At 33.6% G+C, this 115,343-nt stretch carries 106 protein-coding genes and 1 other RNA gene (1 of these 107 only partly in view); 47 read left to right on the top strand and 60 right to left on the bottom strand.

Annotated elements, in window-relative coordinates:
* The 6 genes from glmM to HQN85_RS06260 form a co-directional block, all read left to right on the top strand.
* Positions 1–160: the end of a phosphoglucosamine mutase gene (gene glmM / locus HQN85_RS06280; protein WP_173270123.1), read on the top strand. The gene continues 1,229 nt to the left of window position 1, outside the view; the window shows 160 of its 1,389 coding nt (coding positions 1,230–1,389); its start codon lies off the left edge, out of view; it ends in the stop codon at positions 158–160.
* A 26-nt stretch (positions 161–186) separates the two neighbouring features.
* Entirely contained in the window at positions 187–1,335 is a 1,149-nt protein-coding gene (locus tag HQN85_RS06275; RefSeq protein ID WP_173270120.1) for a cysteine desulfurase family protein, read from the top strand.
* Between the two features lie 228 nt (positions 1,336–1,563).
* Positions 1,564–2,316, top strand: a complete 753-nt coding sequence (locus HQN85_RS06270; RefSeq protein WP_173270118.1) for a hypothetical protein — start codon at positions 1,564–1,566, stop codon at positions 2,314–2,316.
* Between the two features lie 297 nt (positions 2,317–2,613).
* On the top strand, positions 2,614–2,805 hold the full coding sequence (locus HQN85_RS15695) for a hypothetical protein (protein WP_216847230.1): 192 nt from the start codon (positions 2,614–2,616) through the stop codon (positions 2,803–2,805).
* Between the two features lie 134 nt (positions 2,806–2,939).
* Positions 2,940–3,146, top strand: coding sequence for a hypothetical protein (locus HQN85_RS06265; protein ID WP_173270115.1), 207 nt, complete (start codon positions 2,940–2,942; stop codon positions 3,144–3,146).
* 63 nt (positions 3,147–3,209) lie between these two features.
* Positions 3,210–4,109 carry an MBL fold metallo-hydrolase gene (locus HQN85_RS06260; protein WP_173270112.1) on the top strand — a complete coding sequence of 300 codons (900 nt, stop codon included), beginning with the start codon at positions 3,210–3,212 and terminating at the stop codon, positions 4,107–4,109.
* A gap of 61 nt (positions 4,110–4,170) precedes the next feature.
* Here the strand turns inward: HQN85_RS06260 and HQN85_RS06255 are convergent, their stop codons facing one another.
* Positions 4,171–5,376 carry a S41 family peptidase gene (locus tag HQN85_RS06255; RefSeq protein ID WP_173270110.1) on the bottom strand — a complete coding sequence of 402 codons (1,206 nt, stop codon included), beginning with the start codon at positions 5,374–5,376 and terminating at the stop codon, positions 4,171–4,173.
* A 164-nt stretch (positions 5,377–5,540) separates the two neighbouring features.
* Between HQN85_RS06255 and HQN85_RS06250 the strand changes: the two genes are divergently transcribed.
* Both HQN85_RS06250 and HQN85_RS06245 read left to right on the top strand, forming a co-directional pair.
* A complete protein-coding gene (locus HQN85_RS06250; RefSeq protein ID WP_173270107.1) occupies positions 5,541–6,869 on the top strand; it encodes a cytochrome ubiquinol oxidase subunit I in 1,329 nt (442 codons plus the stop codon).
* 2 nt (positions 6,870–6,871) lie between these two features.
* On the top strand, positions 6,872–7,876 hold the full coding sequence (locus tag HQN85_RS06245; protein ID WP_173270104.1) for a cytochrome d ubiquinol oxidase subunit II: 1,005 nt from the start codon (positions 6,872–6,874) through the stop codon (positions 7,874–7,876).
* 334 nt (positions 7,877–8,210) lie between these two features.
* Here HQN85_RS06245 and HQN85_RS06240 read toward each other — a convergent pair whose 3' ends face one another.
* The 5 genes from HQN85_RS06240 to HQN85_RS06220 all read right to left on the bottom strand — a co-directional run bounded on the left by HQN85_RS06240 (position 8,211) and on the right by HQN85_RS06220 (position 13,598).
* Entirely contained in the window at positions 8,211–8,939 is a 729-nt protein-coding gene (locus tag HQN85_RS06240; RefSeq protein WP_173270101.1) for an N-acetylmuramoyl-L-alanine amidase, read from the bottom strand.
* Positions 8,940–9,027: 88 nt separating this feature from the next.
* The gene (locus HQN85_RS06235; protein ID WP_173270098.1) at positions 9,028–9,567 is read right to left on the bottom strand and encodes a GNAT family N-acetyltransferase; all 540 of its coding nucleotides are present in this window, start codon (positions 9,565–9,567) and stop codon (positions 9,028–9,030) included.
* A gap of 134 nt (positions 9,568–9,701) precedes the next feature.
* Positions 9,702–11,477, bottom strand: a complete 1,776-nt coding sequence (locus HQN85_RS06230; RefSeq protein WP_173270096.1) for a DGQHR domain-containing protein — start codon at positions 11,475–11,477, stop codon at positions 9,702–9,704.
* Between the two features lie 8 nt (positions 11,478–11,485).
* Positions 11,486–12,751: a DNA-methyltransferase gene (locus tag HQN85_RS06225; RefSeq protein WP_173270093.1), complete on the bottom strand. Its 1,266-nt coding sequence runs from the start codon at positions 12,749–12,751 to the stop codon at positions 11,486–11,488.
* A 580-nt stretch (positions 12,752–13,331) separates the two neighbouring features.
* Positions 13,332–13,598 (bottom strand): hypothetical protein, encoded by a 267-nt coding sequence (locus HQN85_RS06220; protein ID WP_173270090.1) that lies wholly within the window; start codon positions 13,596–13,598, stop codon positions 13,332–13,334.
* 128 nt (positions 13,599–13,726) lie between these two features.
* On the opposite strand from HQN85_RS06220, the gene HQN85_RS06215 reads away from it, so the two are divergent.
* Positions 13,727–14,335 (top strand): fibronectin type III domain-containing protein, encoded by a 609-nt coding sequence (locus HQN85_RS06215; protein WP_173270087.1) that lies wholly within the window; start codon positions 13,727–13,729, stop codon positions 14,333–14,335.
* 225 nt (positions 14,336–14,560) lie between these two features.
* Here HQN85_RS06215 and HQN85_RS06210 read toward each other — a convergent pair whose 3' ends face one another.
* From HQN85_RS06210 to accD, 3 genes are all read right to left on the bottom strand, one after another.
* Positions 14,561–14,956, bottom strand: coding sequence for a VOC family protein (locus tag HQN85_RS06210; protein WP_173270085.1), 396 nt, complete (start codon positions 14,954–14,956; stop codon positions 14,561–14,563).
* Positions 14,957–14,995: 39 nt separating this feature from the next.
* Complete coding sequence (locus HQN85_RS15910) at positions 14,996–15,394, bottom strand: helix-turn-helix domain-containing protein (RefSeq protein ID WP_394353088.1); 399 nt, start codon at positions 15,392–15,394, stop codon at positions 14,996–14,998.
* 159 nt (positions 15,395–15,553) lie between these two features.
* Entirely contained in the window at positions 15,554–16,399 is an 846-nt protein-coding gene (gene accD / locus HQN85_RS06200; RefSeq protein ID WP_173270078.1) for an acetyl-CoA carboxylase, carboxyltransferase subunit beta, read from the bottom strand.
* 209 nt (positions 16,400–16,608) lie between these two features.
* Here accD and fbaA point away from each other — a divergent pair, with 209 nt between their 5' ends.
* The 3 genes from fbaA to HQN85_RS06185 all read left to right on the top strand — a co-directional run bounded on the left by fbaA (position 16,609) and on the right by HQN85_RS06185 (position 18,706).
* Positions 16,609–17,688 carry a class II fructose-bisphosphate aldolase gene (gene fbaA, locus HQN85_RS06195; RefSeq protein ID WP_173270075.1) on the top strand — a complete coding sequence of 360 codons (1,080 nt, stop codon included), beginning with the start codon at positions 16,609–16,611 and terminating at the stop codon, positions 17,686–17,688.
* Positions 17,689–17,808: 120 nt separating this feature from the next.
* Entirely contained in the window at positions 17,809–18,315 is a 507-nt protein-coding gene (locus HQN85_RS06190; protein ID WP_173270072.1) for a low affinity iron permease family protein, read from the top strand.
* Complete coding sequence (locus tag HQN85_RS06185) at positions 18,281–18,706, top strand: GNAT family N-acetyltransferase (RefSeq protein ID WP_173270068.1); 426 nt, start codon at positions 18,281–18,283, stop codon at positions 18,704–18,706. Before HQN85_RS06190 ends, HQN85_RS06185 begins: the two co-directional genes overlap by 35 nt.
* Before the next feature lie 273 nt (positions 18,707–18,979).
* Here the strand turns inward: HQN85_RS06185 and HQN85_RS06180 are convergent, their stop codons facing one another.
* The 8 genes from HQN85_RS06180 to HQN85_RS06145 all read right to left on the bottom strand — a co-directional run bounded on the left by HQN85_RS06180 (position 18,980) and on the right by HQN85_RS06145 (position 28,219).
* A complete protein-coding gene (locus HQN85_RS06180; protein WP_173270065.1) occupies positions 18,980–20,416 on the bottom strand; it encodes an aminopeptidase P N-terminal domain-containing protein in 1,437 nt (478 codons plus the stop codon).
* Positions 20,417–20,557: 141 nt separating this feature from the next.
* Positions 20,558–20,734: a KOW motif-containing protein gene (locus HQN85_RS06175; protein WP_173270062.1), complete on the bottom strand. Its 177-nt coding sequence runs from the start codon at positions 20,732–20,734 to the stop codon at positions 20,558–20,560.
* A gap of 36 nt (positions 20,735–20,770) precedes the next feature.
* Entirely contained in the window at positions 20,771–21,634 is an 864-nt protein-coding gene (locus HQN85_RS06170; RefSeq protein WP_173270060.1) for a hydroxymethylglutaryl-CoA lyase, read from the bottom strand.
* A gap of 102 nt (positions 21,635–21,736) precedes the next feature.
* On the bottom strand, positions 21,737–23,068 hold the full coding sequence (locus HQN85_RS06165; protein WP_173270057.1) for an NAD(P)/FAD-dependent oxidoreductase: 1,332 nt from the start codon (positions 23,066–23,068) through the stop codon (positions 21,737–21,739).
* A gap of 277 nt (positions 23,069–23,345) precedes the next feature.
* Positions 23,346–26,303, bottom strand: coding sequence for a protein translocase subunit SecDF (gene secDF, locus HQN85_RS06160; RefSeq protein WP_173270054.1), 2,958 nt, complete (start codon positions 26,301–26,303; stop codon positions 23,346–23,348).
* Positions 26,304–26,414: 111 nt separating this feature from the next.
* On the bottom strand, positions 26,415–26,903 hold the full coding sequence (locus HQN85_RS06155; protein WP_173270051.1) for a dihydrofolate reductase: 489 nt from the start codon (positions 26,901–26,903) through the stop codon (positions 26,415–26,417).
* Between the two features lie 52 nt (positions 26,904–26,955).
* Positions 26,956–27,330 carry a four helix bundle protein gene (locus HQN85_RS06150; RefSeq protein WP_173270048.1) on the bottom strand — a complete coding sequence of 125 codons (375 nt, stop codon included), beginning with the start codon at positions 27,328–27,330 and terminating at the stop codon, positions 26,956–26,958.
* Between the two features lie 94 nt (positions 27,331–27,424).
* Positions 27,425–28,219 carry a thymidylate synthase gene (locus tag HQN85_RS06145; protein WP_173270045.1) on the bottom strand — a complete coding sequence of 265 codons (795 nt, stop codon included), beginning with the start codon at positions 28,217–28,219 and terminating at the stop codon, positions 27,425–27,427.
* A gap of 192 nt (positions 28,220–28,411) precedes the next feature.
* Between HQN85_RS06145 and ispE the strand changes: the two genes are divergently transcribed.
* From ispE to HQN85_RS06090, 11 genes are all read left to right on the top strand, one after another.
* Positions 28,412–29,233: a 4-(cytidine 5'-diphospho)-2-C-methyl-D-erythritol kinase gene (gene ispE, locus HQN85_RS06140; RefSeq protein ID WP_317170023.1), complete on the top strand. Its 822-nt coding sequence runs from the start codon at positions 28,412–28,414 to the stop codon at positions 29,231–29,233.
* Positions 29,234–29,240: 7 nt separating this feature from the next.
* Positions 29,241–29,657, top strand: coding sequence for an OsmC family protein (locus tag HQN85_RS06135; RefSeq protein ID WP_173270042.1), 417 nt, complete (start codon positions 29,241–29,243; stop codon positions 29,655–29,657).
* A 71-nt stretch (positions 29,658–29,728) separates the two neighbouring features.
* On the top strand, positions 29,729–30,892 hold the full coding sequence (locus HQN85_RS06130; RefSeq protein WP_216847229.1) for an O-succinylhomoserine sulfhydrylase: 1,164 nt from the start codon (positions 29,729–29,731) through the stop codon (positions 30,890–30,892).
* 121 nt (positions 30,893–31,013) lie between these two features.
* Positions 31,014–31,619 carry an HD domain-containing protein gene (locus HQN85_RS06125; protein WP_173270039.1) on the top strand — a complete coding sequence of 202 codons (606 nt, stop codon included), beginning with the start codon at positions 31,014–31,016 and terminating at the stop codon, positions 31,617–31,619.
* A 57-nt stretch (positions 31,620–31,676) separates the two neighbouring features.
* The gene (locus tag HQN85_RS06120; RefSeq protein ID WP_173270036.1) at positions 31,677–32,354 is read left to right on the top strand and encodes a response regulator transcription factor; all 678 of its coding nucleotides are present in this window, start codon (positions 31,677–31,679) and stop codon (positions 32,352–32,354) included.
* On the top strand, positions 32,351–33,598 hold the full coding sequence (locus HQN85_RS06115) for a sensor histidine kinase (RefSeq protein WP_173270034.1): 1,248 nt from the start codon (positions 32,351–32,353) through the stop codon (positions 33,596–33,598). The genes HQN85_RS06120 and HQN85_RS06115 overlap by 4 nt, the downstream gene beginning before the upstream one ends.
* Before the next feature lie 64 nt (positions 33,599–33,662).
* Positions 33,663–34,070 carry a hypothetical protein gene (locus HQN85_RS06110; RefSeq protein WP_173270031.1) on the top strand — a complete coding sequence of 136 codons (408 nt, stop codon included), beginning with the start codon at positions 33,663–33,665 and terminating at the stop codon, positions 34,068–34,070.
* A 10-nt stretch (positions 34,071–34,080) separates the two neighbouring features.
* A complete protein-coding gene (locus HQN85_RS06105) occupies positions 34,081–34,875 on the top strand; it encodes a phosphatase PAP2 family protein (protein ID WP_173270028.1) in 795 nt (264 codons plus the stop codon).
* Positions 34,876–35,003: 128 nt separating this feature from the next.
* On the top strand, positions 35,004–36,212 hold the full coding sequence (locus HQN85_RS06100; protein WP_173270025.1) for a TolC family protein: 1,209 nt from the start codon (positions 35,004–35,006) through the stop codon (positions 36,210–36,212).
* Entirely contained in the window at positions 36,212–37,132 is a 921-nt protein-coding gene (locus HQN85_RS06095; protein ID WP_173270022.1) for an efflux RND transporter periplasmic adaptor subunit, read from the top strand. The genes HQN85_RS06100 and HQN85_RS06095 overlap by 1 nt, the downstream gene beginning before the upstream one ends.
* Position 37,133: 1 nt before the next feature.
* On the top strand, positions 37,134–40,157 hold the full coding sequence (locus HQN85_RS06090) for an efflux RND transporter permease subunit (protein ID WP_173270018.1): 3,024 nt from the start codon (positions 37,134–37,136) through the stop codon (positions 40,155–40,157).
* A gap of 307 nt (positions 40,158–40,464) precedes the next feature.
* Here the strand turns inward: HQN85_RS06090 and HQN85_RS06085 are convergent, their stop codons facing one another.
* Positions 40,465–41,469: a YncE family protein gene (locus HQN85_RS06085; protein ID WP_173270016.1), complete on the bottom strand. Its 1,005-nt coding sequence runs from the start codon at positions 41,467–41,469 to the stop codon at positions 40,465–40,467.
* 69 nt (positions 41,470–41,538) lie between these two features.
* On the bottom strand, positions 41,539–41,952 hold the full coding sequence (locus tag HQN85_RS06080) for an EamA family transporter (RefSeq protein ID WP_173270013.1): 414 nt from the start codon (positions 41,950–41,952) through the stop codon (positions 41,539–41,541).
* Positions 41,953–42,085: 133 nt separating this feature from the next.
* Here HQN85_RS06080 and HQN85_RS06075 point away from each other — a divergent pair, with 133 nt between their 5' ends.
* The gene (locus tag HQN85_RS06075) at positions 42,086–44,485 is read left to right on the top strand and encodes an outer membrane beta-barrel family protein (RefSeq protein WP_173270010.1); all 2,400 of its coding nucleotides are present in this window, start codon (positions 42,086–42,088) and stop codon (positions 44,483–44,485) included.
* A 225-nt stretch (positions 44,486–44,710) separates the two neighbouring features.
* On the opposite strand, the gene HQN85_RS06070 is transcribed toward HQN85_RS06075, so the two are convergent.
* The 5 genes from HQN85_RS06070 to tgt form a co-directional block, all read right to left on the bottom strand.
* Positions 44,711–44,992: a lipopolysaccharide assembly protein LapA domain-containing protein gene (locus tag HQN85_RS06070; protein ID WP_173270007.1), complete on the bottom strand. Its 282-nt coding sequence runs from the start codon at positions 44,990–44,992 to the stop codon at positions 44,711–44,713.
* A gap of 37 nt (positions 44,993–45,029) precedes the next feature.
* Entirely contained in the window at positions 45,030–47,837 is a 2,808-nt protein-coding gene (locus tag HQN85_RS06065; RefSeq protein ID WP_173270005.1) for a TolB family protein, read from the bottom strand.
* Between the two features lie 683 nt (positions 47,838–48,520).
* Positions 48,521–49,414: a DMT family transporter gene (locus HQN85_RS06060; RefSeq protein WP_173270002.1), complete on the bottom strand. Its 894-nt coding sequence runs from the start codon at positions 49,412–49,414 to the stop codon at positions 48,521–48,523.
* Complete coding sequence (locus HQN85_RS06055; protein ID WP_173269999.1) at positions 49,414–50,517, bottom strand: LptF/LptG family permease; 1,104 nt, start codon at positions 50,515–50,517, stop codon at positions 49,414–49,416. Before HQN85_RS06055 ends, HQN85_RS06060 begins: the two co-directional genes overlap by 1 nt.
* Positions 50,518–51,648, bottom strand: a complete 1,131-nt coding sequence (tgt, locus tag HQN85_RS06050; RefSeq protein WP_173269997.1) for a tRNA guanosine(34) transglycosylase Tgt — start codon at positions 51,646–51,648, stop codon at positions 50,518–50,520.
* 191 nt (positions 51,649–51,839) lie between these two features.
* On the opposite strand from tgt, the gene HQN85_RS06045 reads away from it, so the two are divergent.
* Complete coding sequence (locus tag HQN85_RS06045) at positions 51,840–52,961, top strand: glycosyltransferase (protein ID WP_173269994.1); 1,122 nt, start codon at positions 51,840–51,842, stop codon at positions 52,959–52,961.
* A 34-nt stretch (positions 52,962–52,995) separates the two neighbouring features.
* Entirely contained in the window at positions 52,996–53,631 is a 636-nt protein-coding gene (gene rsmG, locus HQN85_RS06040) for a 16S rRNA (guanine(527)-N(7))-methyltransferase RsmG (protein WP_173269991.1), read from the top strand.
* Between the two features lie 55 nt (positions 53,632–53,686).
* Here the strand turns inward: rsmG and HQN85_RS06035 are convergent, their stop codons facing one another.
* Together HQN85_RS06035 and HQN85_RS06030 are read right to left on the bottom strand one after the other, a co-directional pair.
* On the bottom strand, positions 53,687–55,726 hold the full coding sequence (locus HQN85_RS06035; RefSeq protein WP_173269988.1) for a M56 family metallopeptidase: 2,040 nt from the start codon (positions 55,724–55,726) through the stop codon (positions 53,687–53,689).
* The gene (locus tag HQN85_RS06030) at positions 55,726–56,094 is read right to left on the bottom strand and encodes a BlaI/MecI/CopY family transcriptional regulator (protein ID WP_173269985.1); all 369 of its coding nucleotides are present in this window, start codon (positions 56,092–56,094) and stop codon (positions 55,726–55,728) included. Before HQN85_RS06030 ends, HQN85_RS06035 begins: the two co-directional genes overlap by 1 nt.
* A 204-nt stretch (positions 56,095–56,298) precedes the next feature.
* Between HQN85_RS06030 and HQN85_RS06025 the strand changes: the two genes are divergently transcribed.
* From HQN85_RS06025 to HQN85_RS06010, 4 genes are all read left to right on the top strand, one after another.
* On the top strand, positions 56,299–57,288 hold the full coding sequence (locus tag HQN85_RS06025; RefSeq protein ID WP_173269982.1) for an SDH family Clp fold serine proteinase: 990 nt from the start codon (positions 56,299–56,301) through the stop codon (positions 57,286–57,288).
* 81 nt (positions 57,289–57,369) lie between these two features.
* Positions 57,370–57,552, top strand: a complete 183-nt coding sequence (locus HQN85_RS06020) for a hypothetical protein (protein ID WP_173269979.1) — start codon at positions 57,370–57,372, stop codon at positions 57,550–57,552.
* Positions 57,553–57,641: 89 nt separating this feature from the next.
* Positions 57,642–58,733 carry a DNA-processing protein DprA gene (gene dprA, locus HQN85_RS06015; RefSeq protein ID WP_173269976.1) on the top strand — a complete coding sequence of 364 codons (1,092 nt, stop codon included), beginning with the start codon at positions 57,642–57,644 and terminating at the stop codon, positions 58,731–58,733.
* A gap of 132 nt (positions 58,734–58,865) precedes the next feature.
* Entirely contained in the window at positions 58,866–60,227 is a 1,362-nt protein-coding gene (locus HQN85_RS06010; RefSeq protein WP_173269974.1) for a pyridoxal-phosphate dependent enzyme, read from the top strand.
* 71 nt (positions 60,228–60,298) lie between these two features.
* Here HQN85_RS06010 and murA read toward each other — a convergent pair whose 3' ends face one another.
* The 3 genes from murA to HQN85_RS05995 form a co-directional block, all read right to left on the bottom strand.
* Positions 60,299–61,624: a UDP-N-acetylglucosamine 1-carboxyvinyltransferase gene (murA, locus tag HQN85_RS06005; protein ID WP_173269971.1), complete on the bottom strand. Its 1,326-nt coding sequence runs from the start codon at positions 61,622–61,624 to the stop codon at positions 60,299–60,301.
* A gap of 86 nt (positions 61,625–61,710) precedes the next feature.
* Entirely contained in the window at positions 61,711–62,376 is a 666-nt protein-coding gene (locus tag HQN85_RS06000) for a DUF4290 domain-containing protein (protein ID WP_173269968.1), read from the bottom strand.
* Positions 62,377–62,653: 277 nt separating this feature from the next.
* Positions 62,654–64,939: an ATP-dependent helicase gene (locus HQN85_RS05995; RefSeq protein WP_173269965.1), complete on the bottom strand. Its 2,286-nt coding sequence runs from the start codon at positions 64,937–64,939 to the stop codon at positions 62,654–62,656.
* Between the two features lie 159 nt (positions 64,940–65,098).
* On the opposite strand from HQN85_RS05995, the gene HQN85_RS05990 reads away from it, so the two are divergent.
* On the top strand, positions 65,099–65,422 hold the full coding sequence (locus tag HQN85_RS05990; protein WP_173269961.1) for a DUF493 family protein: 324 nt from the start codon (positions 65,099–65,101) through the stop codon (positions 65,420–65,422).
* Between the two features lie 52 nt (positions 65,423–65,474).
* Here the strand turns inward: HQN85_RS05990 and HQN85_RS05985 are convergent, their stop codons facing one another.
* Genes HQN85_RS05985 through HQN85_RS05975 form a run of 4 tightly spaced genes read right to left on the bottom strand, consistent with a single transcriptional unit; the run spans position 65,475 to position 68,536 of the window.
* Positions 65,475–66,794 carry a PH domain-containing protein gene (locus tag HQN85_RS05985; RefSeq protein WP_173269958.1) on the bottom strand — a complete coding sequence of 440 codons (1,320 nt, stop codon included), beginning with the start codon at positions 66,792–66,794 and terminating at the stop codon, positions 65,475–65,477.
* A complete protein-coding gene (locus tag HQN85_RS15690) occupies positions 66,752–66,979 on the bottom strand; it encodes a hypothetical protein (protein ID WP_216847237.1) in 228 nt (75 codons plus the stop codon). Before HQN85_RS15690 ends, HQN85_RS05985 begins: the two co-directional genes overlap by 43 nt.
* The gene (locus tag HQN85_RS05980) at positions 66,980–67,513 is read right to left on the bottom strand and encodes a PH domain-containing protein (protein WP_173269955.1); all 534 of its coding nucleotides are present in this window, start codon (positions 67,511–67,513) and stop codon (positions 66,980–66,982) included. It abuts the gene before it with no gap.
* Between the two features lie 60 nt (positions 67,514–67,573).
* Entirely contained in the window at positions 67,574–68,536 is a 963-nt protein-coding gene (locus HQN85_RS05975) for a GDSL-type esterase/lipase family protein (protein WP_173269952.1), read from the bottom strand.
* Between the two features lie 175 nt (positions 68,537–68,711).
* On the opposite strand from HQN85_RS05975, the gene HQN85_RS05970 reads away from it, so the two are divergent.
* A complete protein-coding gene (locus tag HQN85_RS05970; RefSeq protein WP_173269949.1) occupies positions 68,712–70,085 on the top strand; it encodes a dipeptidase in 1,374 nt (457 codons plus the stop codon).
* Between the two features lie 213 nt (positions 70,086–70,298).
* Positions 70,299–71,003 carry a glycoside hydrolase family 25 protein gene (locus HQN85_RS05965; protein ID WP_246249622.1) on the top strand — a complete coding sequence of 235 codons (705 nt, stop codon included), beginning with the start codon at positions 70,299–70,301 and terminating at the stop codon, positions 71,001–71,003.
* Positions 71,004–71,049: 46 nt separating this feature from the next.
* On the opposite strand, the gene HQN85_RS05960 is transcribed toward HQN85_RS05965, so the two are convergent.
* Both HQN85_RS05960 and HQN85_RS05955 read right to left on the bottom strand, forming a co-directional pair.
* Positions 71,050–71,643: a GIN domain-containing protein gene (locus HQN85_RS05960; protein ID WP_173269944.1), complete on the bottom strand. Its 594-nt coding sequence runs from the start codon at positions 71,641–71,643 to the stop codon at positions 71,050–71,052.
* A 118-nt stretch (positions 71,644–71,761) separates the two neighbouring features.
* The gene (locus HQN85_RS05955) at positions 71,762–72,859 is read right to left on the bottom strand and encodes a mandelate racemase/muconate lactonizing enzyme family protein (protein ID WP_173269941.1); all 1,098 of its coding nucleotides are present in this window, start codon (positions 72,857–72,859) and stop codon (positions 71,762–71,764) included.
* 121 nt (positions 72,860–72,980) lie between these two features.
* Here HQN85_RS05955 and HQN85_RS05950 point away from each other — a divergent pair, with 121 nt between their 5' ends.
* Positions 72,981–74,990, top strand: a complete 2,010-nt coding sequence (locus tag HQN85_RS05950) for a thioredoxin domain-containing protein (RefSeq protein WP_173269938.1) — start codon at positions 72,981–72,983, stop codon at positions 74,988–74,990.
* Positions 74,991–75,000: 10 nt separating this feature from the next.
* Positions 75,001–75,504: an FKBP-type peptidyl-prolyl cis-trans isomerase gene (locus HQN85_RS05945; protein WP_173269935.1), complete on the top strand. Its 504-nt coding sequence runs from the start codon at positions 75,001–75,003 to the stop codon at positions 75,502–75,504.
* A gap of 290 nt (positions 75,505–75,794) precedes the next feature.
* On the opposite strand, the gene HQN85_RS05940 is transcribed toward HQN85_RS05945, so the two are convergent.
* Positions 75,795–77,417 carry an ABC-F family ATP-binding cassette domain-containing protein gene (locus HQN85_RS05940; RefSeq protein ID WP_173269932.1) on the bottom strand — a complete coding sequence of 541 codons (1,623 nt, stop codon included), beginning with the start codon at positions 77,415–77,417 and terminating at the stop codon, positions 75,795–75,797.
* Positions 77,418–77,510: 93 nt separating this feature from the next.
* On the opposite strand from HQN85_RS05940, the gene HQN85_RS05935 reads away from it, so the two are divergent.
* The 3 genes from HQN85_RS05935 (at position 77,511) to HQN85_RS05925 (ending at position 79,272) form a co-directional block, all read left to right on the top strand.
* Positions 77,511–78,080 carry a hypothetical protein gene (locus HQN85_RS05935; protein ID WP_173269930.1) on the top strand — a complete coding sequence of 190 codons (570 nt, stop codon included), beginning with the start codon at positions 77,511–77,513 and terminating at the stop codon, positions 78,078–78,080.
* Positions 78,081–78,150: 70 nt separating this feature from the next.
* Positions 78,151–78,729: a nitroreductase family protein gene (locus tag HQN85_RS05930; protein ID WP_173269926.1), complete on the top strand. Its 579-nt coding sequence runs from the start codon at positions 78,151–78,153 to the stop codon at positions 78,727–78,729.
* Positions 78,730–78,819: 90 nt separating this feature from the next.
* Positions 78,820–79,272 (top strand): 3-oxoacyl-ACP synthase, encoded by a 453-nt coding sequence (locus HQN85_RS05925; RefSeq protein WP_173269923.1) that lies wholly within the window; start codon positions 78,820–78,822, stop codon positions 79,270–79,272.
* A gap of 64 nt (positions 79,273–79,336) precedes the next feature.
* Here the strand turns inward: HQN85_RS05925 and HQN85_RS05920 are convergent, their stop codons facing one another.
* Entirely contained in the window at positions 79,337–80,215 is an 879-nt protein-coding gene (locus HQN85_RS05920; protein WP_173269920.1) for a polysaccharide deacetylase family protein, read from the bottom strand.
* Positions 80,216–80,402: 187 nt separating this feature from the next.
* Here HQN85_RS05920 and HQN85_RS05915 point away from each other — a divergent pair, with 187 nt between their 5' ends.
* Both HQN85_RS05915 and HQN85_RS05910 read left to right on the top strand, forming a co-directional pair.
* On the top strand, positions 80,403–82,907 hold the full coding sequence (locus HQN85_RS05915; protein ID WP_173269917.1) for a S9 family peptidase: 2,505 nt from the start codon (positions 80,403–80,405) through the stop codon (positions 82,905–82,907).
* Between the two features lie 88 nt (positions 82,908–82,995).
* Positions 82,996–84,651: a M28 family metallopeptidase gene (locus HQN85_RS05910; protein WP_173269914.1), complete on the top strand. Its 1,656-nt coding sequence runs from the start codon at positions 82,996–82,998 to the stop codon at positions 84,649–84,651.
* Between the two features lie 181 nt (positions 84,652–84,832).
* On the opposite strand, the gene clpB is transcribed toward HQN85_RS05910, so the two are convergent.
* From clpB to pyrE, 4 genes are all read right to left on the bottom strand, one after another.
* Positions 84,833–87,427: an ATP-dependent chaperone ClpB gene (clpB, locus tag HQN85_RS05905; protein ID WP_173269912.1), complete on the bottom strand. Its 2,595-nt coding sequence runs from the start codon at positions 87,425–87,427 to the stop codon at positions 84,833–84,835.
* Between the two features lie 348 nt (positions 87,428–87,775).
* Positions 87,776–90,433: a glycoside hydrolase family 78 protein gene (locus HQN85_RS05900; protein WP_173269909.1), complete on the bottom strand. Its 2,658-nt coding sequence runs from the start codon at positions 90,431–90,433 to the stop codon at positions 87,776–87,778.
* A gap of 105 nt (positions 90,434–90,538) precedes the next feature.
* Positions 90,539–90,937, bottom strand: a complete 399-nt coding sequence (locus HQN85_RS05895) for an SRPBCC family protein (RefSeq protein WP_173269906.1) — start codon at positions 90,935–90,937, stop codon at positions 90,539–90,541.
* Positions 90,938–90,957: 20 nt separating this feature from the next.
* Positions 90,958–91,617 carry an orotate phosphoribosyltransferase gene (gene pyrE, locus HQN85_RS05890; protein ID WP_173269903.1) on the bottom strand — a complete coding sequence of 220 codons (660 nt, stop codon included), beginning with the start codon at positions 91,615–91,617 and terminating at the stop codon, positions 90,958–90,960.
* On the opposite strand from pyrE, the gene HQN85_RS05885 reads away from it, so the two are divergent.
* Both HQN85_RS05885 and HQN85_RS05880 read left to right on the top strand, forming a co-directional pair.
* Positions 91,616–92,227 (top strand): NUDIX hydrolase, encoded by a 612-nt coding sequence (locus tag HQN85_RS05885; RefSeq protein ID WP_173269901.1) that lies wholly within the window; start codon positions 91,616–91,618, stop codon positions 92,225–92,227. The genes pyrE and HQN85_RS05885 overlap by 2 nt on opposite strands.
* Positions 92,227–92,652 carry a hypothetical protein gene (locus HQN85_RS05880; protein ID WP_173269898.1) on the top strand — a complete coding sequence of 142 codons (426 nt, stop codon included), beginning with the start codon at positions 92,227–92,229 and terminating at the stop codon, positions 92,650–92,652. The genes HQN85_RS05885 and HQN85_RS05880 overlap by 1 nt, the downstream gene beginning before the upstream one ends.
* 6 nt (positions 92,653–92,658) lie before the next feature.
* Here the strand turns inward: HQN85_RS05880 and coaD are convergent, their stop codons facing one another.
* The 3 genes from coaD to HQN85_RS05865 all read right to left on the bottom strand — a co-directional run bounded on the left by coaD (position 92,659) and on the right by HQN85_RS05865 (position 94,928).
* Positions 92,659–93,120, bottom strand: coding sequence for a pantetheine-phosphate adenylyltransferase (gene coaD / locus HQN85_RS05875; RefSeq protein WP_173269893.1), 462 nt, complete (start codon positions 93,118–93,120; stop codon positions 92,659–92,661).
* 450 nt (positions 93,121–93,570) lie between these two features.
* Positions 93,571–94,113 carry an RsmD family RNA methyltransferase gene (locus HQN85_RS05870; RefSeq protein ID WP_173269890.1) on the bottom strand — a complete coding sequence of 181 codons (543 nt, stop codon included), beginning with the start codon at positions 94,111–94,113 and terminating at the stop codon, positions 93,571–93,573.
* Positions 94,104–94,928: a DUF3822 family protein gene (locus HQN85_RS05865; protein ID WP_173269887.1), complete on the bottom strand. Its 825-nt coding sequence runs from the start codon at positions 94,926–94,928 to the stop codon at positions 94,104–94,106. The genes HQN85_RS05870 and HQN85_RS05865 overlap by 10 nt, the downstream gene beginning before the upstream one ends.
* Before the next feature lie 52 nt (positions 94,929–94,980).
* On the opposite strand from HQN85_RS05865, the gene HQN85_RS05860 reads away from it, so the two are divergent.
* Positions 94,981–96,429: an ATP-dependent DNA helicase gene (locus HQN85_RS05860; RefSeq protein ID WP_173269884.1), complete on the top strand. Its 1,449-nt coding sequence runs from the start codon at positions 94,981–94,983 to the stop codon at positions 96,427–96,429.
* Here HQN85_RS05860 and HQN85_RS05855 read toward each other — a convergent pair.
* The 3 genes from HQN85_RS05855 to HQN85_RS05845 form a co-directional block, all read right to left on the bottom strand.
* Positions 96,426–97,631, bottom strand: a complete 1,206-nt coding sequence (locus HQN85_RS05855; protein WP_173269881.1) for a sensor histidine kinase — start codon at positions 97,629–97,631, stop codon at positions 96,426–96,428. The two genes, HQN85_RS05860 and HQN85_RS05855, sit on opposite strands and share 4 nt — an antisense overlap.
* Positions 97,632–97,891: 260 nt before the next feature.
* Positions 97,892–98,095 (bottom strand): cold-shock protein, encoded by a 204-nt coding sequence (locus HQN85_RS05850; RefSeq protein WP_173269878.1) that lies wholly within the window; start codon positions 98,093–98,095, stop codon positions 97,892–97,894.
* A gap of 236 nt (positions 98,096–98,331) precedes the next feature.
* The gene (locus HQN85_RS05845; RefSeq protein WP_173269875.1) at positions 98,332–99,177 is read right to left on the bottom strand and encodes a CvfB family protein; all 846 of its coding nucleotides are present in this window, start codon (positions 99,175–99,177) and stop codon (positions 98,332–98,334) included.
* Positions 99,178–99,343: 166 nt separating this feature from the next.
* Between HQN85_RS05845 and HQN85_RS05840 the strand changes: the two genes are divergently transcribed.
* Entirely contained in the window at positions 99,344–99,946 is a 603-nt protein-coding gene (locus HQN85_RS05840; RefSeq protein ID WP_173269871.1) for an LURP-one-related/scramblase family protein, read from the top strand.
* 48 nt (positions 99,947–99,994) lie between these two features.
* Here HQN85_RS05840 and HQN85_RS05835 read toward each other — a convergent pair whose 3' ends face one another.
* The 3 genes from HQN85_RS05835 to HQN85_RS05825 all read right to left on the bottom strand — a co-directional run bounded on the left by HQN85_RS05835 (position 99,995) and on the right by HQN85_RS05825 (position 102,918).
* Positions 99,995–100,405: a DUF983 domain-containing protein gene (locus tag HQN85_RS05835; RefSeq protein WP_173269868.1), complete on the bottom strand. Its 411-nt coding sequence runs from the start codon at positions 100,403–100,405 to the stop codon at positions 99,995–99,997.
* Positions 100,395–101,279, bottom strand: coding sequence for an AraC family transcriptional regulator (locus HQN85_RS05830; RefSeq protein WP_173269865.1), 885 nt, complete (start codon positions 101,277–101,279; stop codon positions 100,395–100,397). Before HQN85_RS05830 ends, HQN85_RS05835 begins: the two co-directional genes overlap by 11 nt.
* Before the next feature lie 250 nt (positions 101,280–101,529).
* Positions 101,530–102,918, bottom strand: coding sequence for an exonuclease domain-containing protein (locus HQN85_RS05825; RefSeq protein ID WP_173269862.1), 1,389 nt, complete (start codon positions 102,916–102,918; stop codon positions 101,530–101,532).
* A gap of 296 nt (positions 102,919–103,214) precedes the next feature.
* Here HQN85_RS05825 and HQN85_RS05820 point away from each other — a divergent pair, with 296 nt between their 5' ends.
* On the top strand, positions 103,215–103,736 hold the full coding sequence (locus HQN85_RS05820) for a hypothetical protein (RefSeq protein WP_173269859.1): 522 nt from the start codon (positions 103,215–103,217) through the stop codon (positions 103,734–103,736).
* A gap of 80 nt (positions 103,737–103,816) precedes the next feature.
* Here HQN85_RS05820 and HQN85_RS05815 read toward each other — a convergent pair whose 3' ends face one another.
* The 3 genes from HQN85_RS05815 to HQN85_RS05805 all read right to left on the bottom strand — a co-directional run bounded on the left by HQN85_RS05815 (position 103,817) and on the right by HQN85_RS05805 (position 105,428).
* Positions 103,817–104,449, bottom strand: coding sequence for a phosphatase PAP2 family protein (locus HQN85_RS05815; RefSeq protein ID WP_173269856.1), 633 nt, complete (start codon positions 104,447–104,449; stop codon positions 103,817–103,819).
* A 119-nt stretch (positions 104,450–104,568) separates the two neighbouring features.
* Complete coding sequence (locus tag HQN85_RS05810; RefSeq protein WP_173269853.1) at positions 104,569–105,144, bottom strand: hypothetical protein; 576 nt, start codon at positions 105,142–105,144, stop codon at positions 104,569–104,571.
* Entirely contained in the window at positions 105,141–105,428 is a 288-nt protein-coding gene (locus HQN85_RS05805; RefSeq protein ID WP_173269850.1) for a hypothetical protein, read from the bottom strand. Before HQN85_RS05805 ends, HQN85_RS05810 begins: the two co-directional genes overlap by 4 nt.
* Positions 105,429–105,679: 251 nt before the next feature.
* On the opposite strand from HQN85_RS05805, the gene HQN85_RS05800 reads away from it, so the two are divergent.
* Positions 105,680–106,483 (top strand): hypothetical protein, encoded by an 804-nt coding sequence (locus tag HQN85_RS05800; RefSeq protein ID WP_216847227.1) that lies wholly within the window; start codon positions 105,680–105,682, stop codon positions 106,481–106,483.
* On the opposite strand, the gene HQN85_RS05795 is transcribed toward HQN85_RS05800, so the two are convergent.
* Positions 106,465–106,818: a hypothetical protein gene (locus HQN85_RS05795; RefSeq protein ID WP_173269845.1), complete on the bottom strand. Its 354-nt coding sequence runs from the start codon at positions 106,816–106,818 to the stop codon at positions 106,465–106,467. The genes HQN85_RS05800 and HQN85_RS05795 overlap by 19 nt on opposite strands.
* Before the next feature lie 93 nt (positions 106,819–106,911).
* Between HQN85_RS05795 and HQN85_RS05790 the strand changes: the two genes are divergently transcribed.
* Positions 106,912–107,634 carry a hypothetical protein gene (locus HQN85_RS05790; RefSeq protein WP_173269842.1) on the top strand — a complete coding sequence of 241 codons (723 nt, stop codon included), beginning with the start codon at positions 106,912–106,914 and terminating at the stop codon, positions 107,632–107,634.
* Between the two features lie 250 nt (positions 107,635–107,884).
* On the opposite strand, the gene HQN85_RS05785 is transcribed toward HQN85_RS05790, so the two are convergent.
* From HQN85_RS05785 to HQN85_RS05760, 6 genes are all read right to left on the bottom strand, one after another.
* Entirely contained in the window at positions 107,885–109,498 is a 1,614-nt protein-coding gene (locus tag HQN85_RS05785) for an N-6 DNA methylase (RefSeq protein WP_173269839.1), read from the bottom strand.
* Positions 109,495–110,106, bottom strand: a complete 612-nt coding sequence (locus tag HQN85_RS05780; protein WP_173269836.1) for an HNH endonuclease — start codon at positions 110,104–110,106, stop codon at positions 109,495–109,497. Before HQN85_RS05780 ends, HQN85_RS05785 begins: the two co-directional genes overlap by 4 nt.
* Entirely contained in the window at positions 110,103–110,765 is a 663-nt protein-coding gene (locus HQN85_RS05775) for a response regulator transcription factor (protein ID WP_173269833.1), read from the bottom strand. Before HQN85_RS05775 ends, HQN85_RS05780 begins: the two co-directional genes overlap by 4 nt.
* A 1-nt stretch (position 110,766) precedes the next feature.
* Positions 110,767–113,175, bottom strand: coding sequence for an ATP-binding protein (locus tag HQN85_RS05770; protein WP_173269830.1), 2,409 nt, complete (start codon positions 113,173–113,175; stop codon positions 110,767–110,769).
* A gap of 399 nt (positions 113,176–113,574) precedes the next feature.
* Positions 113,575–113,942, bottom strand: a transfer-messenger RNA (tmRNA) gene (gene ssrA / locus HQN85_RS05765).
* 161 nt (positions 113,943–114,103) lie between these two features.
* On the bottom strand, positions 114,104–115,303 hold the full coding sequence (locus HQN85_RS05760; protein ID WP_173269827.1) for a pyridoxal phosphate-dependent aminotransferase: 1,200 nt from the start codon (positions 115,301–115,303) through the stop codon (positions 114,104–114,106).
* Positions 115,304–115,343: the final 40 nt, after the last annotated feature.

Raw genomic sequence — 115,343 nt, 5'->3', positions numbered from 1 at the left:
TGGTTTAAAGATTGATTTTGCAAATGAGTGGGTACATTTACGCCGTTCTAATACAGAGCCAATTATCCGTATTTATAGCGAAGCTGAAAATGAAACCATCGCCGAAAATTTGGCAAATAAAATTATATCAGATATTAAAGAAATACTTCAACTCAACTAATATCATATTAGGATAATCATATTAAAATGAAAAGAGTTTATTTAGATAATGCCGCAACCACACCATTAGACAAAGAAGTTATTGCTGAAATGACTAATGTAATGGAAAACTTTTATGGTAATCCATCTGCAATACATGCACTTGGTCGTGAGGTGAGAACATTGGTAGAAAAAGCGAGAAAAACGGTGGCAGGTTTGCTAAATGCTTCACCATCAGAAATATTTTTTACTTCGGGTGGTACAGAAGCAGATAATACGGCAATTCGTTGTGGTATTTCTGCCTATGGTATTAAACATGCAATTACCTCTAAAATAGAACATCATGCGGTAGAACATACACTAAACATGTTGTTAAAAGATGGTGTGATTGATAAGTTGAGCTTTGTAAATATTAATGAAAAAGGACAAATAGACTATAATCATTTAGAAGAGTTACTTCAAAATAACTCACGCTCTTTTGTTTCATTAATGCATGCTAACAATGAATTAGGTACATTAACTGATATGGAAAAAGTGGGTGATATTTGTGAGAAATACGATGCAATTTACCACGCAGATACTGTTCAAACGATGGGGCATTACCCACACGATGTACGTAAACTAAAAGCTCATTTTATTGTTTGTGCAGCGCATAAGTTGCACGGTCCAAAAGGAGTTGGGTTTTTATATGTAAATAGCAATATCAAAATTCCGCCAATGATTTACGGTGGCGCACAGGAACGTAATATGCGTGGTGGTACAGAAAATGTATACGGAATTGTTGGTTTAGCTAAAGCATTAGAAATTGCATATAAAGAGATGGATGAGCACCAAACTTATATCCAATCGTTAAAAGATTATTTAAAAGAACAATTAATAGCAGAAATTCCAGGTGTTGCTTTTAATGGCGAAACTGAAGCAGATAAAAGTCTTTATACGGTCTTAAATGTTTCTTTTCCAGAAATGGATATGGCGGATATGCTATTGTTCAATTTAGATATCAATGGTATTTGTGCTTCGGGTGGTAGTGCTTGCTCATCAGGTTCTAATATTGGTTCACATGTTTTGAATGGAATAAAAGCTGACCCGAACAGACCATCAGTACGTTTTTCATTTAGTAAATACACTACCAAAGAAGACCTCGACTATGTGTTGGAAAAAGTTAAAATGGTGGTCAAACAGAATGCTTTAGCATAATAATAAATTAAATTCTATAACAGAGCCCCAGTATAAAGCTGGGGCTTTTTATTATCTTTAATTTCTAATAAAGAAATTATCTATCGTTTAACTACACTAAATAAACTAAAAATTTATACTAATTTATTTTTAATTAAACAATTTAAGTAATTAAATACAACAAAATTGTTACTTATATAAACGAATATGTTTAGTTATGTTTGTTGACATCTTAAAATAAATATAACTATGAAAAAACTATCAATTTATGTTCTCTTATGTATTGCTATTAGTGGGACAATTTATTCTTGTGCAAAAAAAGAATCACAAGATGATCCTAGCAATAAAAATTATGAAAAGCTTTTATATGAAAAGCCAAAAGCTAGCAAAACTGTAAATAGTCAAGAAACTACCAATGTCATTAATCTAGAAGGTCGTGTTACAAAGACAGTGCAAATTCGTTATGAAAATGACATCTTGAACAAACTTAGAAACGATAAAGAATGGAATTCTTTTATTAATAATAATGGTTATCAAATAGATTCAGTAAATATAAAAAAGACGACTATTGAGAATACAAGAATTATTTTGCTTTCTATACCATTTACTTCTAAGGGGAAAAGTGGTTTTTTAAATGTATATAATTTGAATGATAAATACTTTTGGACAAAGGTTTTTACTGAAAACTTATCAGGAGGTGCTAAAAAATATTCATTCGTTACGGCAGATGACAAATCGTTAATGCAACTTAATTTGAGTGAAGACATGAGGATATCTAATTTTTCTGCTGCATTTACTAGTAATCTCTTAATACAGAATCCATATTTTAAATCAGAGGTTGGGTATTTGGCAGCTCCTAGTTGTTTCAAAGATAAGTCATACTATGAATGTTTAACATGTATTATCATTCAACACTGCGGTTCGGATTTAGCTTGTACAATTGCTTGCGGAGCATTTCCCGAAGTTTGCTTGGGAGTTGCTGTACTCGCTTGTTTGCCTTAATAATCATTAACTAATTTAAAACATATAATTATGATCACTTACTTGAAATTTAAAATTTATCCTGCGCTTATTGCTATAACAATAATGGCAGCAATTGGATTTAATGAATTTTTTAAAAATGGTAATACTGTTTTATTATGGATTAGCTCTGGCAGCTTTGTCTTCCATCTTTTGCTATACTATTTCTTTGTTAAAAGAAGAGAGGGCAAGGAAGCTTTAAATAAGTAGTATTTATATATGTTGATATAAAATTTTTAGGCGTTGTAGCGCCTATTTACTTAATTATTTTTAAAAATCATGATTACTTACTTGAAATATAAAATCTATGCAGCTATTGTCGCCATAAATATTGGCTTTGCCTGGGGTTTTTATGAGTTTTTTAAAAATGGAACTACAGCTTTGTTAAAGATGAGCTTTATTAGTTTTATTTTTAATCTTTTCCTGTATTATTTTTTTGTTAAGAAGAAAGAGGTACATCCCAAACCTTAATTTTAACTAAATAATGATGATAATCCCATTAGAATTATTCTAATGGGATTTTTGTTTCACACCAGCTGATTTTCTGATCAAATCAAACAATAATTTCTCACCATTGTTATTTAATTAAATCAAAACTAAATATCATGGAAAATTATAATGAAAAAGACAGTAACATTAAAAAAGATGCTACTGTAACAGATACTGAAAAAGAAACACCAAGAAACGAAGAAAATGTAGAGAAAAACTCTTCTTCAAACATGACTAGTAACTTTGAGAAAAAACATGGTCGTACACAAAACGCATTTGGTGATGGTCATGAACCTGGTACAATTCCAGGTACAGGTGTATAATATTAACCTTTATTTTATTAAATTTAAACCACGGAATTTTTCGTGGTTTTTAATTTTTATCAAATGCATAGAAGACAATTTATTCAGAACTCAGCATTAGCAGCTGCAATGCTTGCTTTTTATAAGTCGGATGTTTTTGCTAATACTAATTTAGCAAGAGCATATCAATTTAAAGCTTTACGTAATGATGTAGGTATTTTTATGGAGCAAGGCGGAACAATTGGATGGCTAAATGGTTCTAGTGGTTTTGTGGTAGTTGATTCGCAATTTCCAGCATCTGCACCACATGTAATTGAAGAATTAAAAAAGCTAGGGGAAAAACCGTTCAAATATTTGTTAAATACGCATCATCATGGCGACCATACTGCAGGAAATATTTCATTTAAAGGATTAGCTGAACATGTTGTTGCGCATCAAAATTCGTTAGTTAATCAAAAACTGGCAGCAGAAAAAGCGAAGAATGAGGATAAACAACTATTTCCAGATGTAACTTTTGGAAAAGGCTGGAAAGCCCCGGTAGGCAAAGAAAAGATAAGTGCATATTATTACGGTTCTGGTCATACCAATGGTGATGTAGTTTATCATTTCGAAAATGCTAATATTGTACATGTGGGAGATTTAGTTTTCAATCGCCGCTATCCTTATATCGATAAAGAAAACGGGGCTCACATTGGCAATTGGATTACTGCATTAGATAAAATCCAAAAACAATTTGATAACGATACACTTTTTATTTGCGGTCATGCTTTAGATCCTGAGAAAGTGGTAATCAATAAATCAGATATTAAAGCGTATCAAAATTATCTCGAAAGCCTCTTAACTTTTGTAAAAGCTGAAATGAAAGCTGGAAAAACAAAAGAGGAAATTCTAAAAGCAACAGCTATTCCCGGAGCTTCAGAATGGCAAGGGGATGGAATTATTCGGAGTTTAACTGCTGCTTATCAAGAACTAACAGTAGGTTAGATTAGTAATTAGGGGAAATTCCTAATAAGAGGTGTTAAATCTATGATGCTTCAAAAAATAATTATTTCCTGTAGATTAACTCAAGGGCTTCGTCCTTCCCGTTTTTAAAATTTGCAACAGAATAATTGATTTTAACATCTGGAATTAATGCGCCTTTTTTTCCTTTCCAATTTTCCCAATATTTGGTAGAGTAACCAATAGTTAATTTACTTTTTGGAAGTATAAACCCACGTACTTCTCCATAGTGATTAATATTTCCGCTTGTAGTTTCACCAACTAGCGTAACAGATAGATTTTTCTTTAGATCAACAGCATTCATTAATGCTGATGAAAATGTTTTCTTTCCGATTAATACATAAAAGCTCTTTTTAGTGTTAAGATAACTTTTACTAATTTTCTCAATAAATGGTTTTAAAATAGCAGAATTTCCGCCACTATTATTTCTAAGATCTAAGATAATTTTGCTCGGTTTCTTATCATTAATTAATGTAAAAAGTTCTTCATTAAACTTTGCGAAAGGTTTTTGTTCCATTTCTCTACATTTTGCATAATTAAAATAGAGAATTCTTTTGTTTTCATCAAAGGCATACGAATAGAAATCATTATTCTTAGTAGCCGGCATTGAAAAGTACGATTCGCTTAGTGTCATGTTATTGTTTTCATTTTTCAGCACAGCTTGTAAATTAACATTGGTTTCTTTTCCATCAATATCCATAAATGTATAAATGGCTTCATCTGTAGAATTGATAATTTTTAGTCCCTTTAAAATACCTGGATTATTTAAATAATTTAAAAGTCCAACAGTGAAATAAGAAGGATTATCATGTAGAATAATAGTTTTAAATCTTGTGATAACCTCAGAAATTGGCATGCTATTAACTGCAGTTAGCTTTCCTAATAATGCTGCTTTAGATTTTGCATCAATGCCAGTGATATAAATTCCTTCACTAAACTGTTCAAACCTTATGGGCAATACTTTAGTAAAGTTTGGCTCAACTCTAGTATGTTCATCGCCAATAGCAACTATAAGTTTAAAAAGTTCGACAACAAAAGTTTCGTAGTTAAGAGAATCTACTTTAAGTTCAATTTCATTAACTTTTGCATTAAATTCTTTTTCGGTGACTTTCGAAAATAAATTCGTGTGACGTTGCGGTAATGTAGTTTTAAAATAGGTTAAATCTTCTAAAAAATCCGATTTGCTAAATTGTTGCGCCATGCTTGCAGTTGCAAAACATAGAAAAAAAAGTAGTGCCGCTATTTTTCTCATATTATTGTTTAAGAGTAAAAGACAAGTTAATTAGGAAAATGTTGCATCAATTAAAAATGTTAATTTATAAACGTTCCATATTAAAAATAAGTTAGCTATTTTATTGATAACTAGCTAAATCAAAAATTCTATAGGGTATATTTGTGTCATTAAATCCCTTTTCTATGGATGATTTTTTAGCTGCTCGTTCGCAAATGGCCCTTTCATTGGGCTTCCATATTATTTATGCTTGTATCGGTATGGTAATGCCATTTTTCATGGCAGTATCGCACTACAAATGGTTAAGAACAAATAATCAAGTTTATCAAGATATTACCAAAGCGTGGAGCAAAGGTGTAGCTATATTCTTTGCCACAGGAGCAGTATCTGGCACCATGCTATCTTTCGAGTTAGGGCTGCTTTGGCCAAAGTTTATGGAGCATGCTGGACCAATTTTTGGGATGCCCTTTTCTTTGGAAGGAACAGCTTTTTTCATCGAAGCAATTGCATTAGGTTTTTTTCTTTACGGATGGAATAAATTAAACAAATGGTTTCATTGGTTTACAGGAATTGTAGTAGGTGTAAGCGGACTAGCATCGGGGATTTTAGTAGTTGCAGCTAATGCATGGATGAATAGTCCAGCAGGGTTTGATTATGTAAACGGACAATACTTAAATATAGATCCCATAGCTGCAATGTTTAATAAAGCTTGGTTTTCGCAAGCATTACACATGTGTTTAGCTGCTTTTACAGCCACTGGCTTTGCCGTTGCTGGTGTGCATGCTTTAATGATTTTAAAAAAACAGAATAAAGATTTCCATTTTAAAGCTTTTAAAATTGCTGCGGCTTTTGCAACCATTTGCGCCGTTTTACAACCCATTAGCGGAGATATTTCTGCAAAAGATGTAGCGAAAAGGCAACCTGCAAAACTTGCTGCTATGGAAGCTTTATATCAAACACAAAAGCCTGCACCTCTTTTAATTGGTGGCATTGTAGATGAAAAAAATAAAAAAGTAAATTATGCAATTGAAATTCCTGGGGCTTTAAGCTTTTTAGCACACGGCGATTTCCATACTGAAGTTAAAGGCTTAGATAAAATTCCAGAAAGTGAACATCCGCCAATTGCCATAACGCATTATGCCTTTCAAGTTATGGTTGGTATTGGCAGTTTATTAGTGCTTATTTCCCTCACTTATTTTGTGGCATTATTACGTAAAAAACCTCTAGCAGAGTTAAAATGGATCTTATGGCTCTTTGTCTGTGCAATTCCTTTAGGTTATATCGCATTAGAAGCCGGTTGGGTTGTTACCGAAGTTGGTCGCCAACCATGGATAATTTATGGGGTTATGCGTACCAAAGATGCCGTAACACCTATGCCTGGTATTGCTTGGTCATTTTATCTGTTTTCGGCAATTTATGCATCGCTCAGCGTCATCGTTATTTTTTTACTCTATAGGCAAATTAAGATGGTGCCAGTTTTATATAGTTCATCACATCAATCAAATATTAAATAGCTATGGAGTACGTTGTGATCTCTTTTTTGTGTTTAGCTATTTTGCTTTACTTTTTACTAGGCGGGGCCGATTTTGGAGCTGGCATTATCGAATTATTTACATCGCCTAAAAACAGAAGTAAAACACGTAAAACAATGTATCATGCCATTGGTCCGGTATGGGAAGCCAACCATATGTGGCTAATTATTACCATTGTGATTTTGTTTGTAGCCTTTCCAAAAATATACAGCACCATGTCTGTTTATTTGCATATTCCATTGGTTATCATGTTAATTGGTATTATTGCCAGAGGGACTGCTTTTGTTTTTAGACATTACGATGCTGTTAAAGATCAGATGCAAGAAGTGTATAATAAAATCTTTATTTATTCTAGTTTCATTACACCCTTGTTTCTCGGGATCATAGCTGGTAGTGTACTTTCTGGTCAAATAGATACTGAAGCTAAAACATTTGTAGCTGCTTATGTATTTAGCTGGCTAAATTGGTTTTCTCTTGCAGTCGGTTTATTTACGGTTGCCTTATGTGGGTTTTTAGCGGCAATTTATTTAATAGGAGAGAGCAAAGCGGATGATGATAAAAAACGATTCATCAAAAAGGCTGAGTTTATGAATATTGCAGCAGTGGTGTTTGGTGCGCTAGTCTTTATAACGGCAAAAATGGAGAATGTGCCTTTAATTGATTGGGTGTTTCAAAATAACGTTGGATTAATTGCGGTTAGTTTAGCAAGTTTATCACTCGTATTATTGTGGTATTTGTTGCTAAAAGGAAAAACAAAAGTATTGCGCATTTTGGCTGGATTTCAGGTCACTATGATTTTATTGGCAATTAGTTATGCTCATTTTCCAAATTTTATTCGATTTAAAAATGGTGATCATATTTCGCTTTTTGAGAGTATAGCGCCTATTAAAACCATTGATAGTTTAGGTTGGGGATTATTGCTGGGTAGTTTGTTGATTTTACCTTTCTTAGGGTATTTGTTTTATAAGTTTCAGCAGAAAGAGGAGTAATTGGTTATAATGATCAGATTTTTTTTCGTTCGTCATTTCGAGCGAAGCCGAGAAACCTTTTAAAGATGCTATATTTGATGCTTAGTTCGTTCTCCATTTCGAGCGAAGCTAAATCTTTAATCTAGCAGAAAGATTTCTCCGTTGCGCTGCGCTCCAGTCGAAAGGACGGGACTTGATACTTTAATTAGTTCGTCATTCCCGCGTAGGTGGGAACCACGCAGTGCTCAGCGTAGCTAATCTTAAAGCAATAGAAAGAAATATATTTCGCATTACGATACCCAATCAAGTTGGGTATGACGATATATCGCTTCTCGAGCGCCAGCTTTTCATGCTTTTAATTTAAATTTTTCTCAGTTAACCATTTGGCTAATTCTGTTTTGATGGCTTCACCAATTTTTTTCTGATTAACAGGATTTTCCAAGAAAGCTTTGCTCACTCCATTATCTCCAACTTCTAATAGTACCCTGTATTTCGCTGTATTCACATTTTCGTCTAAGCTATAAAAACCGCGTTTGCCTGTAGTTTTGCAGATATAATCATTTCGTCCAGTAGAACTATCTAACTGCACCCCACGATTTTCTAAATCAGTCACTTTACTTACTGCTGCAATTAACCTGGCTGCTAATTCCTTATTGTCTGCTTCATATAGATCGCCTTCATGTATAAATCCCCAAATGGCATGACGTTTTGTGCCACCGTTATTGTGGACTGCAATAAAAACATCAGGTTTTTTCTTATTCGATTCTTGTAGCTCATAGGCATAACCAGAAATTTTACCGTCTATAACAGCCGACGTATGTTCTATCACCGTATTACTGCCCATGTTGTTATGGTGCACACCTTCTTTATTTAAGCTCCAAACTTTATACTCTTTTAATTTCGGTTTAGTAGCCATAGCAGCTTCAATGATGGCGTTACAGGTAGCAGCTTCACTAAAATCTACACCTGTATCGGTTTGGTGAGAGGGTTGCCAAATGATCACAGCTTTATTTTTATGTAAACGATGGATGGTAAAGCTGGACAATAAAACGATTAGAAATAGGGGTAAGATTAGTTTTTTCATAGTGGGATATTTTAATGAACCTAAGATAAAGATTTCTAGTTTATACTTATTTCTTAATTGTAACTAATCTTATACCAGTTCATTAATACTACCCTTGGTTTAGCGAATTTATCAGGCTGAAAGTAGTAAAATCAAGCATTTCTTCCGCATCTGCAGACTTTATAAAGTTTAATTGCTCTAAAAGTTTTGTCGAGTTTTGATTATCGTTATGTGTAAAGGCTGTTATTTTTTGAAACTGCAATGGTTTAAATGCAAAGTCAATAACTGCTGTTGCTGCTTCTTTCATTATTCCCTGTCCTTGAAATTTAGTCATTAATTCATATCCTATCTCGCAACTATTTTTTTGTAGGGAAAATTCATATAAGCAAATCGTACCAACTACTTCTTTTGTATCTATCAGCGTTATTACCCAATAAACCGAATTGTTCTTTTGAATGTTCTCATTCACACCATTGATAAAATTGAGCGCATCTTCAATGGTCTTGCTTGGTTGTCTGCCAAGGTATTTGTTGATTTCGGTGTCAGAACGCAACGCAAAAATAGCTTGCCCATCATTGGTTGACAGTTGCCTAAGCGTTAACCTTTCGGTTATTAAGATGGGGAAAGATGTAAAGCTTATATTTTTCATTGAGCTATTTGTATTTGTGAATGTTGAGGTTGCTATGAATTATGGAATATATATTTACGGCTCAAGGCGCTGCATTTTTAAATCTTATTATTATTTTCACACGACACAAGCATGCTTTAACGGGGGGTAGTTTACTAAAAGTGATTTTTATAAATTTTTTCACCAAGTTTTCTATATTGACTAGATTTAAACTGTTTAAAATTAAAAGAATCAATTTTATCCAGTTTGATTTTGTAGTTTTCAACAGTATCAACTTTGTTGTTTTCAATTAATAGACGTAAAACATTTAAAATCCCATTAATAAACGATACGGATAATAAACCGTCTTTAGTACTTGGTGTAAAAGTTGTCCATTTTTTAGAATCAAGTTTGGATTTGAAAGCTATTAATAAATCTCTTATTTTTTCTGAACTAAATTCTATGTATTTAGTTAAAAGATCAAAATCATCAGAGTTTTTAAATTTTAATTTGTCTTTCTCTGAATTAGTCCACAAATAAAATAAACTATCTTTTGCTTTTATATCTTCTATTTTTATAAGTGGTTTCAAACCGTAACTTACAATCGATGCCGTTTTTAATTTACCCTTTTCATACCAATATTGTTCTATTGTGTTACTTAAAGGTCCACTTTGATTCAACTTGACCAAAATTTTCTTGCCAATTGCAATTGTTGAAAATGGATTTGTTAATACTTGTATTTCTTGTACAACATGAGATGGAACATTCTTTTGATTGTTATTTATCTCCAAAAATAATTTTGCCTCAAAATCTAGTTTTTTCTTCTCACTTACAGTTTTCGGAAATAATATTCCAGTTACAAGTAGATTCTGAACATTTCTTAGTTCTGCAATTTTAGATTCATATGGGTCATCTCCTTCATGATATGCGAAAGTTCTATGTTGACCATCAATTAATCCAATAATATTACAAGAATCTTCAATTTTAATTTTAGTAGGTGATACATCATGCAAATCATCTCCTATATCTCCATTATCTTTAATTTCTAAAACTTTTTCTTCATTGTCAATTAATTGAATCTTATCAGTTTGAATTGTTGCAATTATATTATTTATAAAAACACGTTTCTGTTCAGCTAAATATTTTCTCATTCCGTTGATTTTAGCTGTTTCAAGCATTCGCTGATAATGCCCAATATTTTCAATGTCTTTCCATCCATTTTGCCTTAAAACATATGATCTTCTTAATAAAGAATCCGCATCAATGTAGAAAGATACGATCTTATAACCCTCTTCAAATTTACTTTTTTCTTCTGGTAATATATTACCAGTAAAGGTGTGTGTAGTTGTTGAGGAAGAATTTTTAATGTTAACTCCAAATTTTTCAAATGGTATTTTTAAAAATTCCAGAAATTCGTATTTACTAGATCTTTTTATAGTTTTGGTTAGACTTTTAAAATATTGAACAATATGATAATCAAAAAATATGATCTCATTCACTAGCTTTTTATGTTCATCTGAGATAGTTTTCTTTGAGCAATAAATTACTTTTAATTGCAATTCATTTTTTGTGTATTTATCTTTTATTGTTGAGTTATAATATTCACTAAAACTTTTTAATTTTTCTTCACTTATAAGAAAATCAATGAATGCTTTTTTATCTTCCAATATTTTGTCGTAAAAAACCTTCTTTTTAAGAAGATGCGTTCCAGGAGCACCTATTGTATATTCAGTGATTAATATAACATTATCTTTTATGAAAATGTCATCCATCTCCGAGGTTCGCTTATCGAAAATAAATTGTTTACCGTCAATATAAGGAAGCCTGTGGAATCCGACATTTTTCATTATGTCTCGAATTTCTTTTTCTTGGTATCGCTGTTCCTTTTTTTGAGCTAATTCTTCTGGAGATAACTTTTTAGATTTCTTTTTGGGAGTAGTTTTTTTTGCCATAATCTAAATTATAAGTAGTCATTTTCATTAAAGTCAACACAGATATCACTGATTATTCTAATTTTTTCAGAGTTTAAATCAATTCCTTTTTGAAAAGAATATGAGTTTGATTTAATGTATCCAAAATTTTTATTTTTAAAGACTTTTATATTATTCGAAAAAGTAATTATGGGTTCAATTCCGAATTTTGAAAATGGTGGTTTTAATATAAGTTCATTAATGTTAGCTAAAGTGTCATCTACATTTTTAAATTCTCCAACAAATGTATATTCAGCTTTTATTAGTTTATTTTTAATTTCACTTTTACCCTTATTTTTCACAAAGATTTTAAAATAATTAATTTTTTGCTTATCTAAATCTCTTATAAGTAATTTAGCATATTTTAAAATTCTTAAATTTAATATTTGTAATTCAAAATCGGATTGTCCTTTAAGATTGTCTATTAATTCATATTCTTTTCTTGAATTACTAAAAGTTTTTTCAAGATAATTATCAAACATTTTGATGAAATCACTATTGAGTTCAAATCCAATATAATTTCTTTTCATTACAGCCGATTGAAACATAACAGATCCACTTCCCGTAAAAGGATCTAAAATAATATCGTCTTCCGAGGAACTTAGTTCAATCATTTGACTAACCATCTCTTTAGGAAGAGGACAAAAATGTCGAATGTATTGGTCACCCCAAGAACCTTGAACTGGAATAGGAAATTCCCAAATTTCATCTAAAGCTTTTCCTTTAGGATTATATCTTTCTGGATATTTTACCCACCATTTTTTTAATTGATTAGTATCAAATGTTCTTACATTATCTTTATTGTAAACAAAGTTTTTTGATTTTGTAAAAAATAAGATATACTCAAACTTTCTTTGTACAAATCCATTTTTCGACCATGGAACAGTTTTGTCTTTTTTCCATATAATAATATCTTGTAATAACCATCCGGATTCTTTTAACTTATTAGAAAGATCAAATGGTAGTGTTATAACTTGATTATCCCTTTTAAAACTGTCAATTATTATCCATAAAGACCCATCATCTTCTGTTATGCTATATATTTTATCAAAAATTATTTGTAAATCATTTAGATACTGTTCGTAATTTTGCCCAAAGCCTATTTGATTTTCACTACCATAATCCTTCATATCAAAATATGGAGGAGATGTTATAGTACTTTTAATTTTAATATTAATATCAAGGATATTTAGTAAATTCCTTGAATCTTCATTATATATTTTATTGATCAATTCTTTATTTGTTTTTACTTTCATTAGTATGTAGAACGGTCATTTAAAATTACGTCTAACTTGTATATAGTCCAACCATTTTTCGGTGGATAGGTCTAATAAACATTACCTTATTCTATTATAAAAGTATTGAAAATAAAACGATAATCCTACGGCTTACCTTTTGCTAATATAAGTCCATGACTTGAATAAGCTCACATAAACAATTAGCCCAATAAAACACCATTAACAAACTTTAACAGTTCAACAGAAAACCCTGTTTGTTGCTACTTCTTCCATGTTCATTTTCTTTAAAGTAAACATAATTAACTGCTAATTAATGTCTTGGCAGCGGCGTAATTTGTTTTGATCGTTTTAGTATCTACTTTAGAAATAGAAAGAGGGTTTTTATTGTGTAGACAATAAGCACTTGCTTTTTATCATCCCTAGTCAAATTTAAACCTTGCTGTAAAGCAAAAAAGAGTAGAACTATGGAGTTAAAAGTGAGTGATGCCCAATGTAATCTTAAAAATAACCTGCTATTTATTTTGGTGCTCTTACCCGAAGAGCAAGCTGGTTTACCACCTTAGTTTGATTAATAAATCTGTCGCTAGCCTTTTTATGACTAATATTTAAAGGTAAGCAATAGCTCAATGCTGGTAAGCAATGGCTTAATGCTAGCAAACAATAGCTTAATGCTGGTAAGCAATAACTTAATGCTTGCAAGCAAAGGTTCAATGCTGGTAAGCAAAAGCTCAATGCTGGTAAGCAATGGTTTAATGCTTGCAAGCAAAGGTTCAATGCTGTTAAGCAAAAGCTCAATGCTAACAAGCAAAGGTCTAATGCTGGTAAGCAATGGCTCTATGTTGGTAAGCAATTCGGCAATGTTCATTGTCAATTGGCTAGCGAAAACTCACAATTATTAAATCATCAATTTATAACCCATCCGTAGCAAATAAAATTTGTACTGAAAAAATAGAACATACAAATAGGACTGCTATGGTATTAAACTATAAAAAAATGTCAAAACCAAAAATTGTAACCACGTTTACACGTTATCGTGATTCAGAGTTAAGCGCTAAAGCTAACTTTATTATCAAAAGTATGACATCGAATGCAAATTTTGCATCACCTGTACCATCTCTAGGCGAAATCACGGCAGCAGACAATGATTATACTGCGGCATTGAGTGATGCAGAAACCGGCGGAAAATCGGCAATTGCTGTTAAAAATCAAGCTAGAGAAAAATTAGAAGCGCTTTTAATTAAATTATCTCATTACGTTACCATTTATGGTAATGAGGACGAAGTTGTTTTATTAAGCTCTGGCTTTAGTTTGGCAAAAGGTATTAATGCAGTCGGAATTTTACCAAAACCTACTGGTTTTAGCGTAAAAGCTACAGAAAAGGGAATGGCCACTATAAAGTTGGATAAAATTAACGGGGCGGGAGTGTATCAATTCGAATATCGTACGGTAGGAACCGAAGTATGGACCACATTTCTTTCTACAAAAAGCATGGTGTTGCTACAACCTTTAACAAGCGGATTAGAATATGAATTTAGAGTTACAGCCGCTGGAAGTGCAGAAGAACGTATATACAGCGATGTATTGAAAAGCTTTATATTGTAAACTTGTTCATTGGTTCATTAGTGTCATTGGTTCATTAGTTTATTGGTTCATTGGTGTCATTAGTATCATTAGTGTCATTGGTTCATTGGTATCATTAGTTCATTGGTGTCATTATTATCATTAGTTCATTGGTGGACTTTACCTAATGAACTAATGAGCCAGTGGACTTTTGAACTATTTGAGCTAATGAACTTTTGAACAATTAAAAAGTTTGCTACGATTATCTTAAAGCATTTGCACAATTTGAATGTTGTTTCCGCAATTGTCATTAAAAACGGCAACTTTTACTGTTCCCATTTCTGTTGGTTGTATGCTAAATTCAACCCCCAAGTTTACAAGTCGCTCATATTCTTTTTGAGTATCATCCACATTGAATTGTGTCCAAGGAATACCTGCTTCAAAAAGTGCTTGTTGATAAACTTTTGCGGGTTCAAAATGGTTAGGTGCTGGCTCCAACAAAATTTCTGGTCCATCTTGTTCTTCTTGGCTTACCACGGTCAACCATCTGGTGCCTCCGCCTAATGGTACATCAATCTTTTTTACAAAGCCTAATTTCTCTGTGTAGAACTGCAAAGCTTTTTCTTGGTCTAGTACTGGAATACTGATAACTTTTACTTTCATTTTTGTCTGTTTTTATGATTAAGCAGCAAAGTTTCAGTTTTATATTTTAACCGACTTTGTGAAAGTTGCTCTTTTTTGAAATTCAGTCGGTGTAAGTCCAACGCGAGATTTAAACAAGGTACTAAATGAGCTTGGGCTGTCAAACCCGAGCGTGTAACAGGTTTCGGTCACAGCAGCTCCTTTAGTTAATAGTAGCTTTGCTTGTTCAATGCGTTTGTCTATATGATATTGTTTTGGTGTTTGCCCGTAATATCGTTTAAATAGGCGAAGCAAGTGGAATTTCGAGGTAAATCGAATGTTAGAAAGCAGGGACAGACTTAATTCTTTATCAAAGTTATTATTGATATAGTGTCGTAGGCCAATTACAGTTTGTAGGTGTCGTTTGTTTGAATAGCAGGTTTTTTCTATTTGGGTAATCTCCTGATGATAATAGGTCATATGCTGTGTCGTCATCGCATTAGTGTCATTTGTTCATTAGTATCATTTGTTCATTAGTATCATTTGTTCATTAGTAGACTTTGCCTAATGAACTAGTGAACTTTTGAACTATTGAGCCGGTGAACTTTTGAACTAATGAACTATTGAACCAATAAACTATTAATTTTTCATCATTTTCAAGAAACTAGCCAACTTCGCTTTCATTTGTCTTCTATCCACAATGAAATCTAAAAAACCGTGTTCTAATACAAATTCAGAGGTTTGAAATCCTTTTGGAAGATCTTTTTTGATGGTTTCTTTAATTACTCTTGGTCCTGCAAAGCCAATTAAAGCACCAGGTTCAGCAATGTTAATATCGCCTAGCATGGCGTAAGATGCTGTTACACCCCCTGTTGTAGGGTCGGTTAATAAAGAAATATAAGGTATTTTAGCTTGAGCCAATAAAGCCAGTTTAGCCGATGTTTTTGCCATTTGCATTAATGAAAACGCAGCTTCCATCATACGGGCACCACCAGATTTCGAGATCATTAAAAATGGCACTTTATTTTTGATGCTATAATCGATAGAGCGAGCAATTTTCTCGCCAACTACCGAACCCATAGAACCGCCAATAAAAGCGAAATCCATACAGGCTACCATTAATTCCTGACCATCAACCTTACCATAGGCAGCACGAATAGCATCTTTTAAACCAGTTTTAGCCTGACTTTCTACAATTCTTTCTGTATAAGGTTTGTTATCGTTAAAGTGTAAAGGATCGCCAGAAGTTAGGTTTGCAAAGAGTTCTGTAAACTCATTATTGTCAAAAAGAACCTGAAAATATTCTTTAGAACCAATCCGTAAATGATAATCGCAATAGTGGCAAACGTATTTGTTTTCAATTAAATCTGCACTGTGTAATGCCTTTTTACAGTTCGGACATTTATTCCACAAGCCATCTGGTGCTTCTTTCTTTTCTTCTGTTTTGGTACTAATACCTTTATTTTCTCTCTTAAACCAAGCCATGTTACTAGTTAAAAATGCGACTACAAAGAAACGATTTTTTTTATAAACAATAACACTTGTTTTCGCTGAATTGTTTGCGTTCAATATAGTGAACAATAGGGGTGGTTATTGTAACTTATACACTTAGCTTGATATTGTAAATTTTAATGAGTTAAAGGCTCTTCTTATTGATTTTTTTTATAACTTCGAAATATAAAAATTTAATAGAAATGAGTTTAAAAGGCTATAAAGGCGTAATTTACGGAGCAGCCGTTCAGGAATTATTTGAGCAGGCTAAAAAACATCAATTTGCATTGCCAGCGGTAAATGTAACTGGTACAAATACTATTAATGCGGTGATGGAAACTGCAAAAGCGGTAAACTCGCCAGTAATGATTCAGCTTTCTAATGGTGGTGCACAGTTTTATGCTGGCAAAACATTAAACAACGATAATTTAAATGCTTGTGTATTGGGTGCGGTTTCTGCAGCTAAACATGTGCATTTATTAGCAGAGCATTATGGTGTTGCTGTAATTTTACATACAGACCATGCTGCTAAAAAATTATTGCCTTGGATTGATGGCCTTTTAACGCATGGCGAAAAATTCTTTGCCGAAACTGGTAAACCTTTATTTTCATCGCACATGTTGGATCTTTCTGAAGAGCCAATTGAAGAAAACATGGAAGTTTGTGTGGAATATTTTAAACGCATGAACAAAATGGGTATGACCATTGAAATTGAATTGGGTGTAACTGGTGGAGAGGAAGATGGTGTTGACAATAGCGATGTAGATAGCTCTAAATTATACACACAGCCAAGTGAAGTTGCTTATGCTTACGATGAATTGAGTAAGGTAAGTGATCGCTTTACCATTGCTGCGGCTTTTGGTAATGTACATGGTGTTTATAAGCCAGGTAACGTTAAATTACAGCCAATCATTCTTAAAAACTCTCAAGATTACATCAAAGAAAAATATAACTTAACTGCAGATAAACCAATTAATTTTGTTTTCCACGGTGGTTCTGGTTCATCTCAAGAAGAAATTAGAGAAGCGATTTCTTATGGCGCCATTAAAATGAACATTGATACAGATATGCAATGGGCATTTTGGCAAGGTATCTTAGATTACTATAAAAAGAACGAAGCATTTTTGCAAGGTCAAATTGGTAATCCAGATGGCGACGATAAGCCAAATAAGAAATATTATGATCCACGTGTTTGGTTACGTAAAGGTGAAGAAGAATTTGTGAAACGTTTAACAGGCGCTTTTGAAGATTTAAATTGCATCAATGCTAACGATAAATTGTAAACGATTGCAAACATTTCTTAAAACTTATTGTTTTTAAGAAAGGGAAGCGTAACAGGAAAAATAACTTGTTACGCTTTTTTATTTTAACTTGTATTGCTTTACTATTGAAGTTTATAGCTTATGAAAAAGAAAAAAGGAAATAGCTTATTTGAAAGGTTTGCAAATGCGGCCACTAAATTTACAGGAAGTTCGCCAGCGTTTCTTGGTGCAGCTGCTATTGTTATTATATGGGCAGTTACCGGGCCACTATTTGATTATTCTGAAACTTGGCAGTTGGTAATTAATACCGGAACAACTATTATTACCTTTTTAATGGTATTTTTAATTCAGAAAGCACAAAATAAAGACGGAAAAGCCATTCAACTAAAATTAAATGAGTTAATTGCAGCTCAAGAACATACTAGTAATAGAATGGTTGATATTGAGGATTTGACAGAGGAAGAATTAGATCAACTCCATAAATATTATGTAAAATTGGCAAATTTGGCTAAAAAAGAGACAGATATTCATTGTTCTCATTCTATTGATGCAGCTGAAGAGTTAAATTCGGAGAAATCGAAGAATATTAAACACTATAAAAAAACTAAAAAAGATGGACTCACTTCTCGTACAAAAAGCACTAACTAAAGAGGATTTAGAAAAAGTTTTTGCCATTCGTAAAATCGTTTTTGTGGATGAGCAAAATTGTCCGCCAGAATTGGAATGGGAAAATGAAGATGTTTCTAATCATTTTTTAGCTTTATCAGACCATCAGCCTTGCGGTGCTTGTCGCTGGCGTAAAACAGATGCAGGTTATAAGTTGGAGCGTTTTGCAGTATTAAAAGAATTTAGAGGACAAGGAGTAGGGAGAGCGTTAATTGCAACGGCATTAGCTGATTTACCTTCAGATGCCCATTATATCTATTTAAATGCACAATTAGATGCAATGAGTTTATATGCTAAATTTGGTTTTGTAGCCGAAGGCGATCAATTTGAAGAAGCAGGTATTCAGCATTTTAAAATGGTAAAGAAGGCTTAAGCATAAAAAATTGTATCATAAAAAAAGCCATTCATAATTGAATGGCTTTTTTTATAAACTGTTTAAAATTCTGTTGGAAAAATTACTTGAGGGTCGTCGCAGACGACCCAAGTGCTTATCGTCATTTCGACCGTAGCGTAGCGAGCGGAGAAATCTTTGTTATTTCCAAAGATTTCTCCACAAGGTCGAAATGACGACCCGCTATAACATAATTCTGACAAAATTTAAACAGCTTCTTAGTTTGTTTTGCTTCTAAAATTATTCTCTAATTAATTATTTACCCGATTTTAAACTCGGTAGCACAAGGTCATTAAAAGCACTTTTGCCAGCCATTTTCTTTTCAATATCTGCTATACTTCTTGGTGCAAAGATGGAAAGGTTTTCATAACCATCTTTGGTAATCAGTACATCATCTTCAATACGAACACCAATGCTCCACCATTTTTTATCACAGTCACTGTTAGCAGGAATATAAATACCTGGCTCAATAGTAATTACCATGTTAGCTAAAAGTGTACCTGAACTACTTCTATCATGCACATCTAATCCGATATGGTGACTAAGGCCATGGGTGTAATATTTTCTATAATCTTTTTTGTCTTTAATGATACCAAGTTTTAACAAGCCTTCAGAGATCACTTCATTTGCTGCATTACTTGCAGCAGAGAACGTAGAACCATCTTTTAAAGTTTTAAAAGCGGCTTCTTGGGCATCATACACAATTTGATAAATCTGTTTTTCACTTTCCGTAAACTTACCATTTGCTGGTATGGTACGCGTAACATCTGCACTATATCCATGATATTCTGCACCTACATCCATTAAAACTAAAGAATTTCCAACTTTTGTTTTTGTATTGGTTTCGTAGTGTAAAATACAACCATTTTCTCCAGCACCTACAATTGAGCCGTAACCTACTTCTTCTGCACCATATTTTTTATGTACAAATTCCTGTATGCCTTGTATTTCAAGTTCACTCATATTGGTGTTTGCAGCTTTCATCACTTCACTGTGGGCATGGCAAGAAATTTCTACGGCTTTACGAAGCATTACTAATTCTTCTGGAGTTTTAATTTCTCTTAACTGACCAGTTAATTTATTATAAAGTCTTCTGGCTGTAGAAACATCTGATAGATTGTCCAAAGAGATATTGGCTTTTTTAACAAAAGAATTCACTAATCCAGCAAGAAGGGGAGACTCCGTTTTTGAAGGAGCCATTGATGGTGGCATGCTATAAATGATGTTCTTGAACTTAGCTAGATTGATAGCGTAATCCTTAAAGTCATTTCCATTAAATACCATTGGGATACCTAGTTTTTCCTTCACACCCTCCACACCTAAACGCCGGCCAGTCCAGCTTTCTTGCTGCGGACTTCTTTTCTGTACAAAAAATAATTCTTTGTACGCATTGCCTTTATCGTCTTTTTGCGACTCTTTGAAAATAAATAAAACTGCATCAGGCTCTTTGTATCCAGAAAAATAATAAAGGTCTGGATTTTGATGATAGAGATAATCTACATCATTGGAGAAAGTACGAGTAGGGTATGCGAATACCACCATCACTGAACTATCTGGCATAATTTTACGTAAAGCTTCTCTGCGTTGTGCATGAAAATCTTTACTGAAGTAATCGGTAGGTTCAAAGTCTTGAGCAAAACTGGTTTGCATTACAAGCGCTAAAAATAGAACTGTAAGTAGTTTTCTTATCATAATTTATCTGGTGTTTGTTGGTCGATTTTGTTGATTTAAATATATATAAATACAACTGCTTTAACTTATTAGTATAAAACATTTTACAATAGCCAATTTTATATCCACACTAAATAAATGACGAGATAACACACTAAAAGACTAAATTACAGCTACATTTTTTGCTAATGTTTTAAATCTAACACCATTTTCTTGTACAACAGTGATCGTTATATGCCCAGTTTTACTGGTATTGATATCCTTAATTATGCCCGATTTACCTTTATGTGTTCCTGCTATAACATTACATGAAGAGCCATCACTAACTTTTTTATCCATTATAAATTAATTTAGAGTTCAAAGACGAAATACTTATTAATTCCCTAAGAAAACTTTAGATGAAAGTACGATTGCTTCTTGCCATTTTTCCATATTCAAGCCTAAATTTTCTCCTTTGTTTTGTAAGAAAGAAATGAGATCTTCAGTAGCCATGTTTCCGGTTAAGTCATCTGCTGCCATTGGACAACCACCAAAACCTTTTAAAGCACTATCAAAACGAGTGCAGCCTGCTTTATAAGCAGCTTCAATTTTTTCTAATCTGGTAAAAGGAGTGCTGTGTAAATGAATACCAATTTCGGTTTGACTGAACTTTTTTATTAAGGATGGTAAAATGGTTTCAATCTTTTCGGGTGTGGAAACTCCTGTTGTATCGGCTAATGACAATATGCGCACACCTCTGTTTACTAATTCTTCTGCCCATTTTTCGATAATTTCCACATTCCATTCATCCCCATAAGGATTACCAAAACCCATCGATAAATAAACCACAGCAGTCTTTTGATGTTTATCGCAAAGATTAAGCATTTCTTCAACTGTGTTTAATGATTGGGCAATGCTAGAATTTGTATTCCGTTGTTGAAAGGTTTCTGAAATAGAAAAAGGAAATCCGAGGTAAGTAATTTCTTGATGTTGTACAGCAGTTTCTACACCTCTTACATTAGCTACAATAGCAAGTAGTTTAGAGGTCGTATTACTTAAATCTAATTGTGCTAAAACTTCAGTCGTATCTCTTAATTGTGGAATAGCTTTAGGCGAAACAAAACTACCAAAGTCAATGGTATCAAAACCAACTTGCAACAAAAGATTGAGGTATTGGGCTTTTAAGGCTGTTGGAATAAAATCGTGTAAGCCCTGCATGGCATCACGAGGACATTCTATGAGTTTGATTTTTTGGTTCATTTGTTCATTAGTATCATTGGTTTATCAGTTCATTAGTTCACTTGTTCATTAGTATCATTGGTTTACTTGTTCATTTTTATTCTTAAACAAATGAGCTGCTGACTAATTAACAATTGAACTTTCGGTCTTCTCGACTTTCTGACTATTTGGGTTATTAATTGCTTTCCATTTATCGCCTCTCAAAAATGGTCTAATAATTAAACGGGTGCCTCTGTCGTAACTGAAATAACTCCAAACCCAATTTACAAAAACAATTAGCTTATTTCTAAAACCAACTAACGTCATTAAGTGCACAAACATCCATGTAAACCAAGCAAATATTCCTTGGAAGTGGATTTTGCCGATATCTACAACGGCTCTGTTTCTACCAACTGTTGCCATAGAGCCTTTATCGAAGTACTTGAAATTTTCAGTCGGTTTACCCTGAATGATATTGATTAAATTTTTCGCTAATAAATTACCTTGCTGAATAGCTGCAGGAGCAACACCAGGATGTCCATTTGGAGTTTCATCGGTAATCATTGCGGCAACATCGCCAATAGCATAAATGTTCTGATAACATTCTACTTTGTTAATTTTATCAACTTTTAATCGATTTCCCCTTACTGTACATTCGGGATTTAAACCATCTAGCACTACACCTTTAACTCCTGCGCTCCAAATTACCGTAGCCGAAGGGATGACTAAACCATCTAAAAGTTCAATTGATTTCCCGTTGTATGATTTTACTCTAGCATTTGTCATTACGTTTACGCCCATTTCTTCTAAAAATTCCTGAGATTTTTTTTGGGCTTGTGGCGACATAGGCCCCAATAATTCGGGCGATCCTTCAATTAAGTAAATATTTACATTGTCAATGTCTATTTCCGAGTAATCATTTTTGAGTACATGCTTTTTTAACTCAGCTAAAGCCCCAGCAGTTTCAACACCCGTTGGTCCACCACCAACCACAACGAAGTTTAAGAGCTCTGCTTTAGTTTGAGGATCTGTTGTAATGAGCGATGCTTCTAGATTTTGTAGAATAAGGCTTCGTAAATTCAATGCTTCTGGAATAGATTTCATTGGCATGGCATTTTCTTCAATTTCTGACTGCCCAAAAAAGTTGCTGGTTGATCCGGTTGCAATGACTAAATGATCGTAATGAATTTCTCCTATTGTAGTTAATAACTTATTCTCTTCTGGAATTACCTTTTCTACTTCGGTAACTCTAAATGTGAGATTTTTTTGTCCTTTAAATATTTTGCGAATAGGAAATGCAATAGAATCGGCCTCTAGACCTCCACTTGCAACTTGATATAATAGGGGTTGAAACGTATGGTAATTGTGTTTATCAAGAATGATTACATCAATATTTTTATTTCGAAGCTTTTTGGCTAACTCAATTCCGCCAAAACCTCCACCAACGATAACTATTTTTTGTTTTCCGTTTTCCATAATAGAACAACTAATGAAACTATCAATTAGTTTGACAAATATAGAAAGTTATTGAGGCAATACCTGTTAAACCTGTTTAAGAAATAACCTCGCCCTATTAAAGCAATTGGTTAAACGCTGTTTTCGTCATTCCCGTGAAAACGGGAATCGTAATGCGAGGTTATAAGAGCATTTATAGCGTATTACGATGCCCAGTCAAGCTGAGCATGACTTTCACTGGGTACAAAAAAAGGGCATTCAGTTTATGAATGCCCTTATATTTAATTGGAATTGAAAACTATTTAACTGCTTTCTTTTCGTTTTTAGATAAATCAATTACGATTGGTGTAGAGATACAAAGTGATGAATAAGTACCGATAATACGACCAATTAATAAGGCAAATATAAATCCGCGGATACTATCTCCACCAAATACGAAGATTACCATTAACACAAAGAATACGGTTAATGAAGTTAAAATCGTACGACTTAATGTGCTATTTAATGCGAAGTTGATTAATGTATTACGCTCTTCACCATATACATCAGTTTTACCAGTTTCGTTTAATTTCTCACGAATACGGTCAAATACAACTACAGTTTCTGTCATGGTATAACCCATTACAGTTAAAATAGCTGCAATAAAATCTTGTCCAATTTCTAATGGGAAAGGCAATACACCATCTAAAATAGTATAGAATGAAATTACCAATAACACATCATGGAATAATGCGATAACCGCACCTAAACCATATTGCCATTTTCTAAAACGAACTAAGATGTAAATAAACATTACAATACACGAGAATAAGATTGCTCCATATGCTCCGTAAATAATGTCACTTGCAATTGTTGGTGTTACTTTTTGAGAACTTTCAATGCTGTATTTCGAACCTAATCCATCTAAGCCTTTTCTCAATGCGCTTTCCACAACTTTATCAGCATTTTGATCTTGATCGTTAATGTGGTAAGGTGTAGTAATTTTTAAAGAGTTATCAGTTCCAGCTGTTTTAACAAGTGCCTCTTCTCCTTCAAATTCTTTTACTAATTTTTTAGAGACCTCTTCAGTGTTCATCTGTTTGTCGAATTTCACCATGTAGGTTCTTCCACCTTTGAAATCGACACCTAAATGCAGTCCATCATTTTTCACATAGAAACCAATACCTGCAAGAATAATAACAGAAGAAATTACATAATATAACTTTCTATGTCCAACGAAGTTGAAGGCAATATTTTTAAATGCATTTCTAGTTACACTATTATCGAAAGAGATATTTGCTTTTTTGCTTAATAAACCTTCAAAAATAACACGAGAGATTAAAACTGCAGCAAATAATGAAGTTACAATACCCACACATAATGTAGTAGCAAAACCTTGAACCGGACCTGTACCGAATATAAATAGGATAATACCTAAAATAAATAACGTTACGTTCGAGTCAATAATTGAAGACATTGCATGTTTAAAACCTTCTTTAATTGCAACTGCTGTGTTTTTGCCTTGAGCAAGTTCCTCTCGAACACGCTCGAAGATTAGAATGTTTGCATCTACAGATAAACCAATAGTTAATACGATACCAGCAATACCAGGCAGGGTAAGTACAGCGCCAAATGCAGCAAGTACTCCCATAATAAAGAATAAGTTGATTAGTAGGGCAAGGTTGGCAACCCATCCAGCTTTATTGTAATATAACGCCATAAACGCTAGAATTACAATGAACGCAATTACAAATGATGATAAACCACTATCAATTGCTTGCTGACCTAATGAAGGACCTACAACGAAATCTGAAACGATTTTAGCAGGAGCAGGCAATTTACCAGCTTTTAAAATGTTTGCTAAATCTTTTGTGTCTTCTAAAGTAAAGCTACCAGAAATAGAAGATACACCATTAGGAATTTCATTCTGTACAGTTGGTGCAGAATAAACTGTATTATCTAAAACAATGGCAATCGCTTTTTTATTGTTCGGATCAGCAGAGGCATCAGCAGTAATTTTTTTCCATTTTGCAGCACCATCGCTGTTCATGTACATGGTTACTTCTGGTCTGTTTTTCTGATCGTATCCTTGCATTGCGTTAGAAATCGCATCGCCACCTAAATCAGGTCTTCCATCTAAAGAAGAAACTTTGATCGCATACAATTCAAATACTTTGCTGCCTTCCATTGGTTTCAAGCTCCACATGAATTTCATGGTGCCTGGAATTAATGACTTAATTTCTGGTCTAGCAAAATATGCTTTTACTTTAGCAGTATCTTTTTGCAAAGTCCAACCTACAACTGGTCCTGGGCGTAATGCTTGTTGATTATTTTCTGCAACGTAAGTAGGAATACTTAATATAGAGAATAATGGATTAATTTTGCTAGCTTCTGCTTTTTTAGCAGTTGCTGAAGTATCCTTTGGTGTACCTTTAGTTAAGTTTGCTAATTTACTGCCTTTAGATGCTGTATCTGCAGGTTTAGTAGTAGTTACAGCTACCGTATCTTTTACAGTTAGTGCAAGTGTTTTGTTAATGTTCTCTAATATATTAACAACTTCTTCGTTTTGATAAACTTGCCAAAATTGTAATTCAGCAGAACCTTGTAATAATTTACGAACACGCTCTTTGTCTTGTACACCTGGCATTTCAATAAAGATTCTGTTAGAACCTTCTTGTTTTTGCATGTTAGGAGCAACAACACCAAATCCATCAATACGACTACGTAAAATAGTAAATGAGCGATCTATTGCACTATTACCTTCTTTAGATAAAAATTGTTTAACATCGTCGTTACTTGCATTAGCTTTTAACTGATTAGCATTATCTTGGTTAGCAAAGAAATCTGCTAACTTTCCGTTTGGTGCAAGTTTTTCATATTCATTAACAAACGCAGTGATGAAATCTTTTCCACCATTGTTCATTTGAGTTTGTGCATTTTGTAATGCCTGATTAAAGTTAGCATCTGTAGGATTGCCCGCTAAAGATTTAGTCAGCTCAGCCAACGAAATCTCCATTGTAACGTTCATTCCCCCTTTTAAGTCAAGACCAAGGTTAATCTCTTTACCTTTTACTTGTTGATAGGTTAACCCTAAACCAGGATAAACAGGCACGGTAGCCATTGAATCCAGATACGCTTTTTCTTTCGCCACATCGCCTTTAGCATACGCTTTGGCGTCTTTTTCTACGTTATAAGTAACTAGATTAAATGAGAGAGAATACAGACAGACAATACCTAATAGTATTGCCATAAATTTAATAAAACCTTTACCTTGCATTTGTTTGTAAATTATTTTTTTCTATAGTATGCTGTTTTTAAACAAGTCGGCAAATCTAATTATTTTTTTAAATAATAGTTATCTTATTGAAATTTTATTAAGGAAATTTCGCTATTTGCGTTCTAATGTTGAAAAAGTGTAAGCTACGCTATTTTTTTCGTCAGCTTTGTGATATTCTTGATTGATTTCTTGCCATTCATTTTGTGGTAATTCTGGAAAAAACGCATCAGCCTCATAACTTTGATGTACTGTTGTTAAATAGATTCTATTGGTGAGTGTAAGGGCATGTTTATAAATCTCGGCACCACCAATAATATATACTTCATTTTCTTGTGTACAAAGTGATAATGCTTCTTGTAAACTATTGACTACTTCAACACCAGGGATTTCTAAATCAGTTTTTCGGGTAATTACAATATTTCTTCTATTAGGTAAGGGCTTACCAATAGAATCGTATGTTTTGCGCCCCATAATGATAGTGCCACCAGTTGTAATTTCTTTAAAATGTTTTAAATCTGCAGGTAAATGCCATAACAATTGGTTGTCTTTTCCAATAGCATTATTTTCTGAAATGGCTACAACTATGGATATTTTGTTCATTGGTTCATTGGTTCATTGGTTCACTTGTTCATTAGTTCACTTGTTCATGGGTTCAATCTGTTGTTGACTTTCTTCCAATAAACTTTATATAAGCATTTAGTTTGATGTGGATAATTTCTAATTTATTAAATAAATTCTCATATCCTTCATTTGTAATCAAACCTCTATGTTGCATTTTTCTTAAAAACGATTTTGTTTCTAAGATTGATCCTCTACTGTAATAGCAAAAGTTTTTATTTTCTTTAAAGTGAAAACGACCATATCCTTCAGCTATATTTGCACTTATTGAATCTGCAGATCTGCAAACCTGTTTTCCAACTGTGTCTTTAGCAAAATAATCCCATTTAACTATAATATCCCAAATCTCATTGGAAAATGCTTCTGCGAGCATGTAAACTTCTAAATCTTCAATTCTATTGTAGCTCATCGTTTTTTGTTTAAATCTTCTTAGGGATGATATAAACTGTGTCATTATATTTAATTAGGTCACGCCTAATGAACTAATGAAACTAATGAACTAACTATACCGCTACCGCTCCTTTAATATGTGGATGTGGATCGTAGTTTTCCAAAGTAAAATCTTCAAATTTAAAATCGAAGATGTTTTTTACTGCTGGATTAATGTGCATTTGAGGCAAAGGCTTTGTATCTCTACTCAATTGCAATTTGGCTTGCTCAATATGGTTATTGTATAAATGTGCATCACCAAGTGTGTGAATGAAATCGCCATATTGTAAACCGCAAACTTGTGCAACCATCATGGTTAGTAATGCATAAGAAGCAATGTTAAATGGTACGCCTAAAAAAATATCTGCACTACGTTGGTATAATTGGCAACTTAATTTGCCATCGGCTACGTAAAACTGAAAAAAAGCATGACAAGGTGGTAGGGCCATATTTTCAATTTCAGCAACGTTCCATGCAGAAACGATTATTCTTCTCGAATCAGGATTGTTTTTTATGGTATGAATGATTTGAGAAATCTGATCAATTTTTTCTCCATCTGGTTTTGGCCAACTACGCCATTGTGAACCATAAACCGGACCTAAATTCCCATTTTCATCAGCCCATTCATCCCAAATTTTTACACCATTGTCTTTTAAGTATTTGATATTGGTATCGCCACTTAAAAACCAAATTAACTCGTGTATAATAGACTTTAAGTGCAATTTTTTAGTGGTTACCATTGGGAAACCATCCTGCAAATTAAAACGCATCTGATAACCAAAAACGCTAATTGTTCCTGTTCCCGTGCGGTCGTGTTTTTGTGTGCCATGATCTAGCACATGTTGCATTAAATCTAAATATTGTTTCATCTTATTTTAAGGAAGAAAAATCCTATCACAAAACTAAAAATTTTAATGTCTATACATTTTACGTTTTTTCCACATTGTGAAATTTGCTAACTATTTGTAGATAATTTACATTTTGTATGTTTGCAATGAGGTTTGCTTCCTTAAATATGATCCAATCGTAACTCGTCAATCTAATCCTTCGACAGGCTCAGGATGACAAAATTTATTAAAATGCTTTCTCTTGCCAATGCTAAACTAAATTTAGGTCTCTTCTTAACAGAAAAACGTGAAGATGGTTATCATAATCTCGAAACCGTTTTTTATCCTGTTAAGCTATATGATGTGGTAGAGCTCATAGATGCAAATGAAACGAACTGTATAATAAAAGGTATTAATATTCCTGGCAATGCAGCTGATAATATTTGCCTAAAAGCGTTTGTACAGCTTCAAAAGGATTTTAATTTACCAAATCAGCAGATTGTTTTATTAAAGAATATTCCAGTAGGAGCAGGTTTAGGCGGAGGTTCGGCAGATGCAGCTTTCTTAATTAAATTGGTGAATGAGAAGTTTAAGTTGAATTTGCCGGTTGAGAAAATGCAAGATTATGCTAGAAATTTAGGAGCTGATTGTGCTTTTTTCATCGAGAATAAACCAGTATATGCATTTGCCAAAGGGGATGAATTTGAAGATGTGACACTGGATTTATCGACTTACTCTATTGTATTGGTAAAGCCAAATGTGCATGTATCTACTGCCGAAGCTTATCAAAATGTAAAGGTGAAGCAGCCAAAGGTTTCTCTTAAAGAATTGATAAATTTGCCTTTAAATGAATGGAAGGGTAAAATTGAAAATGATTTTGAAACCTCTGTTTTTGCAAAATTTCCGCAAATTGACGAAATAAAAACAAAGCTTTATGCTGCAGGTGCTACATTTGCACTCATGAGTGGCAGTGGTTCATCTGTTTTTGCCATATTTGAAAAACCAGTTCTACTTGCTGATTTAGAAAAAGAAAATCAGGTTTTTTATAACTTATAATTCACCAATGGAAATAAATCTAATCCGCAAAAGCGGGAAATTTAACTTTGAAGCTAGTAATGAAGCCGGATTTACAGTAGAGCTAGATGCGAAACCTGCTATTGGAGGTGAAGGAAAGGGATTTAGACCAATGGAGACTTTACTTGTTGGTTTAGGTGGGTGCAGCGGCATCGACATGGTAAATGTGCTAACCAAACAAAAGGAGCCATTAGATGATGTTAAAATTAGCATTAAGGCTACAAGAAAAGATGAAGAAATGCCACCGATTTTTGATGTCATTAACATTCATTTCGATTTATTTGGTGAATTGAGTGTAGCCAAAGTTGAACGTGCTTTACAAATGACCTTTGATAAGTATTGTTCTGTATCAAATATCTTAGGCCGCTCTGCAACAATAAATTTTACTTATACAATTCATAAATAGATTAATAAATTGTTTTACGCAAAACGCATTACTATTGAACCGATTATAGTAATGAACTAATGAACCATATTATGTCCGAAAATTTTGAAACCATCGCTATCCGTACCCAGACAGAAAGAAGTAGCCACAAAGAACATTCTGCGCCAATCTATCTAACCTCAAGTTATAAGTTTGATGATGCAGAAGAAATGCGTGCGTTATTCGCAAATGAGAAAGAGGGTAACGTTTATAGTCGCTATTCTAATCCAAACACATCAGAATTTATTGAGAAAATGTGTTTGCTAGAAGGGGCAGAAGATGGATTTGCCACGGCAACGGGTATGGCTGCTATTTTCACAACATTTGGTGCATTTCTAAAAAGTGGCGATCATATCGTTTCAAGTCGCTCGGTTTTTGGTTCAACACATCAATTGTTAACCAATGTGTTTTCTAAATGGGGTGTTACTTTCGATTATGCAGATTTAGATAAACCACAGGATTGGGAAGCGTTAATTAAGCCCAATACTAAAATTGTTTTTGTAGAAACGCCTTCAAACCCGGGAATTGATTTAATTGATTTAGCATTTATTGCTCAGTTATGTAAAAAACATAATGTACTTTTTGTAGTGGATAACTGTTTTGCAACACCTTATTTGCAACAGCCTATAAAATTGGGTGCAGATATTTCTATACATTCAGCAACCAAGTACATCGACGGACAAGGTCGTGTGTTAGGTGGCATCATTTTGGGAAGGAAAGATTTAATTACAGAAGTAATGAACTTTGCTCGTCACAGCGGACCATCATTATCTCCTTTTAATGCTTGGATATTATCAAAAAGCTTAGAAACTTTAGCGGTTCGTATGGATCGTCATTGCGAAAATGCCTTAAAAGTGGCAGAATATTTAGAAAAGCACCCGAAAATTAAGTTGGTAAAATATCCATTCTTAAAATCTCACCCTCAGTATGAAATTGCTAAAAAACAAATGTCACAGGGTGGAGGTATTGTAACTATTGTTGTAAACGGAGGTATTGATGGCGCTCGTAAATTTATGGATGGGCTGAAAATGTTCTCTATCTCAGCGAATTTGGCCGATACACGTTCAATCGCAACACATCCAGCTACCAGTACACATAGCAAATTGACCGAAGAACAACGTTTAGAAGTGGGTATTGAACAAGGTTCGATACGTTTATCTATCGGTTTAGAACATATTAACGATATTATAGCTGATATTGAAGGAGCACTAAAATAAACAGTTAATAGTTTTCAGTTAACAATTATAAAGAGCAAAAGTAATTTTGCTCTTTTTTATGGAGGTATCTTTTGTCCTACTTCAAAATCTCTACAGATTTAACTTTTAATCTTGTGCTGAGATGACGAATATGGATTTTAATGATTTAGTAGAAAAAGTAAGTCAATACGTAACACAATTTTTAAAAGAAAAATTAAGTCCAAAACTTTATTTTCACAATATACTTCATACCAATTATGTGGTTAATGCCGTAAAAGAAATTGGTTTTCAATCTGGTTTAACCCCACAAGAAATGGAAAATGTAATTCTAGCCGCTTGGTTTCACGATACTGGTTATACAGAAGTTTATAAAGATCATGAATTGGTTAGTATAGAGATTGCAACACAATTTTTAGCTGGTTTAGGTATCGTAAATGAAAAGATAGCGGATATTAGATCTTGTATTTTGGCAACAAGATACCCGCAAAAGCCCGAAAATTTAATGGAAATGGTAGTTTGTGATGCTGATTTTTATCATTTTTCTTCAGATCGATATCCTGATTTTGCAGATGCATTAAAAAGAGAATGGGAAGAAACAATAGGTTTAACTTACACTCAAAAGCAATGGGATAACATAAATTGGGAAATGCTTAGCTTTCATCATTATTTTACACCTTATGCGCAAGCTACTCTTCAACTTAAAAAGGAAGAAAACATCAAAAAGTTGGTGCAAAATCTTCAACTATAAAGAAGTATTTTTTGCTGTATTGGGTGTTTACATATTAATTTTCTTACTTTATAAAGCATGAAGATTTTAATTATAGAAGACGAACAGGCGGTTTTGGAGAGCATATTAACTTACTTTACAGAAGAAGGTAATATATGTGAATATGCATCCAATTACTTAATGGCTTCTGAAAAAATAGCACTTTATAATTACGATTGTATTCTTTTAGATTTAGGATTGCCTGATGGCGAAGGTTTAAACTTATTGGAGGAACTTAAAAAACTAAAGAAAAAAGACGGTGTGCTAATTATTTCTGCCAGACATTCTTTAGATGATAAATTAGCAGGACTTGATTTAGGGGCTGATGATTATCTAGTTAAACCCTTTCATTTATCCGAATTAAAGGCAAGAGTAAGCGCAATTGTTCGGCGTAAAAATTACGATGGGCATAATGTTATTGTGTTTAATGAAATTAATGTTGATGTATTTGCCATGCAAACGAGTGTTAATGAACAAACTATTACTTTAACCAGAAAGGAATTTGATTTGTTGGTTTATTTTCTATCCAACAAAGGTAAAGTTGTAACCAAAAATGCAATGGCCGAACATTTATGGGGAGATGAAATGGATATTGCCAATGATTTCGATTTTATTTATACACATATTAAAAATCTTAGGAAAAAATTAATGGAAGCTGGTGCAAAGGATTATCTTCACTCTGTGTATGGTATAGGTTATAAATTTGGTACATCATGAAATTATCTAGTAGATATAACCAAGTAAATATTTTCACCTCATTAATTGCTTTGATTATTACAGGTGTTATTTATTATGTAGTGATACATTTTATATTAACAGATAAACTGGATAAAGATTTAGCAGTTGAAGAGAATGAAATTAACCAATATGTAAAAACCTATCAAAAATTACCATTACCAGCAAGTTATATCGATCAGCAAGTTCATTATAAAGAAGTTAAAGAGATTAACCAAGCTCGAGAATTTAGTTATACCACATATTACAATGCGAAAGAACAAGAAATAGAGCCTGGAAGAAGCTTAATCACTACTATCGCATTAAATGATAAAAAATATGTAGTTACAATCACAAAATCTAGAGTAGAATCAGAAGATTTAGTACGCATAATTTTATTCATCACCCTTGGTATAACCTGTTTTTTACTCATCAGCTTGATATTAATTAATCGTTTTGTGTTAAACAGCTTATGGAAACCTTTTTATACACTCTTAAATCAAATGAAAGCCTATCAAGTATCAAGAATGGGCAAAATTAATAGAGTGCCAACTAAAATTGATGAATTTAATGAATTGAATGACTCTGCAATTGCTATGGCAGCCAGCGTGCAACAAGATTATAAAGAATTGAAGAGTTTTACAGATAATGCATCGCATGAAATGATGACACCTCTAGCTGTGATCAATTCTAAATTAGATTCTCTGTTGCAAACAGAACCATTTACAAAATCACAAGGAGCATTATTAGAAGATATTTATCAAGCAGTTGGGCGTTTGTCAAGGCTCAATCAATCATTGTTATTGTTGGCTAAAATAGAAAATAATTTAATACCTGATTTGCAGGACATTGATATGAAAGAACTCCTTGAAAGCAAAATTAGGCAGTTTCAAGAACTTTTTGAAAAGGATGGACTTCAATTGATTCATCAATTAGAAAGTTGTCAATTAAGAATGAGCAAATATTTAGTAGATATACTGATGAATAATTTGTTTAGCAATGCAGTTCGGCACAATCATAAAGGCGGATTGATTGAAGTGCGATTACAAAAGGATTCGCTGCAATTAATTAATACAGGTAGAGATGCAGGTTTAGAGGGGCAACTTTTTGATAGATTTTCTAAATCTGCTCCTTCAGAAGGTTTAGGGTTAGGTTTAGCCATATCAAAACAAATTTGCGCATTATACGGCTTCACAATCGCGTATACCTATCAAAACGAGAAGCATTTTTTTACCGTTCATTTCTAAGCTGTAGATAGCTACAGAATTACTATAGAATTGAAAACTACTTTTAGGTAAAAATCTATAAATCATGAAAAAAATACTAATTGTAATGGTGATGCTAGGCTTTCTTGCATCAGCAAGTTATGCGCAAAAATTAAATGCTAGTAAAGTACCAGCGGCAGTAAAAACTGCGTTTGCAAAAGCCCATGCTTCAACAAAAGTTAATTGGTCAAAAGAAGAAGTCAATTATGAAGCAGAATTCACTTTAAATGGAAAAGAAACTTCTGAAGTGTATACTGCTGCAGGTGTATTAACTGAAACAGAAGTTGAAATTAAAGTTTCTGAATTTCCTGATGCAGTTAAAATGAAATTAAAAGGCATGAAAGTTACAGAAGCTGCTAAAATAACTAAAGCAGATGGTAGCATTGTGTATGAGGCAGAAGTAAAAGGTAAAGATCTTTTATTTGATGCAAAAGGAAATTCAGTTAAAAAATAAGAGCATTTAAATGGGTTTAAAAAATGTAATAAGTAGCTTGCTATTAACTTTGATAGCAACTACTTGTTTTGCGCAACAGCAGGATACGACGTCGAATGTAAGGCTAAATCCGATAGCCATTAAAAATATTACCGAAGAAATTAAGCCAGAAAGATTTAAAGCTGTTCATTTTATTGCTCCAGCTATTTTGATAGGTTATGGTTTTGCCGCAGTGTATAATAAAGGAGCATTAAAAGAATTGGATGTGAGTACAAAAGCTGAACTCCAAGAAGATCATCCGTTATTTGCAGTTCATGTTGATGACTATGCACAGTTTGCGCCTGCAGTTGCAGTTTGGGGGTTAAATTTTGCTGGCGTAAAAGGAAGACACAATTTGTTTGATGCCTCAATGTTATATGTGACTTCGGCAGCGATAATGGGAGTTTCTACTCACTTTGTTAAACGCGGAGTGCATAGAGAAAGACCAGATAACTCTGGCAACAATTCTTTTCCATCAGGGCATACTGCATCAGCTTTTGCAGCTGCAGAATTTCTATATCAAGAGTTTAAATATAAATCGCCATGGATTGGCTACGCCGGATATTTTGTGGCTACAGCAACTGGTACCCTAAGAATGTATAACAATAAACATTGGTTTAGCGATGTGGTAGCAGGAGCAGGGTTTGGAATTGCTTCTACTAAACTTTCTTATTTAATTTATCCTCACATCAAAAGAATTTTTACCAAAAAAGATGTTACAAATTTATCGGTAATGCCTTATAGACAAGATGGGGCTAATGGATTAATGGCTAGTTATACCTTTTAATGTAACTACAGATTTACTACATATTTGATTGCTACTTTGTAGATTGATGAGATATTTATTTGCTACTCGTGTAAATGCGTAATTGAATGACAATTTATAAGAATTTTCTAATCACTTGCTGCATTACAATGCTTTTGCCTATAGTAATAAAGGCACAAAAGACTTCTCGTAATATTAATTATTTTGTTCAAGAAGCCACTAAATATAGTCCACTTTTAAAAGACTATAAAAACCAAAAACAATCGCTTAAAATAGACAGTATGCTAATTATAGCAGCTGCAAAACCACAAGTTACTGCAAGTTCGGCTGGAATGTATGCGCCTATAATTAAAGGGTATGGTTATGACGAAGCGCTTACTAACGGACAGTCTTTAGAAGCATTGTTAAATGTTAATTATGATTTGCTAAACAAGAAAAAAATCAACAATCAATTACAAGGTATAAAGCTACAAAGTGATTCTATCACCTATGCAGGAGCGCTATCTACTTTCGATTTAAATAAATCAATAATAGACCAATATATTACAGTATATGCAAGTCAGCAAGATGTTAAGTTTAATTTGGATGTTTTTAAGCTATTAAAAAAGGAAGAAACTTTATTGAAAGAGCTCACCAGAAATAATTTTTATAAACAATCAGAATATCTTACTTTTTTAGTGACTTTGCAGCAACAGCAATTAACTTTAAAGCAAGCAGAGTTACAATATCAAAGTGATTATGCAACGCTTAATTATTTATCAGGTGTTACAGATACAACTGTAATTGCTTTAGAAGAACCACAATTGGGCAACCCAATCTTACCAACCGAAACAGGTTTTTTTACTAAAAGATTTGATATAGATAGCCTCAAATACATTAACCAAAAAGAAGCAATCGATTTAAACTATAAACCAAAACTAGGCGTATATGCTAACACTGGTTATAATTCATCTTTTATACTGCAACCCTATAAAAACTTTGGCGCAAGTGTAGGTTTTACGCTTTCAATTCCAATTTACGATGGTCACCAAAAGAAAATGCAGTACGATAAATTAGGTTTTTCTACCCTTACATCAAGTTATTATAAAGATTTTTTTATCCGCCAGCAAAAACAACAACTGTATATGCTTTCTAAACAGATTAGCAATATGGACCAATTATTTGCGCAAATTAACGAGCAAATTAGATTTGCAAAAGGATTAATAGACGTGAATAGTAAACTACTGCATACGGGAGATGTTAAAGTAGCAGATTATATTATTGCCATTAACAATTATATGTCGGCACAAAACTTACTCAGACAAACTAATATTAATCGCATGAAATTAATCAATCAATTTAATTACTGGAATAGATAATGGAAAGGTATATTAAAATTTTAAGTGTATTCATTTTAATAGCTTTTGCTTCTTGTAAGCAATCAGCTGATACCGAAACCGAACAAGAAATAGATCCAATTACACCTGTTCAGGTAACCAATGTAGCCGATAGTTCTTTAACCGAATCAATTGAAGTTACCGCCGTTTCTGCCTATTTAGAAAAAAGCTTTGTAAAGGCAAATATCAATGGGTATGTATTAACCGCAAATGCACAAACTGGCAAACAAGTCAGCAGTAAACAGGTTCTTTTTAGCTTAATTACTAAAGAAGCAAAAGCAATTGGAAATAGTGTAAATAAATTAGACCCCGAGTTGAAGTTTTCTGGTGTTTCTACAATTCGTGCTGCCCAGTCTGGTTTAATTATTCAGGCAAATCACCAAAAAGGAGATTATGTGCAAGATGGAGAAGCGATGGCAACCATCAGCAACAGAAATAGTTTGGTTTTTCTCTTAGATCTTCCTTATGAATACACACAATTAATTAACAGCAACAGAAACTTACAAATTGAATTACCCGATGGACAGAAAATTGCAGGCGTTCTTTCTGGAACAATGCCAGCAGTCGATTCTTTAGCGCAAACTCAACGCTATATCATTAAAGTAAACGCTGGTCATTTGATACCCGAAGGTTTAATTGCAAAAGTTAAACTCACAAAACTTAATCGCCCTAATGCTCAAGTATTACCAAAATCTGCAGTATTAGCTAATGAAACAGAAGATGAGTTTTGGGTAATGAAAATGATAAACGATTCTACAGCAGTAAAAGTTAACGTTAAAAAAGGGATCGAAAACAATAGTGTGATAGAAGTAGTTTCGCCAAAATTCGATAAAAAAGATAGAATTATAACCAGTGGTAACTATGGCATTGCAGATACTGCAAAGGTTAAAATTTTGAAATAAGATGAAAGACTTTTTCATTTCCCATAAAAATCCTATCCTCGCTGTAATTGTTATCATTTTACTTGGCGGCGTATATTCTTTCGAGCAATTAAAAACATCGCTATTTCCCGAAATCACTTTCCCTAAAATAAAAATTATTGCCGAGGCAGAGTTGCAACCAGTAGATAAAATGGTGCTCACAGTTACTCGTCCATTAGAGAATGCGGTAAAACAAGTGCCAGATCTGCAATTGGTAAGAAGTACAACGAGTAGGGGAAGTTGCGAGCTTTCTGCTTACATGAACCCAGGTGCCGATATCGATTTAAGTCAGCAAAGAATTGAAGCGCAAATCGCAAAAATTACAGCTTCATTACCTGCCGGAGTAAATATTTCTGTCGAGAAAATGAACCCCTCAATTTTACCAGTAAGTGGGTACAGTTTAGAAAGCCATACTAAATCTCCTGTCGAATTAAAAAAAATAGCAGACTTTACCGTTAAACCTTTTTTATCTCAGGTAGATGGTGTTTCTGAAATTAGAGTGATAGGAGGCAAAACCAAAGAATATCGGGTAGAACTCAATCCTCAAAAAATGCAGGTATTGGGCATTTCTCCAGAGCAAATTAGCACTACCTTAAGTCAAACCAATTTTATAAAATCCAACGGCTATGTGTCCGAATTTAATTATTTGTACTTATCGGTAACAGACGCAACAGTTAAAACCAAAACAGATTTAGAAGAACTGGTGTTAACGAGAAGAGGAAATAGAATTGTAAAAGTTAAAGACATAGCGAACGTAAAAATACAAGAAAGCGTAGAGTACACCAGAATTAACGCCAACGGAAAAGATGGAATTTTAATAGCCGTAATTAAACAACCTAACGCCAATTTAGTAGACCTTTCTAAAGAAATGTCGCTTAAGGTTGGTAAGCTAAAAAGTATTTTACCTGCCGGAGTTAGCATTAAACCATATTATGTACAAGCAGATTTTGTAAATGAATCTGTTAAAAGCGTTAGGGATAGTTTGTGGATTGGACTAGCACTAGCCATCATTGTGGCCATTATTTTCTTAAGATCAATAAAAGCAAGTGCAACCATACTCATCACTATTCCAATCACCCTGTGTTTAACCGTAATTGCTTTATATTTTATTGGTTATTCTTTAAATATTATGACTTTGGGAGCAATTGCTGCTGCAATTGGATTAATTATAGACGATGCAATTGTAGTGGTAGAGCAAATTCACAGAACGCATGAAGAGCACCCAGAAGAGCCTACTGTAAATCTATTAAGTAAAGCAGTAAGTTACCTTTTCCCTGCCATGCTGGGCTCATCAATTAGTACCATTGTTATTTTTATTCCATTTGTATTAATGACAGGCGTTGCTGGTTCTTATTTTCAGGTAATGACGAACACAATGATTATTACCTTGGTTTGCTCATTCTTTGTTACTTGGATGGTTTTACCAGTAATTTATTTATTACTCACTAAAAACTCAAAACAAAACGCTTCAAATGTAAAATCAAAAACACACGAAGTTAAAACACAAAAATGGGTAGGCTATTTTATTCAACGCAGCTATATCAGTTTTATATTTATTGTACTGCTTGTAATCTCAATTGTATTGGTATTTCCGAGGTTAGAAACAGGCTTTTTACCCGAAATGGACGAAGGTAGTATTGTATTAGACTATGCTACGCCACCAGGAACTTCATTAGCAGAAACCGACAGAATACTGAGAGAGGTAGAAAAAGAATTGGTTAAAATACCCGAAGTAGAAGCCTATTCCCGAAGAACAGGAACGCAAATGGGTTTCTTTATCACCGAACCAAATACTGGCGATTATTTAATTCAATTAAAACATAATAGAGATAAAAGCACAGATGATGTTATTGCAGAAATACGAAGTCATATAGAAAGCACTCAGCCTGTACTAATAGTAGATTTTGGTCAAGTTATTGGCGATATGTTAGGCGATTTAATGAGTTCTACACAACCCATAGAAGTAAAGATATTCGGTAACGAACAAGAAAAATTGCAAGAACTCTCTAAAAAAGTTGCCAACATGGTTACACATGTTAGCGGCACAGCCGATGTATTTGATGGCATTATACTTTCTGGTCCGACTATAAATATTTTACCAAATTTTAACCTACTTGCACAATACGGAATAACACCTGCAAGTTTCCAAATGCAAGTGCAAACAGCAATGCAGGGCAACCTAATTGGCGATTTATATGATAAGCAACAACTTTCGCCCATTCGTATGGTGTATCCAAATAGTAAAAGTTTTGGTGTAGCCGATGTAAGCAACCTTAAAATATTCTTACCAGAAGGAACGGCAATTCCAATTCAAAATTTAGCAAAAGTCGAAATAAAATCGGGCAGTGCCGAAGTAGAACGAGAAAACCTACAATCAATTGGTGTAGTTACAGCAAGGCTAGATAATAGAGATTTAGGTAGTGCAATGAAAGATATTCAGGCTGCAGTAAGTAGTAAAGTTAACCTGCCTTCAGGTTATCATATCGAGTATGGTGGCGCTTACAAAGAACAACAACAATCTTTTTCAGAATTGTTAACCATTTTAATCGCCTCTAGCTTACTCGTTTTTAGTGTGATCTTATTCTTATTTAAAGATTTCAAAATCGCATTTCTAATCCTTTTAATAGCAGTACTTGGAATATCTGGAAGTTATTTAGCATTGTTTATCACACACACACCACTTAATGTAGGTAGTTATACAGGTTTAATAATGATTGTAGGAATTATTGGGGAAAACGCAATTTTTACATACTTACAATTTAAAGAATCGCTACACGAGAAAAGTGTAGATGATGCCATTACCTTTGCCATTTCTACTCGTTTAAGGCCAAAACTAATGACAGCCTTAGGCGCAATTATAGCATTAATGCCACTAGCACTAGGTATTGGCGCAGGAGCACAATTACATCAACCATTAGCAATTGCAGTAATAGGAGGTTTTATAATCGCCTTGCCATTACTACTGATTGTACTTCCAAGCCTAATCCGCAAGTTTTACCACTCATAAAAATCACGTCCTTGCGAAGGAGGTTCTTCACCGACTGCGGCAATCTTCTTAGGGTTAAAATCTTTGTATAGCCAACTGCTAAGTCTGTACTATCAACTGCACTTTGATTATACATTATCATCCGCTTTAAGATTGCTTCGTTCCTCGCAATGACGAGCTTTTTTACCGCCTTTGCGAGGAAGAATGAAGAACCATTCTCCTTAAGGATATTTTTTTTTAAATGATAGGAGGAAATTAAACCATGTAGCAACATAGTGTTTGTAGTATTCCTATGTTGCTATGTGGTTATTATTGTAAAACCTAAACCTTATTTTCCTATTTCCAATATTTGGAAACTTCCTGAAATTCTTTTTGGACGACCTGTTCCTGTAGCCTTTTCAAAATCTGCCGTAGGTAAAAAAAGATGATGAGTAACCGCATCTAAAGCAATTGTTCTAGCACCACTTTTAGTCACAATAGTTTCTTGAACCACAAATTTTTCTGCAGTAACCTCTTTAATGGCTGTGATTGTTCCTTCGCCATTAGAACTATATGCAGTTTTTAAAATAGGATCAAATACTACTCCGTCGCAACCGTCTCCAATAGGAAGACTTGTAATTTGTCTACCTGTTTTAGCATCTAAAATAAGCATTACTCTATTTGCGCAAACTGTGAATAATCTTGAAGATGCTCTATCAATAGCTAAACCACTCGGCTCTTCACCACCATTCAATTTATACCTCGACAAAATCTTAAAAGTTGTGGCGTCAAAACACACAATTTCTCCAGTATCTTCAATATTTACATATATTTTTCCTTTACCATCAGATACACCAGCTTCTGGTTTTCCACCTAATGGGATTGTTGCAAGCACTTTATCTGTTTGTGGATCAATAATACTCGCATCCATACTCTTACCGTTAAAAACGATAACCTTTTTAGAAAAGTCATCAAAAAAAGTAGCATCTGGATTTAGACCTACAGTAATTTGACCAATTACTGATGAAGTACTTAAGTCAAAAACTGTACAAGTTCCAGTTCTTCCATTAGTGGTATATCCTTTTTCAAAAGAACTAGCAATAGCAATTCCATGTACGCCTGACGTATTATGAATTACACCAGTAGAATCACCAGTGTTTTTATTGATGATATTAACTTGATTACCATGTGAAATGTATAAGTTATTGTTTTTCTGATCTACAGAAAGATAATCCCAACCACCGTCACTTTGTATTTTATGGGTTTGTATTAGATGAAAACCTGTTTTTTGTTGAGCAAAACTAGTAGCGCTTAAACCAGTTAAAAAAGCGATTGTAAAAAGCGTATTTTTCATGAATTTATCTTTTTATAAATAAAATCAAACACTCTGTAGTAATTCTGTAGTTTGTTCTAAATCATTAGTTTATAAAATGATAATAATACTACCAGCTACTACTAAGCCAGCACCTATTAATGTTTTAGCATCAATAGGTTCTTTTAAAATTAAAAACGCAAGCCCTAAAGCAATTGCCACACTTAATTTATCTATTGGGGCAACTTTAGATACATTTCCAGTTTCTAGCGCTTTAAAATAAAATATCCACGATAACCCTGTGGCAATGCCAGATAAAGCCAAAAAAATTAGATTGTTTTTAGTAATTGATTTTAGTTCGCGTATTTCGCCACTGGCCAAAACAATTCCCCACGCAATAAAAAGAATTACAATCGTACGAATAGCAGTAGCAACATTTCCATTAATTCCTTTAATACCAATCTTAGCTAAAATGGCGGTTGCAGCAGCAAAAACTGCAGAAAGCACGGCATATAATTTCCACATTGTTTTTTATAAATCTAGTTCAAGATACCAAATTTTAAAGTATTCTATTTACTAATTATCAACTTTAGTACTAAAATAGTTACTACAAAATTCATACAGAATTTAAGGCTAATTATGTGGCAAAATTATATATATGTACAAAAAGTTAATCTTTAGTTTGGTTCTCGTAATCGCTTCTCCATTTATTTTATATGCACAAAATAATGGCTCTATTTCAGGTAAAATTGTAGAAATATCAACAGGACAACCCTTAGAATTTGTAACGGTGGTATTAATGAAGGCTGGGAGTGATGGCGTTTTAAAACAAGAAGTAACCAATGCAAAAGGAATATATAAATTTACTACAGTAGCAGATGGCACTTATTATCTAATTGCAAGCTATATTGGTTTTAAAAATTATAAAACTGCCAATTTAACTCTTGGTGATAATCAAAGAAAGCTAAATCACGATATCAGCCTAGATGGAGGGACAAAAAGCCTAAATGAGGTTGTAGTTACATCTAAGAAACAACTTTATAGTAATTCTATCGATCGCAAAATTTATAACGTTGATCAAGATATCATGGCAAAATCTGGTTCGGCTAGTGAAGTATTGCAAAATGTGCCCTTAGTGCAGGTTGATATTGATGGTAATGTAAGTTTAAGAAACTCTTCAGCTACTATCTTAATTAATGGTAAGGTTTCGCCTATTATGGGGAAAAATGCAGCTGCAGCTTTACAACAATTGCCTGCAAATAGTATTGCCAGAATTGAGGTAATTACAAATCCATCAGCAAAATACAAACCAGATGGCACTGGAGGTATAATTAATATCGTACTTAAAAAGAATACAAAAAGAGGATTGAATGGTGGCGTAACAGCAAATGTTGGTAATCAGGAAAGATACAACGCAAGTGTGAATGCCAATTATCATCCAGGCAAGGTAAATCTATTTGGAAGTTATAGTATTAAACAAGATGATCGCTTACGTTTAACTACAAATAATAGAACACAAACTGATCCAGCAACTAATACATCTAACTATTATAAAGATAATATTAGTGCCAAAACACGCCCATTTTCGAATACCGCCACACTTGGAATGGATTATGCAATTGATAGTAATAACAGCATAGGGATTTCTGGAAATTATTACCTGCGTACCATGCATAAACATGATTTTACTCTAAAAAATGTAAGTAATAACTCGGGTTTAATTTCTGATTATGATAGAACGAGAACGAATTATGAATATGAAAGAGAAGTTGATGGAACATTCTTCTTTGAGCATAATTTTAAAAAAGAAGAGCATAAAATACGATTAGAGCTTAATGCTTCCCACTCTCCAGAGGTAGAAGATAATCATTACGTAAATGCATATAGAGTGCCTGCTGGTGCAAATCAATTGGATAATACACTAATTAAACAAACCCAAGATAACAAACAGCTTACCGTTAGCTATGAAAATCCAATAGCAGAAAATACTAAATTGGAATTAGGTTACGATGGCCAATACAATCGGCAAGATTTAGATTTTTATGGAGAAGCCTATAATTATTCACAACAAAAATTCATCGCAGATGCGCTAAAAACCAATCGTTTTATTTACAACGAAAATATTCATGCTTTTTATGGCACTATAGAACAATCTTGGAAAAAATTTGGTGCAATGTTAGGCTTACGAGGCGAATTTTCTGATATAAACTCTCATCTTATTACCACTACTGTAACCATTCCTAATCATTATTTTAAAGTTTATCCAACGCTGCATTTAACGTATAATCTATCAGATAGTAGAGAATTGCAGTTAAATTATAGTAGGAGGGTTCATAGACCAGAAGGAGATGATTTAAATCCGTTTGCAGAATATGCAGATCCAACTAATATTCGTGTGGGTAATCCGCATCTTTTGCCAGAAATTATTCATTCGGTAGAATTAGGTTATCAATGGAAAAACAATGATTTTACAATTTTACCAGGTATTTATTATCGATATAAATACAATGGCTTTACTTCTATTACAGCTCCGTTAAATAGCACAACGTTAATTACTACACAACAAAATTTAGCAAACGACAAAGCTATTGGTGCCGATGTGGTGTTCTCGGCTAATATTAATGATAAATTGTTTATTAACCTTACCCCCAATGCATTTTATAACCAAATTGATGCATCTAACTTAGGGTATAGCGCAAAAAAGAACACATTTACATGGAGCGCTAATTTTAATTCGAGCTATAGCATCAGTAAAAGTGCCACAATTCAAGTAAATTCAAATTATAGGTCAGCTCGCTTAACTCCACAAGGAAAATACCTGCCAAGTTTTGTTTTTAATTTTGGGTTAAGAAAAGATATTCTTCAAAAGAAAGGTTCTTTGTATTTCACAATGTCTGATGTGTTTAAGACGCAAAGACAAGAAGCAGAATTAAGCAGTCCGTTGTTAACCCAACATGTGATTACTAAAAGCAATTCACGAATTGGATATTTAGGTATCAGCTATAATTTTGGTGTAGTGAAGAAAAAGAAAGAGCTAACTTTTGATAACTCCTTATAGAGAATTGGGGTTGCCACTGTGATTGCAAACCAAAAAGGTAGTTTGTTGTGTATTTGTTAAGGTCTTGTTCGAGAGTCCTTCGGTAAAACATCCTTTTTCCCGAACAAGACCTTAACAAAAGTTAATATTTTAAGCTGATTTTTAGGTTTGCTTTTTAGTTTACAATTCATTTAGTTTTAGCTAATGTTGAGCTGTTAAATTTAGATGGAAGCTGCTAATTTCCAACTAACTTATATAATCCCTATCCTCATCGCTCAATGTAGATTTGTTCTCATTAGCCTGATGGTTTTCAATCTCCTGGTCGTAACTACTCACTGTTTTTCGTGGTCTGCCAGCTATAAAACCCAAAATAAAACCAATTAAAACACAAATTCCAATTACAATTAACTTCGAAACAGCAACAGGCTGTCCAATAATAAAATCGAATTCAACTGCCTCGCTATTAATCATCAAGAAAATGGTTAAAAGTGCAGTAATAAGAATGATGAAAATAGTTTTAGCTTTCATTTTATTTTAAATAAATTCCCTTTAGGAGAAGTAGCGATTAAAAACTGTAATTAAATAGTAATTCTAAGATAGGGTTTTGATTGTAAATTTTATTAACAAATACAACCCTTGCGCCCAAATCTACTATCGGCTGATAACGCAATAGGTTTATACTACTACGCAATTCTACGCCAAAAGTTTTAGGTTGTGTTAAATTTGTTTCTAAACCAATGTTTTCATAGTGACTAAATACTCCACCTCTTAAATTTCTAATGTAGGCTAAAGAACCAATTTCTGCATCTGGAAAAGCAATTGGGAAACGGTAATTAAGCAATAAGGTATTTTTTAACTCACTTTTAGCATTAATTTGTCCATAGCCATATACCGTATTAATTTCAGTATTAAATTTTAAAGCGCCACTGCTTTCTTGATAATTGAAACTTGCCATCAAAGAATGGTTTTTAGCCAGTCCAGGGAAATAGAAAGCACTTTCAACAGCGAATAAATCGCCCGTTAAGCGTTTATCGAAAGGTTGGTTAAAATAACTTAAATTAACAATTTGTGCCCATTTAGGAGCGATATCTCTCTCGGTAGTTCGTGTACTGTGACTAAAACCGAATTTATAATTTAGTGGGAATTTGATGGTTTTGTTAAACAACATAGCTTCTTTTGGGGCAAAATTTCTTTGCGTGTAACTTGTTCCTAGCTCTGCTAAAAAACTGTAGTTATGTTGGTATGCGCTAAAATTCAGTGGAACACTTGCTTTTAGCTCAAGATGATTTTCTCGCCAATTCGCTTGATTTACGGCATTCCCTAGTCTATAAAACCCAGTTCGAGGTCTGTTGGTAAACTTTGCGTTTAAAATAGGATATAAGCCCTTAAAGCTAAAACCAGCACTATAAGCTATTTTTCTCAAGTCGCTATAGTAATCAATCCCTGCCGAAAAATCTAAAATGTTTAATAAATCGTTAGATTTTAAATATAAACCTAGTCTGTCATCTTCATCTATTGTTGGACTTACACTATGAAAATTAAAAAGATGCGCTAAAGGTTGGTAAGGCTTAGATTGGTAAATGCTATCTGGAATATTTTTGAAAATGTTGTTGTTTTCTTGTTTATCAGCTGCTGCGCCAAAATACACAAAGTGATTTTCTTGAGTTTCCTTTGGTGAAATAGGTGTTTTTGAAATTTCATAACCCATCACTTTGTAATTATTAAAAATGATTGATTGGCAATCAGTAGTCAAGCTGGGATTAAAAGCGCCGTATTTTGCGGCTGTTAGCGCCGTTATTTTTTTGGTACTAGGGTTTATGTTGTAAATGTTGTCAATTCCGCTTATGTGAGCGTTAAATGCAATTTCATCACCAATAAATGTTGGTCTGCTTAGTTGCTGTGTTGTTTCGCTTATTAATTGGGTTATATTTCCAGTTTTATCTTGTAACCAAAGGGATTTTCCTTTTTCATTAACACTAATCCAACAAAGTTGAGAGCCATCTATATTTAATGCTGGAGTTTGTAAAATAAAATTTTCAGGATTTGGATACGTCTTATTAATTTTTCCAGTTTGTGGATCTAGTTCCACCAAATTGCAACGATTGCTTAAATCGATCTGTACAGCAACAATCTTTTTCCCATCGCCAGAAATGGTAGGAGAAAAGAGCCTAGTTTTAAATGTTAATTGACGCTTGGTTTGTTTTTCGAAATCGTAAATGCAAATTACACTATAACTTCTTTGCCTGTAACGCGGGTCAAATCTTATCTCGTCCCAAATCAATTTTCCATTCCCATAACTAAACCAAGGTTGTTCCTGATAACCGATTTTAAATAACTCTTTTTCATTTTTGCGCTCATCAATACTTACAAAAGTTGCGGTTTCTGCTTTAGTTTGCTTTAAAGCGAGTATATGTTTGTTCGCTAATTCAGTCGGCAAAAAATAATTACTGGCATATTTCGCAGGGCGATTTAAGCTTTTATAACTTTCGCTTTTGTTTAATTTATCTTGTTTTGCCCATTCATTTTCCAATTGAGCAACCATTTTTAAATAATATTTCTTGGTACTGTTACCTGTAAATTTTTTTAAGCTCTGAGAAAAAGGATACAGCCTCAATGGACTATCATGAATTGCGGTGAGTAAACTGTCTTGTATGCTTTCCCCAAATTCTTTTTTAAGGTTCGCGACCATCAAGTATCCTAATTGATAATATCCTGGTGTTTGATCTTTATCCGATCCAAAATAAGCTTTTGAATAGGAGAATTTTTTTTCACTCAATAACGAAGTTCGGAAAGGCATAATCCATGAAGGTTGTCTGCCACGACCAACATTTGTTAAGGAAGTTTCGGAGTTCACAGCATCACCTTCAAAAAACCAAGTCGGGATACTTAAGCCCATGTATGCAAAATAAATTTCTTCTGGAAATGGATGAGCTTTTCCACCGGTCATTTTATCGAACTGTGCCACATGCCTAAGCTCATGAACTGCTAAATTATTTAACCAATCTTGACTGTCAAATTGCTGCGGAGGAGTGGTGTAAAATTGCACCTTTTTTGGAGCCAATTGAACAAAGCCATTTGCTATTGTTCCGCGGTTTTGAAACACAATTGGAATGCTCGTTTTTTGGCGAATTAAAGTTTGTCCAACATACGGGTAAATATGACCAATCGTATTTACCATTCTTTGTGCTTCTTTTTCTAACTCGGTGGGGTAGACGAGTGTAAAGCCGTTGCTGTGAATTTGCCTCCATTTTACACTAAGTGGGTTCTGTTCGCTGTCAAAAATTTGCCCAAAAACACTAACTGAAATAAAAGTTAATATAATTGTATGTAAAATGCTGATTTTCAATTTTATATTTGATTTATTTATATTCATTTAGATGGCTTGCTAAGGATATTAGTTTTTTGGTCTTTTTTGAACTGCTTTCACATTATTTTTTAATTTATATTAATTTATTTAAAATATTGATTCTTAATAAATTATATATTTTATTTATTTAGTTGAAATAGCTGATCTTTATACAAGATTTAGGTGTTTAAGAGCGTTAAATAGGGTTTTATCGAATTATGATTATCCTTTTAATTTGTTGGTGTTAAGATACACTATTTATGTTGATTTTAAAGCAAAAATTTTCTTATAATTTTTTAAAAAGTATACATTTTGGTAATTAACCGTATGGCAAATAAGCCCAATTTTTGAGGAAAATAAATCGAATAAATAAGGGTTTTTACTAGCTTTTTTACACCTTCTTTTTGTCAAAATTTAGGGGCGATTTAGGTGCGGAAATAGGCTATTTATTTACCAGTTTTGCTAGGTGAAATTACACCATAAAAAGGGCTATTTTGGGCTTTGTTTTTAAGTATGGAAAAACATATCCCCTACCCTAGAGTGGGGGCGCCAATTAGCTTGATTTTTGCTCCTAATTCCGTTAAAAATGAAAGCCAAAAAATGTTGCTGAATACTTAAAAATTAGTGCATAAAAAATCCAACTTACATCAACAATTAATCATCACTTGGCAAGAAATAATCGGATTAAGGCTACTAAAAATAGAGCGCTATTAACTCTTATTTTTACGTTTTTTATAAATTGGATACAGGAACACCGCGGCTAAAATTAACAGTGAACCTAAATAAAAACCCGATGTCATATGTTCTTTACTTCCAAATAAAATGAAGGCCAAAACAATGCCATAAACAGGTTCTAAATTGGTAATTAAGGCAACTCTAAAGGCAGATAATGTGCGCATAACTCCTACACCCGCTACGTATGCTAAAGCGGTACATATTGTACCTAAAAGAAGAAGATAAAACCAATCAATTCCACTTAAATTGAAACTTTCAGTATATAAACTTTTATCAAATAAACGATAGATGGTTATCCAGAAGAAGGCTCCTGTCATTTCGTAAAATCCTATTATACTAGGGCCAGTTTTTTGAACCAATGTTGAATTTATAGTCGAAAAAAAACTTGCTGCAACCGCAGAGCAAAGCCCAAAGATTATTCCTGTGGTGTATTTGGTTTCAAATTTAAAAATCAAATAAATGCCTAGAATAATTAATAAGCCAATAAAGATATCTCCTTTAGAAATGTTCTGTTTTTTCAGAATTGGCTCTAAAATGGCTATAAATAAGGTTACTGAAGATAAACAAATTAAACTTACAGATACATTAGCCACTTTAATAGAGTGAAAAAAGAAAATCCAATGCATGGCGACAATGCTTCCTGTAAAAAAGAATTGTAGAAATTGTTTTCTACTTATTTTAATACTGGTTTTAGTAAGCGTAAAATAGGCAAATAAGCTTATGCTAGCAATTAAAACACGATACCAAACTAATTGAACCGCGTCAATTGAAATTAAGGCTCCTAAAATGCCTGTAAATCCCCAAATAAAGACGGTAATATGTAAGATGAGGAGGTTTCTGTTTTCGTGTGCTTTAAGATCGGAGTTCATTATTTTGGAGCTCTTCTAAGTAGATACAAGCCTAAAATCCCAAAGAATAGTGTTGGCAGTAATACCGCTAATAAGGGAGATAGGCCACCTTTAGTAGAAAACATTTTTGCAAATTGATTAAAAACAATATAGGCGAAACTTAAAATAATGCCTATTCCGAGTGGCAAACCAACGCCACCACGTACTTTTCGAGAGGACAACGCTACACCAATTAATGTTAATATAAAAGCAGATAGCGGTTGGAACCAGCGTTTGTATTGTTCAAAAAGCAAATCGCTCATTATTCCTGAGCCTCTTGTTCTTTCTTTTTTAATCTTGTCGGATAATTCTTTTCCGCTCATACTCTCAAAAACGTTCTGATAAACAGAGAAATCATCTGGTTTCATATCAAGTACAGTATCTTTTTGTAAAGCAGATCCGTAAATCATAGATTCTTTCATGCCATCTACATTTCTAACGGTATAGTTGGTTAACTTCCAAACTTTTTTAACGGAATCGTAAGAAATTTGATCAGCAATCAGCTTTTTCTTAAGAATATCACCTTTAAATTTATCAAGCGAAAAACGATAACCTATATTAGTTCTATTGTCGAAATTTTCGAGATAGATATAGGTATTACTATCAATTTTCATGTGAATATTCGTTTTTGTATAGGCTTTATCTTTGTCAATAACCTCGTTCTCAAATTTATTTTTAATCCTATTGGTATAAGGAAGGATATATAAATTCGATAATAAATTAACCGAGAAAATGATAAATGCAGAGATGAAATAAGGTCTTAAAAAACGGTTAAAACTTACTCCGCCACTTAAAATTGGCACAATTTCAGTTTGATCGGCCATTTTAGCCGTGAAAAATATAACCGCAATAAAATTAATCAACGGCGATAGCATGTTTACATAAAATGGAATAGAACCAGCATAATAATCGGTGATGGTTTGCCAAATGGTCATGTCCTTTTCCAAAAAATCATCTAATTTTTCAGAAAGATCAAAGATCACGATGATAATTACGAACAAAACCAAGGTATACACAAACGTGCCTAGGTATTTGCCTATAATAAATCCATCAATAATTTTTAAACGCTGCCTGATGTATTTCATTTACAATTTATTACCTAATATAGTCACCATTTTGTTCTTCCAAGCGTAAAACTCTCCCGAAATGATTTTTTCTCGAGCTTCATTCACTAACCATAAGTAAAAATGCAAATTATGAAGTGTAGCAATTTGCGCACCTAATATCTCTTTAGAATGCATTAAATGTCTTAAATATGCTTTAGAATATACTTGATCTGCGTATAAATCGCTATCTGCATCTATAGGAGAGAAGTCATTTTCCCATTTTTTATTGCTGATGTTAATAATACCATTGCGTGTAAATAACATCCCATTTCTGGCATTTCTTGTTGGCATTACACAATCAAACATGTCTACTCCTAATGCAATATTTTCTAAAATATTGATCGGCGTACCAACTCCCATTAAATACCTAGGCTTATCTGTAGGTAAAATATCACAAACAACTTCCGTCATTCCGTACATTTCTTCAGCAGGTTCTCCAACAGATAAACCACCAATGGCGTTACCTTCTCTATCCATTGAGGCTATAAATTCGGCAGATTTTACACGTAAATCTTTATAAACTGAGCCTTGTACAATTGGAAAAAGCGTTTGGTCAAAACCATATTTAGGTTCTGTTGTATCAAAACGATGGCAACAACGCTTTAACCATCTGTGAGTCATGTTAATGGAATTAGCTGCGTACTTGTAATCGCAAGGATAAGGAGTACATTCATCAAAAGCCATGATGATATCTGCGCCAATGGTACGCTGAATATCCATCGCATATTCTGGTGTAAACAAATGTTTTGACCCATCTATGTGAGATCGAAAAGTAACGCCCTCTTCTTTAATCTTACGAACTTTGCTTAAAGAATAGACTTGATAACCTCCACTATCTGTTAGAATTGGCTTATCCCATCCAATAAATTTATGCAAACCACCAGCAGGTTCAATAATATCTAAACCTGGTCTAAGGTATAAATGATAGGTATTTCCTAAAATTATCTGTGCTTTAATGTCTTCTTTTAGTTCTCTTTGATGTACTGCTTTTACTGTTCCGGCAGTACCAACAGGCATAAAAATTGGTGTTTTAATATCGCCATGGGCAGTTGTAACTGTTCCCGCTCTGGCTTTTGATGACGGGTCGTTAGCCTGTAAAGTAAATTTCATATTGTGTATATCCTCTTCAAAAATCTGTCAAAAATAGCAAGAATAATCGTTATTAGTTTCTCGTTTCTTGTTGTTTATTGCAAAGATGAAGTTGAATAATACACAAAGAACTAAGAACTACAAAAAATTATCAACATAAAGCCACATTACAGATTAAAAATGAGAGATTTGCTAGCTTTCAAAAATATACTGTGGAATTAAATTTATTAGAGATTAGCCTAATTGGGGCTTTAGCTTTTTGCTTTCTTATTCAGCTTTACTTTAGCTTGTTTGTTCATTTAAAATTAGCATTAGTTAAGATTAAACCTGTTTCAGAAGATGCTAGAAATCCTATTAGTGTAATTATTTGCGCTCGTAACGAAGCAGAAAATTTGCAAAAATATTTACCGATTATTCTTCAACAAGATTATCCAAATTTTGAGGTAATTGCTGTTAATGACCGTTCTTGGGATGGTACAGCAGATATTTTAAAAGAGTTTGCAAAGAAATATGAAAAGCTAAAAGTGGTTTCGGTTGCTGATGGAGAAAAGTTTATTGCGGGCAAAAAGTTTGCAGTAACTATGGGAATTAAAGCTGCAAGTTACGAATGGTTAGTTTTTACTGATGCAGATTGTGAGCCAGCCTCACCAAATTGGTTAAGAGGAATGCAACAACCTCAGGATCAGAATACAGAAATTGTATTGGGTTATTCACCATATTTTAAAAAAAGAGGATTACTAAACCGCTTAATTCGTTTTGAGACATTTTTTACAGCAGTAAATTATTTGTCTTTTGTGCTAAAAGGAATGCCCTATATGGGCGTAGGGCGAAATATGGCCTATAAAAAATCACTTTTCTTTAAAAGTAAAGGTTTTGCAGCTCATATGCATATTCCATCTGGTGATGATGATCTTTTTGTTAATGCTAACGCAAATAGGAATAATACAGCAATTCGAATTCATAAAGATACTCAAGTTTGGAGCGAGCCTAAAACTTCGTTTATTGATTATTTAAGACAAAAGAAAAGACATTTTGGTGCAGGTAAATTGTATAAATCGAAACACCAATTTATTCTGTCTATGCAAATTGCAATTCAATTTTCGTTTTATGGGTTGGTAATTGCTTTATGTTGCTTTCCTGAAACACTTTACATTTCATTAGGTGTATTAGCACTTAGTATTTTAATTAGAAGTTTTATTTATCCACGCTTATTAAAACGTTTAAATTACGGAGAATTAAGTTGGTGGTTTCCATTATTAGATATCATTTTATTTGTTTTTTTAGTGTTTAATGCCATTGTGTCTATATTTGTTAAAAAAGTACAGTGGAAGTAATTGGTTCATTTGTTCAATAGTTTATTAGTTCATCATGTCTGAAGTTAAGCCTGATATCATTTTAAAATATTTTAAGAATTTAACAGCACAGCAAACTGCTCAGTTTGAGCAATTGTATGAGTTGTACAGTTTTTGGAATGCACAAATCAATGTTATTTCGAGAAAAGATATCGATGAATTATATGAACGTCACATTTTACATTCTTTAGGTATCGCTAAATTTTGCAGTTTTAAGGCGGGCGAAAAAATACTAGATGTAGGTACTGGTGGTGGTTTTCCAGGTATTCCTTTGGCAATATTATTTCCAGAAACTGATTTTCATTTAGTAGATTCTATTGGAAAAAAGATTAAAGTAGTTACAGAAGTTGCAGCAGCTTTAGGTTTAAAAAATGTGAAGGCAAGTCATTTAAGAGCAGAACAAGTAACTGATAAATATAATTTTGTAGTTTCTAGAGCAGTTACTCGTCTAATAGACTTTTACCCATGGATACGTGGAAAGTTTGCCAAGGAGAATAAAAATGCCATTCAAAATGGTATTCTATATTTAAAAGGTGGTGACTTAACGGAAGAGATTAAGGAAAGTAAGCTGAAAGCAGAATTACATCCGCTTTCAGCTTATTTTGAGGAAGAATTTTTTGATACTAAATACGTGGTTTATATACCGCAGTAAATACTACCCTTTATTGCTCTTTATTGGACTTTTTAATTGGATTCAATCCATTTTGTTAATGCTTTTTTGGATTAGGTTTTACAATTGGTGGAGGGAATTTAATTTGATCTTGTTTTGGTGGTGGTGGTGCTAATTCTTCAATATATTTAATATTTGCTCCTTTTATTTCAACAGCTCCGTTTTTTCCATTTTCATTTCCATATACTTTCATGGCTTGTATCGCACTTAAAAAAGTTATACTTTCAGTATTAGAAACACCGTAGAATTTACTCTTGTCATTTACTGCTTCTCCATTAATTACGATATATCTTTTATCTATTTCAACTGGGATATACTTTTCTCCATCTTGCCTGTATGCATTTCTAGGATGAAAACTAGTTTGGTTATCTGGCATTACAACAGGCGGAGGAAATTTTATTTGATCTTGTTTGGGTCTATAGCCTGGTGGTGGAGGCTCAACCGCAGGAGGTCTTTTTAAGTTTTTCCTATCTGGCTTTACAATTGGTGGTGGGAATTTTATTTGGTCCATTTTTGGTGGAGGAGGGCCATCTGTTATGGATTTTACATACTTCAAATTATTGCCAGAGATTTCAACTGCGCCATAATTTGCATCTGATCCATATTTTTTTCTAGCTTCCGGACCATTAAGGCTGACAATTTTAGTTGCATTTGTTACACCAAAAAATGTATCTAAATCTTCCACTTTTTTCCCGTTAATTACTATATATCTTCTATCACTATACTTAATTTCTCCACCTTTATCAACATGGCGGATTGGATAAAAATAAGTTTTACCTAATTTAGCCATCGGCGGAGGGAATTTAATTCTATCCTGTACAGGCGGCGGAGGTTGCAATGTCATTTGATTAAAGTATTTAATGTCTTTTCCTGTAATTTCAACTGCACCATATTGAGCAATTACACCGTACTTAGCAATTGCATCTTTTTTGGCAAAATATTTTACATTATCAGCATCATAAACACCATAAAAAGTTGTCAGGTCCTTTACTGCTTTCCCATTAATTAAAATATATCTTTTTTCACGTATAACAGTTTTTCCCGTTTTTTCATCTTTACCATATCTAACATAGAATTTGTCTTTAGAGTCGAGCATAACCACTGGAGGCGGAAATTTCACTTGGTCTTTCTTTACAACTGGGGTTTCTTGGATTGGAGCTACAGTTTTGCTTTTCTCCGGAAGCAAATCTACATAACCATAATCTTTTGTAAACGCCATTGTAGAGGCACAAAGCATCGCCCCGACCAAGGGGAGCGCCATCAGCAACCTGAGCCTTGCCCAGCCTGCTGTTCTTTTTTTGTTTAACATGTTAATTCTCCTTTTTAATATTGATTGATTGAAAATTTGATTTGTAAGGGGAGTTGGTGTAACACCAAAAGAGTTTTCGATGAGAAACATCGCATATTCGTGTTTGTGCAAACCAGAATTGGTGCTTAGTTCATCTGCAATGTACTCGTGTAATAATTTAATATCTTTTTTAATGAAATAGATAATTGGATTGAACCAACAAATAATCTGTAAAACTTCAAAGAACAAAATATCTAAACTATGTTTCTGTTTAATATGCACCATTTCATGATGTAAAACAGTTTCTTTTTCTGCCAAATGCGGATGAATAAATAAGAGATTGAAAAATGAAAAAGCAGTAGTTTGATCTTTCAATTCGATTAGCGTAACATTTCCAGTCTTAGCTTTTTTGGCCTTCAGCCAAATCTTAATTATTTTTGAAAGACTCAATGCTAATTTAAAAGCAAAACACAGTACAATCCCTAAATAAATAGGATAGAGATAGTCCATAAAATTGAAATTTTCTACTACAGCTGAACTTGCTGATATTGAGCTAGAACTTGCACCCTCATAAACTATTGGTGCTGGAAAAATCAAGTTATCTACAATTGGTGTAGGCTTTAAAAAACCTAATTGCAATACTGGTAAAATAAAAGCAGTTGCACTACTCAACAGTAAGTAATAGCGATTGCTATTATAAAACGTTTCATTTTGCAAAAACAAACGGTAAAATCCGTAAAAAATAAGCAAGTAAAGATTTGCTTCTAGCAAATAATATAACCAATCCATTATTTCTTGTTTTTAAGTTTTTCTGCTAAGGCGATTAATTCATCAAGCTCTTCCATATCCATATTTTTCTCTTTTACTAAAAAAGATACTAAGCTTTGATAGTTATTTTCGAAATAATTATTCATCACCTTATCAAATGCGAAGTGCTTATATTGTTCTTCGCTAATTAGCGGAAAATAGATATGTGTATTTCCAATTGCATTATGCGAGATAAAACCTTTTCCTTCTAATACTCTTATTACAGTCGATACCGTATTGTATGCAGGTTTTGGTGGTTCCATTTTATCAATTACATCCTTAACTAAGCCCTCCTTCATCTCCCAAAGGATAAGCATTACCTGTTCTTCTGCTTTTGTTAACTCTCTCATTATATAATTTTCTTTAAGGTTAATTAAATTTACTACTATTTTTATAGTTAGCAAACTATTTTTGTAGTTTTATTTTAAAATATTGATTAACAGTATATTAAAAATTTATATATTATTAGGTAAACAGAAATTAATATTAATTTGCATTTTGTGAATATGAATTAGTTTTATAAATTAGATAAAGATTTAAAAATGACTACAATAATGGAAGAGCTATTTAGCTTAATTAAAAATATTTCTACATACAGAAAAAATGTGCCTCAATTTCTATTTATGGCTGGGGTAGATTCAAAATCAATGAAAAAATTAAGGGTAGAAGTTCTAAAATTCAAAAAAGATAGCCCGGACATTGAAGAAATTGATTTTATTTTACAGTCTGGAGGGGGCTTAGCAGATGAAGCTTACAGGATAATTAGAACTCTCAGGAACAATTTTAAAACTGTAAATATAATTGTTCCATTTTGGGCTAAAAGTGCGGCTACTTTAATAGCTCTTGGTGGTTCAAGAATTATAATGGATGAATTTGGGGAATTTGGGCCACTAGATGCTCAAATAGCTAGTGAAAGAGAAGATGGGCCTCAATATGATAGAGAAAGTGCATTAAATGATGAAAATTCAATTGATAGGATAGAAACTAAATACAAAGAGTTGTTTCAATCAATGTTCAAGATGGTTTATGAAAGCGATGAAATAAACATACACAAAAATGAATTATCAAAACAACTTCTTGAGAGTTCTGTTAAATTTTATGAACCGCTATTAAATCAAATTAACCCCTATAGACTTGGTGAAAAAAGAAGAATATTAAATATTGGTAAGGATTATGCAGAGAAAATATTAATTCAATTTAATCCTCAAGTTGGTAGAGAAAGGTGCGAATATCTAGTTGACTATTTAGTTAATAGATGCTCAGATCATGGATTTATTATTGATTATAAGACAATGTCGATGTTTATGCCAAAAGTTATTATAAAAACTGATGAAATTGGTAGTGAATATCGTGCAGCAGTAAGTGAATTAACAAGCTTTTTTCTCGAAAATGATTGTGAGCATATTGGCTTTATAGAAACTATTACTGTAGAAGAGAAATTAGAAGAAATTAAGGAAGAGATGTCAAAACCTGGTGCTATAGCTATAGTTAGCGAAACTATAAAAGAAAATTTGCCTAAAGTGATTAAAAAAAAATCAAACTAAAACAGTTTAAAAACCGTTAATAATTAAAGTATATATATATATATTATAAATAAATATTACATTTGCACAAAATTATAAATCATGAAAACCGCTCAGACAGTTATGGCTACTAACAACGACAACCTACTAAAATCTTTATTATTCGATAATGAAGCAGCTACAAGACGGGTCAATAACAGCCGTTCAGAAAAGGAGGCCAAGAAGCAAAGAATAGAAATTAAACTCAAAAAGCCAGATACTTATAATTCCACATTTTTAAAATAGAATAGAAAATAATAAAGCTCTTTAATTAGGGCTTTTTTTATGTCTAAACTAGTTGTTTAAACACTAATTTAATTAACGTTTTAGATTTGATGAGTTTAGTACATAAAATAGCCTTAAGTTTAATAAAAGGAGTAGGGCCAGTTTTTGCGAAAAACCTGTTAGTTCATTTTGGTAGTGCTGAAGCCGTATTTGAAGCGACTAAAGAACAAATCTTAAAATTAGAAGGCATTGGAAAGTTAAGAACCAATGCTATTTTAAACACTGATGCCCTAAAAGAAGCAGAAAAACATTTAGAGTTTATTAAGAAACATGCTATTGAAGTTATGTTTTATGCAGATGAAAATTATCCTAAACGATTAAGGAATTGTTATGATGCACCCTTGTTGCTCTATTATAAAGGTACAGCAAACTTGAATCATAAAAGGATTGTGAGTATTGTTGGCACAAGAAACGCAACAAATTATGGCAAATTACTTTGCAAGCAATTAGTAGAAGTTTTAAAGCCTTATGATGTAATAATTATGAGCGGATTAGCTCATGGAATTGATGCTGCAGCACATAAAGAAAGTTTAAATTTTGAAGTACCAACTGTTGGTGTATTGGGTCATGGGCTGGATAGAATTTACCCCGCTGTACATAAAGCTTTAACACAAAAAATGGTGCATAATGGCGGCTTACTGACTGAATTTTTACCAGGTACAAATCCTGATCGAGAAAATTTTCCGAAAAGAAATCGAATTATTGCTGGTATTTCTGATGTGACAATAGTTGTAGAAGCCTCTATAAAAGGTGGTGCGCTAATTACAGCTGAATTAGCGAATTCTTACAATAGAGATGTATATGCTTTTCCTGGAAGAGTAAATGACGAATTTTCTGAAGGATGTAATTTTTTGATTAAAACGAATCGGGCAGGATTAATTAACCATCCTAGAGATTTGATTTATTATTTAGGCTGGGATGATGAAGAGGCTAAAAACACAGAAATCCAAGTTCAATTACCACTTAATTTATCAAAAGATGAACAACAAATCGTAAGTGCGTTAAAAGATAATCCAACTCATGTTGATGATTTAAGTTTAAAAACAAATTTGCCACAAAGTAAGCTGGTTATTGCATTACTTACCTTAGAAATGCAGGGTGTATTAGTTTCCCTACCTGGGAAAATATATAAATTAACCTAATTTTATAATATTTATAGTATACTTAATAGGTAGATTATAAAACATAATTCTGTAATTTAAGTAAGAGAAGAATTTAGTTTCTATTAAATATTAATTTATAAAATACTTATTGTCATTTTGTACTTTTGTAACATGTGGTACAATAATATTCTAGAAACGATTGGTAATACACCATTAGTTAAATTAAATAACATTACTAAAGAAATTTCAGCTACGGTTTTAGCTAAAATTGAAACAACTAATCCAGGTAATTCTATTAAAGACCGCATGGCGGTAAAAATGATTGAAGACGCTGAAAAAAGTGGTAAATTAAAGCCTGGTGGAACTATAATAGAAGGTACATCTGGTAATACTGGGATGGGTTTAGCAATGGCTGCTATTATTAAGGGTTATAAATGTATTTTTACCACAACAGATAAGCAATCAAAAGAAAAAGTAGATGCTTTACGTGCTTTTGGCGCAGAAGTAATTGTTTGTCCAACCAATGTTGAACCTGAAGATCCTCGTTCTTATTATTCTGTTTCATCACGTTTAGAGCGTGAAGTGCCAAATTCCTGGAAGCCGAATCAATATGATAATTTGTCGAATACCCAAGCTCATTATGAGCAAACAGGACCAGAAATTTGGAAACAAACAGAAGGTAAAATTACGCACTTAGTGGTTGGCGTAGGTACAGGTGGTACAATTTCGGGAACAGGAAAATACCTAAAAGAACAAAACCCAAATATAAAGGTATGGGGAATTGATACCTATGGCTCTGTATTTAAAAAATATAAGGAAACTGGGATTTTGGACAAGGATGAGATTTATCCTTATATCACTGAAGGAATTGGCGAGGATTTTTTGCCGCAAAATGTAAATTTTGATGTAATAGATCTTTTTGAAAAAGTAACAGATAAAGACGCTGCTTTAATGACTCGCGATATTGCTCGTAAAGAAGGAATTTTTGCTGGTAATTCTGCTGGGTCAGCTATCGCCGGACTATTGCAGTTAAAAGACAAATTAAAGCCAGAAGATGTAGTTGTTGTTATCTTCCATGACCATGGAAGTCGTTATATGGGTAAAATGTACAACGAGGATTGGTTGCGTGAACGTGGCTTCTTGAAAGATGAAAAATTAACTGCTAGTACAATTATTGCAAAAAAGGAATTGTCTGAGATTGTGACGATAGATTGCGAAAAAACAATTCTTGAAGCGATTAACACCATGAATATGCTTAATATTTCGCAAATTCCTATCACACAAAAAGGGATGCTAGTTGGTAAATTAGCTGAAAGCGACATTTTAAAAGCATTGCTTGAAAATCCAAGTTTAAAGTCAGCTCCTGTAAATGAAATAATGAGTGCAACTTTCCCGTTTGTTGATTTAAATACTTCAATAGATAGAATTTCGACATTAATTAATAAAGAAAATAGTGCTGTTTTGGTGGAGTTAGAAGACGGTAAATTTGAAATTATTACGCAATACGATATTATTAATGCGATAAGAAGTTAATCTTTAGCTTTAACTAAAAAATCCCAATTGAATTATCAGTTGGGATTTTTTTATGCTATAATTTTTTAAAATTAATGACTTGGACCAGAGCCTTCTACACGTTTAATTTGTGCTCCTAATGCACGTAAACGGATGTCAATATCTTGATAACCACGCTCAATTTGCTCAATGTTATAGATTGTAGAAGTTCCTTCAGCCGACAAGGCAGCGATTAATAAGGAAACTCCAGCACGAATATCTGGAGAAGTCATGCTAATTCCACGCAATTGATATTTTTTGTCAATGCCATTTACAGTTGCTCTGTGTGGATCACATAAAATGATTTGCGCACCCATATCAATCAGCTTATCTACAAAAAATAGACGGCTTTCAAACATTTTCTGATGGATCAATACATTTCCTTTAGCTTGTGTAGCTACAACTAAAACAATACTTAATAAATCTGGTGTAAATCCTGGCCAAGGTGAATCTGCAATAGTTAAAATAGATCCATCAATAAAAGTATCTATTTCATAATGTTTTTGAGAAGGAATGTAAATGTCATCGCCTCTGCGTTCTAATTTTATTCCTAATTTTTTAAAAACCTCTGGGATGACACCTAGCTCATCATATTGAACATTTTTAATGGTGATTTCAGACTCTGTCATAGCAGCTAAGCCGATGAAAGAACCGATTTCAATCATATCTGGCAACATTCTATGTTCAGTACCACCTAATTTTGTAACACCTTCAATAGTCAATAAATTAGAACCAATTCCAGATATTTTTGCGCCCATGCGGTTAAGCATTTTGCATAATTGCTGTAAATACGGCTCGCAAGCAGCATTATAAATTGTTGTAGTTCCTTTTGCTAAAACTGCAGCCATCACAATATTTGCTGTCCCAGTTACAGATGCTTCATCTAATAAGATATAGGCACCTCTTAAATTGGTGGCATCAACATTAAAAAATGCTTTTTTACTATCGTAGATAAATTTGGCTCCTAATTTCTCAAAGCCAATAAAGTGTGTATCTAAACGGCGACGACCAATTTTATCCCCACCTGGTTTAGGAATTGCTGCTTTACCAAAACGGGCCAATAATGGACCAACTATCATGATAGAACCGCGTAAACCACCACCTTTAGCTTTAAATACATCAGATTCGAAAAAATCTAATTTGATATTTTTGGCTTCAAAAGTATAGGTGTCTTTGTTGATACGTTCAACGATTACCCCTAAATCTCCCAGTAATTCAATCAGTTTATTAACATCTTTAATATCAGGAATATTACTGATCGTAATTTTTTCTTCGGTTAATAAAACAGCGGATAAAATTTGCAATGCTTCATTTTTTGCTCCTTGTGGAGTGATTTCGCCTTTTAATTTTTTACCACCTATAATTTCGAATGCATTCATGTTTTTATAAATAAGTCCGTCATTGCGAGGTACGAAGCAATCTTATTGTTGAAAATATTTTCGTTTTTCGAAAGACGAATAAGTCTTTAATGTCTTTGTTTTGAATTGTTATTTCTCTGTTGGCGTCCACCATTATTGTTTTGGCGCCCTTTATTATTATTTCGACCACGATTGTTATTATTTGGTCTGTTGACCTGAGGTCTAAACTCAACTTTTTGCAAATTTACGTTTTCGTCGAGTTCTAAATTACCTCCAGAAAGCTCACGCAAATTTTTAAAAATCACTTCATCAGAAACATTGTCTTTGTTCCATTGTACATAAGCCATTTTCATAAAATTTGCAATGCCTTGAACCATAGCTGATTTACGTTCTGGATTTTCTTCCTCCATCGTTTTTTCAATCAATTTTTCTACAGTTTTACCATAATGTTTATACCTGATTTTTTGTTGAGGATAACCAATATGTGCTGGCTTAAATTGAGCTGCTTCTGGATTTGGCTTAGGATATGGGCTGTCTACATCAATCTTAAAATCAGAAATGATATGTAAATGATCCCATAATTTATGTTTAAAATCTGCAACATCACGCAAATGTGGATTTAAAAAACCCATCAAGTCTATTACTGCTTGTGCATATTTATTGCGTTCTTCTTTAGTAGGTAAATCTATAATGTACTTTACCATATTTTGTACATTACGACCATACTCTGCCAAAATTAAGTCGCTACGAGTTGTATTATAATCGAAATTCATTGAATAAATTTAATATTGAAAATAGTTATTGTTGGGCACATTATGAAATAACCAAAACAAAAATACGTGGTCTAAAAACCAGAGCGATATTTTAATAAGAAATTTTGGTTAAGAATTCATCGAAATGCTGAAGCCCTTAATACTTCAAAGATATAGAAATTATTTAGAAAGTTCGTCATTCCCGTGCAAACGGGAATCGCAATGTTATTTGAAGGTTTAAAAATCCTTCTTCCGCTTTACGATGCCCAGTCAATCTGAGCATGACGAAAGCATCATTTTATTTCACAATCCTCAACTTTGCAAATTTTAACAACAATTGTTTATTACCCAAACCCTGAAAAAATACAGTTGCCTTTACATCTGGCAACGTTCCTTCTAAGTTTACAATTTTACCAAAACCAAATTTTTCATGTTCTACATCCATTCCATTTTGAAATTCATTTGCAGCATTTGGTGTAAAACCAGGTGTTGGTATATGCGCTTTGGGTAAAATAGAGGTTGTTTTTGGTCTAATTGTAGTGGTACTAGTGGTAGGTTTTGGCGTAAATTCACGCTGTTGACTCCAACTTTTACGTTCGTTGTCAAAACTGTTATCTCCAAAGCTACTTTTTGCAGGTTTTACAACTTCTAATTCCAAATAAGATGGATTAATTTCATTAATAAAACGGCTTGGTTCACAAGAAGTTAATGTTCCCCAACGGTAACGAGAAGTAGCATAGGTTATGGTTAATTTTTTCTCAGCTCGGGTAATCGCCACATAAAATAATCTACGTTCTTCTTCTAAATCTGTTCTCGAAGTTAATGACATTTGAGAAGGGAAGAGATTTTCTTCTAATCCAACGATAAATACGTTTTTAAACTCCAAACCTTTAGCAGAGTGAATGGTCATTAAAGAAACAGTATCAGCATCTTTGTTTTTATCATTGTCATCGTTAGTTAACAAGGCAATGTCTTGCATAAAAATTGCCAAACTTCGATCCTCAATATCCTCACGCTCTGCAAATTCCTTAATTCCGTTTAATAGTTCTTGTATATTTTCATAGCGAGAACGTCCTTCAACGCTATCATCGGTATGTAATTCTTTTAAAATACCCGAATGTTGTGCAATGTATAAAGCAGTTTCATAAGCATCTAATTTTTTAGATTCTGCAGCAAAACTTTGTATCATCACTGCAAAATCATTTAACTGATTTGCAATTCTACCTTGAATATATTGTTGTGGATTACAGATTACCTGCCACATGGTTACATCATGTTGATCTGCTGCTGCTGAAATTTTTTCTACTGTAGTATCTCCTAAACCACGACGAGGATAGTTAATGACACGTTTAATTGCTTCTTCATCTGCAGGATTAAAAGTTAAACGGAAATAAGCAATTAAATCCTTAATCTCCTTACGTTGATAAAATGATAAACCACCATAAATTTTATATGGTACATTTAACTTCCGCAAAGCTTCCTCCATAGCTCTACTTTGGGCATTTGTACGGTATAAAATTGCGAAATCATGGTATTTTAATCCACTATTTGCTCGGTCTTGTACAATGGCTTCGGCTACTAATTTTCCTTCTTCATTATCCGAAAAAGCTCTTGAAACTTTAATTCGATCACCTTTTTCGTTATCTGAGAAAACATTTTTTTCTAATTGATTTTTATTATTGGCAATAATGCTATTGGCAACTTCTACTATATTTTGCGTAGAACGATAGTTTTGCTCCAATTTGTAGACTTTCAAATCTGGATAATCACGTTCAAAATTTAAAATATTTTGAATATTCGCTCCACGAAAAGCATAAATACTTTGTGCATCATCTCCAACAACACAAATATTCTGATGTGCTGCAGCTAGTTTTTTAACAATCGTATATTGAGAAAAGTTGGTATCCTGGTACTCATCAACCATTAAATACTTAAACTTATGCTGGTATTTATTTAAAACATCTGGATGGTTTTTCAATAAAACATTGGTCTTGAACAACAAATCATCAAAATCCATTGCTCCAGCTTTGTAGCAACGCTTAGCGTATGTTTCATAAATCAATCCTAAAAGCGGGCGTTTATTTCCAGCGTCTTCAGCTTGAATTTGATCATTTTCTAAATATTCTGTTGCAGAAACTAAATTGTTTTTAGCCGATGAAATGCGATTGTAAACTACGTTCGCGGCGTATAATTTATCATCCAACTGCATTTCTTTTAATATCGTACGAATTAAACTTTTGCTATCGTCTGTATCGTAAATAGTAAAGTTTGATGGGTAACCAATTTTCTCAGCTTCCACACGTAGAATTTTCGCAAAAACCGAGTGGAAAGTTCCCATCCAAATGTTTTTAGCCTCATTTCCAACCACTTTTCCAATACGCTCACGCATATCTTTACTGGCTTTATTGGTAAATGTGAGCACTAAAATATTAAAGGCATCAACGCCTTTTTCTATTAAATGTGCAACTCTATACGTAATAACTCTCGTTTTGCCTGAACCCGCACCAGCCACAATCATTACTGGTCCTTGTGTGTTTTCTACTGCTGCTCTTTGTTGTGGGTTTAATCCTGCTAAATAATCCAAATCCGTTCCTTCTTTTGTAGTTCAAAAGTAAGAAATTGTAAGGGTAATTGATGAATTTGTTGATTAATTGTTGAATGGCTGATGAATTAGCAACTGCAAATTGCATGTGCCAAAACAACCTCATTTTTAATTTGGAATAGAATTTGACAATAATCCATTATGGCAGAAAATAATTTAAATCACAATTTAGACTTTAATGATATTCCAGAGGAAAATAATGCTGACGTATTTACTAATTTTAAGGAAAAGTTAGAAAGCGTACAAACTTTTCCTGGTTTATATGCTTTTAAATTTATTCTAACAGGAGGTGTGGCTAAATTAACAGAATTGAGAGCAGTATTGCCTGATGATAATTTTATTGAAACACCATCTAAAACAGGTAAATACATTTCTGTAACCGTTAAGAAATGGATGTTAAATGCAGACGCAGTGGTTGATATTTATAAAAAAGTAGGGGAGATTAAAGGGATAATGATGCTTTAAGATTCGAAAGCAAAGTATGGGGTTTCATAAATGAATCTATCCTGAATTCATCTTACATCCACTCCTCGCTACCACTTTCTATTTGATACAGCCAATAATTTACCAGCTTTTTGATTTCAGTGTAATTACCATATTTAAAATGGATGATACCAGCAGCAGTGTGTAAATTAACATGGCCAACATCTACACTTTTATGCCAAGGATATTGAAAGGTAGTAATTGCTTGAATTTTATGTGGGAAAAGTAGAGAATGTTTTATATCCCAAATACCACTTCTTTTAATGATAAATTCTTTGTTAACCGTTAATTGATGTCTTTTATAGCTGATATAAATCATTGGTACAGCTAGTAAGAAATAAATAATAGCTGCAGGATAATAAGGGTTTAGTTCTGAAATATAAGCCCATAAAATAAAGAAAATCCCAACAGGAAATACAACTCTGAAAAAGATGGGTAAGTTTAAAAATCTCCAATTTGGAATGAATAATTTTCCTTTTGCAGGAATGTCTCCCATTATCATCTTAATCAATTCATCTCTTTCTGTCGGATTACAACCTGGTATTTGTAAATTATTGCTTTCTAAATCTTTTCCTTTTTTGGCCTCTCCAGATGAAGCCTGTTTCAAATTCATATTCAGTAAATTCATTTTTTTCTGAAAATAATTCTGATCGTATGAGGTAATTTGAACTTTATTTGGGCTTAGCAATGTATTTTTCTTAGCTAATAATCCATGAGAGATTAACAACGAATGTTTGTGCTTGCTAATGTGAAATTCAAAGTACTTTACAAAAGTTCTGATCACATTAATCGCAAGAATAAGAAATAGGAATGCAGCAATTAAAATACCTATAGAAAAAAGCGTAAATAAACTTTCCACAGCATTCTCTACCTGACCTTTATCCATGTCAAAAGCTTTTAAAAACTCTTTCGCGTTATCAAATACAGGATAAATGAAAGCAAGTAACAAGGCAATCGTACTTCCATAATTAGAAGTTAAACCAACTTTAAATAAGGTACTTAAACTAACTTTTAAAAAGGGAATATCTTCTTGAAATGTTGCCGTTTTCTCTGTGTAAGTTTCTTTATTAGAAATACTTTTTCTACTTAGTAAATGCTCTCTAAGATTATTTGCAATTTCTTCATCAATGGCTTTAATACTTACTTCTTTTCCTTCAGAGCCAGCTGTATCTACTTTTAAACCATAAATTCCAATAATTTTTTGCAACAAGTTTTGGTTAATATTTACCTGCTGAATTTTATCTAATTGAACTGTTAATTGGGTTTTATTGAATATACCCTTATTAATAACAAATTCTTGTTTTTGCTCATCTAGAAAGAAAGTAAAGTTTCGATAATTGAAATAAGAATACACAAAAAGAAGAACCAATAAACTAATACTCCAAGTCCAATATAAGCTAAATATTGTTTATCCGCTTTTGCGAAGGCAAAAATTAAGGGGAAAATTAATGCCCTAATTAGATGCTGTAACGTGTTGGCTGCCATGATAATAATGCCAACCGCAGACTGCCTTTGAGGTTTACTGAAATCGTAATTCATTTATTGATCTTCAGCTAAAGTTTCTATTTGATCTAATTTTCTAAGTAGTATTTCTTTCATGCTTCTTGCCTTTTCAATCTCAATACCAGCAATATGTAAATGGCCAGATTGACCACCTGCTGTAAAAATCTGAAGTTTACCTAACATGAAAATTCTAGAAAAAATTCCTTCATCTAACGCTACATGTTGTATTCTGTTTAAAGGAACTATTGTTGTCGTCTCGGCAATAATGCCACTTTTATACACTATATCTTTTTCTCGCAGGGCGAAGCCTCTCTTTTTAAAGCTAGCTCTGTATAATATAAAAATTAAAACTGCGACAACTAAATAACCGCCAATAAAAAATGGTCGATTGTGCTTAATATCTTCATTTAAAAATAGGAAGGCAGTCAAACAAACACCTGCGAAAAATAAAAAAATGAAAATGTTAATTAGAATTACTTTCCAATAATTTGGGTGAGGAGCAGTTAGTGTTACTTCTTGGTATTTTGGGAGCTTATCTAAATCTATATTTTCGTTTGTAAATTCCTCCATAATAATATTAGTTTGATTAGCTAATATAGTGAGGAATGCATCAGGAACAAAAGATTTAAACTAGCGAACTACAATCATCTTTTTTGTTGCAGCGTATAAGCCAGAACTAGAAACTATTCGATAGATATAAATTCCTGGCGCTAATGAAGATAAGTTTAGCTGAATGGTATGTTTTCCTGTGTTTAAATATTCATTTAATACAGTTTGTATAGCTTTTCCTTGCAAGTTGTAAATTTTAAACTCTACTTTATCTTGCTTAGGCATAATAATATCTATAGAGGTTATATCTCGGCCAGGGTTTGGATAGTTTTGAGTTACTGTGAATTGAAGAAATTTTTCAGCGATAATTTTATTTATCGTATCAAAAAGTACAAAACTAATTAATCTGTTGCCACGAGCATTAGGGTGTATATCATCCTGATACAAAGAAAAATCTCTTCGTATCACAGAATTAATGTCGGCCAAATAAATACCATATTCAATTACGAGTTTCTTATAAATATCGTTAATTAGCTTTACTTGTACGTTTACTCTTCTTAAACGTGCATCTCTGCGATCATCAAAATTTTGAAGTGTACAAACAATAGGTACTAAATTCTGATTTAATGAGCGCACAATTAGCGCTCTCATATTAGCTTCAGTCTCTGAGATTTTTAATTTGCCAGCTTCAATCTGTATAGCATCATTTGCACCAATTAATATGACAATAAACCCTGTTTTTCCAGCAATAGCATTATCTATTCTCAATAAACCTTGGCCAGTTGTTTCGCCAAAAACGCCATATTTTTGAATATTTATGGTTTTGCCAGTATAGCAATTAAGAAAGTTTGCAGTTAGCTGAGATTGAAAATCTAACCCATTTACACCTTGGACAGTACTTGCACCAAAAGTAACAACATTTACACTGTCTTTTGAAAAATATTGAGCAGATTCTGGACAGCTAGCCGGAGTTATTTGGGCTGTAGATTTAAAGAAAAAACCTGATATAAAAACAAAAAATAGCGCTATCGCCCGAAATCTCATCCTTTAAAATGTTATATAGCGCAAATTGTAAATATTAAAATACAAATATATAATTATTACAAATGCATTATAGTCTTGATTTACTTTTAGTTAAAATTTAGTGACCAATTTTTCGTTTAAGTGTTTTGATAATGCTTTTATCGAAAAACCTATATTTGTTCAAAATATAAATGTTATGCAAGAAATCAAAAAATATGTTGAAGATAATAAACAACGCTTTTTAGATGAGTTGTTTGAATTATTGCGTTTCCCATCGGTTAGTGCCGACCCTAAATATAAAGGTGATGTATTAAAAACAGCGGATTTTGTAGCACAAAAACTGACAGCAGCAGGAGCTGATAAAGTTGAAATTTGCGAAACTGCAGGTTATCCAATAGTTTATGGGGAGAAAATTATAGATACTAAACTTCCAACCGTTTTAATTTACGGACATTACGATGTGCAACCGCCAGATCCATTAGAATTGTGGAAAACACCTCCTTTTGAGCCGACAGTACGCGATGGTAAAATTTATGCTCGTGGCGCTTGCGATGATAAGGGGCAGTTTTACATGCACGTAAAGGCATTTGAATTAATGATGAAAACCAATACATTGGCTTGCAACGTTAAATTTATGATTGAAGGTGAGGAAGAAGTAGGTTCTGCAAACTTAGGTATTTTCGTAAAGGCTAACGCAGAGCGATTAAAAGCCGATGTAGTTTTAATTTCTGACACTTCAATGATTTCGATGGAAAACCCATCTATAGAAACAGGTTTACGTGGTTTAGCTTACATGGAGGTAGAAGTTGTGGGTCCAAATCGTGATTTACACTCTGGCGTTTATGGAGGCGCAGTAGCAAATCCAGCAACTATTTTATGTAAAATGATTGCTTCCTTACACGACGAAAATAACCATATTACTATACCAGAATTTTACGATAAAGTAATAGAATTGACTGACGAAGAGAAAAAAGCATTAAACTCTGCTCCATTCGATTTAAATGAATATAAAGAAGATCTTGATATTAAAGCAGATTGGGGTGAAAAGGGGTATAGCACTTTAGAACGTACAGGAACAAGACCAACCTTAGAAGTAAACGGAATTTGGAGTGGTTATATAGGTGAAGGTGCTAAAACTGTTTTGCCAAGTAAAGCTAATGCAAAAATATCGATGCGTTTAGTGCCAAATCAAAATTCTGATGAAATTGCAGCTATATTTACCAAACATTTCGAATCTATTGCACCAGATTATGTGAAAGTAAAAGTCACTGCACATCATGGTGGAGAGCCAGTAGTTACACCAACAGATAGTATTGCTTACAGAGCTGCAGAAAAAGCAATTGAGGATAGTTTTGGTAAAAAACCAATTCCAACTCGTGGAGGAGGAAGTATTCCAATTGTAGCCTTGTTTGAAGATGTTTTAGGTATTAAATCTGTATTATTTGGCTTTGGTTTAGATAGTGATGCATTGCATTCGCCAAATGAAAAATACGATATCTATAACTATTACAAAGGCATTGAAACATTACCCTTATTTCATAAATACTACGCCGAATTAAGCAAAGGTTAATCTATACAAACATTCACCATATAAGGAATATAGGTCGATAAGCCGTTTGCAAACTTATATGAATCTTTATATCCTTATATGGTTAAAAAATTGGCTACAAAAAGAAAACCAACTCGGAAAAAAAGCAAAGGCTTATCTATACAATTAAAATTTGCGATAGTTGGTATTTTGCTAGTGCTATTATCGCCGTTTTACTATGGATATATAGTAAAAATGGCTACATCCACTTGGTTTTGGTTGCGCCATCCAGGCGAAGATAAAAACTACAGAACTTACGAAAGTTTTAATATCAAAATCCCTAAAAATTATTCAGTTCATGGAATAGATGTTTCCTATTACCAAGGGAAAATAGATTGGCAAAAAGTAAAAGCCATGAAAGAGGATGATGTACATGTAACTTTTGCTTTCATTAAAGCAACTGAAGGACTTTTAAATGTAGATCCATATTTTTTGAGAAATTGGCGTGAGGCGCCAAAAGCTGGTATAAAAGTAGGAGCATATCACTTTTTTAGACCAAAGCGTTCTGGTTTATGGCAAGCAAATTTTTTCTTACAAACTGCTACTTTCGAAAAAGGAGACTTACCTCCAGTTGTAGATATTGAAAGTTTAGATGGGGTTTCTCCAGAAAACATGCGGAAGCAATTAAATACATTTATCATTCAAATTGAAGAAAAAACGAAAGTTAAACCTATTATTTATTCAGGACTGAAGTTCTATCAAGATAATTTACAAGGTTACTACAATGATTATCCTTTTTGGGTAGCGCATTATCATCAACCTAAGCTAAAATTAGCCAATAAGACTTGGAAATTCTGGCAACATTCTGATAAAGCTCGTATTAATGGAATTAATCATGTTGTTGATTTTAATGCCTTTAATGGAGATAGTTTGGCTTTTAGTCAAATTTTAATCAAATAAAAAAAGCCTACCAAACTTGGTAGGCTTTTTTTATTGTGCGTGATGTTTAATTTCTACTTGCTACAAAAACGCTAGATTTCATCTCTGTTTGTTTAGATTTAAACTTGTCTAAACTAATTTTCGAAGATTTATCCATGTCAATTGTATATGAGTCGGTTGATCCTTTTAAATCTAATTTTGAAGAACCTATAATTGTAGTATATAAATTTTCAGTCTTAGCATTTAATTGCACATAAGCATTATCTGATAAATAAACTTGAAGATATTTTAAATTTAGTGCATCTTTTGCTAATAAAGTCGCATTTTCTGAAGCCTCTATTCTATAAATGTCATCAACATATAATGTGATTTTTCCTGTCTGACGTTTATTTTGTGAGCTTACATATAGTGATCCGCCTACTTTTTTCACTAAAACGTCTTCGTTTCCTTCATTTGTATATAGCACGTTCGACTTTGAATTTTGTATAATAGTGACTTCTACATTTCCACTAACCTTTAATTTATTAATGGATGAAATTTTTACAGCCCCAGCAGAAACTGTTGTTTCATTTACTGGTTTAATTGCATAAACTGTTGCTGATGAGATGGTTGCTAATGCGATTAAGCCAGTAGCAAAAATTGTTTTGATTGAAGTTTTCATAATTTGTGGGTTTTGTTAATAAGACGACCACAATCAAAAAAAGTTGCATGCTACTACCTAGTATTATACGAAAACTTCGTAATTATCGACGAACGGGTTTTTAAGTCCGATGAAAAAACTAAACAGTCCAGGTTTCACACTTCTTTAAAAATTCTTCATCTGCGTCTGCACCAATACCAACAGTATCAGGAACAGCTAAGAAATAACCATCATAAGTTAATCCACCAACAACAGGATCAACTAAATGTCCTAATAAACAAGTGTCTAAATCAAAAAATACAACGTTGGGACTAGCTAAAGCGAAATGTAAATTGGCACTTAATGCTATTCTACTTTCAAGCATACTTCCAATCATACATTTTACACCATGTTGTAGAGCTTCTTCGTGTATTTTTTGCGCTTCTAAAATTCCACCAGATTTGGCAAACTTGATGTTCAAATATTCACAAGCCTTTGAATTAATTAATTTTCTGGCATCATGATGATTATAACAACTTTCATCGGCCATTAATTTAATAGGGGAGTTTATGGCCAGCTCTGGTAATTTATCATCAAACCAAGTGCGCATTGGTTGCTCGCAAAACTCAATATTTTCAGATTCCAATTCGCCTAAAGCAAAAAGAGCATCATCAAAAGTCCAACCTTGGTTAGCATCTAAACGCAAAATCATATCATTGCCTACGGCAGCTCTAATTTTTTTAACGCGTTCAATATCTTCGTTTACTTTTTTTCCTAGCTTTATTTTAATAATTCTACAACCATTTTTCTGGTACTTCAATGCAGTTTGAGCCATTCCTTCAGGCGTATCAATACCAATGGTCATATCAGTTTCAATGGTTCTTATATGACCACCTAAAAACTGATATAAAGGTTGTTTTGCATTTTTTGCAGCAATATCAAACAGCGCCATATCAAAAGCACTTTTTATAGTTGCGTTATGATCGGCATAAGCCAATAAATCTTGCATCCTTTCAGGTATTTCTAATGGATTTTTCCCCTTCCAAATCTGTGCAAAATCTTTAGCCATAGCCAAACATGTTTCTTGAGTTTCGCCTACAATCATCGGAAAAGCAGAACATTCACCAACACCATAAATACCTGCATCTGTATAAATTCTAATAAACACATTTTGTGCAAAATGCATCGTACCCGTTGCAATTACAAAAGGTTCCATCGGTATGCTAAAACGGTAAATTTCGGTGTGTGTGATTTTCATTTTATGAGATTTGAGAATGCTAAAGTAAAAAACAATAATTAAAGCTGATTGGTTAAATAGATAATTTATAATTTTACAAGACTGAGAAAGACAAGTCTCAATTCTCACTACTCAGATCTATATGCAACAACCTAACAATCTTATCCATGCTTCTTCACCATATTTATTGCAACATGCTTATAATCCTGTCGAGTGGCATGAATGGGGAGCTGAGGCATTAGAAAAAGCGCAACGAGAAAATAAATTGATTTTGGTAAGTATCGGATATTCGGCTTGCCATTGGTGTCATGTAATGGAACATGAAAGCTTTGAAAATCATGAAGTTGCTGAAGTAATGAATCAAAACTTCGTGTGTATAAAAGTAGATCGGGAGGAACGACCTGATATAGACCAAGTTTACATGTTGGCAGTGCAACTAATGAATCAAAGCGGTGGTTGGCCCTTAAATGCAATCTGCTTGCCAGATCAAAGACCTATTTATGGTGGTACTTATTTCAGAAAAAACGATTGGATAAATATTTTAGATAATGTTTCTGCGCTTTGGCGAGAAGAACCGCAAAAAGCTAAAGATTATGCAGGGCGATTGATGGAAGGAATTACGCAAGCAGAAAAGATTATACCACAGATACAAAATGTAGTTTTTGATAAAACCCATCTAGAAGAAATCGTAGAACCTTGGAAACGTCATTTTGATATTACCGAAGGAGGATATAACAGAGCACCAAAATTTCCTTTACCGAATAATTGGAGTTTTTTACTTCGATATAGCTTTCTAACACCAGATGAAGCCTCTTTTACAGCAGTTTGCACTACATTAGAAAGTATGGCAATGGGCGGCATTTATGATCAAATAGGAGGTGGCTTTGTAAGATACGCTGTGGATGATAAATGGCATGTACCTCACTTCGAAAAAATGTTGTACGATAATGCGCAGTTAATTAGTTTATATGCAGAAGCTTATCAATGTTTAAAATTCCAACCGTTTAAACAAATTATAGTAGAAACTATTGACTGGGTTTTTAGAGAAATGAGTGACGATAATGGACTTTTTTATTCAGCACTTGATGCCGACAGCGAAGGAGTTGAAGGAAAATTTTATATATGGGATAAATCAGGTTTTGATAAAGTAGTAGGAGAAGATGCACAATTAATTGGCGATTATTTTAATGTAACTGAAGAAGGAAATTGGGAAGAAGAGCAAACTAACATTTTAAGAAGGGTAATGGCAGATGAAGATTTTATCCAGAAATATAATATTGACGCTGAAACTTTATATGATAAAATAGCCTTAGCAAAAGCCAAATTACTAGATGAGCGAAGTAAAAGAGTACGACCAGGTTTAGATGATAAATGTTTAACTGCATGGAATGCAATGATGATTAAAGCATTGGCAGATTCATCGCAAGTTTTGGATGATGAACTGTATTATAATCGAGCTAAGAAGGCTGCTGAATTCATTTTAAACAATATGGTTTCTCCTGATGGGGGTTTGTATCGTAATTATAAAAATGGAAAAGCATCAATTGCTGGATTTTTAGACGACTATGCTTTTATGATCGAAGCCTTAATATCGCTTTATGAAGTAGATTTTAACGACGAATGGCTGGAGGAAGCTAAATCCTTAACTAATTATGTACTGACTAATTTCAAAGACGAAGAAAATGATATGTCTTTCTACACTGCTGGTAATGGTGAAAAACTAATTGCTCGTAAACATGAAGTGATGGATAATGTAATTCCTGCATCGAACTCTGTTATGGCACAAAATCTTCAAAAATTAGGTTTGTTTTATGACGATGAAAGTTATCGTGAAAAAGCATCAGCTATGCTAAGTTCGGTTTTACCCAGCATCAAAGCTTATGGCTCTGCCTATTCAAATTGGTGTATTCAATTATTAAATGAAGTTTATGGAATAAATGAAATTGCATTAGTAGGTTTTGATGTGCAGGAAGCTAAAAATGAATTGAATACTTTTTATATTCCTAATAAAATTACATTAGGAGGAACAAAAAGTGAACTTCCTTTGTTAAAAGATAAGCAAAGCCAAGAAACAAAGATTTATATTTGCCGAAATAAAACTTGCCAACTGCCAGTACATACGGTTGCCGAGGCAGTAAAATTATTAAATTAACCCAATAAGAATGAATATTAATTCGAACACAGTAGTGTCTATAACTTATGAACTACACACTACTACTCCAGAAGGTCAGCAAGTTTTTGTTGAAAAAGCAAATGAAGAACAGCCATTAGTGTTTTTATATGGCGTAGGTATGATGTTACCTAAATTTGAAGAGCATTTAGCTGGCTTAAAAGCTGGTGATGAGTATAGTTTTGAACTTTCTCCTGCAGATGGTTATGGTGAATTAGATGCAACTGCTCATGTAGATTTACCTATCGATATGTTTAAAGAAGCTGGTGAACTACCTAATGTTGGTGATGTTATTCCTTTACAAGATAATCAAGGTAATCAATTTCGTGCTGGTGTAACTGGCGTTCATGAAGAGCATATCTCAGTTGATTTAAACCACCCTATGGCTGGTAAAAACTTAATTTTTGCTGGTAAAATTTTATCGGTACGTGAAGCAACTGCTGATGAATTAAGTCATGGTCATGCACATGGTGCTGATGGTCATTCTGGACATTAATCAGTTTTAATAATATAAAAAGCCCTGATATTTATCGGGGCTTTTTTATGTAATTTAGTGAGGGGGTTAATTAATCAAGATTTTATGAAAATAGAGTTTATAGTACTGCTTATCATACTAGTACCGTTAGTTGCATACCGAATATATAGGTGGTCTAGTTATGTGAAGAATAGAAAATACAGCGGGAGTAAACTAAAAAAGTATGCTGATAAAATGAATAGTGATAAAAATACCATTTAATAAAAAAGCCCTGATGGTTAAATCAAGGCTTCGTTTAAATATAATAAATGTTATTTGTACATTTCTTCTCTCAATTTCGCTACTTCTTCACTATTGATGTAATCATCGTAAGTCATCATTCTATCAATACTTCCTTTTGGGGTGAGCTCAATAATTCTAGTAGCAACTGATTCTGTTAAGGCATGATCTCTTGAAGTAAATAAAATAGTTCCTTTAAAATCTTTCATCCCATTATTTAATGCAGTAATTGATTCCAAATCCAAGTGATTGGTTGGCTCATCAAACATTAATAGGTTTGCCAATTGTAACATCATTCTTGAGAACATACAACGCATTTTCTCGCCTCCAGAAAGCACTTTTACATTCTTCAAAACTTCATCTCCAGAGAAAAGCATTCTACCAAGAAAGCTTCTTACAAATTGCTCATCTGCATCGGTACCAGAATATTCACGTAACCAATCCACTAAGTTTTCGTCTTTTCCTTCAAAATATGCTGAGTTGTCATTCGGAATATCAGCCGTGCTAATCGTTACACCAAATTTAAAGTCACCTTTATAGTCTTTATCTCTTCCAGATAAAATATCATAAAATGCAGTTGTCGCTAAACTATTTTGAGAAAGTATGGCAATTTTATCGCCTTTGTTTACCATGAAGTTCACGCCAGTAAATAAAACTTCGCCATTTGCTGTTTTACTTAAATTTTCTACTTGTAAAATTTGATCTCCAGCTTCGCGACCTAAATTATTAAACAAAATAGCAGGGTATTTTCTGCTTGACGCTTTAATTTCAGAAATATCGATTTTATCTAACGCTTTTTTACGTGAAGTTGCTTGCTTTGATTTAGAAGCATTTGCGCTAAAACGTTGAATAAATTCTTGTAATTCTTTTACCTTTTCTTCTAGTTTTTTATTCTGATCACTACGTTGTTTTAATGCTAACTGACTTGATTCGTACCAGAAAGTATAGTTTCCAGTATAAATACTCATTTTGCTGAAATCTATATCTACAATGTGCGTACAAACCGCATCTAAAAAGTGCCTATCGTGAGAAACAACCAATACAATAGCTTGATAGTCTGCCAAGAAATTCTCTAACCAAGCAATTGTATCAATGTCCAAATCGTTGGTAGGCTCATCCAATAATAAGATATCAGGATTGCCAAATAAAGCTTGTGCTAAGAGTACGCGTACTTTTTGGTTACCATCTAATTCTTTCAGTGATTTATAATGATGCTCTTCTTTGATACCCAAATTACTTAATAAAGTGGCAGCATTACTTTCCATATTCCAGCCATCTTTTTCTGCAAAAAGATTTTCTAATTCGCCAGCACGTTCACCATCTTTATCGCTAAAATCTTCCTTTAAATAAATAGCGTCTTTTTCAATCATAATGTCGTACAGTTCCTTATGGCCCATCATAACGGTCTCAATTACTGTATTTTCATCAAACTCATAGTGATTTTGTTTTAAAACGGCCATTCTCTCTCCAGGAGTAAAAGCTACCGAACCGCTTGTTTGATTCACTTCGCCACTCAGAATTTTTAAAAAGGTAGATTTACCTGCGCCATTAGCACCTATTACACCGTAGCAATTGCCTGGTGTAAATTTAAGGTTAACATCTTCAAAAAGAGTACGTTTGCCGTAACGTAGGGATAGATTAGAAACTGAAATCATGTTGCTGAAAAATAAGGTGCAAAGGTAGTTAATTTATTACTAAAATGCTATAAGGTTGTAGTATTGATGTGATCAGAATTATTAATTTTGGTTATGCAAAACGATTTCCTTTTAGAAGCAATTAAAACAACTTTACAAAAGACAAAAGTTTATAAGTTAGCGAATATTGCTAGTGAAAATGAATTTTTAGTTAAAGATTTAATTGACTTAACCTTTCATAAAGAAGAACAGGTAGGTTTTAGAGCTGCATGGATTTTAGAAAATATTTACACTAATCATTTTGAACGGTTTTTACCACAAGCTCATTATTTTCTAAAGAAATTTTCTGAACAAAATAATCTTTCTGCTCGTAGGCATTATACTAAAATACTAGCTTTAATCACTAAGAAAAATGCGCCATTAGCCATAAAGGAAATCATAAATAATTATCAGATTGATGCATTAGTTGAAACAGTTTTTAGCTGGTTAATTGATGAGAAAGTTCCAGTAGCTGTTAAATCTCATTGTTTAAATATCTTACACAATTTTAGCTCGAAACGCAGCTGGATTAAAGACGAATTGATACAAACAATGGATTATTTGGTAGATAAAGAAAGTATTGCGTTTTATGCAAAAGTAAAACAGATTAGAAAGCAATTGAATAAAACAGACAGTTCTCAGTAACTCTGCAACAATAAAGCAATAAAACAATCTATACCTACAACTGCAATCAGAAACTTCTATTTTTGCTAACATGAGTAATATATTTGAAATCGTATCCAAAGTTATAAAAGGAAGAAGAAGCATTTTCCCTGATAGTTATATTCAAAAAGAAATACCTGTAGCAATTATTGAGCAAGTTCTTGAAAGTGCAAATTACGCACCAACTCATAAATTAACTCAGCCTTGGCGTTTTGTAGTGATTAGAAAAGAGGCTAAAGCAAAGTTAGGAACGGAGTTAGGTCGATTATATAAAGAAACAGTTTCCCCTGAAAATTTCTTGCAGAAAAAGTACGATAGCTTTTCTAAAAAAACAGCTCAGGCAGATTGTATTTTAGCTATAAATATTCAATTTCATCCAGACAAATTGCCAGCTTGGGAAGAAATTGCAGCAACAGCTTGTGCAGTACAAAACATAGCTTTAACTGCCGAAGCTTTAAATATTGGAGCTTATTGGAGTTCTCCGCCATTAATTGCCGGTTTGGGAGATTTTTTAAGTCTTGCTGAGAATGAAAAATGTTACGGTCTGTTCTATATGGGCTATCATAATGAAACACCTCGTGAAGCAAATAGAACTGTTATGGCCGACAAGGTAAAGTGGTTAGAAAAATAGTTTTAGTTTAAGATTTCAAATTAGCAATTGTTTCGAATGCTGGTATTGCAACTTAAATTTTAATATATTTAGTTTGCTTAACCAAAAACTATGCAAGAAATCAAATCATCCTTATATCAACTTTGTTTAGATTTTATAAACGAACGTATACAAACTGCCGAAACTGCTTTGCAACAAGCTCGTGAAGCAAGTAATGACGATACAAAAAGTAGCGCTGGCGATAAGTATGAAACTAGTCGAGAAATGATGCAACAAGATATTGATCGCAATAAGCGATTATTAATTGATGCTGAGGAAAATCATAAAGTATTAAACTCGCTGAGAGATGCACCCTTTTCTGATACTGCACGTAATGGTAGTTTAGTGTACACTAATCAGGGTAATTTCTATTTGAGTATTAGCGCCGGTCAGTTGCACTTAGGTAAAGAAACTGTTTTTGCAATATCAGCAGTTTCTCCAATTGGTAAATTATTGTTAGGCAAACAGAAGGGTAGTGAGTTTGATTTTAACGGAAAGAAATACCAAATTAAAGAAGTGGCTTAAAAAATATTGTCATTCTGAGCGAGCGAAAAATCTATTATTCAATCGTTCAGAATGACAAGTAGTCCTAAAAACTATTTTTAATGCTATTACTTAATGTTTTTGGAGACCAATAACCGCTAGCAATAATTCTTCTAATTGTAAACAATGGATCTTTTTCATCACGTTTTGTAGATAATTGAAAAGCCATTCTAAAACCACGTTTTTTCAACTCAGGTATTCCTTCTGCATTCCATAAGCCAAAAGGATAAGCGAATTCCGTCATTTTTTTACCAGTAATTTCTTCTAATTTCTTTGTTGGTTTATCTAATTGTTCTTCCCAGTCTTTACCAGCATATTTTTTGAAGTTTTTATGATCATAAGTATGACTTCCAATTACATTTCCTTCATCAGAAAGTTGTTTAATTTGCTCTTTTGTCATGTAGTCTACAAATTTTCCTTTTCTACCGATAGAAACAGTCATGATAAAATAAACTGCTTTATAACCTAATTTTTTAAGCGTTGGGTTAACTACAGTAAACTGATCCATGTCTGTATCATCAAAAGTTAACATGATTGGTTTTGAAGGTAATTTAGCACCATTATTTAAATACGCATACAATTGGTCTGGCAAAATAGTGTGATAACCGCTATCTGCCAACATTTTCATCTGATCTTTAAAATTTTGGATTTCTACAATATAATCTTTACCAACCTTACCGTCAGTAGGTTTCCAGTTACGAACCTGATGGTAACATAAAATCGGAACTTGTTTGCGCTCTAAAATCGTTTTAGCATCAGCAACTTTTACTTTACTTACATCAATTTTTTCTATAGTAGTACCATCTGCTGTTGCTACTTCTGTACTATCTTTTGCACTTGCATCTGCATTAGATTGAGATTTAGATTGGCAACCAGCCATTAAAATGAATGCAGCTGCAATAAGTGATAAAAAATTCTTTTTCATAGTGTAATACTTTAGTGCAAAACTATAAAAACAAGATAGATTTATTACCAGAAATTCTCACAGTGTGGATAAAATTATGCAATGTTTAATAATTTAAAACCTCTATCTGTTTTATTACAAATAAATCGATGTTTAAAAGCACTTTTTAAATAAATTAGGCCTTTTATTTACTCTTTAATAATCATCAATGAAGAAACTCTACTCACTCTTGTTTTTCCTTTCAGTTTTGAGCATTCAAGTAATTGCCCAAACTAAAACCATTTCTTTAACGGAAACCACTCAAACGCCAGAAAAAGCTAATTATCAGGCAGCATCTCGCTTTTCTCCTAATAAATTGAGAAAGATAATTTACTCCACAGCAGTCGATCCACATTGGTTAAAGATGAGCAACAGATTTTGGTATCAATTCGAAACACCAAATGGAAAGCAATGGTATATTGTTGAGCCAGCTTCAAGAAGTAAAAAAATGCTTTTTGATAATGCAAAACTGGCAGCAGAAATTACCCTAATTGTTCGTGACCCTTTTGATGCACAGCATTTGCCAATCGAGAATTTAAAGTTCGCGAAAGATGAAAAGAGTGTCAATTTTGAAATAAAAAGTACAATAGACGAGGTTAAAAAAGATAGAAAAGATAAAAAAGCTGCAGATTCTATGCAAAAGAAAGTCTTCTTTTTTAACTATGAATTAGCAACTAATAAGTTAACTGAGGTTAAGAATTACGATAAGCCTAAAGCAAAACCATCATGGGGCTCGGTTGCGCCAGATTCTTCTGCTGTTATTTTTTCGCGTAACTATAACTTATATTGGATGGATAAAGCCAATTATCTAAAAGCTGTTAAAAATGAAGATGATAGTACAATTGTAGAACATCAACTTACAAAGGATGGCGTAAAATTCTATTCGTATGGGAACGATGGTGATGGAGAAAATAACGAAGAAGTAATTAAAAATGATAAAAAAAGACGTGGAGCTTATGTGTTATGGTCGCCAGACGCTAAGTATTTTGTATTAGATAGAACTGACTCTAGAAAAGTGAAAGACCTTTGGGTGATTAATAGTGTAGCTCCAGGTAGGCCAACTTTAGAAACCTACAAGTATCAAATGCCAGGAGAAAAGGAATCTCCAATTGATGAATTTGTGTTATTTAATTTTGCTGCAAAAACGTATAAAACCATTAACACTACTGCGTTTAAAGATCAAAGTATTTCTAGTTGGGGCAAAGAGAATTTAAATAAAGATAGAGACAATGAGTTTCGTCCATCCATATGGTTAGGTGATAATGAAAAATTCTATTTCTCGCGTACAAGTAGAGATTTAAAACGCATTGATATCTGTACAATTAACATTCAAACAGGAGCCGTTACGCAGCTTATCGATGAACGTTTTAATACCTATGTAGAAGTTCAACGTCCTGGTTTAATTGATGGTGGAAAAGAAGTTATTCACTGGAGTGAACGCGATGGCTGGGGTCATTTTTACCTATTTGATGGGAATGGAAAATTGAAAAATCAAATTACATCTGGTGCATTTCATTGCGAAGGAATCGTAAATATCGATCAAAAAAATCGTGTGCTTTATTTCACAGCAAATGGGCGAGAAGCAAAAGAAGACCCATACTATTTGCATTTATACCGCATTAATTTCGACGGTACTGGAATGAAATTACTAAATGCGGGAGATTTCGACCATGCGGTAAATATGAATGATGAGGCGAAATACTTTGTCGATAATTTCTCGAGAGTAAATACCGTTCCTAAATCAGTTTTACTGGATAATTTAGGTAATAAAGTAATGGATTTAGAAACAGCTGATTTATCATTATTAATGGCAGCTGGTTACAAATTTCCTGAACCATTTAAAGTTAAAGCGGACGATGGTGTAACCGATATTTATGGTGTAATGTACAAGCCATTTAATTTCGATCCAACTAAAAAGTATCCAATTATAGAGTATGTTTATCCAGGTCCACAAACAGAAGCCGTGAATAAATCATTTGGACGTAGTATGGATAGAGTAGATCGTTTAGCACAGTTTGGCTATATTGTTATTACAGTTGGAAATAGAGGTGGAAACCCTGCTCGTTCAAAATGGTATCATACGTATGGTTATGGTAATTTGCGTGATTACGGTTTAGCAGATAAAAAAGCTGCAATTGAGCAATTGGCTGATAAATATTCATTTATTGATGCAAATAGAGTAGGAATTACGGGTCATTCTGGTGGTGGTTTCATGTCTACAGCTGCATTGTTGGTATATCCAGATTTCTTTAAGGTTGCTGTTTCTGCAGCAGGTAACCACGATAATAGTATTTATAACCGCTGGTGGAGTGAAAAACATCATGGCGTAAAGGAAATTGTTTCTGCCAAAGGCGATACCACCTTCAAATATACCATTGATAAAAATCCAGATTTGGCGAAAAACCTAAAGGGGCATTTGTTATTAATGCATGGTGATGTCGATAATAATGTAAACCCTGCTAACTCCATTCGTGTAGCAAACGCATTGATAAAGGCTGGTAAACGTTTCGACTATATGATTGTTCCAGGTCAACGTCATGGTTTTGGCGATATGACAGAATATATGTTTTGGCGTTTGGCCGATTACTTTAACAACTACTTATTAGGAGATTTTTCTCAATCTAGCAATGTGAATATTACAGAAATGGATAGAGAAGTAGAACGAAAACAGTAGAAATACACATATAATTGAATAGCAGATGCGCAGATTTTACTTAATCTGCGCATCTGCTGCTTATAAGCTAAAATTATTATCTTTAAATATGAAAAAACAACTATTGATATTGGCTGTTGGTGCAATGGGTTTTGCATCTTGTCAAACAAAACAAAATAGTGCAGATTCTTCAACCGATTCTGTCGCCTTAAAAGCAATAAATGACACTGCTTTTTCCAAACATATTGCAGTTTTAGCTTCAGATGATTTTGAAGGTAGAAAACCATTTACAGAAGGTGAAACCAAAACCATCAATTACCTAAAAGGAGAATTTGAGAAATTGGGTTTAAAACCAGCCAATGGCGATAGTTATTTTCAAGATGTACCAATGGTAGATATTAAATCTACACCCACAGATTTAACGATTAAAACAGCAAGTGGAAGCTCAACTTCACTCAAATATTTGGATGATTTTGTAGGTGCAACTCGACATGTAACCAATCAAGTTAAAGTAGAAAACTCAGAAATGGTATTTGCAGGTTACGGAATTGTTGCTCCTGAATATAAATGGAATGATTACGAAGGCTTAGATGTAAAAGGTAAAACCGTTGTGGTAATGGTTAATGATCCGGGCTTTTTAGATTCAACCTTGTTTAAAGGTAAAACAATGACGTATTACGGGCGTTGGACCTACAAGTTCGAAGAAGCGGCTCGACAAGGTGCAACAGGTGTAATTATTATTCACGAAGATAAAGCAGCAAGTTATCCTTGGGCGGTGGTAAGAAGCGGGTGGTCTAAATCTAAACTGTATTTAGCTGCAGCCGATGACAATAAATCTAGAGCTTTATTAGAAGGGTGGATTACCCAAGATGTAGCAAAGTCAATGTTCAAAATGGCTGGTAAATCGGAAGATTTAATGGTTCAAGCAGGTAAAAAAGGATTTAAACCTGTTGATTTAGGATTGAAAGTATCAACAACTATCAACAACACCATTAAAAAATCCATTTCCCATAATGTAGCAGCTATCTTACCTGGAGCTAAAAGAGCGGATGAATATATCATTTACTCAGGTCACTGGGATCATTTAGGTAAAGGTGAGGCGATAAATGGAGATTCGATTTACAATGGAGCAGTAGATAATGCAACTGGAACCGCTGCTTTGTTAGTATTAGCTGATGCCTTTAAAAAAGCTAAAAAACAACCTGAGCGTTCTATTCTGTTTTTAGCGGTAACTGCTGAAGAGCAAGGTTTATTGGGTTCAGAATATTATGGTGCACATCCATTAGTTCCTGTAAATAAAACAGTAGCCAACATCAATATTGATGCAATGTCGGCAAGTGGAAAAACTAAAGATATAATCGCAGTTGGTATGGGTCAATCGGAATTAGAGGATTATTTAGTAGAAGCTGCTAAAAAACAAGGTAGGGTTGTGGTTAAAGATTCCAATCCATCTGCAGGATTTTACTTTAGATCGGATCACTTTAATTTTGCAAAAGTGGGAATTCCAGCGCTATATACAGAAACTGGTGATGATAATGTAGCTCACGGATTAGCTTGGGGTAAAACACAAAAAGAAGATTATACAAAAAATCGTTACCACGCACCTGCGGATAATTTTGAGCCAACTAAATGGGATTTCTCAGGAATGGTAGAGGATTTAAGATTATTATTTGATGTAGGTTATCGTTTAAGCAATGAAACAACTTTTCCTAATTGGAAAGAGGGAAGCGAGTTTAAAGCGATTAGAGAAAAGAGTATGAAATAGTTATTTATATAATAATGCCACAAAATCGTCATTGCGAGGTATAAAGCAATTAAAGCGATTTGTTATATATTTTTCACATGTTGTAGGATTGCTTCGGACCTCGCAATGAGGACAAGCTAAAAAAAAGCCGCTGATACAGAGTTAAATCTGCAAATCAGCGGCTTTCTTTATTAAATAAATATTATTTCTCGTTCAAAAACACAAACTTGTGATCAAACATATCTAGTTTTATTTTACTATCCTTATCTACTGTTCCAGCTAAAATAGATTTCGATAACTCATTCAAAATCCTTTTCTGAATGACACGTTTCAAAGGTCTAGCACCAAACTGAGGATCATAACCTAACTCAGCTAACCAATCTAAAGCCTCAGTGCTTGCTTCAATCGTAATTCCCATTTCTGCAAGAGTATCCTGAACATGTTTAAATTGTAAATTGACAATATTTCTAATTTCACTTCTTTGTAAAGGAGTAAACATAATCAACTCGTCAATTCTATTTAAAAATTCTGGACGAATGGTTTGTTTCAATACTTCAAACAGTTCATTCTTAGTTTTTGCAATTACTTCATCACGATTTTCATCATCTAGGTTTTTAAAATTATCCTGAATTAAATGAGAACCAATATTAGAAGTCATAATAATAATCGTGTTCTTAAAGTTCACCACACGACCTTTATTATCCGTTAAACGACCATCATCCAATACTTGCAATAAGATATTAAATACATCTGGGTGAGCTTTTTCAATCTCATCTAACAGTACCACAGAATACGGCTTTCTACGAACAGCCTCAGTCAATTGCCCACCTTCATCATAACCAACATATCCTGGAGGCGCACCAATTAATCTAGAAACCGCATGTCTTTCTTGATATTCACTCATATCAATTCTAGTCATGGCGTTTTCATCGTTAAATAGAAATTCTGCTAATGCTTTTGCTAATTCTGTTTTACCAACACCAGTTGTTCCCAAGAAAATAAACGACCCAATTGGTTTACGCTTATCTTGTAAACCTGCTCTCGATCTACGAATTGCATCAGAAATTGCTTCAATTGCCTCATCTTGTCCAGCTACACGTTTGTGCAATTCATCCTCCAAATGCAATAATTTCTCACGCTCACTAGCCACCAATTTAAGTACAGGAATACCAGTCCAACGGGCAACAACACCCGCAATATCATCCGCAGTAACCTCTTCTTTAAGCATTCGGCTATCGCTTTGTTGTTTTTCTAAATCAACTTTTAATTGCTCAACCTTATCTTGTGCTTCTTTTATTTTTCCATAACGGATTTCTGCCACTTTTCCATAATCACCAGCACGTTCTGCTTGTTCTGCCTCTAATTTATAATGCTCAATTTGCTCTAATTGAGTATTTACGGCATCAACTAAATCTTTTTCACCTTGCCATTTTGCTTTTAATTCATCACGCTCTGCCGATAAGTTGGCAATGTCTGAAGATAGTTCTTTTACTTTTTTATCGTCTTTTTCACGTTTAATGGCCTCACGTTCAATTTCTAAACGCATAATCTCTCTATCAAGCGCATCTACGTTTTCGGGAACACTATCCATTTCCATACGTAATTTCGACGCAGCCTCGTCCATTAAATCAATCGCTTTATCTGGTAAAAAACGATCTGCAATATAACGCTGAGACATTTCTACTGCTGCAATAATCGCTTCGTCTTTAATTCTCACTTTGTGGTGGGTTTCATAACGCTCTTTTAATCCACGTAAAATTGAAATCGCATCCTGTGTATCAGGTTCATCAACCATAACCTTCTGGAAACGACGTTCTAATGCCTTATCTTTTTCCAAATACTTCTGATATTCATCTAAAGTTGTTGCACCAATGGCACGTAGTTCTCCTCTGGCTAACGCTGGTTTTAAAATATTAGCAGCATCCATTGCGCCTTCACCGCCACCAGCACCAACCAATGTATGTATCTCATCAATAAATAAAATGATGTCCCCATCGCTCTGTGTTACCTCTTTAACCACGGCTTTTAATCGCTCTTCAAACTCACCTTTGTACTTTGCACCGGCAATTAAAGCACCCATATCTAATGAATAAACCGTTTTGCTTTTTAAGTTTTCCGGTACGTCGCCTTTTATAATTCTGAACGCAATACCTTCAGCAATGGCAGTTTTACCCACACCTGGCTCGCCAATTAGTATCGGATTGTTTTTCGTTCTACGAGATAAAATCTGAATAACACGACGAATTTCTTCATCACGACCAATAACAGGGTCTAATTTTCCGCTTTCGGCGTATTCATTTAAATTTCGTGCATATTTATTCAATGCTTGATACGTTGCCTCTGCATTTTGATCCGTTACTCTATTATCCCCACGTAAAGAAACAATAGCTTGTTTCAAGTCTTTTTCATTTACACCTTGTTCTTTTAAAAGCTTAGATGTAGAATCGTTTACCGCTAATAGCCCTAATAATAAATGCTCAACGGATACAAAGTCATCCTTAAATTCCTTTAAATAAGATGTTGCTTTTTGTAAAGCAGAATTGGCGTAAGATGACAAATAAACATCTCCACCAGTCACTTTCGGTAGTTTTTCTATCGCTGCGGTTAAGTTTTGCTCAACCGTATTTAGGTTCACATTTAGTTTCTTCAGCACATAAGAAACCACGTTTTCATCAACAGTTAGCAAACCTTTTAAGATGTGTGCAGTTTCAATAGCCTGTTGCTGATTGCCCTGCGCTATTTCAGAAGCTTTTTGAATTGCCTCTTGTGCTTTGATAGTAAAGTTGTTGAAGTTCATATTCCTCTTTTATTCAAAACAAATGCCATATGCATTTTGCTTCGCTAATCGGAAATTTTGTCTGTATGGATTAATATGAAATGACTAAATGACTGTAAATAAGTCGTTTGTGCTGAAAAATTGTCTTATTTATAATTAGTACTCGTCATTGCGATGTACGAAGCAATCATAAAGCATCTTGTTCATTAACCGTAGTAAAGTTGCTTCAGTCGGTAAAACAAAGCCAACCGAACAGAGAGAGTTAACGAACAAAATTAAGATAGTAACTAATTTTGAATGATTTAAAGCATCCTATTCATTAACCGTTGTAAGATTGCTTCGTTCCTCGCAATGACGTGATAAGTAGTGTTATTTCAATTCAATCAAATATTCTCCAGCTGGTAAATTAAAAGTGCCTCCAGCAATTTGCTTTCCGTTTAAATAGGTTTTTCTTTCCTTATCCAATTTTACAGTGGCAGAGGAATTTGCAGGAATAGTTACCTTATATTCGATTCCTTTTCCATTCCTTTTCCAAGAGGAAATTATTTTTCCATACGGACCATCGTGGGTAGCTTCAAAAGAGTTTAAACCCTCAACAAAATAAGGTTGAAGTAGTACATTTTTAAACCCAGGCTGGCTTTCGTCAGGCTTAATGCCTCCTGGTGCTTTATACAACCAAGCACCAATTTCTCCAAACATAATGTGATTCATCGAAATATCAGATTTAGCATCAATTGGCCAATTTTCATAAAGCGTAGTTGCTCCATTTGCAATCCACCAACCCCAACTTGGGAAAGTTTTTTGAGCAGCAACTCTATAAGCAACATCAGCATATCCATTCTCACTTAAAGCATTTAAAATTGCTTTAGTTCCCAGTAATCCAACATCTAAGTGAAAACCATCTGCTTCCACACGCTTGGCGAGATTTTCTGCTACTTTAGCTTTCATTTCATCTGGAACAATACCCCAAAATAAAGGGACACTTAATTCTGTTTGCAAACCAGTATTATAAATGCCAGTAGTTTGATTTAAATATTTGGTGTTAAAGGCTGTCTTTATTTTAGCAGCCAGATCCATATACTTTTTAAAATCATCTTCTTTCCCCAATATTTTTGCTGTTTTTGCTAAAATCACCACATCAGCATAGTAGTAGCATGTAGAAGTTAGCGCTACAGGCGAAACAGATTTAACAGGAACCCAATCACCCAAACCCCAAGTCGTTATGTCCGTAGGGTAAGTTTCATCAATATGATTAACATACTTGCGCATATGCTCATAGTTATCTTTCAAAATCTTGGTATCTCCATAAAATCGGTAAATATTCCAAGGAATAATTGCGATTGTGCTAGTCCAATCTGGTCCATTTCCCCATTCATAACCCCAACCATCGGTCGGAATAATGGAAGGCAAAACCCCATTAGGCTGCTGTTCATCTCTATGATCGGCTAACCATTTCTCATAAATGGTAATCCCATCAAAACCATATAGGCCAGTTTCTATAGCTATGGCTGCATCACCTGTCCAACCATTTTTTTCTCGTTGCGGACAATCAGTTGGATAGCCAAATAGATTGGATAAATAAGAGTTATTTGTAGCGTAATATATTTTGTCAATCAAAGGATCTGATGCTTTAATGCTGCCTACTACAGGAACATCGCTATGCATAAAATACCCAACTAAATCTTCTTTTTTTAATTCAATTGGTTTACTTGAAGTGACTTCAACATATTGAAAACCTTTATAATTGAAATGAGGCATGAAGCTTTCTTCGCCTTTACCATGTAAAATTAAAATATCAGTTTGAAAAGGATCCTTGTCGTCAGTAGGGCGATAATGTACATCGATGTTAGACATATCGGCTCTACCATTTGCATACAAACGTTCAGTATGTTTTAACCTAATCACAGTTCCCTCAGGTCCACTTAGTTTAATTTTACTGACGCCAGAAATATTTCTACCTAAATCAAATAGATAGGTCGTGTCGTTAAATTTCTTAATGCTCTTAGCAGTAATCTCCTCTACATTTCTAATGGGCTGCAACGCCTGTGCTACAATGTTAGGAGAAGGAGCAGAGCGATAAATTACGTTTTTCCATTTGGTGTCATCAAAATTAATCGTGTTCCAACCATTAAGTTCTAATCTCGCGTCATAATGTTCAGCGGTGTAAATACTGTTAAAAATTATCGGACTTAATGCTGTTTTCCAATTCTTTCCAGAGGTGATGGTTTCTGTTGTTCCGTCTGTATAGGTGATTTTCAAATCTAGACAAAAAGTTGGTCTATTACGCCAAGGAGCTTTATCAAAATCCCAAACTGCAGTAGATTGATGATTGTACCAACCATTTCCTAATAATACACCAATAGCATTTTTTCCTGCCTTAAGTTGTTGAGTAACATCGTAAGTAACATATAACGTTCTTCTATCATAACGTGTATACATTGGATCCATTCTATGGTTTCCCACTTTTTCACCATTTAGGGAAAGCTCATATAATCCGCCCGCGGCAATATAAGCACGAGCAGATTTAACTTCTTTTTTGGTTTCAAAAGTTGTACGGAAATAGGGTGCAGGTTTAAGTTTAACATTTTCATTATCAGATATCCATGCACCTTTCCAATTAGCTGGATTCATCATACCCATTTCAAAACTAGCTATTTTAGTGCGAGTGATTTTTGCATCATTAACAACATCTACACGCCAAAAATATGTAGTAAAAGGTTTTAATAACGGGCCCGAGTAAGCTCTTAAGCAAGTGCTGGTTTGTAACCACCCTGTATTCCATTGATTGGATTTCTCTTGTAACAAAGCAACAGAATCTGTACTTACCATTATTCGAAAAGCAGTTTGTTTTGCTCCTTTTCTAGCATCAGCCATTTGCCAAGTAAAACGAGGATTTGGATTATCTAACCCAATTGGATTGATTAGATATTCTGTTTTTAAGTTAGCAAGGGTTTGACCAAAACTATTTAAGGAAGTAACGGTGCATAGAAGAACAATAGAAATTCTGAAAACTTTGGACAATTTCATTCGACCTGGATTATCTACCTAAGATATAATTAAATTTTAAGGCATAAAAAAACACTTTTAAATTAATAAAAGTGTTTTGATCTTATTTAAAAAACTCAGAATGAATTATCCTAAAATCTCTTTTAATTTTTGTGTTTGATGATCAGCTAATTTTTGAAGTGGGCCAGCGGCCAACATTTTCATCATCATATTTAAATCTGCAGAAATAATATGTTTTGCAGTCGTACCACCGTTATCATTTGGGGTAACAGTCCATTTTAATTCCACATCAAAAGGTGGTTTTTCGGTTGGAATAGCGATAATTTCACTATTTGGTACGCGACTAGCAATCTTAATGGCCAATTTTGCCATATTTTGAATAGTAAAACTAGCTTCATCTGCTGTAGAAGACCAATTGTATATATTTTCAGGCATTAACTGCTTATGGTTATTCAAATCTTCCAAAAAAATATAAACCTTATCAATTGGAAGATTTATCTCAACAGTACTTTCTATAATGGTCATACAACGTATTTTAAATTAAATTAAGAATTTACAACGGCATCTCTTCCCCATTCAGAAGGAGCTTCACGCCATTTATTTAATAAATCTATATCATTTTGTGCTATAAAACTGTGTTCTGCAGCATACTGAATTAATGTAGAATAATTTGATAACGTAGAATAGCGACATTTAGCATTTGCAAAATTTTCATCTGCATGATCAAATCCATATGTAAAAATCGCAACTAAACCTGCAACAGATAAACCTGCGTCACGTAAAGCATCTACAGCTTGTAAACTGCTTTTGCCTGTCGAAATTAAATCTTCAATTACCACAACACGCTGCCCTTCTACAATTTCTCCTTCAATTAAACTTCCGGTACCATGTTCTTTTGCTTTAGATCTCACATAAATAAATGGTAAACCTAATTCTTGTGCTACTAAAACACCTTGTGGAATACCTGCAGTGGCTACTCCAGCAATTACATCAACAGCTCCATATTCTTCTTGTATTAGCTGTGCTAATTTCTGACGAATGTATGTTCTAACAGATGGATGTGATAAAGTAATGCGGTTATCACAGTAAATTGGGGATTTCCAACCAGACGCCCATGTAAATGGATTGTTAGGTTGCAATTTAATTGCTTTAATTTGTAATAAAAATTCAGCTACCTTTAATTCAATATCACTTTTATTATACATGGCTCAAAAATACAGAATTTATATTAACGATAATACTTTGTTTATAGGTGTTACAGTGCCCAAACAATTGGAGAAAATTCAACAGCTTGACACAGAGGATTTTGATTTTGTAACATTTTATAGAAATTTAAAAAAAAGTAAGCAAAAGCATTATATGCTGATTACCAAGACGCCTAAAGAGTTGCTAAAATCAATCAAAAAAAAGCTGACGATAATTAAGGCTGCAGGTGGTTTGGTAGAAAATGCTCAAGGCGAATTTTTATTTATTTTTAGAAATAAGAAGTGGGATTTGCCAAAAGGCAAGGTAGAAAAAGGCGAAAAAATAAAAGTTACTGCAGTTCGAGAAGTTGAAGAGGAGTGCGGTGTGAAAATAGAAAAACGCGAAGAACGTTTATGCAAAACTTATCATGTGTATGAATTAGGTGGAAAGGTAATTTTAAAACGAACCAATTGGTATAAAATGTTTGTGAAAGGAGTACCAAAATTAATTCCTCAGAAAGAGGAAGGAATTACCACTGCATCGTGGGTTGCACCATTAGGCGTTAAAGAGAAAATTAAAAATACTTATCCGTTAATATTGGATGTGTTGAAAGCAGAAAAATTAGTTTAATGAAACATTGCATTTATTTATTGTTTGTAGTACTTGTATTTACAGGTTGCAAAAAAGAAGAAAAAGAAGACCCATTAGACATTTTAACAGGTAAAACCTGGAAATATAGTCTTGTTGATAAAAACCCATCAACAAATGGCACCTCGATAAGTGTTCCTTTTAATGTTTTAGCAGATTGTGAGAAAGATAACACTTTGCAATTTAAAAGGGATGGCAACTTAATAATGTATACTGGCAATGCGAAATGTACATTGAATGAGAGCGAAACTAGAACGTTGAGCTTTAGCTATAATAAGCAAACAAAAGAATTGATAATAGATGGTATAAAGTGTGAAGTTCTAGAATTAACAAAAAATCAGTTAAAATATAAAGCCCCGGTTTCTTATCAAACTGGTTATGTGTATGTAATGTTTATTTTAGAATAACGCTGATTAAAGGAAATTAAGTGCTTCTTTAGGTACAAAAGGACTTACATCTCCATTATTTCTCAAAATATCTCGAACAATTGTTGAGCTAATTGCTGAATATTCTGGTTTGCTTAATAAAAGAATGGTTTCTACGTCGGGCATCATTGTTTGATTGATTTGAGCTATTGCTCTTTCGTATTCAAAATCTGAAGCAGAACGAATGCCTCGAACCATATATTTTGCATTTATTTTCCGACAAAAATCTACTGTTAAACCTTCATACAATTGAACATCAACATTTGGATTGTTTACAAAGATGGTACGTACCATTTCTTCTCTTTTTTCGGCCGAAAGAAAATTTTGCTTCGAACTGTTTAAACCAATACCAACTACAATTCTATCAAATAGAGGTAAAGCTCGTTTTAAAATATCTACGTGAGCAATAGTAATTGGGTCAAATGAACCTGGAAATAATGCAATTTTCATTTTTCTGTTTTTTCGATGCAGTAAATATATAAGTTTAAGCTGAAAGACTAAAGCAGAATGGGGACTAGCTTTGTTATTCAACAAAATTTACTGCTTAGATGAATAGGTTAAATAAATACTGAATGTTAGTTAGTGGCTAAGTTGTAGCAAAAATGCTTACCAGCATTTAACTTATAGTTAACTATGTCATCAACCCTGACATCACCCTGTTACCACCCTGTTATCACCTTGTTAGCACCCTGTAAAACCACCTCGAAAATGTATCCAATTACAAGGCAATTCACTTCAGAAATTAACTTTAAGTTAATGGGTAGTAAATCTTTTAATAAAGGCAAAAGTATGCTAAGAAGCTGAAGTTTTGCATCATTGCGAGGCACGAAGCAATCTTACAACGAAGGGTTAATTTATAATGTTTTAAGCTTGCTCGTAATGACGTTTACATTAATGTGCTTATTGTTTAGTTTTCTCGAAAAAGCTAAAGGAAGAATTTCCGTATTTACGTACTTCGGTAAAACCAGGTTGTAAGTTTAATTTTAAAAAGGGGGGATGTTCTACAATTAAAACTCCATTATCTGTTAGTAAATTATTTTTTAAAACTAATTGAGGAATGGTTGGGATATTCGGCAAATCGTAAGGCGGATCAGCAAAAATGATGTGGTACTGATGTGTATCCTGTTCTAGAAACTTAAATGTGTCCGCTTTTTGAGGTTCAATTTGAGTTAAGTCGAATTTTTCAGCTACAGATTTTATCCAAGCTACACAGCCAGGATGCTTATCAACTGCTCTTACATGCTTTATTCCTCTAGATGCAAACTCAATACAAATGCTTCCTGTTCCACTAAAAAGATCCAAGACGTCGCATTCCTCAAAATCGTAAGTATTGTAAAGGATGTTGAATAAAGCCTCTTTTGCCATATCTGTTGTTGGGCGGACAGGCAAATTTGCAGGTGCATTAAATTGTCTGCCTTTTAATTTTCCGCCAATTATACGCATTGATCTAGAGCTAATAAACTACTGTAATAATGTGCTGGCATATCCTCTAATACCTGTTGATCGAGATCAGTGGTCGTTGCCATAAAAGCAACCTCACTAAAATATTTTAATAAGCAATTGTATCTGTCATCACCTTCATGAATAATCCCTGCCAATTGCAAATTAGTTTCTTTTGTGTCGATACTCAATTGGTTAATCATTAATAAGAGATAATAATTAAACTCATCTAGGTTTGCTATTTCATAGCATTGCTGAAAAATAACTTGTTGATTTTGAATATACAGTGCATTAAAAGATCCGACAGAAAAATCTAGAATTAGCACAGTTCCATTTAGCTTTTCGGCTAATGCCAATAAACCAGCCTGATGTGAACATTTCCTTCCCTCAGTAAAACTAGTTAAAAGCTCATTAGTAGTTTTTGGTAAGGCAAAAATGGTTATAAAACCAAAATGGGATTGAGTTTGAGTATATATTTCTCCGACAGGTTCTTCTATAAAATACTGACTGTGTGCAGTTAAGCTATTTTCGTTAAATAAATCGTTTGGAACAGCAATGGTATTTTGAGTATGAACGGCAACTTTAACCAGTTGATACGGTAAGGTTAAATATGGATCGGTTTTTAAACGCTCAGCAAACTTTTGAGCACCATTTTCGCATTCTTGTTCATCAAAAACAGCACTAACTTGATTAGTTTCTTTATTGAGGATAGCATAAGAAAAACTATCTAAGCCTACTTTTATTAACAAGTTACATGCCGAAGCTGTAGCTGGATCAAATGTAGGGTCTATTAATAAGATACTGTTGTTATTGTTCATGTGTTGGCAAAAATAACTTTTTTCTATAACATTACCATTGCATCTTTGCTAAATGGATAAAGCCAATATCATTGCCCAGTCGTATCCGTTTCAGCCTACCGAAGAACAATTGGTTTTCTGTGCTAAAGCAACGTCTTTTTTAATGAAAAATGAAACGAATAAGTGTTTTATTTTAAGAGGTTATGCAGGTACGGGCAAAACGACTTCGGTAGCGGCATTGGTTAAATCTTTACCTCAATTTAAGTTAAAAGTGGTTTTGTTGGCACCCACTGGTAGGGCTGCGAAAGTAATTAGTAATTATACCAATAAAAGAGCGCTAACTATTCATAAAAAGATTTATAGAAAACGCAGTGCCGTTTCTACCGAAATGGCTTTCCAACTTGCACCAAATTTAGTGGAGCATACTCTTTTTATTGTTGATGAAGCTTCCATGATAGCCGATGAATGGAATCCGCAAAATGGTTCTTCGTTTTTAAAGGATTTAATTGAATTTGTGTATCAACCCGCCCCAACTGGAAAGGATAAGAACTGTTCTTTATTATTTGTTGGAGATACAGCTCAGCTTCCGCCAGTTGGCAGCATAGATAGTCCTGCTTTAAACGAAAAATACCTGATCGATAATTTTAATTTAAAAGTTACTTCTGTTGAATTGAAAGAGGTGGTACGACAAGAAAAAAAATCGGGCATTTTAGCTAATGCGACTATGCTGCGTCAATTGATTAATAATTATGAAGACGATGAAATAGTGCTGCCAAAATTTATTACAAAAAGCTATAAGGATATTTTTAGCATGACTGGAGTAAAGTTGGTAGAGGGTTTAGAATATGCTTATAGTAAGTTTGGTATTGAAAATTCATTGGTGGTTTGTCGTTCTAATAAATCTGCAAATGTGTACAATAATCAGATTAGAGCGAGATTGTTGTATAGAGATGAGGAATTAAGTGGTGGCGACCAAATTATGGTAGTGCGTAATAATTATTTTTGGCTGCCAGATAATCCTGAAACTGCATTTATTGCAAATGGCGATATGGCGAAAGTGGTTAGAGTGAGGAGAGAGGAGGAGCGGTATGGTTTACGCTTTGCTGAAGTTCAATTGGAATTTTTAGATTTTCCAGATGCTGGGTTAATTTCCTGTAAAGTAATTTTAGATACCATACAGGCCGAGACGCCAAATCTTCCTTACGAAAAGAGTAAACAGCTTTTTGATGGATTAATGGAAGATTATAGTCATTTAAATAGTAAGCGAGATAAAATGGAGGCAATTAAAGTTGATCCATATTACAATGCTTTACAGATCAAGTTTGCGTATGCAGTAACCTGTCATAAGGCGCAAGGTGGACAATGGGATGCCGTTTTTGTAGATCAAGGATATTTAACAGATGAAATGATAGATCTTGATTTTTTACGATGGTTATACACTGCATTAACCCGTGCTAAAAAGGAATTGTTTTTAGTGAACTTTTCGCAAAACTTGTTTGCTACAAGTCAAGCAGAATATTAAGCCAAAGGCAAAAGAATTGTAAAAGCAGTGCCTTCATTTTCTTTGCTGTCTATTGATAGTTTTCCAGCATGTTGTTCAACAATCCGCTTAGAAATATGTAAACCTAAACCAATAGATTTTTCACCTTGCAAACCTTGTCGGCCTGCTTTAGAAAATTGTTGAAAAATATGTTTTTTCAAGTCTTCTGGAATTCCAATTCCGAAATCTTTCACTACGATAGCAACCTTGTTTTCATGCTCAGTTAACGAGATTTCGATTGGTTTATCTTCAGCAGAAAACTTTAATCCGTTACTAATTAAATTATCTATTACTCGTTCAAGTTTCGAAGTATTTAAATAAACATCAGCTTTAATATCGTTAGCTATAAATAAAAATGTTCTCTTACTATTTGCCTTCCATTTCTGTACAACTTTATTTAAAAAAGAACTAATATCTTGCTTTTCAGTTTTTAAATCAGATTGATCTTTTTTTACGGTTTCAATTAAATCATTGATAATTTCTTTTGCCTGTTTAGCGGCAGTTGAAATCATTTCTGCTTCGTTGCTATCTTCATTTTCCAACAATAAAAATCCACTTAACGCTTCTATATTATTTAAAGGATTTCTCAAATCGTGTGCTACAAATGCAAGAATTTCTTCTTTTTGCGTACTTAAATGCTCAATTTCTATATTCTTTTCCTCTAGCTCCTTAATTTTTACAAAGTGATCCGATTTGAAATAATAACTATATCGGGCAAAGCCAATTAGCATAAAACCTAATGTCATTGCGGCAAACACATTCATCATCTTATCTTGAATGGTGATTTTTGGAATCACCATACCTAACACAAAGATAAGAACTACAAAAGCTGCAAGAAAGCTAATCTCTTTATATTCTATGGCAAAAAATAGGCTTACAGTTACAATACCTATCATAAACATGGTCAAATTGTTTTTTGCATTGTAGCTCGATACGACATAACTCACCCCGAAAGAGATTAAAAGTATAAATGCAATAAAGAATAGGGACAGGATTTTTTTACTTATAACACTCCATTTTGGAGATTTCAGTGCAATTCGGCTTAAAGTTAAAAATATGGCAGAGCCGGTTATTTGAATCCAATTTCCAAGGGAGTATTGAGAGTATCTAGTGATTTTAATTGCTTCTTCATAATAAATAAGCCCAATAATTCTTGTGGAAACAGCTATTGCTAAGATTGCCATGCTAAGTATCTTAACTTGCTTAAGGTTGGTAGTGATGTAAAATTCTCTAAACGCTGCCTTAAATTTGGCAGGTGTTTTATAAGTATATAGCTTGAACAAAATGGGAGTATTAAGCTCACAAATTTAACTAATTCAACTATTTATAGTGTAAAGAATTTCTAATTGCACTATAAATGTTATAATTAATACAGAATCAAAAATGCCATCGACCTAAGGTAGATGGCATTTTTTGCATCAAATAAATAAATAAAAATTTCTACTTATCCGGTTACTCTTACGTTTTCAGCTTCCGGGCCTTTTTTGCCTTCTTTTACTTCAAACTCAACTTGTTGTCCTTCTTGCAAAGATCTTTGTCCTGAAGATTGGATTGCAGAATGGTGGCAGAATATATCTTTACCACCTTCTTCTGGGGTTATAAAACCAAAGCCTTTAGCATCGTTGAACCATTTTACTGTACCTGTCATAACTACTTTTTTATTAAATTAAGAAGTGAAGATAACAATTTCAATATAAAAGGTTAAATAATTTTCATACAATTACAATTTTGTAACCTAAAAGCAAAAGAAAAGGTGCAGCTTTCACAAGCCGCACCTCACAAAAAAACTCCCTTAAGTAGATTCTACTTATATTAAATACGTTTAACAATGCCAAATGGTTTGCTTTAGCTTAAACTATTTTTATTTAAGCAGGGCGTAATTAATTAATCTGCCAAATGATCAACTACCAATTTAATTTCTTTATCGCCAATTACGATAATTCGTTCTTTATATAAACCGCCTGTTGCTTTCTTAAATGCACTTTTACTGATTTGAAAACGCTCATAAATCTCCTCTGGCGTACTTTTATCCCCTAAGGCAATTACTCCACCATTTTCTCTTAACTCTTTTAGCAACACATCTTTAGTATCAAGAATATGGCTATAGCCCAAAGGTTGTAAACTCAAGTCTATTTTACCTTCAATGCGTACTTTTTTAATCCAACCTTTACGCTTTTCGCCAGGTTTTAAGTTGGCAAACAATTCATTGTGATATAAAAGCCCAATATATCTATTATTGATAATGGCATTGAAACCTAAATCAGTTTGCTCGCTAATTAATAAACTCACTTCATCACCTTCATCAAAATCGAAATCATCTTCTTCAATAAATTTATCTAATCGAGAAGAGGCAAGCATACGTTGATTATTTTCATCTAGATAAACATAAACAACATAACTTTCTCCTTTATGCATTGGTCTTTTTTGTTCACGAATTGGAACGTAAATATCTTTTCCAATGCCTAAATCTAAATAAGCGCCATCTTCATTCGCATCTACTACAGTTAAATATGCAAAATCATCCGTTTCTGCTAAAGCCTGTTTTGTTGTTGCAATGGTGTTTCCATCCTTATTTATAAATACAAAAACTTTGATATTGTCTCCAAGTTCAGCGTTTTTAGGCACATCAGCATAGGGTAATAAAATTTCTCTATCGCCATCTGATAAACTTAAGCCATCACTGTTTTTAGCTGCAATTCTTAAATCATTATACTTTCCTATTTCTATCATTTTTTAATTTTAAGTTAAGCCATTTTCTTCAATGACTGTTTAATTTTCGTTTTACAAAGTTACACAATCTTTAGGTGTGGTTGGGTAGTTAATAAATTGATAAATTATAGTTGTTCAGCCCAAAAAATATTTATTTTAGTTGCATAAACCAACGAAAACTAAATTAATGAATCAACAAATTCCAACGTTTTTTCTGGGTGATGAATATTTTATCGACCAGAAAGTAAATTTTTTAAAGTTTACGAATGAATACAAAGTTTATAATGAGCAGGGCGCTCAAATTGGTGTGATTAAACAACGAATGAGTGGATGGCAAAAATTCTTAACACTCCTTATTAACAAGGCCATGATGCCTTTTCATTTAGAAATCACAGATACAAATGGTCAGCTGCAAGCTACTATTAGTAGAGGATGGACTTTTTGGATGTCGAAAATTAGTGTGACTGATCCTAATGGTGTTGAAATAGGAATTATAAAGCAGAAGTTTAAATTTTTTAAACCAACTTTTACCATCACAGACCCAAGCACAGGAGACACAATTGCGCAAATTACTGGCGATTGGAAAGCTTGGAATTTCACCATTAAAAATGCAATGGGTGTAGAAATAGGTAAAATCGGTAAGAAATGGGCTGGTGCAATGAAAGAAATTTTTACCTCTGCCGATAAATATAATGTTTCAATAGATCCTACTTATGCGGAAAATAAGCAGAAAGTAGCTATTGTTGCTACTGCAATTACCATAGACATGGTGCTTAAAGAAAGTAAGTAATTATCTTAAGCCGCAGATTTGATATTCATCTGCGGCTAAGTATTAATATTATTTTAAACTTCTTTTTGGCTCATAATGTAATCCTGGAGATAACCAATACAGTAATACCATTCTAGAATATCGGTAATTAAAAGGCGAAAACAGCAAAGTAGTTAGAAATAGAATACCTGCGAAATACCATAAATTAGTGAAATTTAATTCTAATCCTAAAATATAAGCAGCAACACTCACCGTAATCATTTCGGCAACATTCATCGCATAACTTACAAACATGGCCACGTAAAAATAACCTGGTTCACGTTCAAATTTAAGTTGACAATGTGGACAAACCTCGTTCATTTTCTGAATTTTAAATCCATAGGTTGGTCCAGTAAATACTTTACCAACTCTACAACGAGGGCATTTCGCATTTGCAAATCCACTCCATTGAGAAATATATAATTCTTTCTTAGTTTCCATTTTGTGTTGTAGTTAATTTTCTGAATTTTTCTGGGGTAATACCCTCGTATTTTTTAAAGAATTTGATGAAATAAGATTGATCATCGAAATTCAATTTATCTGCAATTTCTGAAACTCTTAAATCTAAATTGATTAACAAACGCTTCGCTTCTAAAATAACGCGATCTCTAATTAACGCACCTGCTGATATCCCTAAAAAGTCATTGCATAGTGCATTTAAATGATTTGGAGTAATGTATAATAATTCAGCGTATTGTTTAGGAAGTCTTAATTGAGCATAATTTTTCTCTATTAGATTTCTGAAATTTTTTAATAGCGTATGATTGTAAGAATTGGAATTCGCTTTTTGCAAGGCATCATCTGTTCTTGCCACCTCAATGAATAATCTAATTAATAATGTTTTAACCAAATCGTCATTAGCATGTTTTTCGCTTGATCCCTCTTTCAACATATCTTCAAAAATTGAGATAATTGTCTGTTGAACTTCAGTTGGTAAGTCAATTACTTGAGAATGGGGTTGTCCGTTAAAAAAATTGAAATTTTCTAAGTAATCGGGCTTTAATAAGAATGAACTCAAATAATTTGCAGAGAAGTTGATGATATATCCCTCAGGTTCAGTCTTAAAATTCCAACTGTGTACTTGTCCAGGTATCATGAAATAAATCAATCCTGGTTTTACATCAAATTCCTTAAAATCAATTTGCTGATTTCCACTTCCTTCGGTAAAAAATACTAAATGAAAAAACGAATGGCGATGTGCAGCATGTAAATGTTCATGCTGTTTAGCATAATACCCAAATTTACTCACTAAAATCCCATCTTGCTTATAAGTCTTAAGGTTTTGTATATCGTAAATAGGGATATCATTTTTCATATACAAAAGTACCTAATTAGGACATTAAATTAAAGGTGTTATCTCTAGTAAAAATGGTACTTTTTACTTGTTGTGATTTTTTTAGTTTTTCCGTCATGCCCAACTCGATTTGGTATCGTAATGCGATAAAATATGATGTTGATTTTATATTGGTAGTGTAGCGAAGGGCCTCTTATACAAAATTGAAAAAAGAGATTCCTCCAAAGTCGGAATGACAACCCAGATGTTTGCCCAGTAAGTAATACCTTTCTTAAATAACTGTTTCGAAAACTATAGGAATCGTTTTTTGCGGATATTGATTGCTATGGGTTAAAATCATGTTCATGATATAATCATTAGATGGATAAGGTGTGATAGCAGATTTTAAGGTTTCTAAGTCATTGATATCACAATACTCAGAAATATAACCCATGCCATAGAATTTTCCTTTCTCTACCCATAAACAACTCTTTTCATCTTCCGATCTTCCCTGATCTATTAAGGCAAAAGAGGGAAGTAGGTTTTGTAAAGCTTCCATCGCTTGTAAAGCACGATAATTATAATCATCTACATTTTCTTCTCCAATGCATGCTCCATTGCATTCGCTAGTCGCATAATGTGTGCATGCTGTTTTTGAAGTTTGGATAAAGCATAACTTTTCGCAAAGCGAATGTTCAGCCACAATGGTTCTTAATAATTGATGACCTTCCAATAAATTGTTAAAGCTATACAGCACCGTTCCATTTTTTCGGTATTTATCAATACCTAATCGGATATAACCATTTTGATCTTCGAAACTATATAAGGAATATTTCTGTTCGAAACGCTTCATTGCTCTGTTGTTCTCGGGCCAAAGCTTTTTAATTTCTGCTGCTTCTAAAATAAAAGCCATTAATTCTGTTCCACATGTTTGAAAATCTATACTGTGGATAGCTCTTAAGAAGTTTTGTCGTTGCATGCTAATACTGTGTCCAGTAAAATGAGTGCAAACTCTTTTTTTAAGTTGCTTAGCTTTGCCAACATAAATAACCTTTCCCTTCTGATCTTTAAAATAATATACACCAGGCGTATTTGGTAATTTATCTATTTCAGATTTCTGCAAATTTGGAGGTAAAGTTTGTTCTGCTGAAGCTCTTTTTAAAGTATCTTTAATTAATCCTTTAGCATCATTTTCAATTAGCATAGCTAATAAAAGTGCAGTTGCAGCTGCATCTCCGCCAGCTCGGTGCCTATTATTTAAAGGAATGGATAACGAAGTGCAAAGTTTGCCCAAACTATAAGAAGGTAGTCCGGTAAATAACTTTCTACTCAGCCTAACGGTACACAGTTTTTTGGTATTTAAATGATAGCCGCAAGCTTCTAAATGATGTCGAACAAAAGAATAATCGAAATTTACATTGTGCGCTACAAATATTTTGTCGTGTAATAAACGATAAATTTTATCAGCTACAGCTCTAAAGTCTGGCGCATTCTCCACCATCCCATTATCTATTCCCGTTAACGCTTGTATGTGTATCGGAATATGCTGATGTGGATTAATTAACGTTTCATAGCTTTCTACGATTTCTTGACCATCATGAATGTATATGGCAATTTCTGTAATGCCGTGAGCGGCTGCATAGCCACCAGTGGTTTCGATATCTACAACTGCATACAACATAATTAATCAATGGTTAAACAAATGTATGCTAAAAAAATTAGTATTAAAAACTATTTTAATCGAAAATAAGATGAATTCTACAATGTGAAATGCTGACTTGAAAAAAATAAAAAAAATGCAACTTCATACAATAAAGTAAATAAACGAGCGTCTATATATACGAGAGCGTTAATTTAGATGGCGGGGATAGAGCAAAAGCTTTATCTCCGTCTCTTTTTTTAGGGCAAATCGAATACAGATAATTAGGTATTGCATCTGCTTTTATAATCCTATATCTTAGTTGCTTATTCTTAAAGATGCAACACAAATTAATTCTATTTCTACTATTTTCGCCAGTACTATTTATTACCATTTTAACTTGGGAGCGTGTAAAACTTGATGAAAGTGTTTCAGTTTCGTTTCCCTCTAAACCAGAAAAATCTATGATGGATGACAAGCCAATTTGGATTGCGACAATAGATTCAACTTCAAAATGTATGGCGATGATTACTGATTTTGAAAAACTAGGCGTAGATAAATTGAAGTGGGCAGAACGCTTAAAACAAAAAGAGACTTATCAAACTATTAAAAGTGGAATGTTAAGAGGTAGCCCAGGCGCAGTTATACTAAACGAATCAATTACTACTTTTAAAGGTAAGCCTGCTTATATCGTAAAAATGGATTTGAAGGGTGAAAAAGAAGATTTTAATATTGCCTACGTAATGAATGTTTTTATAGAGACTAAAATGTATTCATTAATGTTTATGGAAACATACAACAATCCACATGAAGCAGATAAGCAAACTTTTTGGAATTCTTTAAATTGGAATAAAAATTAAGCCCTATACAATAAACCAAATAAATAAACGTCTATATATATGAGAGCGTTAATTTAGATGACGGGGATAGGGCAGATGCTTTATCCCCGTTTCTTTTTTAAATAGAAAAAACAAAGAGGGAAGAGACATATTAAGCCTAGTAAAAATCCCCCAAGCGTATCAGAAAACCAATGTGCGCCTAAATAAATCCTAGAGAAAGCAATTGTTGCCATAAAAAAAGCAGAAAAATAAGTGACTATCCTTCTCGTTAGTTGAGGGAGATGATTTAGTTTTCGCATTAGAAATATCATAAACCCAAAAAATAGCACATAAGATAGCACATGTCCGCTCGGGTAACTCTGAAACCTGTTTATTTCTACTAAACGCACATAAAATGCAGTAGGACGTGGTCTGTCAATTATATTTTTTATACCCAAGATTACTACTCCAGAGAGTAAAATAGAAAGGATAAAATAGGCCTCACGTTTATATTTGAAAGCATAAAATATTGCGGCAACAACAACTACCATAAGTAAAGAATAAGGTAATTCGCCGAAAAAGCTTATACCTAACATGATTTTATCCAGAATATCCGAATGGTATTTTTGGACAAATAGAGAAATCTTAAGATCTAGTGCTGGAACAGGATGGTAGCTAACAAAAAAGCTAAGCAGAATAAAACTGGTAATTAAGGCTAATAGGGTAATTAATAATACAATACGTTTCTGCTGCATCAAGTTTTCATGTTGGGTTTAACCAAAGTTAATGAAATTATTTTTGGACATGAACCACAGCAATTTAAAAAGCCTTAGCTTGTGCTAAGGCTTTAAGAGAGACGTTTAACCTATGAAAATTAATTTGCTTTATTCCATATTTCTGTGGGAATTGCATCCTCACATGGGCATTTAGCTTTATTGATGATAATTTGTTTGATAGATAAAGAAACTTTGTTGGCGTAATCTTTAAAACCTTCCTCATTCATACTGCTTCTTGCCATAGCTGCTGCTGCACAAAACGACCATAATTGCGCATCTTTCTTATCGGTAATCATTTTAGCCTTATAGCGTTCTGCCATGGCGTAATACGTTTTAAATTGCTCGTTATTCGCAGTTGCATCACCTTTGCTTAATCTAATTGTATATCGACTGTTATCTACATTCGGTTTAAATGTTTGAATGGTAGAAGGATCTATGACCTCTATGCGGTAATCTATTTTGTTTGTAGGATGGATAAATCTAAAAACATTTCCTTCCAATCGGGTATATACAGAAGTTCTGTTCGGCTCAATTAAGGTCAAGCTGTTTTGATCATAATTAATCGTAACCGTGTAATAACCATCTTCAGTGGTATATTGCCCTGAGGTTAATTTAATTTGCGCCTGTGCTGAGCTCAACACACAAATTAGCAGTATAAATAAAAAAGTTCTCATGGGCATTGTGCTTTTTTGGCATTTGCAGTAGCAAAGTTATTGGCATCGTTACAGCCATAAGTTCTAGCATAATATTCCCAATTTGCTTTACACGTTGCAGATAACCTATTCGGAATTTGAATGGTGTTTTTTGAGCCAATAGGGCAAGTGTAAGTGTATGTGTAAGTCGAATTATCAACTTTTTTAACTTCTTCTTCTTCTGGTTCTGCTTCAAATAGTTCGCAACTTGCCATTAACATGGGTAACGCCATTGCAAATAATAAAAATTTCTTAGTCTGTTCCATAGCTATTTAATTTGTTGTTTAATTTATAGGTTAAAATTAGCTAGGTAAGGGTTTTAAAGCAATACTCATTTTTAGGTATTTTACATAAAAACAGCCTTTATTTATGCTTAAAGGCTGAAAATAATTTTAAAATATTTGATGTTCATTCAAATAACCTACTTTTATTAATGATATCAATCTGAAATTACATGCATAAGAGAACAAAACTTCTATTCGTTTCCCTTTTATCAATCGCGTTTTGCAATCAAACGATGGGGCAATCTAAAATTGCAGCGAAATTTGATACTGAGAAAATGCAATTTGTAGGTACAAAGCATCAACAAGCGACCTACTTACTTCGATACGTTCAGAAATATGCACATTTGGGCGATACACTAACTACTTTACCCATTTTCTTAGATTCAATTTTAAATGGACAAGTTAAGGTAGTGCGCAAAAAGGCGCTTAAAAAATATTTAACTGCATCGAATATCGCAGATGAAGAAGTAGGCGGCTCTTTAGATTCTACTATAAGTTCTGTTTCGGGAATAAAAGCAAACTATTTTGTGATACATGATACCAGTAATTTTTTAACAGACTCTACAGCTTTTCCTAATAATATCGATTCTGTTTCTTGGAGTGGGAATAGACTAGATAATAAGCGAACCTTTAAACTAACGCACATCTTCATCAATAGATTGGGTGCTTCCATTACTTCTAACGATTTCAGTAAGCAAATTCATGCTACTAAGTTTGAAAGTCCCACAAAGAATCCTCTATTGAATAAAAGTGTGGTAGGTAATTTTATACATATTGAAGTTATTCAACCCCGCATTGCTGATCCGGGTAAAAAGAATGATGCGATCGCGATAAAACCCGGCTTTACTGATCTTCAATATAAAAGGTTAGCATTGTTATACATAGCTACAAGTCTTAGAAAAGGAGATTGGTTAGTTCCTACTTTTCATGCCGTATTAGACGATGGTATACCAGATGGACACGATGATCCTCAGAATTTCGAATTAGAAAAATTTGATCAAGCAATTAGTGAAATATATCATTCGTTAAAGAAGTAAACAAATTGTATATGACATTTCAATTCATAGATAATTTCCCTTCTGTTAAGTACGTTTCGATAAGGAAATTTGGTTTTCCCATCACGCAAACCCCTTTTCCCATCACGAAAAGGACATTTCTCGTCACGCAAACCCTTTTTCCCGTCACGCAAAGAGCTTTTCGCATCACGCAAAGGACATTTCCTATCACGCAAAGCACATTTCCTACCAGGCAAAGGACATTTCCCGTTACGCATAGGACATTTCCCATCACGCAAAGAGCTTTTCCCATCACACAAAGGATATTTCCTATCACGCAAAGTCCTTTTCCCATTGGGAAAAATGTAAAAATGCATTTGCTGTGAAGTAGAATTGCGTTAGATTTTTAATATAATAAATGTATAATTTCAATTCTGTAACCTAAACTTAAAAATATACGTCATACAACAATGACGCCTTCCACTTCTAATTTAAAAATACAGCTGACTTTTAAAAATCTGCTGCTGTTTATCGTTTTCTTTTTTCTGATGCATGAATTGCATGAGCTAGCACATATCATCACAGGTAGAGTGATTTGTGGTTGCTGGGGAACTCGAGATTTTAATGTATGGCAAACTTGTGCAGGCTGCAATTCTAAATATATGATTGCAGCAACCTTTGCTGGCCCGTTATTTACTTTTATAATGTTGTGGATAGGACGATATTTTCTTAAATATGGGACAACCGTTCGATATCAATCTTTCGGACTTTTATTGATTTTAGGAAACATGCAATTCGGAAGAATGTACATGGCCGCTATGGGCAGTGGAGATGAAGTTTGGGGTGTACGTTCTTTATTTTTAAATGCAGATCACTCCAATTTTCAAACCATAAAAATGATTACCTTCTTAATCGTCACTGTTATTTGTGTTCCACCTTTAATTACGGCATATAAAGCGATAGCTAACAAAAAGAAAATTTTATTATTTATTGGTTTCCTCATTTTTCCATTGATTTTAGATACCATTATGATATTGATAGTGTTAAATGGGATCTTAAATAAAGGTTTTTTAAATCAAGAATGGATAATGGGTACACCATTTTTAACTACACTATGGTTTTTAGGTTGTGCCTTAATAGTTGGAGTAAACTATAGGTTTTTAGGAAACTTTGCTATAGGGGCTAAAAAATAAAAGCCATCCTTTTAGGATGGCTTTTTTAAAATTTGTGGACTTAGCGGGGTTATAAACGAACCCTTTTCGGTATTTTTGAGGTTTTTAGAGGGTTTATAAATTTGAAAAGGTGGGTTCGATTTTAACTCTTTACTAGTCAAATATAATCCTTTACTCGATATGCCTCATTTGATTTTTAGGTTTTCTAATTTGAATGACTTCTAATAATATTTAAAGCCTTCTTAGCTCTAATGGTTAGGCAATGGAACTTTTAGTTTTTTGCACGTAGCCTTTTCTCAACCAACTTTATATAGATATTGTTCAATAGATTAATCTCAGAAGGATTCATCTGTAATACCTCACTCAGGATATGCTTATCATTAGCTTCGAGTACCGCATTAATCGATTTTTTCTGTTTAAAATCAGCGCAATATTTCGCAAATGTAGTTTTCGTAAAGGTAGTGAATGGAATTGGTAACGACTTAAATTCCGACGGTGTCAGCTCTAGTACCCCTCCTCCATAATATCGTCCTCTCAATTCTGCGAATGCTAAGGTTAAAGAATTATAAAATGAATAAATCAGATCATCAATTTGATAGCCTTCTCGCATTGTTATTTTATAACCAGAATCAGTTACGTGAACTTTTGCAGTATTTTTTAATAGTTTGGGATATTTGTGTGATCGTTTAAAAAAGAAACCATCTGTAGGTCTACTAATATTAGGAATAACATACCAATTGTTACGCATTTTGCATTTGTAGCGGTCTGGTAAACCAATAGACTCTCCAATAGATAAATAATTTTCTACTTTATGAGAAAAGGAAACATCTTGATCTTTAAATTTTAAAAGTTTTGATGGACGATCACTTTTACATAAAGCAGCGTAGTCATCCTGATTAAACTCGACACTCCCATTTACAAAAAAGCCTTTTTGGATGATAGGCTCTGTATAATCGCTTAATTGATACTCTTCCTCTGTAGAATTGTTGATAATAAAAAACTCGTTGGCCGCAGTTACAATGCCTGGTCTAGAGTCACAATATGCATTGATTGTTTGTAATTTACCGGCAACCTCATGAAGAAAATTCAATTCCTCTGTTGATAATAAGTGATGACTCCATTTAACATCGTTTTGAGACAATGCCTCATTAGAGTTCAAGGTGAATTCTTGTTTAACTAATTGATCGGTATCACTTATATGAGCATAATATTGCCCTGGAGTTTGATGGTGCTTGAAGGCAAAAAGTAATATAGTATCCTGCCCTTTACATTCGAACATAAGGTCATCGAAAGTAAAAATTTCTATTCGAGCAAATTCTCTAACCAGGTAATGTCTTAATTGATTTGAAAATTTTACTTGAAGAAGATCGGAAGGTAACACGAGTGCAATCGTTCCTTCTGAATTTATACGTTGACATGATTTTAATAGAAAAGCCGACCAAATATTCTTTACAGTTGTTTCACCAAATCCTGCCGCTGTATGAATTTGGTGACAATTAGCAATGTCAGCGCCATCCAACAATGTTTTTTTTATGTAGGGTGGATTGCCTATTACAATATCATATTTTTGCTCGCTGTGTAATTGATATTCTAAAAAATCTTCATTGAAAAAAAAGTATTTTAAGTGCTCAGAATGATTAGCAACACTTATTTTGGCTTTCTTGATCTCTTGCTCTTCTTTTTCAACAGCAAAAACTTCAATATTTTTCAACGATCTCAAACGATTCGATTGCGCTATTGACCGTAAGAAACTCCCATCGCCTGCACTAGGCTCAAGAATTGAGATTGAATCATCATTTGAATGATGCGCAGCTACTCGATCAACAATAAAATCTGTTAAAAATGAGGGCGTGTAATAAGATCCAGTAGCTTTTTTAGTTTTCAAGGTTTTCTAATTTCTGCAAGTTTATAGGGTCTGATCCAATCTCGCTTTGCAAGATGGTTACGAAGTTTTCCCAATGTTTCAAATGTTTGTTTTAATAAATCGGCATCGCTTAGTTCTTTTGCCAATTCCACTATATTGTTGAACAAATCTAACTCTTTATTTTTTAGAAAAGCTTCTCGTCTTTCATATATGAGCTGTGGCCTATTGAGATACAGACGATTAATAATATATTTCGCGGATATATTACGTCCGTTTAATTGGTATGCGGTTTCATCATATTCAAATAATGTAGAAAAATCTGTTAAACTAGGATCAGGGTAGCTGGGCAAATTTAAATCAGGTTCGTTAGGCCAATCGTCACTCTTAAATCTATTGCAAACTGGACAAGCATAAAAGAGATTACAGATGTCGTTCTCTAAGTCTTTAAAAATAGATTTTGGCCTATAATGGTCAATATGATAGTGATCAATACCACCCCAATTGACTTCATTAATGGTACAATAAATACACTGTTTAAAGCACTCTTCAGAAATTTGTACTTTCCAATCAGAATATGACCCAGTTTTTGGCTGTGTATCAACACTTTTATGGATGAGCCGATAATTCATTTGGCATTTAGCTTTTCGTTAATCAATGCCTTGAGTAGTTCTAGTTCCTTGATGTGATCTTCATATTGATCGAGCCAAACCTTCCTGTCATCATAGCCAACGATTGGCAATTCTAGTTTAATTTGAAGTGCTTCGAGCCTTTCAACATCCTCACTTGTACTTCCTCCTGATGCAATCTTTTTAGTCAGCTCATTGTACTCACTTAATTCTTTATTATTAGTGTCAAGATATCGCTGCGCTGCACGGATAATCCGTGGTATATATAGATTGGCAGTTTCTTCATTGGCAGTTATATCGTCTCTGTTTAGTAAATATTCGAATTCATTTTCTTTTGCCTGAACATCGTCCTGATCAGAGAAGGTCGTGATCATGACAATTGGAAAATCCTTTAATTGCTTTCTTAGTTCTACGACCAACTCGTTTCCGAGGTAATGGACTGGATTGCCATCCATTGAGGGTTTATCATTTAATCGTTCATCAAGTATCAACAGACAAACATCGTTTGTATCAACAAAGCCAAAATAGTCATCTATATCGTGAAAGGGTTGTTGTGTAATTATAGAAAAAGTACTTCCGAACTTTTTAAAATAATGTGCAATCGTCTTCTTAAGCGTCCCGCTTAAATCAATGTTATCATCGATTATGGCAATCTGTGGCATATTAGTCTATTTTAGGTAACCAAACTTTAAAGAAGGCTCCGGTAAGGTTAGGATCTTTTCCAAATGTAACATCTCCTTTCAATTCTTCTGATATTGACCTCACAATCGTAAGCCCAAGCCCGGTTCCAACGCTGTTACTGCTGTTTGCACCTGCGGTTTTAGTCGAAAACAACGGTTCAAATATCATGTGTTCAAATTCCTTTGGAATGCCAGGGCCTGTGTCTGCAATTTTAAAGAAGAAACCTTCGATTTGTCCTCGTTTTTCCTTTTGTACATCCACGTTGATTTTCCTCACACCACCTTTCAATAGGGTTGCTGTGTAGGCATTAGTTAGAAGATTTACAAGCATTGACTCGATATCCATAGGAAATGTAGTGGTGTAAAAGTTATCGCCAGTGACTGTTATCTGAATTGTTGATGATTCAAAAACAGGAGTAAGCTCTTTGACAACATTCTTAATAGTTTTTATAACCTGCGTCTTACGCTTTATTCGTTTTTCTCGCTGAACTCGAGTCAACGCGTAGGCTCCCCATGCAGCTACTTTTTTAGAGTTTTTAAGGGCCTTGTCAAGTTCTTCAATTGCACTTTCAATGTCTGGGGGAACATCCCGTAATACTAGACGTGCGGCATTTACGGCACCTTTAAATTGGGAAATTGAACTTTCCGTCTCATGGCCAAAGACGGCTGAGGAAATACCCATTGTCGCTAAGCCGCTTAATTGACGTTGCCAATCTAATAATCCACTAATCGTAGACTCAACTTCCTCGGAAATAATTTCGACTGTATCAATAGAAGTGACCAGTGGCTTGATGAAATTCTCCGGATTAACTGTACCTCCCATTTCAATTTCACTTTTTATAGCGTTCAAATCTTCTTTCACCGTTGTCAACTGCTCCTTGATACGTAGCGTTTCCTGATACGCCGAGTGCTTTTCTTTTGTTTTCTTAGCCTTCTGTATTTCTGGGTACAACTTTGCACGATGGGCTTCAAGAATCAATATAGAACCCATAACCATTGCTTTAAGCTCTTCAAATTCTTCGGATTCAACTAATCCCTCACGTGCAGCGCTGTCAATCAATTTGGGGTTGCGATCACGAGAAATAAAAACCGCACCTATTAACTGATTGGGTGTAATTTTATAATCCTCGCCACGACCTAGACCCGCCGGGTCACGTGCTTTACGGTCACCAAGTTCTAACCAATCATATCCGAATTGGGAAGATGGAAAACCGTAGGGCCGAACCGCAAAATTATCACGATAGATCTTCAGCCCCATATTGTTGTCAATGAAGGCGCGAAGATCAGCTAATTTCAAATCTGTACCTAAAACTGCCGTAGAGTCCCTAGTAAAGAAGTTGAATACGATGGTTACTGGCCCTAATGTTAGTTCCGTACCTATTTCCGATGTATCCAAACGCCGCGAGAAGGTAGTTAGGATCTGTTGCCACTTAATATATTCAGTACTTTCCTTTGGATTGTATTTATCCTTGATCGTATAAAGAATATCATCTCCCTTTCCATCATATACAGCAGTTAATTCGATTTCAGATGCCTTTAAAAAGTCGGACTCAACCTTTTTAGAATATATCTCGGCAACGTCGTTCTTTAATCTGATCTCAAAATCCTTTACTTCACTAAAAGGAGGGGTAAGCGCCGATAACTCATAATACAGATTCTCAATATTTTTAGGACTCCAGGATTGGCGTAAGTTCGTTATCTTAATTTCTGTTCCTGTGTTTTTCTGAACATTAAGTGAGGTTGGCAAAGTGATATTTTGCGGATGGGTTAATTCAATATCAATATCAAATACATCTTTACCTTCAACATCGAATTCATCCCAATTTACCTTAAGTCCAATAATACCATCATCGACCGTTTTTGTAATCAATTCCAGATTTGCACCTAATCTATCTGTAGAAATACGACCTATACCTTTTTCGCCAGTTTTACGACGACCAAATTCACTTAGTTTTGAATTTCGTTTACTGGAAAAACCAATCCGTAGCCAACTATTTAGAAGTTGGTCTTTTGTCATTCCAAAACCGTTATCAGAAATTCGTATAAAAGGGGTTTTGCATTTTGTTGATATTTCAACTTCTACATCATTTGCGTCGGCATCGTAACTGTTTTTAACCAACTCAATTAATGCTGTTGTATGGTCTTTAATGCTATCACGCCCTAAATGAATTAAAGTCTTAGCATCAATTGTAAACCTTTGGAATTTTTCGTCAAGCTTAGAAAGTTCGGCCGAGGTTCTGAGTATCGATCTATAATCCGTGTCCGGGCTTGATAATAAAGCTTGCAGTTTTTTGATTAGATCTGGCCTCGTGCTTTTTGACATATGAGTAATAAGATGCAGAAATAAATATACACATTTTAAAACACTAAGATATGATAAAAATAATTCCATAGCAATGTTTACAGAACATCACTGATAAGTACATTTTTTCCATAAATTTTTAATAAAAAATAAGAAAAAAAGAAAAGCAAAACGTACCATATCAAAGAATAGAATTAATACTAAAATCAATGATTTTTATGACGAAACTGAGAAAGAAAAGAAGTTAAACTTCTTAATTTAATTGCAGATGTAATAATCAGAATAACTTTAGAAGAATTTTATTCACAGAATCCCGATGAAAAGCTATTTATTTGACATTCAATGAAACGCTCTTTCAAAAATCAATAAATCTTAGAGGGAAACGAAACCTGTATATTTGATTATCAATATTTTGTAATTACGTCTTTAGAAAAAAAAACCTCTATTTTATGATTTAACTATTTGTAAATCCATCAAATAGAGGTTTTTTGGTGGAGCCGAAGGGGTTCGAACCCTTGTCCAGTTGTGTGATAAATTATACCTTCTACATGCTTATTTTCCAATTAGTTGTCGGGATCAGTCGGGCTGGAAACCGACCTAAACTTTCTCCTTAGGTACTTTGTTTCGCTTTTGTATCGTACCCTACAAAAGCTAGCATTGTTATTTCGATGCCTCTGATGCTAACCTAACATTGCGGCAGTTAGCGAGACAAAAGCTTACGTAATTCTAAATTAGGCAGCTAAGGCGTAGTTATTTTCGCCAATTATTGTTTTGAACGTTCTCTTTTAAGTGCTCTCCGTACAACGCACTGCATGCTAACATACTTAGCGCCACCCTGTCAAATCCAAAACGGCCCCAATTTTTAGTCGGAAAGTTAGGAAGTCTAACAGTCCGAAGTTCAAATATACAAATACTTTGCCAAATTGGACTGTTTAGGGTGTCCAAAGTCACATTTTTAAACTTCGCGAATATAAATAATTATGTCTTTCGGACTTCCCGACTAAATACTTCTAACTCATTAAACCGTTCTTCCTGGGTATTGTTGTAAGGCTAACTCCAAACAATCCATTGCAGCATTTAAGTCGTCAGTATTTAAAACATAAGCCATACGCACTTCGTTTTTACCAGAACCCGGATTAGAATAAAATCCTGTTGCAGGTGCCATCATTACAGTTGCTCCATTATGGTCAAAACTTTCTAACATCCACTGACAAAAAGCATCAGCATCATCAATAGGGAATTTAGCTACCACGTAAAATGCACCACCTGGATTAGGACAAAATACACCTTCAATATCATTTAAGCGTTTTACTAAGGTATCTCTACGTAAGGTATATTCTTTATTTACTTCTTCAAAATAACTATCTGGAGTATCTACTGCTGCGGTTCCAGCAATCTGCTCAACCATACCCGGACTTAATCTCGCTTGTGCAAATTTTAATCCTGAAGCAATTACTTCCTTGTTTTTAGTAATTAAGCAGCCTAAACGAGCTCCACATGCACTATAGCGTTTAGAAACCGTATCCATAATCACTACGTTTTCGTCTAATCCATCTAAATGCATTGGAGAAATAAATTCACGTCCATCATAACAAAACTCACGGTAAGCTTCGTCTGAGAACAAGAATAGATCATATTTTAAACATAAAGCCTTTAAAGCCTCTAGCTCCTCTTTCGAATATAAATATCCTGTTGGATTATTAGGGTTGCATATAATGATTGCCTTAGTTTTGTCTGTAATTAATTTCTCAAACTCCGCGATAGGAGGTAATGCAAACCCATTTTCTATATACGATAAAATAGGTTTTACCACCACATTACTCATGCAAGCAAAACCATTATAGTTTGCATAAAAAGGTTCTGGAATAATAATTTCATCGCCTTCATTTACACAAGTTTGCATAGCGATTGTAATAGCTTCAGAACCACCAACCGTTACTAAAATATTTTCTGGTGTAATGTTATAGCCTAATTTATTATAGTATTCGGTCAATTTCTTTCTGTAAGCTAGTGTTCCTTCAGAAGGAGTATAAGCCCAAACATCAAAATCTATATTCTTAATGGCATTTAGCATACCTTCTGGTGTGGCTATATCTGGCTGACCAATATTTAAATGATATACCTTTTTACCTGCTGCTTTAGCTTTATCTGCAAAAGGAGTTAGTTTTCTAATTGGTGATGCGGGCATTTGCAGCCCTTTTTCTGAAATTTTTGGCATGGCACAAAAATAAAAAACCCCGTGATATAATCGGGGTTTT

Origin of the sequence: Pedobacter boryungensis (assembly GCF_013204825.1) — a bacterium.
Lineage (GTDB): Bacteria > Bacteroidota > Bacteroidia > Sphingobacteriales > Sphingobacteriaceae > Pedobacter > Pedobacter boryungensis.
The sequence above is the reverse complement of the archived record's forward strand: the minus strand, read 5'-3'. Positions and strand labels throughout refer to the sequence as shown.

Coding starts and splice junctions, on each gene's coding strand:
- HQN85_RS06150 (WP_173270048.1), bottom strand. CDS start 27,330: ATGAGCTACAATAGAATTGAAGATTTAGAAGTTTACATGCTCGCAGAA.
- HQN85_RS05965 (WP_246249622.1), top strand. CDS start 70,299: ATGGCTACATCCACTTGGTTTTGGTTGCGCCATCCAGGCGAAGATAAA.
- pyrE (WP_173269903.1), bottom strand. CDS start 91,617: ATGTATAATAAAAGTGATATTGAATTAAAGGTAGCTGAATTTTTATTA.
- HQN85_RS05790 (WP_173269842.1), top strand. CDS start 106,912: ATGACGCCTTCCACTTCTAATTTAAAAATACAGCTGACTTTTAAAAAT.
- HQN85_RS15695 (WP_216847230.1), top strand. CDS start 2,614: ATGATTACTTACTTGAAATATAAAATCTATGCAGCTATTGTCGCCATA.
- HQN85_RS06105 (WP_173270028.1), top strand. CDS start 34,081: ATGGGTTTAAAAAATGTAATAAGTAGCTTGCTATTAACTTTGATAGCA.
- HQN85_RS05950 (WP_173269938.1), top strand. CDS start 72,981: ATGCAACAACCTAACAATCTTATCCATGCTTCTTCACCATATTTATTG.
- HQN85_RS05840 (WP_173269871.1), top strand. CDS start 99,344: ATGAATCAACAAATTCCAACGTTTTTTCTGGGTGATGAATATTTTATC.
- HQN85_RS06170 (WP_173270060.1), bottom strand. CDS start 21,634: ATGAACCAAAAAATCAAACTCATAGAATGTCCTCGTGATGCCATGCAG.
- HQN85_RS05940 (WP_173269932.1), bottom strand. CDS start 77,417: ATGATTTCAGTTTCTAATCTATCCCTACGTTACGGCAAACGTACTCTT.
- HQN85_RS05960 (WP_173269944.1), bottom strand. CDS start 71,643: ATGAAAACTTCAATCAAAACAATTTTTGCTACTGGCTTAATCGCATTA.
- rsmG (WP_173269991.1), top strand. CDS start 52,996: ATGTCTGAAGTTAAGCCTGATATCATTTTAAAATATTTTAAGAATTTA.
- HQN85_RS06110 (WP_173270031.1), top strand. CDS start 33,663: ATGAAAAAAATACTAATTGTAATGGTGATGCTAGGCTTTCTTGCATCA.
- HQN85_RS05795 (WP_173269845.1), bottom strand. CDS start 106,818: ATGCATTTTTACATTTTTCCCAATGGGAAAAGGACTTTGCGTGATAGG.
- HQN85_RS06245 (WP_173270104.1), top strand. CDS start 6,872: ATGGAGTACGTTGTGATCTCTTTTTTGTGTTTAGCTATTTTGCTTTAC.
- HQN85_RS05780 (WP_173269836.1), bottom strand. CDS start 110,106: ATGAATTATCGGCTCATCCATAAAAGTGTTGATACACAGCCAAAAACT.
- HQN85_RS06025 (WP_173269982.1), top strand. CDS start 56,299: ATGGAAGAGCTATTTAGCTTAATTAAAAATATTTCTACATACAGAAAA.
- HQN85_RS05885 (WP_173269901.1), top strand. CDS start 91,616: ATGGCTCAAAAATACAGAATTTATATTAACGATAATACTTTGTTTATA.
- HQN85_RS06060 (WP_173270002.1), bottom strand. CDS start 49,414: ATGAACTCCGATCTTAAAGCACACGAAAACAGAAACCTCCTCATCTTA.
- HQN85_RS06225 (WP_173270093.1), bottom strand. CDS start 12,751: ATGAAAGTAAAAACAAATAAAGAATTGATCAATAAAATATATAATGAA.
- HQN85_RS06240 (WP_173270101.1), bottom strand. CDS start 8,939: ATGAAAAAACTAATCTTACCCCTATTTCTAATCGTTTTATTGTCCAGC.
- HQN85_RS06055 (WP_173269999.1), bottom strand. CDS start 50,517: ATGAAATACATCAGGCAGCGTTTAAAAATTATTGATGGATTTATTATA.
- HQN85_RS05830 (WP_173269865.1), bottom strand. CDS start 101,279: ATGAAAAATGATATCCCTATTTACGATATACAAAACCTTAAGACTTAT.
- HQN85_RS06080 (WP_173270013.1), bottom strand. CDS start 41,952: ATGTGGAAATTATATGCCGTGCTTTCTGCAGTTTTTGCTGCTGCAACC.
- HQN85_RS06215 (WP_173270087.1), top strand. CDS start 13,727: ATGTCAAAACCAAAAATTGTAACCACGTTTACACGTTATCGTGATTCA.
- HQN85_RS05990 (WP_173269961.1), top strand. CDS start 65,099: ATGGCAGAAAATAATTTAAATCACAATTTAGACTTTAATGATATTCCA.
- HQN85_RS06115 (WP_173270034.1), top strand. CDS start 32,351: ATGAAATTATCTAGTAGATATAACCAAGTAAATATTTTCACCTCATTA.
- HQN85_RS06230 (WP_173270096.1), bottom strand. CDS start 11,477: ATGGCAAAAAAAACTACTCCCAAAAAGAAATCTAAAAAGTTATCTCCA.
- HQN85_RS06030 (WP_173269985.1), bottom strand. CDS start 56,094: ATGAGAGAGTTAACAAAAGCAGAAGAACAGGTAATGCTTATCCTTTGG.
- HQN85_RS06235 (WP_173270098.1), bottom strand. CDS start 9,567: ATGAAAAATATAAGCTTTACATCTTTCCCCATCTTAATAACCGAAAGG.
- HQN85_RS05815 (WP_173269856.1), bottom strand. CDS start 104,449: ATGCAGCAGAAACGTATTGTATTATTAATTACCCTATTAGCCTTAATT.
- HQN85_RS05980 (WP_173269955.1), bottom strand. CDS start 67,513: ATGGAGGAATTTACAAACGAAAATATAGATTTAGATAAGCTCCCAAAA.
- HQN85_RS05900 (WP_173269909.1), bottom strand. CDS start 90,433: ATGAAATTGTCCAAAGTTTTCAGAATTTCTATTGTTCTTCTATGCACC.
- HQN85_RS05800 (WP_216847227.1), top strand. CDS start 105,680: ATGGGGCAATCTAAAATTGCAGCGAAATTTGATACTGAGAAAATGCAA.
- HQN85_RS05925 (WP_173269923.1), top strand. CDS start 78,820: ATGCAAGAAATCAAATCATCCTTATATCAACTTTGTTTAGATTTTATA.
- HQN85_RS05860 (WP_173269884.1), top strand. CDS start 94,981: ATGGATAAAGCCAATATCATTGCCCAGTCGTATCCGTTTCAGCCTACC.
- HQN85_RS05865 (WP_173269887.1), bottom strand. CDS start 94,928: ATGAACAATAACAACAGTATCTTATTAATAGACCCTACATTTGATCCA.
- HQN85_RS06190 (WP_173270072.1), top strand. CDS start 17,809: ATGAAAAAGAAAAAAGGAAATAGCTTATTTGAAAGGTTTGCAAATGCG.
- HQN85_RS05955 (WP_173269941.1), bottom strand. CDS start 72,859: ATGAAAATCACACACACCGAAATTTACCGTTTTAGCATACCGATGGAA.
- HQN85_RS06185 (WP_173270068.1), top strand. CDS start 18,281: ATGGACTCACTTCTCGTACAAAAAGCACTAACTAAAGAGGATTTAGAA.
- HQN85_RS05835 (WP_173269868.1), bottom strand. CDS start 100,405: ATGGAAACTAAGAAAGAATTATATATTTCTCAATGGAGTGGATTTGCA.
- HQN85_RS05920 (WP_173269920.1), bottom strand. CDS start 80,215: ATGAAAAAGAATTTTTTATCACTTATTGCAGCTGCATTCATTTTAATG.
- HQN85_RS06165 (WP_173270057.1), bottom strand. CDS start 23,068: ATGGAAAACGGAAAACAAAAAATAGTTATCGTTGGTGGAGGTTTTGGC.
- HQN85_RS05910 (WP_173269914.1), top strand. CDS start 82,996: ATGAAAAAACAACTATTGATATTGGCTGTTGGTGCAATGGGTTTTGCA.
- HQN85_RS06220 (WP_173270090.1), bottom strand. CDS start 13,598: ATGAACATTGCCGAATTGCTTACCAACATAGAGCCATTGCTTACCAGC.
- HQN85_RS06175 (WP_173270062.1), bottom strand. CDS start 20,734: ATGGATAAAAAAGTTAGTGATGGCTCTTCATGTAATGTTATAGCAGGA.
- HQN85_RS05895 (WP_173269906.1), bottom strand. CDS start 90,937: ATGACCATTATAGAAAGTACTGTTGAGATAAATCTTCCAATTGATAAG.
- HQN85_RS06035 (WP_173269988.1), bottom strand. CDS start 55,726: ATGGATTGGTTATATTATTTGCTAGAAGCAAATCTTTACTTGCTTATT.
- HQN85_RS06020 (WP_173269979.1), top strand. CDS start 57,370: ATGAAAACCGCTCAGACAGTTATGGCTACTAACAACGACAACCTACTA.
- HQN85_RS05970 (WP_173269949.1), top strand. CDS start 68,712: ATGCAAGAAATCAAAAAATATGTTGAAGATAATAAACAACGCTTTTTA.
- HQN85_RS05930 (WP_173269926.1), top strand. CDS start 78,151: ATGAGTAATATATTTGAAATCGTATCCAAAGTTATAAAAGGAAGAAGA.
- HQN85_RS06090 (WP_173270018.1), top strand. CDS start 37,134: ATGAAAGACTTTTTCATTTCCCATAAAAATCCTATCCTCGCTGTAATT.
- HQN85_RS06065 (WP_173270005.1), bottom strand. CDS start 47,837: ATGAATATAAATAAATCAAATATAAAATTGAAAATCAGCATTTTACAT.
- HQN85_RS06100 (WP_173270025.1), top strand. CDS start 35,004: ATGCTTTTGCCTATAGTAATAAAGGCACAAAAGACTTCTCGTAATATT.
- murA (WP_173269971.1), bottom strand. CDS start 61,624: ATGAATGCATTCGAAATTATAGGTGGTAAAAAATTAAAAGGCGAAATC.
- HQN85_RS05855 (WP_173269881.1), bottom strand. CDS start 97,631: ATGGCAATCTTAGCAATAGCTGTTTCCACAAGAATTATTGGGCTTATT.
- HQN85_RS05805 (WP_173269850.1), bottom strand. CDS start 105,428: ATGGAACAGACTAAGAAATTTTTATTATTTGCAATGGCGTTACCCATG.
- HQN85_RS06155 (WP_173270051.1), bottom strand. CDS start 26,903: ATGAACAAAATATCCATAGTTGTAGCCATTTCAGAAAATAATGCTATT.
- HQN85_RS06180 (WP_173270065.1), bottom strand. CDS start 20,416: ATGATAAGAAAACTACTTACAGTTCTATTTTTAGCGCTTGTAATGCAA.
- HQN85_RS05845 (WP_173269875.1), bottom strand. CDS start 99,177: ATGATAGAAATAGGAAAGTATAATGATTTAAGAATTGCAGCTAAAAAC.
- accD (WP_173270078.1), bottom strand. CDS start 16,399: ATGGCTTGGTTTAAGAGAGAAAATAAAGGTATTAGTACCAAAACAGAA.
- HQN85_RS06265 (WP_173270115.1), top strand. CDS start 2,940: ATGGAAAATTATAATGAAAAAGACAGTAACATTAAAAAAGATGCTACT.
- coaD (WP_173269893.1), bottom strand. CDS start 93,120: ATGAAAATTGCATTATTTCCAGGTTCATTTGACCCAATTACTATTGCT.
- HQN85_RS06145 (WP_173270045.1), bottom strand. CDS start 28,219: ATGAAACAATATTTAGATTTAATGCAACATGTGCTAGATCATGGCACA.
- HQN85_RS06085 (WP_173270016.1), bottom strand. CDS start 41,469: ATGAAAAATACGCTTTTTACAATCGCTTTTTTAACTGGTTTAAGCGCT.
- HQN85_RS05775 (WP_173269833.1), bottom strand. CDS start 110,765: ATGCCACAGATTGCCATAATCGATGATAACATTGATTTAAGCGGGACG.
- HQN85_RS06010 (WP_173269974.1), top strand. CDS start 58,866: ATGTGGTACAATAATATTCTAGAAACGATTGGTAATACACCATTAGTT.
- HQN85_RS05810 (WP_173269853.1), bottom strand. CDS start 105,144: ATGAGAACTTTTTTATTTATACTGCTAATTTGTGTGTTGAGCTCAGCA.
- secDF (WP_173270054.1), bottom strand. CDS start 26,303: ATGCAAGGTAAAGGTTTTATTAAATTTATGGCAATACTATTAGGTATT.
- clpB (WP_173269912.1), bottom strand. CDS start 87,427: ATGAACTTCAACAACTTTACTATCAAAGCACAAGAGGCAATTCAAAAA.
- HQN85_RS05850 (WP_173269878.1), bottom strand. CDS start 98,095: ATGACAGGTACAGTAAAATGGTTCAACGATGCTAAAGGCTTTGGTTTT.
- HQN85_RS05770 (WP_173269830.1), bottom strand. CDS start 113,175: ATGGAATTATTTTTATCATATCTTAGTGTTTTAAAATGTGTATATTTA.
- HQN85_RS06075 (WP_173270010.1), top strand. CDS start 42,086: ATGTACAAAAAGTTAATCTTTAGTTTGGTTCTCGTAATCGCTTCTCCA.
- HQN85_RS15690 (WP_216847237.1), bottom strand. CDS start 66,979: ATGAATTACGATTTCAGTAAACCTCAAAGGCAGTCTGCGGTTGGCATT.
- ispE (WP_317170023.1), top strand. CDS start 28,412: ATGACAAAATTTATTAAAATGCTTTCTCTTGCCAATGCTAAACTAAAT.
- HQN85_RS06275 (WP_173270120.1), top strand. CDS start 187: ATGAAAAGAGTTTATTTAGATAATGCCGCAACCACACCATTAGACAAA.
- HQN85_RS06135 (WP_173270042.1), top strand. CDS start 29,241: ATGGAAATAAATCTAATCCGCAAAAGCGGGAAATTTAACTTTGAAGCT.
- HQN85_RS05870 (WP_173269890.1), bottom strand. CDS start 94,113: ATGCGTATAATTGGCGGAAAATTAAAAGGCAGACAATTTAATGCACCT.
- HQN85_RS05825 (WP_173269862.1), bottom strand. CDS start 102,918: ATGTTGTATGCAGTTGTAGATATCGAAACCACTGGTGGCTATGCAGCC.
- HQN85_RS05760 (WP_173269827.1), bottom strand. CDS start 115,303: ATGCCAAAAATTTCAGAAAAAGGGCTGCAAATGCCCGCATCACCAATT.
- HQN85_RS05880 (WP_173269898.1), top strand. CDS start 92,227: ATGAAACATTGCATTTATTTATTGTTTGTAGTACTTGTATTTACAGGT.
- HQN85_RS15910 (WP_394353088.1), bottom strand. CDS start 15,394: ATGACCTATTATCATCAGGAGATTACCCAAATAGAAAAAACCTGCTAT.
- HQN85_RS06095 (WP_173270022.1), top strand. CDS start 36,212: ATGGAAAGGTATATTAAAATTTTAAGTGTATTCATTTTAATAGCTTTT.
- fbaA (WP_173270075.1), top strand. CDS start 16,609: ATGAGTTTAAAAGGCTATAAAGGCGTAATTTACGGAGCAGCCGTTCAG.
- HQN85_RS05935 (WP_173269930.1), top strand. CDS start 77,511: ATGCAAAACGATTTCCTTTTAGAAGCAATTAAAACAACTTTACAAAAG.
- HQN85_RS06070 (WP_173270007.1), bottom strand. CDS start 44,992: ATGAAAGCTAAAACTATTTTCATCATTCTTATTACTGCACTTTTAACC.
- HQN85_RS06210 (WP_173270085.1), bottom strand. CDS start 14,956: ATGAAAGTAAAAGTTATCAGTATTCCAGTACTAGACCAAGAAAAAGCT.
- HQN85_RS06260 (WP_173270112.1), top strand. CDS start 3,210: ATGCATAGAAGACAATTTATTCAGAACTCAGCATTAGCAGCTGCAATG.
- HQN85_RS06255 (WP_173270110.1), bottom strand. CDS start 5,376: ATGAGAAAAATAGCGGCACTACTTTTTTTTCTATGTTTTGCAACTGCA.
- HQN85_RS06125 (WP_173270039.1), top strand. CDS start 31,014: ATGACGAATATGGATTTTAATGATTTAGTAGAAAAAGTAAGTCAATAC.
- HQN85_RS05945 (WP_173269935.1), top strand. CDS start 75,001: ATGAATATTAATTCGAACACAGTAGTGTCTATAACTTATGAACTACAC.
- HQN85_RS06120 (WP_173270036.1), top strand. CDS start 31,677: ATGAAGATTTTAATTATAGAAGACGAACAGGCGGTTTTGGAGAGCATA.
- HQN85_RS06130 (WP_216847229.1), top strand. CDS start 29,729: ATGTCCGAAAATTTTGAAACCATCGCTATCCGTACCCAGACAGAAAGA.
- dprA (WP_173269976.1), top strand. CDS start 57,642: ATGAGTTTAGTACATAAAATAGCCTTAAGTTTAATAAAAGGAGTAGGG.
- HQN85_RS06250 (WP_173270107.1), top strand. CDS start 5,541: ATGGATGATTTTTTAGCTGCTCGTTCGCAAATGGCCCTTTCATTGGGC.
- HQN85_RS05975 (WP_173269952.1), bottom strand. CDS start 68,536: ATGAGATTTCGGGCGATAGCGCTATTTTTTGTTTTTATATCAGGTTTT.
- HQN85_RS05820 (WP_173269859.1), top strand. CDS start 103,215: ATGCAACACAAATTAATTCTATTTCTACTATTTTCGCCAGTACTATTT.
- HQN85_RS05915 (WP_173269917.1), top strand. CDS start 80,403: ATGAAGAAACTCTACTCACTCTTGTTTTTCCTTTCAGTTTTGAGCATT.
- HQN85_RS06270 (WP_173270118.1), top strand. CDS start 1,564: ATGAAAAAACTATCAATTTATGTTCTCTTATGTATTGCTATTAGTGGG.
- HQN85_RS06000 (WP_173269968.1), bottom strand. CDS start 62,376: ATGAATTTCGATTATAATACAACTCGTAGCGACTTAATTTTGGCAGAG.
- tgt (WP_173269997.1), bottom strand. CDS start 51,648: ATGAAATTTACTTTACAGGCTAACGACCCGTCATCAAAAGCCAGAGCG.